The organism is Nonomuraea sp. NPDC003214 (assembly GCF_053590035.1).
In genome coordinates, this window is sequence record NZ_JBSFSX010000021.1 from 1 (window position 1) to 89,322 (window position 89,322).

Sequence of the window (89,322 nt, forward strand, 5' to 3'; positions counted from 1 at the left end):
GGTTACATTCCGAACCCGGAAGTTAAGCTTCCCTGCGCCGATGGTACTGCACTCGGGAGGGTGTGGGAGAGTAGGTCACCGCCGGACAATCTTTCTAGAGAGGGCCTCGACATTCAGTGTCGGGGCCTTCTCTGCGTTGTGTGACGAAGTAGGGCCCTCGGGGGTGATCCCGGGGGCCTTTTCGCGTTCTGGAGACGAACCGACCCTGCCCCTTGGGTATCCCCGGGGGGCCTTATTTCGTTATGTCGCGCGGGCCGAGGAGCAGCGGTCGCTGATGGCGGCGAGCTGGTCGAGGAGGTCCGCCGGTCCGTCCACGGTGAAGTCCAGGCCCAGGGCCGCCAGGTAGACCGCCAGCGCCAGCGGGGTCGCCGCGCCGATGTGCAGACGGCATCGGCCGGCGTCGAGATGCTCGACCCTGGCCACCGGGGGGATGCGCTCGGCGACGACCTCGGCCGGCGCGTACACGGTGGCGATCGTGCGGCAGGGGCCGAGGACGGAGGCGACGCCCTTGGTCACGTACGCGATGACGTCGCCGTCCGGCAGCGGGCGGGCCGGGAAGGCGGGGCCGGGCGGGGTGCGCGGGGTGAGGCGGTCGACACGGAAGGTGCGCCAGGCGTCGCGGCCGACGTCCCAGGCGACCAGGTACCAGCGGCGGCCCGTGGCGACGAGGCGGTGCGGCTCGGTGTCGCGCACGGTGGCGTTGCCGTCGTGGTCGCGGTAGTCGAAGCGCAGCCGCCGCCGGTCGCGGCAGGCGGCGGCGAGCGTCGCCAGCAGCCCTGAGCCGACCGCTGGGCCGCTGCCTGGCACCGGGACCGTGTAGGCGGCCACGGCGCCCAGGCGGGGGCGTAGGCGGGCGGGCAGGACCTGTTCCAGCTTGGCCAGGGCGCGCAGCGACGTCTCCTCGATGCCGCCCACGGTGCCGGAGGCGGCCGTGCGCAGGCCGACGGCGACGGCGATGGCCTCCTCGTCGTCGAGCAGCAGCGGCGGCAGCCGGGCCCCGGGACCGAGGCGGTAGCCGCCGGCGGTGCCGGAGGTGGCCGACACCGGGTAGCCGAGGCCGCGCAGGCGTTCGACGTCGGAGCGGATGGTCCTGGTGCTGACGCCCAGCCGCGCCGCCAGCTCCGGTCCCGGCCAGTCGGCGCGTGACTGCAGCAGCGACAGCAGGCGCAGCAGCCGTCCAGCGGTGTCCCGTTTCGCGCTCACCCGGACGATTGTCGCGCGCGTCGCGGAAGTCTTCCTTCCGCGAGCACCGGCAGGGTGAAGCGCGAGAGGGACGGACGACTGAAGGAGCAGGCAATGAACGCAGCCGCAGTGGTGACGGGCGGGTCGCGCGGGATCGGCCGGGCGGTGGTCGAGCGGCTCGTCGCCGACGGCGCCACGGTGGTCTTCAGCTACGTCGCCGACGAGCGGGCGGCGCGGGAGGTCGCGGACGGGCTCGGCGGGCGGGCGACGCCGGTGCGGGCGGACGCCGCCGATGTGGCCCAGATCGAGGGGTTGTTCGAGCGGGCGGACGAGGTGTTCGCGGCGGCCGGCGCCGGGCCGCTGACGGCGCTGGTGAACAACGCGGGCGTCCTGCGGCACGCGCCCATAGCCGAGGTGACGCCGGAGGCGTACGACGAGGTGATGGCGGTGAACGCGCGCGGCGCGTACTTCACGCTGCGTGAGGCCGCGCGGCGGATGGCGGACGGCGGCCGGATCGTGAACGTCTCCACCACCGGGACGGCCTGGCCGAGCCCCGGCGAGTCCGTCTACGTCGCCGGCAAGGCGGCGATCGAACAACTCACGCGGGTCGCGTCACGGGAGCTCGGGCCGCGGGGGATCACCGTCAACTGCGTGTCGCCCGGCGCGACCGACACCGACCTGCTGCGGGCGGGCGTGCCGCGGGAGGCGTACCAGGCGGTCGCGCACATGACCGCGCTCGGCCGGGTGGGCACGCCCGCCGACATCGCCGCCGTCGTCGCGCTGCTGCTCAGCCCCGACGCGGGCTGGCTCACCGGCCAGAACCTGCGCGCCGACGGCGGACTGGTTTAGAGGTGACGCAAGGAGGGCCACCCCCAGCAGCCGGGGTGGCCCTTTCTTGCATTCGGATGCCCGATCAGACGCGCTGCCACAAAGCGGGCACGTTGGGAGGTTCCCAGCCGGGAGCGGCTGTGTGCCCCTGAAGGCAGCGATACGTCGCGCCACCATAGGTGACCTGGGCACCCGCCTGGTAGGTCACCCCTGCCTGCCAGGTACCCCCGCCCGGAGGCGGAGTCGTGGGGGGATCGGTCGGCCGCGGGCCGCCGGGGACGTTCAGCACGAAGTCGAACGTCGCCTCCCTGCCCGAGCCGACCGTGCGGACGTTCATCAGCAGTCTCGGGTCGAAGATCGAGTCGGTGTTGTTGCGCGGCTCGCCCGGGAAGTACGTCTGCGTGGTGAGGACCGGCCGGTTGGGCGCCTGGACCTTCATGTGGATGTGCCGCGTGCGGCCCGGGTACAGGCCCGGCACGATCGTGGTGAGCTTGTAGGCGCCGTTGGCGTCGGTGAACTGGTGGCCGCGGAAGTTGAAGCCCACGTTGTCGTAGGCGCCGTTCCGGTCGGCCTGCCAGAAGTCCAGCAGCACGTTGGCCAGCGGCTGGCACGCCAGCCCGAAGACGTACCCGCTGACGGTGAGCAGGGTGCCGCTGCCCGGCAGGGTCGAGCGGCGGGGTGAGTTGGGCTTGAAGTACGGGCCCTCGGTCTGGGGCGGCGTGGGGTCGTCGCCGTCGTCACAGAACGGGGTGGGCTCCAGCGGCCCGCTCATGTCGCGTGCGAGAGCCGGCACCTGACCGATGAGCAGGGGGGCCGGCGCAGCTATGAATGCCGCTCTCAGTAGCGTCTTCCGGGTGATGCCCTTGTCCGGGTCGCGAGTGTTCTCGCCTTCCACGATGGCCTCCTCGTAGGAGCCTGCCGGGGGGTGAGGCAGGCTGTTTCCCAAGGTGACACCTGGTGGACGGGGTGAGTACCCTCCAACGTTCTATACAGTCCACGATATGATTCCCCGCGTGGTGACCCGCTTCCCGAGGTCAGTAGGCTGAGGGGGTGGATTTTCGTGGGGTTGAACGCGCCATCATGGAGCGGGGCGTCGAATGGGACTTCGAGCCGACGCTCGACCGGATCGCGGCTCTTCTTGACCTGCTCGGCTCGCCTCAGCGGGCCTATCCCGTCGTGCACATCGCCGGCACCAACGGCAAGACGAGCACGGCGCGGCTGACCGAGGTCCTGCTCAGGGAGCGCAACCTGCGGGTGGGCCGGTTCACCAGCCCCCATCTGGTCACGATGCGCGAGCGGATCACCGTCGACGGCGAGCCGCTGAGCGAGGAGCGCTTCACCGAGGTCTACGAGGAGATCGCGCCTTACGTCGAGCTGGCCGACACGCAGGGACGGCGGATCCAGTTCTTCGAGATGCTGACCGCGATGGCCTACGCCGCGTTCGCCGACACGCCGGTCGACGTGGCCGTGATCGAGACCGGCATGGGCGGCTCCTGGGACGCCACCAACGTCGCCGACGGCACCGTGTCCGTGATCACCCCGATCTCGCTCGACCACACCGACCGGCTCGGCCCCGACGTCGAGAGCATCGCGAAGGAGAAGGCCGGCATCATCAAGCCCGGCGCCACCACCGTGCTCGCCCAGCAGGAGCTGGCCGCCGCCGAGGTGCTGATGCGCCGCGCGGCCGAGGTGGGCGCGGTCGTGGCCCGCGAGGGCCTGGAGTTCGGCGTGCTCAGCCGCGAGGTGGCCGTCGGCGGCCAGCTGCTGACGCTGCGCGGCCTCAAGGGCGTCTACGACGAGGTCTACCTGCCGCTCTACGGCGCCCACCAGGCGAGCAACGCCGCCTGCGCGCTGGCCGCCGTCGAGGCGCTCACCGGCGGCGACGACCCGCTCGACCTCGATCTCGTACGGCACGCGTTCGCGCAGGCGTCGTCGCCGGGCCGCATGGAGGTCGTCCGGCGCAACCCCACGGTGGTCGTCGACGCCGCGCACAATCCGGGCGGGATGCAGGCGACGCTCGACGGCATCCACGAGGCGTTCGACTTCGCCAAGGTCGTCGGCGTGGTCGCGGTCATGGCCGACAAGGACGTGACCGGGCTGCTGGAGCTGCTGGAGCCGGTGCTCGACCAGATCGTCGTCACCCGCAACTCCTCGCCCAGGTCGCTGTCGGCGCAGGAGCTGGGCGAGCTGGCCGAGCCGCTGTTCGGCGAGGACCGGGTGCACGTCGTCGAGCGCCTCGACGACGCCATCGACCTCGGCATCGGGATCGCCGACGCCGAGGGCGAGTTCAGCGGCACCGGTGTGCTCATCACCGGGTCCGTGATCACGGCGGGAGACGCCCGCCACCTGCTGAAGGCGGAGGGCGCCTGATGGACTTCCAGGTCACGCCCGGCATGCGCAGGCTGGGCGCGAGCGTGCTCGGCATGGAGGCCGTCGTCGCCGGGCTCACCACGCCGGTGGCCATCAGCGTCGGCGGGGTGGCGCCCGCGCTCGCGGTGACGGTCGGGATCGGGCTGGCGCTGCTCTGCGTGGTCGGCGCGGGCCTGCTCAAGCGCCCGGCCGGCTACGTCGTGGGCAGTGTCGCGCAGGTGCTGGCGATCGCCGCAGGGTTCGTGGTGCCGGCCATGTTCGTCCTCGGGGCGATCTTCGCGGCGCTGTGGATCACCGCGATTCTCGTCGCTCGGCGTGTCGAGGGCGTGACTTCCCGCTAAAGTCGGGCTTCATGGCCGTCCCCCCATTTCAGCGGTCCTCCGGCACCGCGACTCAAGGCGCGAGGTCCGGGTGGCTGTCCGACGCCGTGCTCGGGCTGCTCATCGTGGTCACGCTGCCGCTGGCGATCGTGGCGATCCCCAACACCGTGTCCGTGGTCGCCGACCTGCTGCCCGCCGAGATCGACCGGCTCGGGCTGATGCGCGCCCACGGGCTCGCCCTGCCGGCGATGATGCTGACCGTGCCGCTGGCCGCCGTGGCGCTGCGCCGGGTGAAGGTCGCCCACCTGCTGCTCGGCGGGCTGCTGCTGCTCGCCGCCGCCGACGCCGCCGGCGGCTATGCCGGGTCGGCGTTCCTCGTGGGCGTGCTGCGGGTGGCCCACGGCGTGGGCGCCGGGCTGCTCGTGCCCGCCACGCTCGCCGCCGCCTGGGACCGGCCGCCCGTGCTGCGCGCGCTGTGGACCGGCATGCTGGCGCTCAGCCTGCTCGGCGCGCAGGCGCTGGCGCTGTGGCCGCTCGACGGCGTGACGCGCTGGCAGGTCACCCTTCAGCCCTATCCGCTGGTGACCGGCATCGCGCTCGTGCTCGCCGCCGCCTACTTCGTGCTGTGGCTGGTCGGCGGGCGGCCCGCCGCCCCGCGTCTGCGGGCCAAGGAGCGCAGCCGTCTGCTGCTGGCGACCGTGCCCGCCGCCGGCATCGCCGTCGTCGCCATCAGCACCGCGAGCCAGGACTGGCGGGCCGGGCTGGTGGTCCTGCTGGCGCTGCTCGCCATCGCCGGGCTGCTCGCGCTGGCCACGGTCGGCACCAGGGAGAGCCGCACGCTCGCCTGCACGATGGTGGCCGTCGGCGTCGTGCTGCTGCCGACCGTCGCGCAGGTGACGTACGTGGAGATGGGCGGGCTCGGCGGGCCGGGGCTGCGCGGGCTGTGGCTGCCGTTCTGCGTGGCGGGGGCGCTGGCCGTGGCGGCGGCGGTCGTGGTGCGGCTGTCGTCGGTGACGAGCGCGTGGGTGACGCCGCTGGGGCTGCTGTCGATGGTCGTCGGGCTCTGCTCGGTGCGCGTCGTGGCGCCGTCGCCCGACGGGCTGGTGCTCGTCGTGCCGTTCACGCTGCTGGCGGTGGGCGCGGCGGTGGCGATCACGGCGGCGCTCGGCCAGGTGGGGGCCGGGGCGGGCATGTTCGGGCTGGCGCTGTGCCTGCCCGGGGTGCTGGCCGGCTACCTGCTGGGCACCGGCGTGCAGATGGTGGCCCTGGAGGGTGACCGGACCAGGCAGGAGCTGGTCGACAGCTTCGTCACCGCGCTGCACCTGTGGGCGCTGGCGGGCGGGTTCTTCGTGGTGGCGGTCATCGTGCTGGCCGCGGTCGTGGCCAGGCGCGCTCCCGCCTCGGAGGACGTACTGGATGTGCAGGACGCTCAGGACGTGCAGGAGGAGTCGGGTGACGGCGGGAGGCCGGAGCCCGCGGTGGTGGGCGCGGCGGTTCAGCGGGACGGCGAGGAGGACGACGAGGACCGGCCGACCGGGGTGATCCCCCGGATCGGCGTGCAGCCGTTGCCGCAGGCGCGTGACGGCGAGGAGGACACGGCGCCCGTGCCGCCGCCCGCGGCGTCCCCGGAGGACGGCGAGCGGGCGTGACGGGACGGTAAGCTGTGCCGCAGTTTCCGCGACCTGTTCAAAGGAGAACCTCAAGTGTCCGAGCGCACTCTTGTCCTGATCAAGCCCGACGGGGTGAAGCGCGGCCTCATCGGTGACGTGATCGCCCGCGTGGAGCGCAAGGGCCTCAAGGTCGTGGCGATGGACCTGCGCACCCTCGACGCCGACACCGCCAAGGCGCACTACGCCGAGCACTCCGAGCGGCCGTTCTTCGGCGAGCTCGTCGAGTTCATCACCTCGGGGCCGCTGGTCGCGATGGTGCTGGAGGGCCCGCGTGCCGTCGAGGCGTTCCGCGCGCTGGCCGGGCTCACCGACCCGGTGAAGTCGGCTCCCGGCACGATCCGCGGCGACCACGCGCTGGAGATCGGCGAGAACGTCGTCCACGGCTCCGACTCGCCGGAGTCGGCCGCGCGGGAGATCAAACTCTTCTTCCCGGACCGGTTCTGATCGTCTGCCCCTGATCACGGGGGCACGCTCAGAAGTGCTCGTCAGGCAGGCCGCCTGGCGGGCACTTTCGCGTTTGCGGACAACGTACCCGGCGCGGTCGGGTGGTATCGCGCAATACGGGCAAAATCGGGGTTGGGGGTGGGGCGGGAGAATTTTGTGGGGCGCGTGGGCTCGTTGCGGGGCGTGGTGGGTACGTCACGTTACGATTCGAATTCGATCCGTAGTCATTCGCGAACGACGTTACGGAAGGCTCCGTTCCCCATGGGCAGCAAGCTCGCCTTTCTAGGCCGTGACATGGCGGTCGACCTGGGCACCGCCAACACGTTGGTGTACGTCCGTGGCCGCGGCATCGTCCTCAACGAACCGTCCGTCGTGGCGATCAACACCTCGAGTGGGAAGATCGTCGCGGTCGGCATCGAAGCCAAGCGCATGATCGGGCGCACGCCCGGCAACATCGTGGCGGTCCGGCCGTTGAAGGACGGTGTGATCGCGGACTTCGACGTCACCGAGCGGATGTTGCGCTATTTCATCCAACGGGTGCACAAACGGCGGCACTTCGCCAAGCCGCGCATCATCATCGCCGTGCCGAGCGGGATCACCGGAGTGGAGCAGCGGGCCGTCAAGGAGGCCGGCTACCAGGCGGGGGCGCGCAAGGTCTACATCGTCGAGGAGCCCATGGCGGCGGCGATCGGGGCCGGGCTGCCGGTGCACGAGCCGACCGGCAACATGGTGGTCGACATCGGCGGCGGCACCACCGAGGTGGCGATCATCTCGATGGGCGGCGTGGTGACCAGCCAGTCCATCCGGGTCGGCGGCGACGAGCTGGACCAGGCGGTGATCACCTTCGTGAAGAAGGAGTTCTCGCTGATGCTCGGCGAGCGCACCGCCGAGGAGATCAAGATGGCGATCGGCTCGGCCTGCCCCACCGGGGAGGAGGCGCACGCCGAGATCCGCGGGCGCGACCTGGTCAGCGGCCTGCCGAAGACGATCATCGTGTCGGCCGAGGAGATCCGCAAGGCCACCGAGGAGCCGGTCAACGCGATCGTCGACGCGGTCAAGACCACCCTCGACCGCTGCCCGCCGGAGCTGTCCGGCGACCTGATGGACCGGGGCATCGCGCTCACCGGCGGCGGCGCGCTGCTCAAGGGCCTGGACGAGCGGGTCAAGGCCGAGACGGGCATGCCGGTGCACCTGGTGGAGAACGCGCTCGACTCGGTCGCGCTCGGCTCCGGCAGATGCGTGGAGGACTTCGAGGCGCTGCAGCAGGTGCTGGTGCCGGAGTCGCGACGCTGATGAGAGACTCGCGCCAGGCCAGGCTGATCCTCGGCACGCTGCTCGCGGCGGCGCTGGTCATCCTGACCGTCGACCACCGCGCCGGCGAGAGCTCGCCGCTCACCCCGCTGCGGTCGGCCGGCGCGTGGCTGTTCGGGGCGGCCGAGGAGGCCGGCGGCGCCGTGGCCCGGCCCGTCGGCGGGTTCCTGCACGCGATCGCCGCGGCGCCGAGCGCCCAGGCCGACATCGAGCGGCTCAAGGCGGAGAACGCCCGGCTGCGCTCCAGCCTGTCCGCCGACCGCCTCGACGCGGCCCGCGCCGCCGAGCTCAAGCGGATGCTCGGCCTGGCCGGGCTGGGCGGCTACAAGGTGGTGTCCGCCAACGTGATCGCCCGGCGCGGCCAGCCGGGCTTCGAGGACGCCGTCCAGATCGACGCCGGCACCGACGACGGCGTCCGCACCGACATGACCGTGCTCAACGGCGACGGGCTGGTGGGCCGCGTGGTGCACGCCTCGGCCCGCACCTCCACCGTGGTCCTGCTGAGCGACCTGGCCTCGGCGGCGGGCGCGCGGCTGGAGGGCGGCCAGGAGATCGGCGTGGTGCACGGGGTGGCGGAGAACGGGCGGCTCCTGCAGTTCAAGCTGCTCGACTCCACCGCGCCGATCGAGCGGGGGGCGCGGCTGGTCAGCTTCGGCTCCCATCGCGGCGCGCCGTACGTGCCGGGGGTGCCGATCGGGGTGATCGAACAGGTGGAGTCGACTCCCGGGCAGCTCGTCCGGATCGCCTACGCCAGGCCGTACGCGGATCTGACCGCGCTGGACGTGGTGGGGGTGGTGGTGCAGGGGCCCGCCCGTGATCCGAGAGACGCGGTGCTGCCGCGCAGGGAGGGGGCCCGATGACGGCGGTCCTGGCGGTGCCGGTGGCGCTGCTGCTGCAGGTCATGCTGGTGAACCGGCTGCCGCTGCCCGCCGGGGGCGTGCCCGACCTGGTGCTGCTGGCGGTGGTGGCGGTGGCGCTGATACGCGGGCCGGCGGCCGGGGCGGTGATCGGGTTCTTCACCGGGCTGGTGGTGGACGTGGTGCCGCCGACGGCGCACGTCGCGGGGCTGTACGCGTTCGTGTTCGCGCTGGTCGGCTACCTGGCCGGGCGCGGGGCCGGCGGGCGGGTCACCACCGTGGCGCTGTGCGTGGTGCTCGCGCCGCTGATGGCGGCGGCGGTGGGCGGGCTGATGTCCGACCCGAGGGTGACGATCTCCACGCTGACCGAGCAGGTTCCCGTGACCGTCGCCTACACGATGATCGCCGCGCCCGTGGTGATCTGGCTGGCGACCCGCGGCCGACGGCAGAGGTACGAGATATGACCCGGATGCGCACCCGGCTGGTCGTGATCCAGGCGCTCGTGCTGGTGCTGCTGGCCGCGCTGGCCGTCCGCCTGTGGCAGGTCCAGGTCGTACGAGGTCCCGAGCTCGTGCACCGGGCGACCGAGACGCGGACCCGCACGGTGATCGTGCCCGCGGTGCGGGGGCAGATCCTCGACTCCTCCGGGCGTCCGCTGGTGCGCAACAAGACCTCGCTGGTCGTCTCCGTCGACCGCACCGGGCTGGCCGGGATGCGCGACGGCGGGATGAAGGTGCTGGGCAAGCTGTCGGAAGTGCTCAGCCGGCCCGTCGCCGAGCTGCGCAAACGCATCACGCCCTGCGGTCCCGGGGTGCCCAAGCCGTGCTGGACGGGATCGCCGTACCAGCCCGTCCCGCTGGACGAGAAGGTCGACACGCGTGAGGCGCTGCAGATCCTGGAGCGCCAGGAGGAGTTCCCGGGGGTCACGGCGGAGATCCACGCGGTCCGCGAATACCCCGGCGGCCGGGCCGGGGCGCAGATGCTCGGCTACCTGTCGCCGGTGACGGAGGCGGAGCTGGAGAAGCGGGTCGGGCTGAAGGCCGCCTTCTCCGGCGTGGACCTGGCCGGACGTGACGGGCTGGAGTACGTCTACGACGAGGAGCTGCGCGGCAAGGCCGGGCTGCGGCGGGTGCAGGTCGACCGGATGGGCAAGGCGCTCGGCGTGGAGAAGCAGGTCGAGCCCGTCAGCGGGCACCACCTGGTGACCAGCATCGACTCGCGGATCCAGGCGGTGACGGAGAAGGCGCTGCAGGACGCGATGAAGTCCGCGCCCGGCGCCGACGGGGGCGCGGCGGTGGTGCTCGACGCGAAGACCGGACGGGTGCTGGCGCTGTCCAGCGCGCCCGGCTACGACCCGGCGGTGTGGGCGGGCGGCATCTCCGCGAACATGTACAAGCATCTGCTGTCGGAGAAGTCCGGCAAGCCGCTGGTGTCGCGGGCGATCAACGGCCAGTTCGCGCCCGGCTCGACGTTCAAGGTGTCGTCGGTGGCCTCGATGCTGCGCGCCGGCTACCCGCTGAACGGCAAGTACAACTGCCCGGGGTCGGTCACGGTGGGCGGCCGGGCCTTCAACAACTTCCGCGGCATCCCGCTGGGCACGCTCAGCCTGCACCTGGCGCTGGTCAAGTCGTGCGACACGATCTTCTACCAGGCGGCGTACGAGCAGTATCTGCGCGACGGCGGCCGCACGCCGAAGAAGACGGCCAGGGAGGTGTTCGCCAACACCGCCCGCGGGTTCGGGTTCGGCGCGCCGACGGGGATCGACCTGCCGGGCGAGTCGGCCGGGCGCATCCCCGACCGCAAGTGGAAGAAGGAGATGTGGGCGCTGACCAGCGCCACCAACTGCAAGCGCGCCCAGACCGGCTACCCCGAGGTCAAGGACGGGGCGCGCGCGGCGTTCCTCAAGCGGCTGGCGCACGAGAACTGCACCGAGGGGTTCGTGCTGCGGCCCGGTGACTCGGCCAACTTCTCCATCGGGCAGGGCGACGTGCTGGTGACGCCGCTCCAGCTCGCGCGGGCGTACGCGGCGCTGGTCTCCGACGGCAAGGTGCGCAGCCCGCGCATCGGCTGGGCGCTGGTGCGGCCCGACGGCAAGGTGGTCAAGACGATCCCGGTGCCGGTCGTGGGCAAGCTCCCCGTCACCGAGAAGGAGCGGCTCTACATCAAGAACGCGCTCAGCCAGGTCGCCTCCGACGGCACCGCGGCCGGGGCGTTCGCCGGCTTCCCGATGGACAAGGTGCGCATCGGCGGCAAGACCGGTACGGCGGAGGTGTGGGGCAAGAAGGACACCTCCTGGTTCGCCTCGTTCGCCCCCACGCAGAACCCGCGCTTCGTCGTCGTGGCCATGGTGTCGCAGGGCGGCATGGGCTCCCAGACCGCCGCGCCCGCCGTGCGGCAGATCTACGAGGGCATCTTCGGCATCAAGCGGCCCGCCGCGCTGCCCGGCGGCAAGCCCGTGTCGCGGCTGCCCAGGTTCGCCCCCGACGGGACGGTGATCTGGCAATGAGCGCGCTGGCGCCCGGTCGGCGCTCGTTCGCCAGGCGGGCCTTCGGCGCCGAGTCGCCGGTGTGGCGGCTCGACGGGGTCCTGCTCGTGGCCGTCCTCGCCCTGTCGGTGATCGGCACGCTGCTCGTCTGGTCGTCCACCCGCACCTGGGCGCCCGGCTCCACCGGCCTGCTCAAGAAGCACCTGCTCAACGAGACGATCGGGCTGGCGCTGTGCGGCGTGGTCGCCTCCGTGGACCACCGGGCCGTGCGCGCCTACGCGCCCGTGCTGTTCCTGCTCTCGCTGATCGGGCTCGGGCTGGTGCTCTCGCCGCTCGGCGCCACGATCAACGGCTCGCACTCGTGGATCCTGCTGGGCGGCGGGTTCGCCGTGCAGCCGTCGGAGTTCGCCAAGGTCGGGCTGCTGCTCATCACCGCGATGCTGCTCGCGCAGCCCGCCGAGGGACGCGACCGGCCGAGGCCGCTCGACATCGCGCTCGCCCTGCTCGCCGCCGCGGTGACGCTCGTGCTCGTCATGCTCCAGCCCGACCTCGGCACCGCGCTCGTGCTCGCCGCCATCACCGCCTCCGCGCTGGTGATCTCCGGGGTGCGCAAGCGGCTGATCGCGCTGCTGGCCCTGGTCGGGGCGGCTGGGGTGTTCAGCGTGTTCTACTTCCAGATGCTGGAGGACTACCAGGTCGCCCGGTTCACCGCGTTCGTCGACCCGAACGTCGACCCGCGCGGCGTCGGCTACAACAGCACCCAGTCGCTCATCGCGATCGGCTCCGGGCAGCTGTTCGGCAAGGGGCTGCTCGGGGGCGGGCAGACCACCGGCAGGTTCGTGCCGGAGCAGCACACCGACTTCATCTTCACCGTGGCGGGCGAGGAGTTCGGCTTCCTCGGCTCGGTCACGGTCGTGCTGCTGCTCGGCGTCGTGCTGCTGCGCGGCCTGAAGATCGCCCGGCAGTGCGAGGACCGGTTCGGCACGCTGGTCGCGGGCACGATCGTGTGCTGGTTCGCGTTCCAGACGTTCGTGAACGTGGGCATGACCATCGGCATCATGCCGATCACCGGCCTGCCGCTGCCGTTCGTCTCCTACGGCGGCACCGCGACCTTCGCCAACCTGATCGCCGTGGGCATGCTGCTGTCGATCCGCTCCCGGCAGCGCCCCTACGCCTAGGGCGTCCCGGCCACGGTACGGGTTTCGCTACCCTGGGTCTCATGCCTGTCGAGTCGATTTTTCCCCGCCTGGAAGCGCTGCTGCCCAAGGTGCAGAAGCCGATCCAGTATGTCGGGGGTGAGCTCAACTCGACGGTGAAGGACTGGGACTCCGCCGACGTGCGCTGGGCGCTCATGTATCCCGACGCGTACGAGGTCGGGCTGCCCAACCAGGGCGTCGCGATCCTCTACGAGATCCTCAACGAGCTGCCCGGCACCCTGGCCGAGCGCACCTACGCGGTCTGGCCCGACCTGGAGGCGCTCATGCGCGCCGAGGGCGTGCCCCAGTTCACCGTCGACGCCCACCGGCCGGTGCGCGCCTTCGACGTGCTCGGCCTGTCGTTCTCCACCGAGCTCGGCTACACCAACATGCTGACCGCGCTCGACCTGGCCGGGATCCCGCTGGTCGCCGCCGACCGTGGTGACGACGACCCGATCGTGCTGGCGGGCGGCCACGCGGCGTTCAACCCCGAGCCGATCGCCGACTTCCTCGACGCGGCCGTGCTCGGCGACGGCGAGCAGATCGCCATCGCCATCTCGGAGGTCATCCGGGAGTGGAAGGCCGAGGGCAGGCCCGGCGGGCGCGACGAGCTGCTGATGCGGCTGGCCGAGTCCGGCGGCGTCTACGTGCCCAAGTTCTACGACGTCGACTACCACCCCGACGGCCGCATCAAGCGGGTCGCGCCCAACCGTCCCGACGTGCCGTGGCGGGTGCACAAGCACACGGTCATGGACCTCGACGAGTGGCCCTACCCGAAGAAGCCGCTGGTCCCGCTGGCCGAGACCGTGCACGAGCGGTTCAGCGTGGAGATCTTCCGCGGCTGCACCCGGGGCTGCCGCTTCTGCCAGGCGGGCATGATCACCCGCCCGGTGCGCGAGCGGTCGATCACCACGATCGGCGCGATGGTCGAGAACGGGATCAAGGAGTCCGGCTTCAACGAGGTCGGCCTGCTGTCGCTGTCGTCCGCCGACCACAGCGAGATCGGCGAGGTGGCCAAGGGCCTGGCCGACCGCTACGAGGGCACCAACACCTCGCTGTCGCTGCCCTCGACCCGGGTCGACGCCTTCAACATCGACCTGGCCAACGAGTTCTCCCGCAACGGGCGGCGCTCCGGGCTCACCTTCGCGCCTGAGGGCGGCTCCGAGCGCATGCGCAAGGTGATCAACAAGATGGTCACCGAGGAAGACCTCATCCGCACCGTCACCGCCGCCTACTCCCAGGGCTGGCGGCAGGTCAAGCTCTACTTCATGTGCGGGCTGCCCACCGAGACCGACGAGGACGTGCTCGGCATCGCCGACCTGGCCAAGAAGGTCATCCAGGCCGGTCGTGAGGCCACCGGCTCGCGCGACATCCGCTGCACCGTGTCCATCGGCGGCTTCGTGCCCAAGCCGCACACCCCGTTCCAGTGGGCGGGGCAGGCCGACCACGAGACCGTCGACCGGCGGCTCAAGGCGCTGCGCGAGGCGCTGCGCGGCGACAAGCAGTACGGCCGGGCCATCGGCTACCGCTACCACGACGGCAAGCCGTCCATCGTGGAGGGGCTGCTGTCGCGCGGCGACCGGCGGGTCGGCGCCGTCATCCGCGCCGTGTGGGAGGACGGCGGGCGCTTCGACGGCTGGAGCGAGCACTTCTCCTACGAGCGCTGGATGGCCGCCGCCGCCAAGGCCGGCGTCGACGTCGACTGGTACACCGTGCGCGAGCGCGAGGAGAACGAGGTCCTGCCGTGGGACCACCTCGACGCGGGGCTCGACCGCGAATGGCTCTGGCAGGACTGGCAGGAGGCCGTCTCCGGCGGCGAGGTCGAGGACTGCCGCTGGACCCCCTGCTACGACTGCGGCGTCTGCCCGACGATGGGCACCGAGATTCAAATCGGACCGACGGGTAAGAAACTCCTTCCGCTCACGGTGATCTAGCCGCGCTCGGTGGCCGCCCGGTGTCACGCCGTACATGATCCTGAGACGTGCAGGCGTCCGGGCGGCTTATCCTGAGATGAAGGAACTCTGACACGGGAAGGACGACAAGGCTCTGAAACCTGTTCCCGATGGGCCCCCGCCCGCGCCGACGGCGCAGCGCCTTCGCGTGCGCTACGCCAAGCGCGGACGCCTGCGCTTCACCAGTCACCGCGACATCTCGCGGGCCGTCGAACGAGCGGTCCGCCGTGCCGGCATTCCGGTGGCCTACAGCGCGGGTTTCTCGCCTCATCCGAAGATCTCCTACGCGGGAGCGGCGCCGACCGGCGTCGCCAGCGAGGCCGAATACCTCGAGATCGGCGTCACGACGCCGTGCGATCCGCAGCAGGTCAAACGTGACCTCGACGAGTCGCTGCCGCCTGGTCTCGACGTGCTCGACGTCGTCGAGGCGGCCCCCGGAGCGCTGGCCGACCGCCTGGAGGTCTCCGAGTGGGAGGTGCGGCTGCCCGGTGCCGACCGCGAGCTCGCCGAAGTCGCGGTGGAGAAGTTCCTCGCGGCGGGCACCGTGGAGGTCGAGCGCCTCACCAAGAAGGGCCCGCGCCGCTTCGACGCGCGGGAGGCCGTGCTGAGGCTCACGGCGCTGAGCGCCCCGGACTCGCAGGGATCAGAGAGAACAGACAGAACTGCAGCTCAGGTGGGCGGACAGTCGTGTGTCATACTGCGCATGGTTGTTCGGCACATGACTCCTGCCGTTCGACCCGACGATGTGCTCACAGGGCTGCGCCTTGTGGCCGACTTCGCGCCGCCGGTTCCCCCCGAGGTGACCAGGCTGGCGCAGGGGCCGCTCGACGCACGCACCGGTGCGCTTGCCGACCCGCTCGACCTGGACCGCGAGACTACGCGCGGCGGCGAGGCGGGACCGGCGGGTGAGCACGTCGCCGGTTAAGGAAGCGCCCTGCCGGGCGCTGCCGCTGACAGGACTTGGCGCCATGCCCCCGCGAGGGGGCGTGGCGGACAACGAGACACGAGAGCTCCTGCGCGGCGCGGCGACGCGCCCGGGAGCTGACGGGAGAGCGCCCGCATGCTCGACGAGAACGAGCCCAACGCCGGGGCCCAGGGCCCCGACGGGGAGACAACAGAACAGACCAAGGTGACCAAGCGCCGCGCGGCCAGCCGCCCGGCCGGGCCGCCGCCCGAGCTTCCCGAGACGCCGGCCGCCGCGCCGGCCACCGGACCCATCACCGTGGTCGCCGCCCAGGCGGCCCCGTCGGTGGCGGAAGGGCGTCCCCTTCCGAGCACCGCCGCGCAGCGCGCCGCCGGACGGCCGGAAGACCTCATCGCCGCGCGGCCGGCCACGGCCGAGGTGACGAGCCCGGTCGAGGCCGCCGTGGCCCAGGCCGTCGAGGAGCCGGCCGGGCAGGACGGGCAGGCCGCCGAGGAGGCGGTCAAGCCCAAGAGGGCGACGCGGACCCGGTCGACCGCCACCACGACGCGCCGCCGTACGACCAAGAAGGCCGCCGAGGCGGCTGCGGACGGTGCCGAGGGCGCCGCAGAGGGTGCCGTGACGGCTCCTGAGGGTGCCGTGGCGGGCGCGGAGAGTGCCGTGGCGGTCCCCGAGACCGCCGCTGCCGCCGTGACGCCGGAGGCGGCCCCCGAGGCCGCGGAGGCGCCCGTCAAGCGCCGCCGCACCCGCAAGAAGGCCGAGCCCGAGGAGACCGTCGCGACCGCGCCCGCCGAGACCGCCGCGGAGCCCGTCGAGGCCGTCGCGGAGCCGGTCGAGTCGGCCGGGGCGCCGGTCGAGCGCGCGGATGACGACATTCTGGAGATTCTGCCCGAGGACGAGCCCCTCGACGACGAGCCCGCCGGCGAGGACCTGGACGAGGAGGACCGGCCGAGCCTGCTGGCCGACCCGTTCGGGCTGACGGTGCGCCGCGAGGACCAGCCCGGCACCGCGTTCCAGCGGCCCGCCGCGATCTTCGCGCCGCTGTTCCAGGCGCCCGACCCGTCGCAGGCCAAGCCGGTGCGGCCGGAGCCCCAGCCCCAGCCCGCCGTCGAGGTGAGCGAGGACGAGGCCGAGGACGAGATCACCGCCGAGGACGAGGGCGAGGACACCTCCGACGAGCAGGAGGAGGAAGAGGGCGCCGGTCGCCGTCGCCGCCGCCGCAGGGGCGGCCGCGGGCGCGGCAAGTCCCGCGAGCGCGACGAGTCCGACGAGGGTGACGAGGGCGAGGACGAAGGCGACGAGGAGCAGGGCGAGGAGCCCCAGGAGGAGGCCTCCAGCTCGCGCCGCCGCCGTCGCCGCCGCCGCAGGGGCACCGACGACGAGGGCGGCGAGACCACGCCCGACGACCCGCCCAACACGGTGGTGCGCATCCGCGCGCCCCGCTCGGGCCGCTCGGCCGCGCACGACACCTCCGCCGACGGCGTGCAGAGCGTCCGCGGCTCCACCCGGCTGGAGGCCAAGAAGCAGCGCCGCCGCGAGGGCCGCGAGCTGGGCCGCAGGCGCCCGCCGATCATCACCGAGTCGGAGTTCCTGGCCCGCCGCGAGTCCGTCGACCGGATGATGGTGGTGCGCCGCCAGGGCGACCGCACGCAGATCGCGGTGCTGGAGGACGGCGTCCTCGTCGAGCACTACGTCAACCGCGAGGCCAGCCAGTCCTACGTCGGCAACGTCTACCTCGGCAAGGTGCAGAACGTGCTGCCGTCGATGGAGGCCGCGTTCGTCGACATCGGCAAGGGCCGCAACGCCGTGCTGTACGCGGGCGAGGTCAACTTCGACACCGCCGGGCTGGAGGGCCAGCCGAAGCGGATCGAGTCGGCGCTGAAGTCCGGCCAGTCGGTGCTGGTGCAGGTCACCAAGGACCCGATCGGCCACAAGGGCGCCCGCCTGACGTCGCAGATCAGCCTTCCCGGCCGCTACCTGGTGTACGTGCCGGACGGGTCGATGACCGGCATCAGCCGCAAGCTGCCCGACAAGGAGCGCACCCGCCTCAAGAGCATCCTGAAGAAGGTCATGCCGGAGAACGCCGGCGTGATCGTGCGCACCGCCGCGGAGGGCGCCTCGGAGGAGGAGCTCGCCCGCGACGTGGCCCGCCTGTCGGCCCAGTGGGAGAACATCCGCAAGAAGGCCAAGTCGGCCAGCCCGCCCGAGCTGCTCTCGGCCGAGCCCGACCTGACCATCCGGGTGGTGCGTGACGTCTTCAACGAGGACTTCACCTCGCTGGTCGTCCAGGGCGACGAGGCGTGGGAGACGGTCGACGAGTACGTCAAGTACGTGGCGCCGCACCTGGGCGAGCGGCTGTCGAAGTGGGACCCGGGCCAGGGCGACGTGTTCGAGTCGTACCGGATCGACGAGCAGCTCGGCAAGGCGATGGAGCGCAAGGTGTGGCTGCCCAGCGGCGGCTCCCTGGTGATCGACCGGACCGAGGCGATGACCGTCGTCGACGTCAACACCGGCAAGTTCACCGGCCAGGGCGGCAACCTGGAGGAGACGGTCACGCGCAACAACCTGGAGGCGGCCGAGGAGATCGTCCGCCAGCTCAGGCTGCGCGACATCGGCGGCATCATCGTCATCGACTTCATCGACATGGTGCTGGAGTCCAACCGCGACCTGGTGCTGCGGCGGATGCTGGAGTGCCTGGCGCGCGACAGGACCAAGCACCAGGTGGCCGAGGTGACGTCGCTGGGCCTGGTCCAGATGACGCGCAAGCGGGTCGGTCAGGGCCTCCTGGAGGCGTTCTCGACCCCGTGCGACTGCTGCAACGGGCGTGGCCTCATCGTCTCCACGGAGCCGGTGGAGAGCAGGTCCGAGCCGCGGGGCACCCAGGGCAAGATGGCGGTGGAGAAGGCGGTCTCGGACAAGGTGTCCGCGGCCAAGGACTCCTCCGGTCGTGATACCGTGACCGGTGCGCTTGAAGACGTCCCGTCCGAGGACGACCAGGCAGGACAGACTTCCGGCAGGGGGCGGCGACGCTCTCGCCGAGCCAAGTCCGCCGACTAGTTCGGTGGGCTTCCGATGAATCGTCCGGTTCGCCTAGGGCCCCGGTCATCCGGTACCCTAGTCAACCGGTGCGTCAGGTGACGTGCCCTGTTGGCGCGCCCCCCGGTTCGTCGGTTCCGGATGAGCCGAATGACGGGCGCAGCATTCGGAGTCAGCGGCCATCCCGCACGGGATGGCCGAGGGATCGCAACAGTGAGTCAGTAGAAGGGTTCCGCGGTGTACGCGATCGTTCGTTGCGGCGGCAGGCAGCAGAAGGTCTCCGTCGGTGACGTCCTCGAGGTGGACAAGGTCGCCGGCGAGGTCGGCTCTTCGGTTTCGCTGCCGACGGTGCTCGTCGTCAACGACGGCGATGTGACCACGGAGGCGGGCAAGTTCACGGTCAGCGCCGAGATTCTCGGTGAGACCAAGGGCCCCAAGATCCGCATCCTCAAGTACAAGAACAAGACCGGTTACAAGAAGCGCCAGGGTCACCGTCAGCGGTACACCCAGGTGAAGATCACCGGTATCGACCAGGCCTGATCGGGAGTTTGAGAGATGGCACACAAGAAGGGCGCGTCGTCCACCCGGAACGGCCGCGACTCCAACGCTCAGCGCCTGGGCGTCAAGCGCTTCGGCGGCCAGCTGGTCAACGCGGGCGAGATCATCGTCCGTCAGCGTGGCACCCACTTCCACCCCGGCGACAACGTCGGCCGCGGTGGCGATGACACGCTGTTCGCGCTGGCCGCGGGCCACGTGCAGTTCGGCACCAAGCGCGGTCGCCGCGCGGTGAGCATCGTCCCGGTCGCGGAGTAAATCTCCAGCGCCACGGGTTGTACGAAGGGGTGGATCGTCTTCCGGTCCGCCCCTTCTTGCTGTTGTGAGACGCCCGTGAGGGCTGATGGAGGAGAAGCTCAATGCCGGACTTCGTGGACCAGGTGGTTCTGCACGTCAGGGCCGGTGACGGAGGAAACGGCTGCGCCTCCATCCACCGGGAGAAGTTCAAGCCGCTGGGCGGCCCCGACGGGGGCAACGGCGGGCGCGGCGGCGACGTGATCCTGGAAGTGGATCCCAACACCGCCACGCTGCTCGACTACCACCGCCGCCCGCACCGCAAGGCCGACAGCGGCAAGCAGGGGCAGGGCTCCAACCGCGACGGGGCCAACGGCGCCGACGTGATCCTGCCCGTGCCCAACGGCACCGTGGTCAAGGACGCCTCGACCGGCGAGGTGCTCATCGACCTCGTCGGCACCGGCACCCGCTACGTGATCGCGCAGGGCGGCCACGGCGGCCTCGGCAACGCGGCGCTGGCCAGCACCAAGCGCAAGGCGCCCGGGTTCGCGCTGCTCGGCGAGCCGGGCGACGCGCTCGACGTGATGCTGGAGCTGAAGAGCGTCGCCGACGTGGCGCTCGTCGGCTTCCCCAGCGCCGGCAAGTCGTCGCTGATCGCGGCGCTCAGCGCGGCCAAGCCGAAGATCGCCGACTACCCGTTCACCACGCTGATCCCCAACCTGGGCGTGGTGACCGCGGGGGAGACCGTGTTCACCGTCGCGGACGTGCCCGGGCTGATCCCCGGCGCCTCCGAGGGCAAGGGCCTCGGCCACGAGTTCCTGCGCCACGTCGAGCGCTGCGACATGCTCGTGCACGTCATCGACTGCGCCACGATGGAGCCCGGCCGCGACCCGGTCACCGACTACGAGGTCATCGAGGCCGAGCTGCACGCGTACGGGAAGCTGGAGGGCCGGCCGCGCATGGTCGTGCTCAACAAGGCCGACGTGCCCGACGCTCGCGAGCTGGCCGAGCTGGTGCGCCCCGACTTCGAGGAGCGGGGGCTGCGCGTGTTCACCGTGTCCGCCGCCACGCACGACGGGCTGCGCGAGCTCACGTTCGCGATGGGCGAGTGGGTGGCCGCCGCCCGGGCGAACAAGCCGGTCGAGGAGCCGACGCGGCTGGTCATCAGGCCCAAGCAGCTCGGCGACACCGGGTTCAAGGTGCGCCGGGTCAACGAGAACATGTTCCAGGTCACCGGCGAGAAGCCCGAGCGGTGGATCCGGCAGACCGACTTCACCAACGACGAGGCCGTCGGCTACCTCGCCGACCGGCTGGAGCGGCTCGGGGTGGAGGAGGAGCTGGTCAAGGCCGGCGCCACCGCCGGGGCCGAGGTCGTCATCGGGTCGATGGAGAACGGCTACGTCTTCGACTGGCAGCCGACGCTCAACGCCGAGGCCGTCCGGCAGGGGCCGCGCGGCACCGACAGCCGGCTGGGGTGAGGATCTTCCGGGGGCGAGCCGCTACCCTCTGAGAGGACGCCCCCTCGTGAGGAGCATGGTCCCTTCGGGAGAGGTGCTGTCCCTTCCGAGGGGGCGTCTCCGTACGGGCCGCGCGCCCGCCCCCGCACGCCCGTCCCCGCCCAGTGCCCGCCCCAGTGCCCGCCCAGTGCCCGGGATGGGGGAGGGGCGGGCTCGGATAGGGTTTGAGCGTGCGGGAACGGATCAGCTCCGCGTCGCGGGTCGTCGTCAAGGTCGGCTCGTCGTCGCTCACCACCTCCCAGGGCATGATCGACGTGGACCGGGTCGACGCGCTCGTCGACGTGCTGGCCGCCAGGCGCGGCACCGGGACGCAGATCGTGCTCGTCTCCTCCGGCGCCATCGCCGCCGGGCTCGGCCCGCTCGGGCTGGCCGCGCGACCGCGTGACCTCGCCACCCAGCAGGCCGCCGCCTCCGTCGGCCAGGGCGTGCTGGTCGCCCGCTACACCTCCTCCTTCGCCCGCTACGGCCTGCGCGTCGGCCAGGTGCTGCTGACCGCCGACGACATGATGCGCCGCGCCCACCACGCCAACGCCCGGCGCACGCTCGACCGGCTGCTGGAGCTCGGCATCGTGCCGATCGTCAACGAGAACGACACCGTCGCCACCGACGAGATCCGGTTCGGCGACAACGACCGGCTGGCCGCGCTCGTCACCCATCTCACGCGCGCCGACGCGCTCGTCCTGCTCTCCGACGTCGACGCGCTGTACGACGGGCCGCCCAGCCGCAGCGGGTCACGGAGGCTGGCGGAGATCCACGGCCCCGAGGACCTGGCGGGCGTCGAGCTGGGCAAGGGCGGCTCGGTCGGCACCGGCGGCATGGTCACCAAGGTGCAGGCGGCCAGGATCGCCACCGGCGCGGGCGTGCCCGTCGTGCTCACCGCCGCCGCCCACGCCGCCCACGCGCTGGCCGGGGCCGACGTCGGCACCTACTTCCACCCCGGCGGCCGCCACCCCGGCACCCGGCTGCTGTGGCTGGCGCACGCCACCACCGGGCGCGGGCGGCTGCACCTCGACGACGGCGCCGTCGAGGCGGTCGTGTCGCGGCGCAAGTCGCTGCTGCCGGCCGGGGTCACCTCGGTCGAGGGCGAGTTCGCCGCCGGCGACCCCGTCGACCTGTGCGCGCCGCGCGGCCGGGTGGTGGCGCGCGGGCTGGTCAACTTCGACGCCGGGGAGATCCCCGGGCTGCTCGGCCGCTCCACCCGTGACCTGGCCAGCGAGCTCGGTCCGGAATATGAACGCGAGCTGATCCACCGCGACGACATCGTCATACTGGAGACCCACAGCTGACGCCCTGATGAGGAGCACGCGATGTCCGAAGAGTTCCTGAAGGTCGCCCGCGCGGCACGTGAGGCCGCCGCCGAGCTGGCCCCGCTGCCGCGGGCGCCGAAGGACCGGGCGCTGCGTGCCGTCGCCGACGCCCTGGTCGCGCACGCCGCCGAGCTCGTCGAGGCCAACGCCGCCGACGTCGAGCGGGCCAGGGAGCAGGGCATCTCCGAGGCCATGATCGACCGGCTGCGGCTCGACGAGGCCCGCATCGGCGCGATCGCCGAGGCGGTGCGCCAGGTGGCCGACCTGCCCGACCCGGTGGGCGAGGTCGTCCGCGGCTCGACCCTGCCCAACGGGCTGGAGCTGCGCCAGCTCCGCGTGCCGCTCGGCGTCATCGGCATCATCTACGAGGGCCGCCCCAACGTCACCGTCGACGCCGCCGCGCTCTGCCTCAAGAGCGGCAACGCGGTGCTGCTGCGCGGGTCCTCCAGCGCCTACTCCTCCAACACGGCGCTGGTCGGGGTCATGCAGGAGGCGCTGGCCGGCACCGACGTCCCGGCGGGCGCGGTCCAGCTCGTGCCGGGGCAGACGCGCGACTCGGTCAAGGAGCTGATGCGCGCCCGCGGGCTGGTCGACGTGCTCATCCCGCGCGGCGGCGCGTCGCTGATCAACTCGGTGGTCGAGGAGTCGACGGTGCCGGTGATCGAGACCGGCGTCGGCAACTGCCATGTGTACGTCGACGCCGAGGCCGACGTCGACCTGGCCGTGCAGATCCTGGTCAACGCCAAGGCGCAGCGGCCCTCGGTGTGCAACGCCGCCGAGACGTTCCTGGTGCACGCCGACGTGGCCGACGCGTTCGTGCCCAAGGCGCTGGCCGCGCTCGCGGACGCCGGCGTGACCGTGCACGGCGACGAGCGGATCGCCGGCTACGGCGAGGTGGCGCCCGCGACCGAGGACGACTACCGCGCCGAATACCTCTCGCTCGACATCGCCGCCGCCGTCGTCGGCTCGCTGGAGGAGGCCGTGGCCCACATCAGGCGCTACGGCTCCGGCCACACCGACGCCATCGTGACCCGCTCGCAGGGCGCCGCCCGCCGGTTCGTGTCGCTGGTCGACTCGGCCGCCGTCGCCGTCAACGCCTCCACCCGGTTCACCGACGGCGGCGAGTTCGGGTTCGGCGCGGAGATCGGCATCTCCACCCAGAAGCTGCACGCGCGCGGCCCGATGGGGCTGCCCGAGCTCACCTCCACCAAGTGGGTCTACACCGGCGAGGGCCACCTGCGCACCGCCGAGGGCACGGTAATCCCCGGGCCAGGATGCTGACCGGATCCGGTAGCGGGCGGTGTGTCGGCCGCTGACGCCCCGCGCGCGCCGCGTTGACTGGGACCCATGGAGATCGTCATCGCCCTGGGCTCCGCGGCGGCCGTGCTGTTCGGCGCCGACCGGCTGATGCTCTGGCTGGAGAGGCACGGGCACGTCCGCTGGCGGCGCACGCGCCGCGTCCCGCCCGCGCAGCAGCCCACGGCCGGCCTCGACAGCCTGCTGTCCGAGCAATCGTCGCGATAAACCTGCGCGTGCTCCGGCGCGCCGCGGCCCTTCCTCCTGGCCTCGGCGCTAGGGTTGTATCCCTTATGGGCGCGCCGAGCGGGGAGGGACGGTGAGCAAGCTCGGCAAGGTCGGGCCATACACCCTCCTCGAGCGGCTTGGCCGGGGCGGCATGGGCGAGGTCTACCTCGCCAGCGCACGCCGCGGCGAGCGCGTCGCGCTGAAGGTGCTGCACGACCTCAACCAGGACGACTCCTCCCGCGTCAGGCTCGAACGCGAGGTGCGCGCACTGCGCCGCGTCGAGAGCCCGTACGTGGCCACCGTCCTCGACGCCGATCTCGCGTGTGCCAGGCCCTACCTGGTCATGGAGCACATCGACGGCTCGACGCTGCTCGACCTGGTGCGCCAGGAAGGGCCGCTGGACCTGCCCCGGCTCATGCAGCTCGCGCAGGGCATCGCGGCGGCGCTGGCCATCATCCACGCGGCCGGGGTGGTCCACCGCGACCTCAAGCCCGGCAACATCATCATGGGCGCCGACGGGCCGGTGCTCATCGACTTCGGCATCGCGCAGGTGCTCGACGCGACCCGGCTCACGATGACCGGCACGTTCCTCGGCACGCCCGGCTACACCGCGCCGGAGATCTTCGCCGACGAGCAGGTCGACTCGCCCGCCGACGTGCACGCCTGGGCGGCGACGGTGGCGTTCGCGGCGACCGGGCGGCCGACGTTCGGGCGGGGGACGGCCGAGGCGCAGATGTACGCGGTCCTCAACGGGCAGGCCGACCTCAAGGGCGTGCCCGTGGCGCTGCTGCCGCTGGTGCGGGCCGCGCTCAACCGGGAGCCCGGCAAGCGGCCCACGGCGGCGCTGCTGGCCGACCGGCTGGCGCGGCTGGCCAAGGCCACCGGGGCCGATCCTGACGTCCGGGCCGCCGGGGACGAGGCCAAGGGGGCAGCCGCCCGCGCCCGTACGGGTGAGGACGGGTCGTCGCGGGGGCGGACGAACGACGAGGCCGCCGCGTCCCGGGCGGAGGGCAAGGTGCCCGCGCCCCGGCGCACGGGTGTGGACGGGAAGGGCGGGCGCGGCCGTCCGGGGCTGGAGGGCAAGACGCCCGCGCCCCGCAACCGCGCGGGCGACACCCCCGTCCCCCGCAGCGCCTCCGGCGACGGCCCCCGTGGCCGGTCGGGAGACGGCGCCGCGCCCCGCGGCGGGACCGGTGACACGCCGGTGCCGCGGAGCCGGGCCCAGGAGGGCACGGGGCCGCGCAGAGGCGGGGAGGTGCCCGCGCCGCGCGGCCGGGCCGGGGACACGCCCGTTCCCCGCAACAGGGCGGGTGACACGCCCGTTCCTCGCAACAGGGCGGGTGACGCGGCGGTTCCCCGGGGGCGGGCCGGGGAGGCGGCCGTTCCTCGTGGTCGGGGTGCGGAGGGGCCGGCGGCGGCGGTGCGGAGCCGGGGCGGCGACGGGAAGAGCGCCGTGGTGCGGAGCCGGGCCGACGACGGGAAGGCGGCGCCGGTCCGGAGCCGGGCCGGCGACGGCGTGAAGGCGGCCCGCTCGCGCGGAAGGGCGCAGGCGGGCGGCGGACGGCTCAGGTCCGAGACGGCGGCCACCACGCTGCCGGCGGGCAACACCGCGCTGTTGCTGCTCGCGGTGCTGGCCGTGCCGTGCGTGGTGGCGTCGGTGATGTGGCCGATCGCCTGCGTCGGCATCACCGCCGTGTTCGTGGTGCTGATCAGGACGTGCTGGATGAGCCACTGGATGGTCAGGAAACGCGCCTCACGGCAGGTGCGGGTGACGCTGCGGGTGCTGTTGTTCCCGTTCGCGCTGACGGGGGCGGCGACGACGGCGGCGGTCTGGCCCGGGGTGCCCGCGGCCGTGGCGGCGGGCGGTGCGCTGTGGATCACCGGGGGCGGCGAGATCGACTCCACCTGGTGGCAGCAGCCCGCGCCGGTGACCGCGGCGGGCGTGGTGTTCGGGATGTTGTGCGGTGGCATCACCGGGCGGGAGATCGAGCGGATCGGCGCCCGGCTGCCTGAGCTGCGCAGGGAAGGGCTGCGCGCACTGGCCGTGCTGGGCGGTTTCGTCGCCCTGTGCGCGGCTGCCGTGCGCGCGATCGCCCTGCTGCTGTGAGACCGCCGCTGAAAGACCGCGCGGTGAGAACGCAGGTGTTCGTGCGTGACGGACGGTGAGCCGGGCGGCGGGTCAGCCCTGGCCGCCGTCGCGGCGCGCGAAGCGGTTGAAGATGCGCTCGCCGGCGTTGACGGCGCCCTCGGCCACGTCGCGCAGCACGCCGATGAACGGGTCCTGGGACTCCGACCAGGAGCGGCGGTAGGACTCGGCGGCGGCCTTCATCTCCTCGGTGACGCGCGCGTTGGGGTCGTCCTCGCGGCGCGGGTAGTCGCCGCCGATGATGCGGTCGTACTCGCCGCTGCGCTGCCACTTGTCGAGCTCGGCCACGCGCACCACGGCGAACGGGTGGGTGGTGCCAAGCAGGTTGAGCACCTTGAGGAAGCCGTCGCGCAGGTCGCCGGCGGTGTCGTACTCGGCGTACTGCTCCAGGAACGCCTCGATGTTCATCTCGTGCGTGTAGTCGCCGCCGGCGAGCTTCATCAGCGCGCGCTTGGCGGCCTCGGGGTTCTGGCTGGTGAGCAGGCCGCCGCGGTCGGAGGAGAGCTCGGACTTGCGGTACCACTCCTCCAGGCCGGCCACGATCGCGCGCAGGCCGATGTAGCCGAGCGGGATCCAGGCGACGCGGGCGGCGAGGCGGGTGAGGATGTCGAGCATGGTGCGGTAGACCGCGTGGCCCGACAGGATGTGGGAGGTCTCGTGGCCGATGACGAAGCGCTGCTCCTCCTCGTTCATGAGGTTGAGCAGGCCGGTGGTCACGACGATGAACGGGTCGTCGAAGCCGATGGCCTTGGCCTGGACCTGCGGATCCTGCTGGACGTAGATCTCCGGGATGCGGTGCAGGTCGAGCGTGTAGGCGGCGTCGCGGCCCATGTCGTAGAGGGAGCGGAACTGGGTCTCGCTCACGCGCACGGCGGAGGCGAGATACATCAGGCGGAGACGCCGCTCGCTTACGAGGCCGGACATCTGCTTGAGCACCGTGTCGAACCCGCTCAACTTGCGCAGAGCGACCAGAGCCGACCGGTCTGCGGGGTGTTCGTAGGCACGGGAAGAGATGCCGGGCAGTTGGACGCGGCTGCGGTCCGGGGTGGTCGTCATGCCCGGCATGCTACGTCCGCAACCGGTGTGGTGCGCGGTCATCATCGAGGGGGGTGCCCGCATGTTGGGGAGAGAGTCCGCGTAAGGTCCGTTTCATGATGAACGCGCCTGGTGTCCAGGGGAAGCGACGCGTGGGTGTTATGGGCGGTACGTTCGATCCCATTCACCACGGTCACCTGGTCGCGGCCAGCGAGGTCGCTCACCATTTCAATCTCGACGAGGTCGTGTTCGTGCCCACGGGCAGGCCGTACCAGAAGTCGGAGCGGGAGGTGTCCGCGCCCGAGGACCGCTATCTGATGACGGTCATCGCGACGGCGTCGAACCCGCGCTTCTCCGTCAGCCGGGTGGACGTGGACCGGCCGGGACCGACGTTCACCATCGACACCTTGCGGGACATCTCCCGGGTCTACGGGTCCGGGGTGGAGCTGTACTTCATCACCGGGGCCGACGCCCTCGGCGCCATCCTCGGCTGGCAGGACGCCGAGGAGCTGTTCGACCTGGCGCATTTCGTCGGCTGCACCCGGCCCGGGCACACGCTGCACGACCCAGGGCTGCCCGAGGGGCGCGTGACGCTGCTGGAGATCCCGGCCCTGGCGATCTCGTCGTCGGAGTGCCGGCAGCGGGTCGAGAAGGGCGAGCCCATCTGGTATCTCGTGCCGGACGGCATCGTGCAGTACATCAACAAACGCGGGCTCTATCACGCCCACGGCTGACGCGCGTGAGGCGGGGCGGCCGAAAAGGGTACCCTCAACATGAGGGCATGTTGCCGACACAGGAGGACCGACCCGCATCGTGACAGCATCCGACAGAGCCGTCCAGCTCGTGCAGATCGCCGCCGAGGCGGCCGCCGACAAGCTGGCCGACGACATCCTCGCCTACGACGTCAGCGAGCAGCTCGTCATCACCGACGCCTTCCTGCTCTGCTCCGCCACGAACGATCGCCAGGTCCGCGCCATCGTCGACGAGATCGAAGACAAGCTGCGCACCGAGGCCGACGCCAAGCCCGTCCGCCGTGAGGGCGAGCGCGAAGGCCGCTGGGTGCTCCTCGACTACATCGACATCGTCGTGCACGTCCAGCACGAGGAGGACCGCACCTTCTACGCCCTGGAGCGGCTGTGGAAGGACTGCCCGGCCATCGGCCTGCCGGAGAGCGTGATGCAGGCCAACATCCAGAGGGCCCGCACTTGAGCAAGCGCATCGTCTGCCTCAGGCATGGGCAGACCCTGTGGAACGTCGAGCACCGCTTCCAGGGCCATTCCGACATCCCGCTCGACGAGACGGGGATCGCGCAGGCGGCCCGGGCGGCCTCGCTGCTCGCCTCGCTCCGGCCCACCCTCATCGTCTCCTCCGACCTTCAGCGGGCCAACGAGACGGCCCTCGCCCTGGGCCGGATCGTCGGCCTGGAGGTCGGCGTCGACAAGGACTTCCGCGAGCGCGGCGGCGGTCAGTGGGAGGGCCTGACCCGCGAGGAGATCGCCGCCCGCTGGCCCCAGGAGTACGTCAACTGGGAGGCGCCCGACGGCGAGGCCGTGCCGGACGTCGCCGCCCGGGTGGGCGCCGCGATGCGCCGCTGGGCCGCCAAGCTCGACGACGACGGCCTGCTCGTCGTCGCCTCGCACGGCGCGGCGCTGCGGCTGGGCATCTGCGAGCTGCTGGGGCTGCCGCAGGAGCTGTGGTCGGCCATCGGCGGGCTCGGCAACTGCTCGTGGTCGGTGCTGGAGGAGGGCCGCCGGGGCTGGCGGCTGCTCGAGCACAACGCGGGCACGCTGCCCGAGCCGATCAGCAGCGACGACAGTCCCGACGCGGAGGGCCGGCGCTGACGCGGTCCGCCGGCGTGACGGCGCCGGCGGGACGGCGCCGGCCGTCTTCGGCGCGCCCCCGGGCGGCGCGTACCCCGGACAGCGCGTCGGGCAGCGCGTGCCCCCAGCAGCGCGTGCCCCCGGGCAGCGTGGGCAGCCGCGATTATGCGAATCCCGCGGATGGCTATATGCTCTCCGAGCGCCGCAAAGAGCACACTCCGCGCGGTGACCAGGGGCTATGGCGCAGTTGGTAGCGCGCCTCCATGGCATGGAGGAGGTCTGGGGTTCGAATCCCCATAGCTCCACCCCTCAGCACGTTTCCCAGCCCGTCATCGTGGTCATCACGGTGGCGGGCTTTTCCGTATCCCGGATGACCCGAGCCGGAGGCTGACGGAGGGAGAGGCGGACATGGGGGCGCTGCACGAGATCGGGCCCGGCGTCTACGCGTGGGTGCAGCCGGACGGCACCTGGTGGCTCAACAACGCCGGGGCCGTGGCCGGCGACGACGGCCTCGTGGTCGTCGACACCTGCGCGACCGAGCGGCGCACCCGGCGCTTCCTCGGCGCGCTGGCCGAGGCGACCGGTGGCGCGCCGGTGCGGGTCGCGGTCAACACCCACCAGCACGGCGACCACGCGTACGGCAACAGCGTGCTGCCCGCCGAGACCGTGATCTTCGGGCACGAGGCGATGCGGGCGGCGCTGCTCGTCGATCCGATCATCGACGGGTGCCCGCCCGTGTGGGAGCCGGTGCCCGACTGGGGGAACGTGACGCGCCGGCCGCCCTCCGTGGTGTTCCGCGACGAGGTGGCCGTCTACACGGGCGCGCGGCGGGTGGAGTTCCGGCATCCCGGTCACGCCGCGCACACGCCCGGGGACGTGGTGGCGTGGCTGCCGGAGGAGCGGGTGCTGTTCAGCGGGGACCTGCTCTTCCACGGGCTGACGCCGCTGGTGTTCATGGGGTCGCTGGAGGGGGCGCTCCGGTCGCTCGACTGGCTGGCGGCGTTCGGCGCCGAGCGGGTGGTGCCGGGGCACGGGCCGCTGACCGACGCGGCCGGGCTGCCCGGGGTGCTGGCGGCGCACGAGCGCTACTACCGGTTCGTGCTGGACGTCGCGCGGGCGGGGCGGGCCCGGGGGCTCACGCCGCTGGCCGCCGCCCGGGAGGCCGACCTGGGCGAGTTCGCGGGGTGGGCGGACGCGGAGCGGCTGGTGCTCAACCTGCACCGGGCGTACGCGGACGCCGAGGGTGCGGAGATGGACCTGCTCGCCGCCCTCGGCGACGCCGTGGCCTACCACGGGGGACCGCTGCCGACGTCGGTCTGACCCGGGATCATGGCCGCGGAGCTCGTACGCGCCGGTCCGGACCCCGTGCGCGGGAGGATTCGGCGGGGGCCGGAATGCCCAACATTCCATACTTACCGGACACGAAGGAAAGTTTCAATAGGGTCATAAAGCAGGAAAATTTCTGCCCGAAAATCATTGACCACGGGGGTTAACACTCGGAAAGCTGGCCGCGAAGCCCAGGTGAAAGGACCGGCCGATGGTCACTGTCCGAGCGTTCGCCGCGGGGGACGAGGGCTCCCTCGTCGACGCCTGGAACCGGAGCATGCCAGGCGACCCCACGACCGCCGGGTGGCTGCGCGACTGCGTGCTGCTCGACCCGAACTTCGACCCCGGCGGCCTGCGGGTGGCCGTGGCGGACGGCCGCGTCGTCGGCTGCGCGTACGGGGTGCGCAGGCGGACGCCGCTCGCGCCGGGCACGGACCTGGAGCCCGGCATGGGATGGATCCCGTTCTTCTTCGTCGCACCGGAGCACCGGGGCCGGGGGCTGGGCCGGAGGCTGATGGAGGAGGCGCTGAGCTTCCTCGACGGCAGGACGGTGGACTTCGCCTCCTACACGCCCGGCTACGTGCTGCCGGGCGCCGACCCGGAGCTCTACCCGGACGGGTTCCGGCTGCTGGGCGCGCTGGGGTTCGAGACGCTGTACTCGCCGGTCGCGATGGACCGGACGCTCGTCGGCTACGTGGCGCCGGACGAGGCGGGCGCGTTACGGGCCGCCCGTGAGGCCGAGGGGTACGCGTTCCGGTCCCCGGGCGACGGGGAGCTGCCGGAGCTGATCAGGTTCGCGGCCGAGGAGTTCAACCCGGACTGGGGCGAGGCGATCAGGCGCCACGCGAACCCCGACCGCATGGTCATCGCGAGAAAGGGCGGCATCGTCGGGTTCGCGCTGTACGGGGCCTACCGGGGCATCCCCGAGAGGTTCGGCCCGTTCGGGGTCGACCCGGCGCAACGCGGCACCGGCCTCGGCAAGATCCTCCTGCATCTCACCATGACCAGGATGCGCGCCGAAGGGCTGCACTCGTCGTGGTTCCTGTGGACCGGCGAGACCAGCCCGGCCGGTCACCTCTACACCAAGGCGGGCTACGAGATCACCAGGCGGTTCCACGTGATGAGGCGGCCGGCATGACCCACGTCCTGGCCATCGGCGCCCACGCGGGCGACCTCGACCTGACGGCGGGCGCGGTGCTCGCCCAGCACGTCCTGCGCGGCGACCGCGCCACGCTGCTGCACCTGACGCTCGGCGAGCGCGGCCACCCGCGCATGAGCGTCGCCGACTACGCCGAGCAGAAGCGCGAGGAGGCCGAGACGTTCGCCGGGCGGATCGGCGCGGGCGTGCGCTTCCTCGACTACGAGGACGGCCTGCTGCCCGAGGACGACGACGTCAAGATGCGGGTCGGCGACCTGATCAGGGAGCTGCGCCCGGACGTGATCCTCACCCACTGGGGCGAGTCCATCCACAAGGACCACGCCCGCACCCACCGCATCGTCCAGGACGCCCGCTTCTACGGCGGCCTGAAGACCCTGGCGCGCGACCTGACCGCCTACTGGGCCGGCGAGCTCTACTACGCCGACAACTGGGAGGACGCCGACGGCTTCACCCCGGACGTGTTCGTCGAGCTGAGCGACGAGGCGTACGAGATCTGGTCGCAGGCCATCACCGGCTACGCCTATGCCAGGGGCGAGACGTACGGATTCCCGTACGTGGACTACTACCGGGCGCTGACGGTCGTGCGGGGCGCCCCGGCGGGGTTCCGGCGGGCGCAGGCGTTCGCCGCGCCGAAGGGGTCGCGGAACCTGCGGACGAGCTACTTCGGAAAGGCGTCGCAATGAAACGCAGCCTGGCGGCCGTGGCGGCCCTGGTCCTGGCGGTGGCGGGATGCTCCGGCGGCGGTGGCGCCGGGGCCGGGCGGACGGCGAGCGCGCCCCCGCTGATCATCCACGCCATCGACTCGGGGACGTTCCAGGAGAACTTCAACCCGTTCCACCTCGAAGGCGTGAACTTCGGCACCAGCGGGATGATCTACGAGACGCTGGAGTTCTTCAACCGGCTCAAACCCGGCGAGGTCACCCCCTGGCTGGCGCTCAAGCACGAGTGGTCCGAGGACGGCAAGTCGCTCACGTTCACCCTGCGGCAGGGCGTCAAGTGGAGCGACGGCAAGCCGTTCACCGCCGAGGACGTCGCCTACACGTTCGAGATCATCAGGAAGCACCCCGAGCTGAACAAGAGCGCGCTGGAGCTGGAGGGCACCGAGGTGCTGGCGCCGGACAAGGTCCGCGTCGACTTCGCCGGCACCTCCTACGCCAAGCTGTTCAACATCGCCGGGAACACGCCCATCGTGCCCAAGCACGTGTTCGAGAAGCAGAACCCGGTCACGTTCACCAACCCCAAGCCTGTCGGGACCGGTCCGTTCACGCTGTCGTCGTTCAACGCCCAGCTGTACGAGATGGCGAATAACCCGGGCTACTGGCAGCCGGGCAAGCCCGAGGTGCCGGTGCTGAAGTTCCCCGCCTACACGGCCAACGGGGTGCAGACGGCGCTGCGGCAGGGCGAGGTCGACTGGGCGGGCGCGTTCGTGCCCGACATCGAGAAGATCTACGTGCAGGGCAAGCCGGAGACGAACAAGTACTTCTTCCCCGCCGAGGGCGTCGTCGCGCTGCTGCCCAACCTGACCCACCCGGTGCTGTCCAAGCCCGAGGTGCGCAAGGCCATCAGCCTGGCCATCGACCGGGAGAAGATCGTCCGGGTGGCCGAGCGCGGCTACACCAAGGTCGCGCACCCGACCGGCATCCCGATGCCCGGCGGCGAGGCGTACCTGCCGCCCGAGCACAAGGACGCCGCGTTCACCGTCGACCTGGCCGAGGCCAAGGAGCTGCTGAAGGGCTTCGACCCGGGCGAGCTGAAGTTCGAGCTGCTGGTGCCGTCGCCGTTCACCGACTGGGTCAACGCCGCCCAGCTCATCCGCGAGGACCTGGCCAAGGTCGGCATCACCGTCGAGACCCGGGGCGTGGCCTTCCAGGACTGGGTGTCGAAGGTCGGCAAGGGCACCTTCGACCTGTCGATCCGTGCCACCCCGGCCGGGGCCGAGCCGTACTTCCAGATGCGCTCGATGCTCTACGGCAAGCTGGCCACGCCCGTCGGCAAGTCGGCCACCGGCAACTACCAGCGGTGGAAGGACGCCGAGACCGACCGGCTGATCGACGCCTACGCCGCCACCGAGGACGAGGCCGAGCACCACAAGGCCACCCAGGCGCTCGGCCGGATCATGGTGGAGAAGCTGCCGACGCTGCCGCTGTTCTACAGCCCGAGCTGGGCGCAGTACCGCACCGACAAGTACGTCGGCTGGCCGAGCGAGCAGGACCCGTACGCGATGCCGTCGCCCTACACCTCACCCGACGCGGCCGTGGTGCTGCTGCGGCTGAAGCCGGCGGGCACGTGAGGTTTCTCGCCAGGCGGCTCGGGTTCTACCTGCTCACGGCCTGGGCCGCCGTCACGCTCAACTTCCTCATCCCGCGCCTCATGCCGGGCGACCCGGTCGACCTGCTCGTGGCGCGGCTGAAGGGGAACGTGGACCCGGCCGCGATCGACGCGATGAAGCGCGCGTTCGGCATCAGCGACGCCAGCCTGTGGCAGCAGTACGTGGACTACCTGGGCAACCTGTCGCGGGGCGAGCTCGGCCGGTCGATCACGTTCTTCCCCACCGAGGTGTCCACGGTGATCGCCGACAGCCTGCCGTGGACGATCGGCGTGGTCGGCGTCGCCACGCTGATCAGCTACGTGGCCGGCACCGCGCTCGGCGTGCTCATGGCGTGGAGGCGCGGCACCTGGCTCGACGGGGTGCTGCCCGCGGCCACGTTCATGCACGCGGTGCCGTACTTCTGGGTCGCGCTGGCGCTGGTGTTCGTCTTCGGGGTGACGCTGGAGTGGTTCCCCGTCAGCCGGGCGTACGCGCTGGACGTGGTGCCGGGGCTGACCGGGGAGTTCGCCGGCAGCGTCGTCTACCACGCGGCGCTGCCCGCGATCACGATCGTGCTCGCCTCGATGGCCGACCGCATCCTCGGCATGCGCAACGTCATGGTGACCACGCTGGGAGAGGACTACGTGGTGATGGCCGAGGCCAAGGGGCTGACGTCGCGCCGGGTCATGTGGGCGTACGCGGCCCGCAACGCGATCCTGCCCAACATCACCAGCTTCGCGCTGTCGCTCGGCTTCGTGGTGGGCGGCTCGGTGCTGACCGAGATCGTCTTCTCCTATCCGGGCATCGGGTCGATGCTGCTCAAGGGCGTGGAGAACGAGGACTTCCCGCTCATGCAGGGCATCTTCCTGGTGATCTCGCTGGCCGTGCTGGTCGCCAACTTCCTGGCCGATCTGGCGTACGTGATCCTCGACCCCAGGACCAGGCAATGAAGATCAAGATCGGGGCGGGCATCCTCGCCTTCTTCGCGCTGGCAGCGATCCTCGGGCCGCTGCTCATCGACGCCGACCCGGCCGCCACCAGCGACGCCGGCCTCCAGGGACCGTCGGCGGCGCACTGGCTCGGCACCACCCAGACCGGGCAGGACGTGCTCGTCCAGCTCGTCTACGGGGCCCGCGTGTCGCTCGGCGTCGGCGTGCTCTCGGCGGTGATCGCCACCGTGCTCGCCGTCGCCGTCGGGCTCGTCGGCGGCTACTTCGGCGGCGCGGTCGACGAGGTGCTGTCCGTGCTCACCAACATCTTCCTGGTGCTGCCCGCGCTGCCGCTGATCATCGTGCTGGCCGGCTACCTGCCGCAGCGCGGCGTCGCCTCCGTCGCCGTGGTGATCGCCGTCACCGGCTGGGCGTGGGGGGCGCGCGTGCTGCGCGCCCAGACCCTGTCGGTACGCCGCCGCGACTTCGTGGAGGCGGCCAGGGCCGGCGGCGAGGGGGCGTTCCGGGTGGTGTTCTTCGAGATCCTGCCCGTGCTGCTTCCGGTGATCGCCACCAGCTTCCTGGCCACGGTCGTCGCGGCGATCCTGGCCGAGGCCGGGCTGTCGTTCCTCGGCCTGGCCGACCTGTCCACGGTGAGCTGGGGCAGCATGCTCTACTTCGCGCAGAACGGCCAGGCGCTGCTCATCGGCGCGTGGTGGTGGTTCATCCCGCCGGGGCTGTGCATCGCGCTCATCGGCACCGGGCTGGCGCTGGTCAACTTCGGCATCGACGAGATCGCCAACCCGCGCCTGCGCACCGTCAAGCCCGCGCGCCGCAGGCCCGCGCGTGAAGGGAAGGTGAAGGCGTGAACGTCCTGGAAGTACGCGGTCTCGGCGTCGACTACCAGTCGGCCACGGGCGCCGTGCACGCGGTCGCCGACGTGACGCTCGACCTGCGGCGCGGCGAGATCCTCGGGCTCGCGGGGGAGAGCGGCAGTGGCAAGTCCACGCTGGCCAACGCCGTCGCCCGGCTGCTGCGCCCGCCCGCCGCGATCACCTCCGGCTCGGTGCTCTACCGGCGGCGCGACGGCACCGAGGCCGACGTGCTCGCGCTCGGGCCGAAACAGCTGCGCGCCTTCCGCTGGAAGGAGCTCGCCGTCGTCTTCCAGAGCGCCATGAACTCCCTCAATCCGGTCGCCACGATCGGCGCCCAGATCGACGACGTGCTGCGCATCCACGCGCCGGACCTGTCGCGCAAGGCCCGCGCCGCCCGGGCCGCCGAGCTGCTCCAGCGCGTCGGCATCAACGCCGACCGGCTGCGGGGCTACCCGCACGAGCTGTCGGGCGGCATGCGCCAGCGCGCCGCGATCGCCATCGCGCTCGCGCTCAACCCCGAGATCATCATCATGGACGAGCCGACGACCGCGCTCGACGTGGTCGTCCAGCGCGACATCCTGCACGAGATCGGCGCGCTGCGCGAGGAGTACGGGTTCGCCGTGGTGTTCATCACCCACGACCTGTCGCTGCTGATGGAGATCTCCGACCGCATCGCCGTCATGTACGCCGGCCGCGTCGTCGAGGTCGGCACCGCCAGGGCGCTGCGCACCGCGCCCCGCCATCCGTACACCGAGGGGCTGCTGCGGTCCTTCCCCCGGCTGCGCGGGCCGCGAGAGGAACTGCTCGGCATCCCCGGCACCCCGCCCGACCTGCGCTCGCCGCCGCCCGGGTGCGCCTTCCACCCGCGCTGCCGCCACGCCTTCGACGGCTGCGCCGGCGAGCGCCCGGCGCTGCTGCCGGTGCCGGGCGGCGAGGTGGCCTGCCGCCTCAACGAGGGCGCCGGGCTCGGGGACGAGGGCGCCGGGCTCGACGACAAGGGCGCCGGGGCAGACGACGAGGGCGCCGGAGCTGACACTGCCGCACGGGAGGCGTCGTGATCGTCCTGGAAGGGCGCAACCTCACCAAGCACTTCACCGCCGCGCGCGGCCGGTGGGGGCGGCGGCCGCCGGTGCGGGCCGTGGAGGACGTGTCACTGGCGCTGCGGGCCGGGCGGGTGAGCGCGCTGGTCGGCGAGAGCGGCTGCGGCAAGAGCACGGTCGCCCGGCTGCTCGCTCAGGTCTACCCGGCCACCTCCGGCGACGTGCTGCTGCGCGGCGAGGTCGTGCGGGCGCACCGGGGAGCGGCGTTCCGCTCCTACCGGCGGCAGGTGCAGCTCATCTTCCAGGACCCGTTCGCCTCGCTGAACCCCTTCCACCGGGTCCGCTACCACCTGGCCAGGCCGCTGCGCGTGCACGGCCACGCCAAGTCCGACGCGCACGAGCGGGAACTGGTCGCCGAGCTGCTCGAACGCGTCAGCCTGACGCCCGTCGACCAGTTCATGGACAAGCTGCCGCACGAGCTGTCCGGCGGGCAGCGGCAGCGCGTCGCGATCGCCCGCGCGCTGGCGGTGCGGCCCGTGGCGCTGATCGCGGACGAGCCCGTGTCCATGCTCGACGTGTCGATCCGGCTCGGCGTGCTGCGCCTGCTGGAGAAGCTGGCCGACGAGAGCGGGCTGGCGCTGCTCTACATCACGCACGACATCGCCAGCGCGCGTTACTTCGCCGAGGACATCACGGTCATGTACGCGGGCAGGCTGGTGGAGAGCGGGCCCGCCGAGGCGCTCACGCAGGCGGCGCGGCACCCGTACACGCGGCTGCTGCTGGAGTCGGCGCCGGACCCGGACCGGGTGACGCCGCGCGAGCGGCAGCGGCACGGCGAGCCGCCCAGCCTCGCCGACCCGCCCGGCGGGTGCCGCTTCCACCCTCGCTGCCCGGTGGCGCTGCCGGTCTGCTCGACCACGGTGCCGGGGCGCACCGAGCTGGGCGAGGGCCGCTGGACGCACTGCTGGGAGGCCGCCGGGGACTGATCAGAATGAGCCGCCGCCCCCGCCGCCGCCCTCGCCGGGGCTGTGGCTCGGCGTCCCGCCGGGCTGGCTCGCGTGATAGCCGTGGTCGCTGTAGGAGCGGCCGGCACGGCCGCGCGCGGCACCGGACCGGCGGCTGAGCGGGCGGCGGGCGCGGCGTTCGACGATCACCAGGACGCCGGTCACCAGCACCGCCATCCCGGCGAACACCCACCAGGTGCCGTCGTAGGTCTCCGTGCCGACCGGGCCGCAGGCGGCGCCGCCCGCCGAGGTCACCGGCTGCCGCCCGGCGCGCAGCTCCGCCAGCGTGGCCGAGCCGTCGCCCTCGCCGCGCAGCACCTTGCCGCCGGTGCTCGGCAGGTCGAGCCGGGCGGGCGGGAAGGCCAGGTCGAGCGCGAGCGCCTGGGCGCCGGGCACGGCCCGCGCGCTCGCCCTGGTCACCTGCCCGGCGGGCCCGGCGGCCAGCCTGCTCGCGGGCTGCCCGAACGCCTGGTGCCCGCCGCTCCCGGGTGGTCCGGGCAGGCGGACCGTGACCTCCAGCAGGTCCACGCCGCTCCGCCAGTGGGCGCCGCGCACCGGCAGGTGCAGGAAGGCGTGCCCGCCGAACACGGTGACCGCGTTCTTCAGCGTGTAGCCGAGCCGGAACGTCCGGGTGCTGCCGGGCGTGGCGGCCAGGTGCCACACCACGCGGTGCGGCCCGTCGGTGCCGCACGCCCGCTCGCTGTAGGTTCCGGCGCGTCCCGAGGAGTCCGGCTCCGCCGGGGCCACCTGCTCGTAGGCCGCGGACTCGCGTACCGACACGTCCTCCACCACGACGCCGGGCGCGCGTGGGATGTCCACGTACGCGCCCTTGCCCGGGCTCCGGTACGTCAGCGTGTGCTCCTCGACCACGGCCACCGTGCCGTCGGCGCGGACGGTGGCCGTGATCTCCGCTCTGGGCTGCGTGACGTGCGGCCCGGCGACCGGCTGCGGCAGCAGCCCGGCGGCCAGCACCATCAGCAGCATGCGCAATGTCGCCCCCGAAGCGCTGGTTGATCCTTTTGCGGCATTCTGTCCGGAGGCGCTTGCAGCTCGCTTAACCGGCGCGGTAGAGGCCGACCATCCGCTCGGCGACGGCGAGCAGCCGTTCGCGCAGCTCGGGCGGGCTGATCACCTCGGCGTCCGCGCCCAGCCTGAGGAACTCGCCCGTCGCGTGCTCCACCGACTCGATCGGCACCCTCACCCGGGTCCAGCCGTCCGCCTCCGGCTCGGCGCTCTCCCGCGCCGCCGCCGCCATGCCGGGCGTCATCAGGCCCGGCAGCCGTTCGAGCCCGCCCGGCGACAGCCGCAGCACCGCCTCGCCGCGCCGCAGCCGCGCCTCGAACTCCACCAGGTACGCCTGCCAGTGCGCCGCCAGGTCGAACCCCGCCGGCCTGGCGAACCGGCCCGGCAGCGGGTGCAGGTCGAGGATCTGCGACACGCGGTAGGTGCGCACCTGCTCGTCGCAGCGGGCCACCAGATACCAGCTCCCGGCCTTGACGACCAGGCCGTACGGCTCCAGCCGCCGCTCGACCTCCTGCGGGGCGCGCCAGCGGCGGTAGCGGACCCGGACCGGGCGCTCGTTCCACACCGCCTCCGCCACGGCGGGCAGGTGGGCCACCGGCTCCCGGTCGCGGTACCAGCCCGGGGCGTCGAGGTGGAAGCGCTCCCTGATGCGCCCGGCCCGGTCACGCAGCTCCACGGGCAGCGCCGCCATCAGCTTGAGCTGCGCCGCCGTCACCACCGCGCCCAGCCCCAGCTCGGCGGCCGGACCGGGCAGCCCGGCCAGCGGCAGCGACTCGGCCTCCTCGGTCGTCAGCCCGGTCAGCTTGGTCCGGTAGCCGTCGAGCAGCCGGTAGCCGCCCCTCGGCCCGGCGTCGCCGTAGAGCGGGATGCCGGCCGCGTGCAGCGACTCCACGTCGCGGTAGATCGTGCGCACCGACACCTCCAGCCGGTCGGCCAACTCCCCGGCGGTCATCCGGCCGCGCGTCTGCAGGAGCAGGAGGATCGACATCAGGCGGGAAGCGCGCACATCGCTGACACTACCTGTCAGTGACCCGGCCGTACGGTGCCCGGCATGAACGATTTCGACTTCCTCGAAGGCACCTGGAACGTCCACAACAGGCGCCTGGTCAAGCCGCTCACCGGCAGCGACACCTGGGACGAGTTCCCCGGCCGGATCACCGCCACCCGGCACTTCGGCGGCGCCGCCAGCTTCGACGAGATCACCTTCCCCACCAAGGGCTTCAACGGGCTGACCCTGCGGCTGTACAACCCCGAGACGCGGCAGTGGTCGATCTACTGGGCCAACAGCTCCCGGGGCGTGCTCGACCTGCCGCCCATGGTCGGCGGCTTCGACGGCGACCAGGGCCTGTTCTACGCCGACGACCAGCACGAGGGGACGCCGGTGCGGTGCCGGTTCCTCTGGACGCTCCAGGGGCCGGACGCCTGCCGGTGGGAGCAGGCGTTCTCCGTCGACGGGGAGCGGACCTGGGAGACGAACTGGACGATGGACAGCGTCCGGGCGTGACCTGGGGCTACGCGCCGCCGTTCACCCAGAGCAGGAAGCCGGCGGTGAGCGCCGCCGCCAGCAGGGCGACCCCGCACACCAGGATCATCCACCACCACCCGGACCTGGCCGCCTTGGCCTCGTACACGGGCACGTCGGGGAGCATGTCCGGGGTGTAGGGCAGGCGGCGGGTGAACGAGCCCGGCGGGTCGTCCTGCCGGTGCGGAGGCACGGGCCCGCCCCCGTACGGCTGCGGACCGGGGTACGGACCGGGGTGCGGCCTCGGCCGGGGTCCGGGGTACGGGCCGACCGGGGGCGCGGGGTACGGGCCGGACGGGGGCGCGGGGTGCGGCCCGGTCGGCTGCTGGGGCCAGCGGCGCCGGATCGTCACGTCGGGGTCGGGCTGGCCGGGCTGCTCTGGATTCATGGTTCCCTCGACGCGCGCGCGGAGCCGGATTTTCCCACCATTGTCACATCTCCTGTGGCTGCCCGAGGACGGCTCAGGCGGGCCCGTCGGCGGGCGGCTGCCACCCCGGCTGCGGCCCCTGCGGCCCGCTCGGCGGCTGCTGCTGCCAACCGGGCTGCGGCCCCTGCGGCTGGCCGTACGGACCCTGCGGTCCTTGCTGCTGCCAGCCCTGCTGCGGACCCTGCTGCGGACCCTGCTGCCAGTGCTGGGGCTGCTGCGGGGCCTGGGGGCCGGCCTGCTGGGGCGGGGTCCGGCGGGCGATCACGCCGGCGATCAGCAACGAGACGCCGGTCACCATGAGCACGAAGGAGACCAGGTTCACCAGCAGGAAGACGACGTCGATGCCGCCCGGGCCGAACGACTCCAACAGGACGCCGATCATCAGCAACTGCGCGAGCCGCACCAGCGAGTCGAGGAACAGCGCGAGGCAGCCGAACATGCCGAGGGTCGCCCCGCGGCCGTGGTTGCGCCGGTTCATGCCCAGCAGCACGGTGCCCGCCAGCAGCAGCACGCTGATCAGGGCGGTGGTGCCGATCCCGACGTAGTTTCCGATGTTGAACATGCGGTTCAGGTCTCCAGCCCGTTGAGGGGATGTCCGCGTAGAGACGTTACGGGGTGGGACGCGCGAGATCCACCGCCTCACTCAGGGACTCCAGGTCGAAGTCACCCTGATGGCGCAGGCCGTTGACGAACAGGGTGGGCGTGCCGCGAACGCCGCTGGCGTGGCCGGACGCCTCGTCGCGGGCGACGCGGGCGCTCTGGGCGGGCACGTCCGGCCACGGTTCGACGCCGAGCCCGGCGGCGTAGCGGGCGAGGTCCTCGTCGGTGAGGTGGCGCTGGTTGCGGAACAGCAGGTCGTGCATCTCCCAGAACCGGCCGCCCCGGGCCGCGCCCTCCGAGGCCAGCGCGGCGGCGACGGCGCGCGGGTGCACGGTGCGCAGCGGGTAGTGGCGGAAGACGATCCGCAGGTCGGGGTGGCGGCGGCGCAGTTCCGGGAGCACCGGGTGGAGGCGGCCGCAGTAGGGGCATTCGAAGTCGCCGTACTCGACGATCGTCACCGGCGCGTCCGGCGGGCCGAGCACGTGGTCGTCCGGCCCGACGGGCTCGCTGAGCAGCACCGGCAGCTCCTCCTCCGGCTCCGTGCCCGGCGGGGCGCACACGCCGCCCCGGTCCCAGGCCAGCTTGAAGATCACCCAGCCGAGCAGCGCCGACATCAGCGACCCGGCCAGGATGCCGATCTTCGCCTCGCTGTGCACGAGCGGGTCCTCGAAGGCCAGGTCGACGATGAACAGGGCGACGGTGAACCCGATGCCCGACACGGCCGCGCCGCCGAGGATCTGGCCCCACACCAGGTTGCCCGGCAGCACGCCCCAGTTGAGCCGCAGCGGCAGCCAGGTGCCGAGCGTGATGCCGGTGATCTTGCCGAGGAGCAGGCCGAGCGCGACGCCGAGCGCGATGGGCGAGGTCGCGGCGGCCCGCAGCGTGTCGCCGTCGAGCCGGACCCCGGCGTTGGCCAGGGCGAAGACCGGCACGATGACGTAGCTGCTCCACGGGTGCAGGCGGAGCTGGAGCCGTTCGTTGACCGAGACCGCCCGGCGCACCAGCCGGGTGGCGCGCTCGGCCGCGCGCGGGCTGGGGGAGGAGGTGAACTCCTGCACGGCCTCCCCGGCGCGCAGCAGCTTGTGGTCGCTGGGCGCGTACACGAACACGAGGACGCCGAGCGCGATGCCGACCAGGGTGGGGTGGACGCCGCTCTCCAGCGTGGCCACCCACAGCGCGAAGCCGAGCACGATGTAGGCGGGCGCCCGCCAGATGCGCAGCCAGCGCAGGGTCACGATCGCGGCCAGCAGCAGGATCGCGGTGACCAGCGCGGGGACCACCAGCGTCGCGGTGTAGAAGATCGCGATGATCATGATGGCCAGGATGTCGTCCACGATGGCCAGCGTGAGCAGGAAGGCCCGCAGCGGGTACGGGCACCGGGCCCCCACGACGGCGAGCAGCCCGAGCACGAACGCGGTGTCGGTGGCGATCGGCACGCCCCACCCGGCGGCGCCGGGCCCGCCCGCGTTGAAGACGAGGTAGACGGCCGCGGGCACGAGCATGCCGCCGAACGCGGCGATCGCGGGCACGGCGATCAGCCGCCGGTCGGCGAGCTGGCCCAGCCGCGCCTCGTACGAGATCTCCAGGCCGATGACGAAGAAGAAGATCGTCATGAGCCCGTCGTTCACCCAGTGGCGCAGGTCGAGGGAGAACGTGGCGTCGCCGAAGGACAGGCCCATCGGGGTGTGCCAGAACGCCTCGTAGGTGTCGCCCCAGGGCGAGTTCGCCCACAGCAGGGCCAGCACCGTGGCCGCGAGCAGCACGCTGGTGCTGCCCGCCTCGGTCTTCAGAAACGCCCGCAGCATGCCCCGACCCCCTGAGGCCATGATCCCCGGCGGCTCTTCCGGGTTGGGTGAGGCGAGAGCAGCAAACCAGTGAAATGACCCCCATTTATGGGTCTTTTCAGGAGGCGGCGGGCTCGTTACGTTCCAACAGCGTGCAAGAAATCGGGGGACACCGAAACACTCACCCTCTTCGCGGAGGAGCCATATGCGCTTCCACCTCCCCAAGGGAGTGGCCCGAGCCGGAACCCTGGCCGTGGCCCTCACCCTTCCGCTCGCGCTGGTCACCCCGGCCCAGGCGGACCCGAGCCCCTCGTCGCTCGCCAGGTCCGTCAAGGCGCAACTCGTCACCCGGCACCTGGAGGCGTTCCAGCGGATCGCCGACGCCAACGGCGGCACCCGGGCCTCCGGCACCCCCGGCTACGACGCCTCCCGCGACTACGTGGCCGGGCAGCTGCGCCGCGCCGGTTACCGGGTGACGCTGCAGCCGTTCGAGTTCCCGTTCTTCCAGGAGAACGCCACGGCGGCCATGCAGCGCGTCTCGCCGAACCCGCGCACGTTCACCCCGACGCCGCCGGACGGCAGCTCGGTCGGCGAGTTCGCGACCATGACCTACTCGGGCTCCGGCGACGTCACCGCCACCCTCCAGAACGTCGACCTGCAGCTCCCGCCGCCGCCCACCCCCGGCTCCACCTCCGGCTGCGAGGCCGCCGACTTCGCCGGGTTCACGCCGGGCAACATCGCGCTCGTCCAGCGCGGCTCCTGCGACTTCCGGGTCAAGGCGGAGAACGCCCAGGCGGCAGGCGCCGTCGCCGTGATCATCTTCAACGAGGGCCAGCCCGGCCGCACCGACACCCTCCAGGGCACGCTGGGCGTGCCCGTGACGATCCCGGTCGTCGGCACGAGCTTCGCCGTGGGCCAGGAGCTGGCCGCCACCGCGGGCACCGTGATGCGCGTGGCGACCGACACCGAGAGCGAGATCCGCGTCACCCACAACGTGATCGCCGAGTCGCGCGGCGGCAACCCGGACAACGTCGTCATGCTCGGCGCCCACCTCGACAGCGTGGTGCCCGGTCCCGGCATCAACGACAACGGCACCGGCAGCGCGGGCATCCTGGAGACCGCCCTGCTCATGTCGCGGCTGCCGACGGTCAACAAGATGCGCTTCGCCTGGTGGGGCGCCGAGGAGCTGAACCTGCTCGGCTCGGAGCACTACGTGGCGAACCTGACGCCCGACGAGCTGGCCAGGATCAAGCTGTACCTGAACTTCGACATGATCGGCTCGCCGAACTTCGCGTACAAGATCTACGACGGTGACGACTCCGACGCGACGGGCGCGCCGGCCGGGCCGCCCGGATCCGCCGAGATCGAGCAGACGTTCGCGCGCTACTTCGACACGCTGCGCCTGGGCCACGTCGGCACCGACTTCGACGGCCGCTCCGACTACGGGCCGTTCATCGCGGCGGGCATCCCGGCGGGCGGCCTGTTCACCGGCGCCGAGGGCGTCAAGACGCCGGAGGAGCAGGCGCTGTTCGGCGGCACCGCCGGCGAGCCGTACGACCCGTGCTACCACAAGGCGTGCGACACGATCGCCAACGTCAGCACCAAGGCGCTGCTGGTGAACACCGGCGCGATCGTGCACTCGGCCGTCACCTACGCCTACGACCGGAGCCTGCCGGGAGCGGGCGGCGCGCGCACGACCGCGGCCAAGGCGAGTGCCGCCGCCGTGACCGCGCAGGTGCAGGCCACCCGCTGACCGGGTGAGGGGAGCGGCGCGGGCCGCTCCCCTCCAGGTCACAGCCCGCGCAGGTAGGCCAGCGACGGCATGAAGAAGTACTCGCCGCCCTTCATCGTGACCGTCTGGGGCACCTGCCGGTGCGGCGGCGACTGCTCCGGCTCGCCCCACACCTTCGGGAAGGTGACCTTGACGTCACGCGCCCCCTGGCCGATCACCGGGTCGTGGCCGGTGGCCGGGCGCTCGAAGTCCGGGTTGTCGGCCCAGCTCTGCTGGGTGAACTCGAACTGGTCGAGCAGGCTGCTGTTGAAGGCCATGAACAGCAGGCCCACCTCGCCGCTCGGGCGCGTGTGCGGGGGCGCGTCGTCCCACGGGTCGTCGGCGCGCTCCCCGTAGGTCTGGCCCCGCCTGGCCATGAGCACCTCACGGCCGAACGAGCGCGGGTTCGTCTTCCTGATGTGCCCGCTGAACGGGCACTTGGTGCCGTCCGGGTCGGCGTCGAAGGTGAAGTCGTTGACCACCGGGCCGCCGCCCGCCTTCGGCTTGAGCGTGAGCGGGGTGCCGTCCTTGAACCGGCCGACGAGCATCGCGCCCGCCCGGTCGCGGTCGGCGCCCGTCAGGCCCAGGCTGTCGGCCAGCTCCTGCTCGATCTCCTTGAACGCGCGGACGTTCTGCTCCAGCTTGCGGAAGACGAAGTAGCTGCCGAAGTGACGCTCCGGGTCCGGCGCCAGCGGGTCCGGCACCAGGACGCCGCTCAGCGGGAACGCCGGGTTCCAGTGCTTCCCGGGCTCCTTGTCCACCTCGTCTTTGAGGAACAGCGGCTGGCTGCGGCCGTCGACGTAGCCGAAGTGTTCGATGCCGTCGCCCGCCGGGTTGCGCATGCCCCGGCCGCTCTCCTCGCCCAGCAGCCGGGCGCTCTCGGGCAGGTCGCGCAGGAACCGCTCGCGCAGCGCCGCCACCGGCTCCGGCTCGGCGTCGCCGATGAGGATGACGGCGTGGATCTCCCGCTGGTAGCAGTTCTCCCACTCCTCCACCGGCGGGTCGTTCACCTCGGCGACGCGCCGCTTCATCCCGTCGCGGAACACCACGTCGCCGAACCTGCGCATGTCCTCGACCGAGTGGCCGAGGTCGCGGTAGCCGGCCTTGCTCAGGCCGACGCCCACGTACGGGGTGCCGCGCCGCCCGTCGCGGGCGTGGTCGCGCACCTCCTTCAGGTGCTCGCGGGCCGACTTCATGCTGGTCACCGCGATCTTCCTCAGGTAACGCCTGCCCTCCGCGACGTCGTTGAAGCGGACGAACAGCACCGTCAGGTGCTCGCGGACGTGCGCGCGCAGGATGTTCGGCTGGAGGTTGTCCAGCATCGCCCTGGTGTCGGCGTCGAGCGTGGCCGAATCCCAGGCCAAGGGCTGTTCGTTGGTCAGGTCGACTGGCATGGCCGAGTCCTCTCCCCGTTGGCGAATCGTGTTCGTGCCCGGGCCCCTGCCTCTAAGGACTCCCGGGAGAGGCAGAAGGTTTCCGCGAAGGGGACTTTCTGATTTCCCGATCCCCGGGCTACCCCGGCGGTCGTATCCGGCGGCCACCCTCAGGGAGGATTCGCCGCCCGCGCGCGGATGGCAGCGTGGGGGCATGGACGTGTTGCGGACGGCGCTGGGCGCCGCATGCCTGGTGTACGGGGTGGTCTTCGCCGTGGCGGCGCTGCTGCACGCCGGGATCGCGGTGGTGCCGCTGAGCCAGCCGGTGATCGTCCCGGCCGCGATCGTGGAGACGGCCTGCGCGTGCGCGCTCGCCGTGGCAGGCTACGGCGCGCTGGCCCGGCGGCCGTGGGCGTGGGACGGGATCGTCTACGCGCACGCCGCCGCGCTGTCGGGGGTGCTGCTGGGCATCCTGGCCGTCGCGTTCGGCGCGACCGATCCCGACCCGCTGCTCGACTGGTATCACCGCTCGGTCGCCGTGCTGCTCGGGATCGGGCTGGGCGGCGCCTTCTACGTCTCCAGAGTGCGCAGGTAGGCGGCGGCCTCGGCGACCTGCTCCTCGGTGAAGACCCGGATGCCGTGCTCCTCCAGCAGCGCCGTCGTCACGCCCTGACCGGCGACCCGGCGGCCGGCGAACGTGCCGTCGTAGATCGCCAGCGCGCCGCACGACGGGCTGCCCTCCTTGAGCACGGCCAGCCGCGCCCCGGCGTCACGGGCGGCGGCCAGCGCGGCCCGCGCGCCGGCCACGAACTCGGCGGTGACGTCGGAGCCGTCGGCCGCCAGCACCCGGGCCGTCCCGGCCAGCACCGCCGCGCCGCCCGCGCCGCCCTCGATCTCGGCGGCCGGGCGCGGGATCGCCAGCCCGCCCTCGACCTCCGGGCAGAACGGCACCAGCCGGCCCTCCCGCCACCAGGCGGCCAGCCGCTCGTCGGAGCTGGTCTTGGCGCCGCCGTCGTAGCGCACCCGACGGCCCATCAGGCACGCGCTGACCAGGATGCTTTCCACGCCTTCGATCCTATGAGCGCGATCGGGGCGAGCGGGACGGCGGCCAGCGCCAGCACGCACCCGAAGACCCACGCGTACGGCCGGTCCGCGCCCGCCCGGGTGAACACCTGGAGCAGCACGGCCGCCAGCGCGACGCCCACCGGGGACGCGACCCGTACGGCGATGGTGCTGAGCGTGGTCGCGGCCGGGAGCGCGGCCCGGTCCAGGGTGCGGAACGCGGCGGCCATCAGCGACGGCGACACCAGCCCGTGCCCGAGCCCCAGCACGAGCACCGGCAGCACCCCGCCCCACGCCGCGTAGCCGGCGATGCCCGCCACCACCAGCGCCACCCCGGCGGTCGCGACGCCGCGCGGGCCCCGGCTGTCGGTGAGCCTGCCCGCGAGGGGCATGGTGAGCGCCGCGCCGACGCCCAGGGGGGCCAGCAGCAGTCCGGCCTCCAGCGCGCTGCCGCCCTGGGCGAGCTGGCTGTGCAGCGGGATGAGCACGGTCACGCCGAACGCCGCCGCCGAGTAGCAGGCCAGCGCCGCCACCGCCGCCGCGAACGCACGGTCGCCGAACAGCCGCAGGTCCACGAGCGCCGGCGGCGTCCGCGGGCGCCGTGCCACGGACGCCGCCGGGGTCCGCAGGCCGCGGGCGACGAAGGCCGTCAGCAGGGCCGCGCCGATCCACGGCGCCGGATGCGCGGGCGAGGCCCCGTCGCCGACCTCCGACAGGCCGAACACCAGCGCGGCCAGCCCGGGGGACAGCAGGGCCAGCCCGGCGACGTCCAGCCCGGCCGCCCCGGCGGGCTCGTCGCGCGGCAGCAGCAGCGCCGCCGCGACCAGCGCGGCGGCGCAGACGGGCAGGTTGACCAGGAACAGCCAGCGCCAGCCCGGCCCGTCGAGGAGCACGCCGCCGAGCACCGGCCCCGCCACGGGCGCCAGCATCGCCGGGACGGAGATCAGCGCCATCGCCCGGCCCATCCGCTCGGGGCCCGCCGCCCCCGCGAGCATCGCCTGCCCGACGGGGAGCAGCAGCCCGCCGCCGAGCCCCTGGACCGCGCGGAAGGCCACCAGCGAGCCCACCGACCAGGCGGCGGCGCACAGAGCCGACCCGGCGCCGAACAGCAGCAGGGAGACCAGCCACACCTTCCGGGCGCCGAACCGGCCGACCGCCCAGCCCGAGAGGGGCACGGTCATCACCAGGGCGAGCAGGTAGCCGGTCGCCACCCACTGCGTGTCGGCCAGGCTCGCGCCGAACCCGCCCGCCAGGGGGCCGAGCGCCACGTTGACGATCGTCGTGTCGAGCATCGTCATGACCACGCCGAGCAGCACGACCGGCCCGGTGGTTCGTACGTTGTCTCGCATGCCGTACAGCGTATTACTTCCGTACACTGTAGCGGCTGGCTTAGGATGGCGGTGTGAGTTCCGTCTGGTCACGCCCCGCGCCGCAGCGGCGCCCCGCGCTGACCCGGGAGGCGATCGTCGCCGCAGCCGTGGCCGTCGCCGACGCCGAAGGGCTGGCCGCGGTCTCCATCCGCCGCGTCGCCGCCGAGCTCGGCGCCCGCGCGATGAGCCTCTACACTTACATCGAGCGCAAGGAGGACCTGCTCGCGCTCATGCTCGACGAGATCAGCGCCGAGCTCGACACCGGCGAGCCGCTGCCCGCCGACTGGCGCGAGGCGCTGGTCCAGCTCGCCAGGGCCGAGCGCGACCTGGTGCGCCGCCACCCCTGGCGGGTCGAGCTGATCTCCCAGCCCGTCGCCGTCGGCCCCAACGGGCTGCGCCACGTCGAGCGCAGGCTGTCCGCGTTCGACGGGCTCGGCCTGGACCGGCTGCAGACCTGGCGCGCGATGGCGGCGGTCGTCGACTACGTGACCGGCTTCGTCGTCCGCGAGGCCGCCGAGCGCGCCCGGCCCCGCGCCGACGGCGTCAACGACGCCGAGCGCGCCGCGCTCGCCGAGCCCTACATCCGCGACCTCGTCGCCACGGGCGAGTTCCCCCGGCTCGCCCCCATGATCGAGCAGGGTGTGCGGGGCGCCGACGACACCTTCGAGCGCGGCCTGCGCTGGGTCCTGGACGGAATCGAGGGCGACCTGCCCGGGCGATAGCCTTGCCCCCGATGAACACCACCGTCGCCACGATCGTCATCGCCGGCTCGCTGCTGCTCGCGCTGGCGAGCCTGATCACCGCCATCCGCGACCGGCCCATGGGCATGGTCCTGCTGGGCGGCTTCGCCGTCCTCGAAGTGGCCGTGCTCGTGCAGCTCGGCATCGTGATCGCGGCGGTGGCCGGCGGCGCCGGGCCGGACGACACCGTCACGCTCTTCGGCTACCTCGGCGGCATGGTGCTCATCCCGCCCGCCGGGGTGTTCCTCGCCCTGGCCGAGCGCAGCCGGTGGGGCCCGGCGATCCTGGTGGTGGCCGGGTTCGCGATCGCGGTGATGACCGGGCGGGTGCTGCAGATCTGGCAGGGCGTCGCATGAGCCACGCCCCCATCGGCGCCGGTCCCGGCCGCGCGCTGATCGCCCTGTACGGGCTGTTCGCGCTGGCCGCCGGCGCGCGGGCCGGCGTGCAGATCGCCACCCGGTTCGGCGAGGCGCCGCTGGCCTACTCGCTGTCGGCGTTCGCCGCGCTCGTCTACGTGCTGCTCACCGTCGCCCTCGTGCGCGGCGCCCGGCGGCTCGCGCTGGCCGCGCTCGGCATCGAGCTGGCCGGGGTCCTCGTCATCGGCACCGCGAGCCTGCTCGACCCGGCCGCCTTCCCCGACGCCACCGTGTGGTCCGGTTACGGCCGCGGCTATCTGTACATTCCGCTGGTGTTGCCGCTGGTGGGCCTCTATTGGCTGCTGCGCAGGCGTTAGCGAGCCGTCTGGGCGGGCAGCAACGTCACCCATGAGTACGATCGAACACTCCGTAGACGTCAATGTTCCCGTCAGGGTCGCGTACGACCAGTGGACCCAGTTCGAGAGCTTCCCCGAGTTCATGGAGGGCGTCGAGTCCATCAAACAGCTCACCGACACGCGCACGCACTGGATCACCGAGATCGCGGGCGTCAAGCGCGAGTTCGAGGCCGAGATCACGGAGCAGCACCCGGACGAGCGCATCGCCTGGCGGTCGATCGACAAGCCGAGCCAGTCCGGCGTGGTCACCTTCCACCGGCTCGACGCCGACACGACCCGGGTCAAGCTCCAGATGGAGTACGACCCGCAGGGGTTCGTGGAGACCGCCGGTGACTGGCTGCAGATCGTCAAGCTCCGCGTCCGCGGCGACATGGAGCGGTTCAAGACGTTCATCGAGTCGCGCGGCGGCGAGACCGGCGCCTGGCGCGGCGACGTGCCCGGCCCGCACCAGCACGGCTCCAGCCTCGGCGGGAGCGACCGGCCGATGCCGCCCGGCACCGTAGGCGGCGGCGACCCGTACTCCGACGGTCCTCCGCTGCCCCCGCCCGGCCCGCTGGGCGGCACCCACGACGACCCCCCGCAGGGACCGCGCCCGGTCCTGTAGGCGCTCAGGAACGGTCCCGCAGGCAACCGAAGGCCCCCGGCTCAGCCGGGGGCTTTGCCATGTCCGCGCCCCGGTTGAGCGGGGAGTTTGTCAGGTTGCGGAATAGATGCGCGTTTTGCTCCTGTTAAGATGGTGATTCATCCCATGATTAGATGAGTGGAGGACCAGACCCGGCATGACTGTGCTCGCCGCCCCCGAGTCCCGAGGAAGAACCAACTCCCTCGCCTGGCTCCTCGTGCTGGGAATCGTCCTCGCGGCCCTCAACCTGCGCACCGCCGTGACCAGCGTCGGCCCCCTGCTCGACCAGCTCGCCGCCGGCCTCGGCATGACCAGCGTCGGGACCGGCCTGCTCACCACGCTGCCCGTGCTGGCCTTCGCCACCGTCGGCGCGATCACGCCCACGCTGGCCCACCGCGTCGGGCAGCACCGCCTGCTGCTGCTCGCGCTCGTCACGCTCGGCGCCGGCATGCTCGTCCGGGCGCTCGTCGACTCCGCGCCGGTCTTCCTGCTCAGCAGCGCGGTCGCGCTCTCGGGCGGCGCGGTCGGCAACGTGCTCATCCCGTCGCTGATCAAGCGCCACTTCCCGGCCCGCACCGGGGTCATGACGACCGTCTACACCACCGCCCTGGCCACCGGCACCATGCTCGCCGCCGCGGCCACCGTGCCGATCGAGCGCGCCTCCGGCGACTGGCACGTCGCGCTCGGCGTGTGGGCCGCGTTCGCCGCGATCGCCGCCGTGCCGTGGCTGGCGCTGCTGCGCAGCGAGCCGGAGCGCGCCAAGGCCCGCGCCGGCGCCGGCATGCGCAGCCTGGCCAGGAGCAAGCTGGCCTGGACGGTCGCCGTCTACTTCGGCACCCAGTCGATGATCGCCTACATCATGTTCGGCTGGCTGGCCACGATCCTCACCGACTCCGGCTACACCACCGCGCAGGCCGGGATGGTCCTCGGCGTGTTCACCGCGCTGAACATCCCCGTCTCCATCCTGATCCCGGTCGTCGCCTCGCGCTTCCGCGACCAGCGGCCCATCGTGGTCGGCCTGGTCGTCGCCTACGTCATCGGCTTCTTCGGGCTGTGGTTCGCGCCCGCCTCGACCGCGCCGGTCTGGGTGGTGTTCGTGGCGATCGGCATGGGCTCGTTCCCGCTCGCGCTGACCATGCTGGCACTGCGCACCCGCACGCCCGAGGCCACCGGCGCGCTGTCGGCGTTCGGGCAGAGCGTCGGCTATCTCATCTCCGGCGCCGGTCCGCTTCTCGTCGGGGTGCTGCGCGAGGCCGGCGGCGGCTGGGCGCTGCCGTACACGATGATGCTGGCCGTGATCGTCGTCCAGCTCGTGAGCGGCCTGTACGCGGGGCGCAACCGATACCTGGAGGACGAGCGGTCTGCCAGGATGACGGGGTGAACTCGACAGTCGTCACCTTCCCGCACGGTCATGTCAACGGCCGTTCCACGATCGTCGGGGCCGTGCCGGTGGGGGAGCGGCACGGCCTCGTTACCGCCGAGACGCCCTTCCACCCGCTCGACCACACCTGGCCCGACCAGCCCGCCGACCGGGGGACCATCGGCGGGCTGACCGTCGTGGACTGCGTGACCGGCGCGCTGCCCGGCTCCGGCGGCGAGGTCGCGCTCGGCTCCGGCATCCCGGTGCGGCGCGGCTCCGACGGCTGGCGGTGGCTGGTCGTGCACGTGACCGAGGAGCCGCTGTCGGTCGGCGCCGAGGTCGACCTGGTGGTCGACGCCGGTCACCGGGCCGCGCTCTCGGCCGGGCACACCGCCTGCCACCTGGCCGCGCTCGCGCTCAACGCCGCGCTGGCCGGGCGCTGGCGCAAGGAGACCGCCGCCGACGGGCTCGGCCACCCCGACTTCGACCAGAGCGCGATCACCTCCTCGCGGATCGTCCCGTACGGGAGCGTGGACGTCTACCGGCTGGGCAAGTCGCTGCGCAAGAAGGGGTTCACCGCCGAGGGGCTGGACCCGGCCCAGGTCGCGGCCGAGGTGAACGAGCGGCTCAAGGGCTGGGTGGCGTCCGGCGCGCCGGTGCGGCTGGACGTGCCGGGGCCGGAGCTCACCGCCCGCCGCACCTGGTCGTGCGCGCTGCCCGAGGGCGAGGCGTCGATCCCGTGCGGCGGCACGCACGTCGGCTCGGCCGCCGAGCTGGGCGGGGTCACGGTGGAGCTGGCCCTGGAGGAACAGGCGCTCACCATGCGCACGACCGTGACGCCGTGAACCGTCAGCACGCGCTGACAGCCGTAAGCGTGTCAGCACGTGTTGACAAGCGGGTGCTTGTCAGCGCATGCTGACAGCATGAGCGTCACAGAACTCGCCGAAGCGGCGGCCGATCGCGACCCGGGCACCGGCCTGGCCGCCGTCGCCGCGCTCCGGGTCCTGCTGGAGGAGCTGGAGGCCATGCACGTCTCCAACGCCCGCGCCCAGGGCTGGTCATGGGAGCAGGTGGCCGACGCGCTCGGCGTCAAACGGCAGTCCGCCCACCGCAAGCACGCCCGCCGGATCGGGAGGTAACACGATGCTGACGAGATTCACCGACGGCGCCCGCCGCACGATGATCAGGGCCGGCACGCTCGCCCTCGACGCCGGCCGGCCAGTCCTCGACACCGACCTGCTCCTGCTCGCGCTGGCCGAGATCCGGCCCTTCACGCTCGACGCCTTCACCGCCACCCCCGAGGCCGTGCGCGAGCACGTCGACACCGGCGACGCCCGCGCGCTGCTGGCCACGCTCGGCATCGACCTCGCCGAGGTGCACCGCCGCACCCGTGCCGGGGCCGACCGGCCCGACCTGTGGCGGCTGCGCCGCACGCCGCTGCGCCCGCTGCGCGTCGTGCTGTACGGGCCGCTCGGCGCGATCCCGCTGGCCATGCACGCCCGCAAGGCCGTCGAGGTGGCCCAGTGGAAGCCCGGCCCCGTCACCGGCGAGCGCCTGCTGTGGGGCCTGCTCGCCGACGGCGCCAACGGGGCCGGCCGCATCCTCCACGCGACCGGCGTCGACCTGCCCCGGCTCGTCGACGAGGCCGGCATCCCGCGGGCCGTTCACGCCTGATCGGCGGCCAGGCGGGTCAGCTTGTCCGGGTTGGCGATCAGGTAGATCGTCGCGATCCGCCCGTCCACGACGACGAGGGACGCCACGGTCACCACGCGTCCCGCCGCCCGGATCACCGCCGCCGGGCCGCCGTTCACCTCCGCGACCTCGAACGACAGCTCCGCGTCCGGCGGGGTCCCCACCGACGCCAGGAACCGGGCGATCCCCTCCTCCGAGCTGATCGACACCAGCCAGCGGGAGATCGGGGCCGCGCCCGTCATCACCCGCAGCGGCGCCCTGGCCTTGCCGCCGCTGTCGCTGATCAGCGTGACCTCGTCGGCCAGCAGCTCGATCAGGCCGCCGAGGTCGCCGTTCGCCGAGGCGCCGATGAAGCGCTCGGTGATGCGCCGCCGGGCCGCCCGGTCCGCCTCGTAGCGCGGCCGCTTCTCCCGCACGTGCTCGCGCGCCCGCCTGGCGAGCTGCCGGGTGGCCGCCTCGCCCCGCCCGATCACCTCCGCGATCTCCCCGAACGGCAGGTCGAACGCCTCCCTCAGCACGAACACGGCCCGCTCCAGCGGCGAGAGCGTCTCCAGCACCACCAGCAGCGCCAGCTCCACGCTGTCGGCCAGCTCGGCGTGCTCGGCCACGTCCGGCGTCGTGCCCACCGGCTCCGGCAGCCACGGACCCACGTACGCCTCCCGCCGTGAGCGCGCCCACCGCAGCCGGTCCAGCGCCAGCCTCGACGTCACCCGCACCAGGAACGCCTTCGGGTCGGCGATCTCGTTCTCGTCCACCCCGGACCAGCGCAGCCACGCCTCCTGCACGACGTCCTCGGCGTCGGCCATGCTGCCCACGATCCGGTAGGCCACCCCGATCAGCAGGCGGCGATGTTCTTCGAAGGTAGACATGAACCCATAGACGTATCACGGCCACCCGGGCGTGACACGGGGGTGCCGAGATTCCGATACACTGGCGTCGCATCGCAAGGGGCTATGGCGCAGTTGGTAGCGCGCCTCCATGGCATGGAGGAGGTCTGGGGTTCGAATCCCCATAGCTCCACCCACAATCGGCGAAGGCCCCGGGGACGTCCCCGGGGCCTTCGCCGTGCTGCCCGTCAGTAGCGGTAGTGCCGGTAGTGGCGCCGCTTGCCGAAGGACTTGCTCACGTGGAAGCCGCCGGGCAGGCGCACGGTGACGTGACGGCGGCCGTCGGGCGTCGTCGACACGTGGAAGCGGCGGTTGCCGAAGCTGTGGCCGACGCCGTGCCGTGAGAGGTTGACCCGGAACGGGCCCACCTTGATCGACTTTCTGTAGTGCCAGCCCACTGCCCCTCCTCCGGAGTACGCGTCGTTCTCCTGGTGAAACGATCGGCGTCCGCGCGAGGTTCCCTGCCCCATTGCACGAATGTCATCGAATGGGCTGATTGCCCAATGAAAGTTTCATTCTGATCTGCGGAAGAATGTCGCGCTCGCTATGCTCCGAACGCATTCGACGCCGATCGACGAGGTGGCTCATGGGCGAGGGAACCCCCAGCTGGACGCATCAGGACCCGGATTACCTGCCGCCGGAGATCGACGCGAGCAAACCCAGCATCGCCCGCGTCTATGACGCTTTCCTGGGCGGCAAGGACAATTTCGCGGTCGACCGCGCGATAGCGCTGGAAGGCATGAAGCATTTCCCCGACGGCGGCGAAGGCGCCCGGCAGAATCGCGCGATGCTTTTCCGGGGCGTGCGCTACATGACCGAGCAGGGCATCGACCAGTTCCTCGACCTCGGCTCCGGGCTGCCGACGATGGACAACACCCACTCGGTCGCCCAGCGGATCAACCCGCGCGCCAAGGTCGTCTACGTCGACAACGACCCGATCGTGCTCGCCCATGCCCGCGCGATCCTGCAGACCAACGACAACACCCGGGTCATCACCGCCGACCTGCGCGAGCCGGAGGCGATCTTCGAGCATCCGAAGGTGGCCGGCTTCCTGGACTTCTCCCGGCCGATCGGCCTGCTGCTGGTGGCCGTCGTGCACCATCTGGGCGACGAGGAGGGCCCGGAGGAGCTGGTCGGCACGTACAAGGCGAAACTGGCGCCGGGCAGCTTCATGCAGCTCACGCACTTCTGCTCGTGCGCGCCGGAGGTGCGGGCGCTGGAGGGCGTCCTGCTGGCGATGCTGGGCACCGGGCGGGCCCGCGACCTGAAGGAGATCGTGCGCTTCTTCGACGGGCTGGAGCCGGTCGAGCCCGGCGTGGTGCACGTGCCGCTGTGGCGGCCGGAGCAGCCGGTCGAGCTTCCCCTCACGCTGGGCGGCGTCTGCATCGCGGGCGGCGTGGCCCGCAAACCCTGACCGCGCCGCCGGTGACGCGGCCGTAATCGAACCGACGCTTGACGAGACTGGTTGTTAACGTTCACAGTCTTCCCAAGCCCGGAAAGGAGCACGGCTGTGGCATCCATCCAGGGGCGCCGCCCGCCTGTCATGGCCGACGTGGCCAGGGAGGCGGGAGTGTCCCACCAGACGGTCTCCCGCGTGCTGAACGAGCATCCCAACGTGCGCGGCGAGACCCGCACCAGGGTTCTGGAGGCGATCGACAAGCTGGGCTACCGCCGCAACCTCGTCGCCCGCGCGCTGGTCACCAGGCACTCGCGCACGCTCGGCGTGGTCAGCTTCGACACCACCCTGTACGGCCCCGCCAGCACGGTCTACGGCATCGAGCAGGCGGCCCGGGCGGCCGGTTACTTCGTCAGCATCGTCAGCCTCAAGTCCATCGACAGGAGCGGCGTCCGCGACGCCCTCGACTACCTGGCGGACCAGGGCGTCGACGGGATCGTGGTGGTCGCCCCGCAGCGGTCGGCCGCCCAGGCGCTGGCCGACCTGCCGCTCGACATCCCGGCCGTCGCGGTCGAGGGCGGCGAGGCCGGCGACGTGCCGGTGGTCTGCGTGGACCAGGTCGAAGGGGGCAGGCTCGCCACCGAGCACCTGCTCTCGCTGGGGCACGAGACGGTCTGGCACGTCAGCGGGCCGTCCGACTGGCTGGAGGCCGAGGGCCGGGTCGCCGGGTGGCGGGCCGCGCTGGAGGCGGCCGGCCGGGAGACGCCGGAGCCGCTGGCCGGTGACTGGAGCCCGCGTTCCGGTTACGAGGCCGGTCGCCGCCTGGCGGCCATGCGCGACGTGAGCGCGGTCTTCGTCGCCAACGACCAGATGGCGCTCGGCGTGCTGCGCGCCTTCACCGAGCAGGGGGTGAGAGTGCCCGGTCAGGTGAGCGTCGTCGGCTTCGACGACATCCCCGAGTCGGAGTTCTTCTCGCCGCCGCTCACCACTGTCAGGCAGGACTTCGGCGCGGTCGGCAGGCACAGCATCGGCATGCTGCTGCGCCAGATCGAGGGCGGCGGCGAGCATGAGCGGCTCGTCGTGCCCCCGGCCTTCGTCCGGCGCGCGAGCACCGCTCCGCGCTGACGGGCGGAGCAGCCGGACGGCGAACGCCGTCCACAAAATGTTAACGCTCACAAATTTCAGAAAGGACACCCCCCACGTGTTGAAGAAGATCTCTGTGCTGGTGGCGGCCGTCGTCGCCCTGGCCGGATGCGGTTCGAACAGCGGCTCGACCGGCAGTGACCCGGCGGGCGGCGCGGGCGACTCGATCACCATGGGCTTCTCCCAGGTCGGCGCCGAGAGCGGCTGGCGCACCGCGAACACCAAGTCCGTGCAGGAGTCGGCCAAGAGCGCCGGCATCGAGCTGAAGTTCTCCGACGCCCAGCAGAAGCAGGAGAACCAGATCAAGGCGCTCCGCTCGTTCATCCAGCAGAAGGTGGACGTGATCGCGTTCTCGCCGGTGGTGGAGTCGGGCTGGGACACCGTGCTCAAGGAGGCGCAGAACGCCAAGATCCCGGTCATCCTGACCGACCGCGCCGTCGACTCCAAGGACACCTCGCTCTACAAGACCTTCCTCGGCTCCGACTTCGTCGAGGAGGGCAAGAAGGCCGGCCAGTGGCTGGTGGAGGAGTACAAGGACGAGTCCGGCCCGGTCAACATCGTCGAGCTGCAGGGCACCACCGGCTCGGCCCCGGCCAACGACCGCAAGGCCGGTTTCGCCGAGGTCATCGGGGCCGACCCCAAGTTCAAGATCATCGCCTCGCAGACCGGCGACTTCACCCGGGCCAAGGGCAAGGAGGTCATGGAGGCGTTCCTGAAGTCCAACCCGGACATCGACGTGCTGTACGCGCACAACGACGACATGGGCCTGGGCGCGATCGAGGCCATCGAGGGCGCGGGCAAGACGCCCGGCACCGACATCAAGATCATCACGGTGGACGCCGTCAAGGACGGCATGCAGGCCCTGGCCGACGGGAAGATCAACTACATCGTCGAGTGCTCCCCGCTGCTCGGCCCGCAGCTCATGGACCTGGCCAAGAAGGTCGTCGCGGGCGAGCAGGTGCCGCCCCGCGTGGTGACCGAGGAGACCACGTTCACCCAGGAGCAGGCCAAGCAGGCCCTGCCCAGCCGCCAGTACTGATCCCAAGGGGCCGGGCCGCGGCCCGGCCCCGCCACCGGAAGGGGATGGCGATGGCCACACCCGCGCCGGTCCTGCGGATGAGCGGGATCGGCAAACAGTTTCCTGGCGTGCGCGCGCTGGACGGCGTGGACCTGAGGCTGCTGCCCGGCGAGGTGCACGCGCTCATGGGCGAGAACGGCGCCGGGAAGTCCACCCTGATCAAGGTGCTGACCGGCGTCCACCAGGCCGACGAGGGCACGATCGAGCTGGCCGGCCGGCCCGTCGCGTTCGGCAGCCCGCTGGAGGCCCGCCAGGCCGGCATCAGCACCGTCTACCAGGAGGTCAACCTCTGCACCAACCTGTCGGTCGCGGAGAACATCCTCATCGGCCGCGAGCCCCGCAGGTGGGGCCGCATCGACTGGAAGCGGATGCGGGCCCGCGCCCGCGAGCTGCTCGCCCGGCTGGAGCTGGACCTGGACGTGTCGGCGCCGCTGTCGGCCTACTCGCTGGCGATCCAGCAGATGGTGGCGATCGCCCGCGCCCTCGACGTCGAGGCCCGGGTGCTCATCCTGGACGAGCCCACCTCCAGCCTGGACGCCGACGAGGTGGGCCAGCTCTTCCGGGTGATGCGCAGGCTCAAGGACGACGGCATCGCGATCCTGTTCGTGTCGCACTTCCTGGACCAGGTGTACGAGATCTCCGACCGGATGACGATCCTGCGCAACGGCCGGCTCGTCGGCGAGTACCCGACGCGCGAGCTCAGCCAGGTCGACCTCGTCGCCAAGATGATCGGCCAGGAGCTGGCCGCGCTCGACCGGCTGCACGGCGAGGCCGCGGCCTTCGACCGTCCCCTGGTGGAGGCCCGCGAGCTGGGCCGCGCCGGGGCGATCGAGCCGTTCACGCTCACGATCCACGAGGGCGAGGTCGTCGGGCTCGCCGGGCTGCTCGGCTCGGGCCGCACGGAGGTGGCCCGGCTGCTGTTCGGCGCCGACCACGCGGGCGGCGGCCGGGTGGCGGTCGGCGGCGCGCCCGCGTCGCTGCGCACCCCGCGTGCCGCGATGGGCCACGGGATCGCGTTCTGCTCGGAGAACCGCAAGGCCGACGGCCTCATCCCGGACCTGACCGTCCGCGAGAACATCATCCTCGCGCTCCAGGCGACCCGGGGCTGGACCAGGCCCGTGCCGCGCGAGCAGCAGGACGAGCTGGTCGAGCGCTACGTCAAGGCGCTGCGCATCAGCCCGCCCAACCCCGAGCACCTGGTGCGCGACCTGAGCGGCGGCAACCAGCAGAAGGTGCTGCTGGCCCGCTGGCTGATCCTGGAGCCGCGGCTGCTCATCCTCGACGAGCCCACCCGCGGCATCGACGTGGGCGCCAAGACCGAGATCCAGCGCCTGGTCGCCGAGCTGTCCGGCGGCGGCATGGCGGTGCTGTTCATCTCCGCCGAGCTGGAGGAGGTGCTGCGGCTCAGCCACAAGGTCGCCGTGCTGCGCGACCGGCGGCTGGTCGCCGAGCTGCCCAACGGGCCCGAGCTCACCACGGACGTGCTGATGGAGACGATCGCGAGCGGAGGCCGTACGTGATGGCGGCGATGCGGCGGCTGATCTGGCCGCTCCTGATCCTGGCCGCGCTGTTGCTGGTCAACGTGGCCTTCATCCCCGGCTTCCTGTCGGTGGAGGTGCGTGAGGGGCACCTGTACGGGAGCCTGATCGACATCCTGCGCTTCGGCGCGCCGCTCATCCTGGTCTCGCTCGGCATGACGCTCGTCATCGCGACCGGCGGCATCGACCTGTCGGTGGGCTCGGTGGTGGCGATCTCCGGCGCGCTGGCGTGCCTGCAGCTCAGCCAGGACCAGGGCGTGTTCACCGCGATCGTGCTGGCGCTCGGGCTGAGCACGCTGCTGGGCGCCTGGAACGGGTTCCTGGTGGCCGGGATCGGCATCCAGCCGATCATCGCGACGCTGATCCTCATGGTCGCCGGGCGCGGCCTGGCCCAGCTCATCACCGACGGGCAGATCATCACCGTCAACGACCCGGCCTACAAGCTGATCGGCGGCGGCTACTGGCTGACCGTGCCGTTCGGCGTCCTCGTCGTGCTGGCGGTGCTGGCGATCACCGCGTTCCTGACGCGGCGGCTGGCGCTGGGCCTGCTCATCGAGTCGGTCGGCGGCAACGCCGAGGCCAGCCGCCTGGCCGGCATCCGCGCGCGCGGGATCATCGTCATGGTGTACGCGTTCGCGGCCCTGTGCGCGGGCGTCGCCGGGCTCATGATCAGCTCGAACGTGTCGAGCGCCGACGGCAACAACGCCGGGCTCTGGATCGAGCTGGACGCCATCCTGGCCGTGGTCATCGGCGGCACGTCGCTGGCCGGCGGCCGGTTCTCGCTCGGCGGGACCGTGCTCGGCGCGCTCATCATCCAGACGCTGACCACGACGATTTACTCCGTCGGCGTGCCGCCCGAGACCACGCTGCTGTTCAAGGCCCTCGTGGTGGCGGCGGTCTGCCTCGTGCAGTCGCCGGCGTTCCGCGAGAAGGTGTTCCACCGCCGGCGGCGGCCGTCCTCCGCCCGTCCGGCCGAGGAGAAGGTGCGGGTGACGGCATGACGACGCTCTCCCTGGGCGGCGGGCGGGCCGTCCCCGCCAGGTACGTCCCGGTCCTGGTGACGGGGTGCCTGTTCGTGGCCATGTTCGTGGTGGGCGGGATCCGCTACGAGGGGTTCGCCAGCGGGCAGGTGGTGCTCAACGTCTTCATCGACAACGCGTTCCTGCTGGTCGTGGCCGTCGGGATGACGTTCGTGATCCTGACGGGCGGCATCGACCTGTCGGTGGGCTCGGTGGTGGCGCTGTCGACGATGATCTCGGCGAGCCTGATGGCCGGGCCGGGCTGGCCGCCGTACGTGGTGGTGCCGCTGGTGCTGCTCGTGGGGTCGGGCCTGGGCCTGCTCATGGGCTGGCTGGTGCACGCCTTCGACATCCAGCCGTTCATCGTCACGCTGGCCGGGATGTTCCTGGCCAGGGGGCTGTGCTACACGATCGGCACGGAGTCGATCCCGATCGAGGACGCCACGTTCACGGCGTTCGCGCAGACCAGGATCGACCTGTTCGCCGATCTGTGGATCTCGCCGAGCGTGGTGATCGCGGCCGTGGTGGTGCTGGCGGCGGCGTACGTGCTGCACTACACGCGGCTGGGCCGGGCCGTCTACGCCACCGGGGGCAGCGAGCAGTCGGCGCTGCTCATGGGGCTGCCGGTGGGCCGGACGAAGGTCGCCGTGTACACGATCTCCGGCTTCTGCTCGGCGCTCGGCGGGGTGCTGCTGTCGTTCTACATGCTCTCCGGGTACGGCCTGCACGCGGTGGGCATGGAGCTGGACGCCATCGCGGCGGTCGTCATCGGCGGCACGCTGCTGACCGGGGGCACCGGGTTCCTGTTCGGCACCGTGCTGGGCGTGCTCGTGCTGGGGCTGATCCAGACGATCCTCAGCTTCGAGGGGACGCTCAGCTCGTGGTGGACGAAGATCTTCATCGGCCTCCTGCTGTTCGCCTTCATCCTGCTGCAGCGGCTGTTCTCGGCCCGGAGACGCCCCTGACCTGGCCACCTGTGGTTACCGGACCGTTTCCGGGAGGTTACCGTCGTCCATTGACACCAGCGTTGTTAGCGATAACAATCAGCCCAGACGTAATGCGAACTTTGTTCCGGTTTATCACGGTTTAGCACCGCAACCCCCATACGAGGAGAGTCAAGGATGAGGTTGGGACGAATCGGGGGCGTGGTGTCCGCCATCGCGCTCGCCGCGACCATGACGGCCTGCGGCTCCGCCCAGAAGACCATCGACGCCGAGGCGTCCGAGGCCGCCGCGGGCGGCAACGCCGGCGCCCTCGTCGGCGTCACGATGCCGACCAAGTCGTCCGAGCGGTGGATCCACGACGGCGACAACGTCAAGAAGCAGCTCGAAGCCCTCGGCTACAAGGTCGACCTGCAGTACGCCGAGAACGACATCCCCACCCAGGCCAACCAGATCGAGAACCAGATCACCAAGGGCGCCAAGCTCCTGATCGTCGCCTCGATCGACGGCACCGCGCTGACCTCCCAGCTCCAGCAGGCGGCCGACAACAAGATCCCGGTCATCGCCTACGACCGGCTCATCCGCAACAGCCCCAACGTCGACTACTACGCCACCTTCGACAACTTCAAGGTCGGCGTCCAGCAGGCGACCTCGCTGCTGCAGGGCCTCGGCGTCGACAAGGGCGAGAAGGGCCCGTTCAACGTCGAGCTGTTCGGCGGCTCGCCCGACGACAACAACGCCACGTTCTTCTGGAACGGCGCCATGTCGGTGCTCCAGCCGAAGATCGACGACGGCACGCTGAAGGTCAAGAGCGGCCAGACCGACTTCAAGACCGCCGCCATCCTCCGCTGGGACCCGGCCACCGCGCAGAAGCGCATGGAGGACATCCTCACCAAGACCTACACCGGCGGCGCCGAGGTCGACGGCGTCCTGTCGCCCTACGACGGCCTGTCCATCGGCATCCTGTCGGCGCTCAAGAGCAGCGGCTACGGCACCAGCGGCCAGCCCTACCCGGTCGTGACCGGCCAGGACGCCGAGCTCGCCTCGGTCAAGTCGATCGTCGCCGGTGAGCAGTACTCCACCATCTTCAAGGACACCCGCAAGCTCGCCGAGGTCACCGTCAAGATGGCCGACGCCGTGCTCAAGGGCGGCAAGCCCGAGGTGAACAACACCAAGGACTACGACAACGGCACCAAGGTCGTCCCCTCGTACCTGCTCGACCCGGTGATCGTGGACGAGAGCAACTACAAGGACGTCATCATCGGCGGCGACTACTACACCGAGGACCAGCTCAAGTAGGAGCGCGCTCCGGGGGCGGCACGCCCCCGGGGCCCTCCCGGGCGAGGGGCTTGAGACATGACCGACCACATCTTGCGGATGAGCGGGATCACCAAGACGTTCCCCGGCGTGAAGGCGCTGCAGGACGTCACCCTGTCCGTGCGACGGGGCGAGATCCACGCCATCTGCGGCGAGAACGGCGCCGGCAAGTCGACGCTGATGAAGGTGCTGTCCGGCGTCTATCCGCACGGCACGTACGACGGCGAGATCCACTTCGACGGCGAGCGGGGGGAGTTCGGCGGCATCCGCGACAGCGAGCGCGCCGGCATCGTCATCATCCACCAGGAGCTCGCGCTCAGCCCGCAGCTCTCGATCGCCGAGAACATCTTCCTCGGCAACGAGCGGGCCAGGCGCGGCTTCATCGACTGGAACCGCACCAATTACGAGGCCGCCCAGCTCATGGCGCGCGTCGGCCTGCGCGAGAACCCGACGACCGTCGTCTCCGACATCGGCGTCGGCAAGCAGCAGCTCGTCGAGATCGCCAAGGCGCTGTCGAAGGAGGTGAAGCTGCTCATCCTCGACGAGCCGACCGCCGCGCTCAACGACGACGACTCGGCCCACCTGCTCGACCTGCTGCGCGGCCTGCGCGACGAGGGCATCACCTGCGTGATCATCTCGCACAAGCTCAACGAGGTCACCGCGATCGCCGACTCCGTCACGATCATCCGCGACGGCCGCACGATCGAGACCCTCGACATGGCCACCGACGCGGTGACCGAGGACCGGATCATCTCCGGCATGGTCGGCCGCGCCCTCGACAACCGCTACCCGCCGCACGAGCCGACCATCGGCGCGGAGGTGCTGCGCATCGAGGACTGGACCGTGCACAGCCCCAGCCAGCCGGGCCGCAAGGTCGTCGACGGGGCGGCGCTCACGCTGCGCCGCGGCGAGATCGTCGGCCTGGCCGGGCTCATGGGCGCGGGCCGCACCGAGCTGGCGATGAGCCTGTTCGGCAGGACGTACGGGGTGAACATCTCCGGCAGGGTCTTCAAGGACGGGAAGCCGATCGAGATCCGCACCGTGCAGGACGCCATCCGGCACGGCATCGCGTACGCCACCGAGGACCGCAAGCGCTACGGCCTCAACCTCATCGAGGACATCAAGCGCAACGTCTCGGCCGCCGCGCTGTCCGGGCTGTCGCGCCGGGGCTGGGTCGACGAGCACGAGGAGTACGCGGTCGCCCAGCGCTTCCACAAGAGCATGAACATCAAGGCGCCGAGCGTGTCCAGCGTCGTCGGCAAGCTGAGCGGCGGCAACCAGCAGAAGGTCGTGCTGTCCAAGTGGATCCTGACCGAGCCCGACGTGCTCATCCTCGACGAGCCCACCCGGGGCATCGACGTCGGCGCCAAGTACGAGATCTACACGATCATCAACAGGCTCGCCGACGAGGGCCGGGCCGTGCTGGTGATCTCGTCGGAACTGCCCGAGCTGCTCGGGCTGTGCGACCGCATCTACACCCTCTCCGAGGGCCGCATCACCGGTGAGGTGCCGCGCCGGGAAGCGACGCAGGAACGCCTCATGCATCTCATGACCAAGGGACAGGAGTAGCTCCAATGAGCAGCATCACGCCCGCCGGCGTCCAGGCCGGCACTCAGGGCGGCGGGGGAGGGGAGCCGCGGCGGCCCGGCCGGGTGTCACTCGGCGGCCTGTCGCTCAACCTGCGGGCCAGCGGCATCTACATCGCCTTCGCGCTCATCGTCGTGTTGTTCTCGGTGCTCACCGACGGGGCCCTGCTCACGCCGCAGAACATCTCCAACATCATCGTCCAGAACTCCTACGTGCTGATCCTGGCGATCGGCATGATCCTGGTCATCATCGCCGGGCACATCGACCTGTCGGTGGGCTCGGTGGTCGCGGTGACCGGGGCGCTGGCCGCGGTGCTCATGGTCAACATGGGCCTGCCGTGGCCGCTCGCGCTGGCGCTCACCGTGCTGGCCGGCGGGCTCATCGGCGCCTGGCAGGGCTACTGGATCGCCTACTTCGGCATCCCGGCGTTCATCGTGACGCTGGCGGGCATGCTGCTGTTCAGGGCGCTGACGCTGACCGTGCTCGGCAACCGCGGCATCGGCCCGTTCCCCGACCAGGTCCGCACCCTGGCCAACGGCTTCACCAGCGGCTACCTGGGCAACGTCGGCCTCGGCGCGCTCGGCGGCGCCGACCTGTTCAGCCTGCTCATCGGCGTCGTCGCCATCGCCGGCATGGTCACCGCCCAGTGGCGCTCGCGGGCCGCCCGGGCCGGCTACGGCCAGAGCGTCGAGCCGATGGCGCTGTTCGCGCTCAAGATGGCCGCGGGCGCCGCCGTCATCCTCTTCCTGGTCGTGCAGCTCGCCCGCTTCCACAACCTGCCCTGGGTGCTGGTGCTGCTGGCGATCCTGGTGCTGGCGTACTCGCTGATGGCCAACCGCACGGTCTTCGGCCGGCAGATCTACGCGATCGGCGGCAACCTCCAGGCGGCGGTCATGTCCGGCGTCAAGGTCAAGAAGGTCGTCTTCTGGATCTTCGTCAACATGGGCGTGCTCTCGGCGATCGCCGGCATCATCTTCGCCGGGCGCCTCAACCAGGCGGGCCCGACGGCGGGCAACAGCTTCGAGCTCGACGCGATCGCGGCGGCCTTCATCGGCGGCGCGGCCGTGCAGGGCGGCGTGGGCAAGGTCGTCGGCGCGATCACCGGCGGCCTCATCATGGCCGTGATCAACAACGGCATGTCCCTGATCGGCTCCCCGAGCGAGCGGGTCATGCTCGTCAAGGGCGCCGTCCTGCTGGCCGCCGTCGCCTTCGACGTGTGGACCAAGCGCAGGGCCGGCGCCGCGGGCTGACGGCCGCGCACTACGATCTGCTAGCCGACGGAAGGAGAGAGCGTGGGAGCGATCCCCAGGCGACGCCTGCCTGTCATGGCCGACGTGGCCAGGGAGGCGGGCGTGTCGCACCAGACGGTCTCCCGCGTGCTCAACGGCCATCCGAACGTCAGGGCCGACACCCGCGCCCGCGTCGAGGCGGCCATCACCCGGCTCGGCTACCGGCGCAACCTGACCGCCCGCGCGCTGGTCACCCGGCGCTCGCGCACGCTCGGCGTGATCAGCTTCGACACCACCCTGTACGGGCCGGCCAGCACGATCTACGGCATCGAGCAGGCGGCCAGGACGGCGGGCTACTTCGTCAGCATCGTCAGCCTGAAGTCGATCGACGCCGACAGCGTGCGCGACGCCATCGCCTACCTGACCGACCAGGGCGTCGACGGGATCGTGGTCGTCGCGCCGCAGCACTCGGCCAGCCAGGCGCTGGAGAGCCTGCCGATCGGCACGCCGGCCGTCGCGGTCGAGGCCACCCACCGGGCCGACATCCCGGTGGTCCGCATCGACCAGGCGGAGGGCGCCCGGATGGCCACCCGCCACCTGCTCGACCTGGGCCACGAGACGGTCTGGCACGTCAGCGGCCCGGCCGGCTGGCTGGAGACCGAGGGGCGGCTGCGGGGCTGGCGCGAGGCGCTGGAGGAGGCGGGGCGGCCGGTGCCGGAGCCGCTGACCGGCGACTGGAGCCCGCGCGCCGGCTACGAGGCGGGCCGGCGGCTGGCCGCGACGGCCGGGGTCACGGCCGTCTTCGCCGCCAACGACCAGATGGCGCTCGGCGTGCTGCGCGCGCTCTCCGAGGAAGGAGTGAAGGTGCCCGGCCGGATCAGCGTCGTGGGCTTCGACGACATCCCCGAGTCGGCGTTCTTCTCGCCGCCGCTCACCACCGTCAGGCAGGACTTCGACGTCGTGGGCCGCCACTGCATCGAGATGCTGCTGCGGCAGCTCGACGCCGGGCCCGGCCCGTACGAGAGGCTGGTCGTGCCGCCCGGCTTCGTCGTCAGGTCCAGCACCGCACCGCCGGCCGCCGCCGCAGGGTAGGAACCACGTGGCAGCCGTCCCCATCGAACCCCCATGGAGTCACATGTGAACGCTAACAAGTTCGTGGTCGGCGTGGACTTCGGCACGCTCTCCGGACGCGCCGTGGTGGTCCGCGTGTCCGACGGCGCCGAGCTGGGCAGCGCCGTCCACGAGTACGCCCACGGCGTCATCGAGCGCGAGCTGCCCGGCTCGGACGTCCGGCTCGGGCCCGACTGGGCGCTGCAGTCGCCGCAGGACTGGATCGACGTGCTGCGCGTCGCCGTCCCCTCGGCCGTCGCGGCGGCCGGGGTGTCACCCGCCGACGTGATCGGCATCGGCATCGACTTCACCGCCTGCACCGTGCTGCCCGCCACCGCCGACGGCACGCCGCTCTGCTTCGAGACCCCCGAGCTGCCGCACGCCTGGCCCAAGCTGTGGAAGCACCACGCCGCCCAGCCGCACGCCGACCGCATCAACGCGCTGGCCGCCCGGCGCGGCGAGAGCTGGCTGCCCCGCTACGGCGGCAAGATCTCCTCCGAGTGGGAGTTCGCCAAGGCCCTCCAGGTCCTGGAGGAGGACCCCGGCACCTACGAGCGCGCCGAGCGGTGGATCGAGGCCGCCGACTGGATCGTCTGGCAGCTCACCGGCGTCGAGAGCCGCAACATCTGCACCGCCGGCTACAAGGGGATCTTCCAGGACGGCGGCTACCCGTCCGAGGACTTCCTCGCCGAGCTGAACCCCGCGTTCGCCGGCTTCACCGGCAAGCTCGCCACCGGCCAGGTCGGCGAGGACGCCGGCAAGGGCGTCCGGCTGGCCGCGCTCGGCGCGCCCGCCGGCCCCCTGTCCGCGCGCGCCGCCGCCTGGACCGGGCTGCCCGAAGGCGTCGCCGTCGCCGTCGGCAACGTGGACGCGCACGTCACCGCCGCCGCCGCGGACGCCGTCGCCCCCGGCCGGATGGTCGCCATCATGGGCACCTCCACCTGCCACATCATGCCCAGCGACCGGCTCGCCGAGGTGCCCGGCATGTGCGGCGTCGTCCGCGACGGCATCGTGCCCGGCCTGTGGGGCTACGAGGCCGGGCAGTCGGCCGTGGGCGACATCTTCGCCTGGTTCGTCGACGCGTTCGTGCCCGCCGCCTACACCCGGCGGGCCGCCGAGCAGGGCGTCAGCGTGCACGCCCATCTGACCGCGCTGGCCGCCGAGCAGGCCGTCGGCCAGCACGGCCTGGTCGCCCTCGACTGGTTCGGCGGCAACCGGTCCGTCCTGGTGGACCACAACCTGTCCGGCGTCGTCCTCGGCCAGACCCTCGCCACCAGGCCCGAGGACGTCTACCGGGCCCTCATCGAGGCCACCGCCTACGGCGCGCGGACCATCGTGGAGACGTTCGAGAAGTCCGGCGTCCCCGTCGAGGAGTTCGTCGTCGCCGGCGGCCTGCTGAAGAACCCCTTCCTCATGCAGGTCTACGCCGACGTGCTGCGCCGCCCGCTGTCGGTGATCGGCTCCGACCAGGGCCCCGCCCTCGGCTCGGCCATCCACGCCGCCGTCGCGGCGGGCGCCTACGACGACATCCAGGCCGCCGCCGCGGCCATGGGCAAGCGCACCGAGGCCGCGTACGTGCCGGACGAGGCCAGGGCCGACGCCTACGACCGGCTCTACGCCGAGTACCGGGACCTGCACGAGCACTTCGGCGACGGAAAGGCGCTGCACCGGCTGCGCGCGATCAGGAACGAGGCCAGAGCATGAGGAAGACCGTCAGCGACCTGCACGCCGAGCTGGTCCGCTACAACCTGGTGGCCTGGACGGCGGGCAACGTCTCCGGCCGCGTCCCCGGCGAGGACCTGTTCGTCATCAAGCCCTCCGGCGTCTCCTACGACGAGCTGTCGCCGGAGAACATGGTGGTCTGCGACCTCGACGGCAACCTCGTCGAGGGCGCCCACGCGCCGTCCAGCGACACGGCCGCGCACGCCTACGTCTACCGCAACCTGCCCGAGGTCGGCGGCGTGGTGCACACCCACTCCACCTACGCCTCGGCGTGGGCGGCGCGCGGCGAGGCCATCCCGTGCGTGCTGACCGCGATGGCCGACGAGTTCGGCGGCGAGATCCCCGTCGGGCCGTTCGCGCTGATCGGCGACGACTCCATCGGCCAGGGCATCGTCGAGACGCTCAAGGGCCACCGCTCGCCCGCCGTGCTCATGCGCAACCACGGCGTTTTCACCATCGGCAAGACGCCCGAGGCCGCCGTCAAGGCCGCCGTGATGTGCGAGGACGTGGCCCGTACCGTGCACGTCGCCCGCCAGCTCGGCGAGCCGCTGCCGATCGCCCGCGACGACGTCGACCGCCTGTACGACCGCTATCAGAACGTCTACGGACAGAGGAGCCCGCGTTGAACATCTGGTTTCTGACCGGCAGCCAGGGGCTGTACGGCGAGGACACGCTGCGGCAGGTCGCCGAGCAGTCGCGGCGCATCGCCGAGGCCCTGCCGGTGGCCGTCGAGTGGAAGCCCGTGCTGACCGACGCGGCCGCCATCCGGCGCGTCATGCTGGAGGCCAACGCCGACGACTCCTGCGCCGGCGTCATCGCCTGGATGCACACCTTCTCCCCGGCCAAGATGTGGATCGCCGGGCTCGACGCGCTGCGCAAGCCGCTGCTCCACCTGCACACGCAGGCCAACGTGGAGCTGCCGTGGAGCTCCATCGACATGGACTTCATGAACCTCAACCAGGCCGCGCACGGCGACCGCGAGTTCGGCCACATCCAGACGCGGCTCGGCGTGCCCCGCAAGACCGTCGCCGGGCACGTCAGCGACCCGGCCGTGGGCGAGCGCATCCTGGCCTGGGAGCGTGCCGCCAAGGGCGTGGCCGAGGTGCGCACGCTGCGGCTGGCCCGGTTCGGCGACAACATGCGCGACGTGGCCGTCACCGAGGGGGACAAGGTCGAGGCGCAGCTCCGCTTCGGCGTCTCCGTCAACACCTACGGCGTCAACGACCTGGTCGAGGCCGTGGACTCCGCCTCCGACGCGGACGTGTCGGCGCTGGTCAAGGAGTACGCCGAGCTGTACACCGTGGCGCCCGAGCTGCTCGGCGAGCGCAACGAGTCGCTGCGCTACGCGGCCAGGATCGAGCTGGGCCTGCGCCGCTTCCTGGAGGACGGCGGGTTCCGCGCGTTCACCACGAACTTCGAGGACCTCGGCGGCCTGCGCCAGCTCCCCGGCCTGGCCGTGCAGCGGCTCATGGCCGACGGCTACGGCTTCGGCGGCGAGGGCGACTGGAAGACCTCGGTGCTGCTGCGCACGCTCAAGGCGATGTCTGACAAGGCGATGTCTGACAAGGCGATGTCTGACAAGGAGATGTCTGACAAGGAGCGGCCCGGCGGCACGTCCTTCATGGAGGACTACACCTACGACCTGACGCCCGGCGGCGAGCTCATCCTGGGCGCGCACATGCTGGAGGTGTGCCCGTCGATCGCGGCCGGCACCCCGTCGTGCGAGATCCACCCGCTCGGCATCGGCGGCCGGGAGGACCCGGTCAGGCTCGTGTTCGACGCCGAGCCCGGCCCCGGCATCGTCGTCGGCCTGGCCGACATGGGCGACCGGTTCCGCCTGGTCGCCAACGAGATCGACGTGGTGACGCCGCCCCAGCCGCTGCCCAAGCTGCCGGTGGCCCGCGCCGTGTGGCGCCCGCGCCCCAACCTGCGCACCTCCACCGAGTCGTGGCTCACCGCCGGGGCGCCGCACCACACCGTGCTGTCCACGGCCGTCGGCCGCGAGGAGCTGACCGACCTGGCCGAGATGCTGGGCGTCGAACTGGTGATCATCGACGCGGAGACCACGACCGAGCGGTTCACCAAGGAACTGCGCTGGAACCAGGCCTACTACCGCCTGGCCCAGGGGTTCTGACCGTGTGGGAAGGTGGGGCCGTGACGCTGACGAACTGGGCTGGAAACACCACGTTCCGGGCAAGCCATCTGCACCGTCCCACCTCCCTCGACGAGCTCCGGCGTGCCGTCACCGGCGCGCCCCGGGTGCGGGCGCTGGGCAGCGGCCACTCGTTCAACGACGTCGCCGACACCCCCGGCGAACTGGTGTCCCTCGACCGGATGCCGTACCTGGTGGAGATCGACGAGGCCGCGCGCCGGGTGCGGGCCGGGGCGAGCACCACCTACGCCGCGCTCGCGTCCGAGCTGCACGCGCGCGGGCTGGCGCTGGCCAACCTGGCCTCGCTGCCGCACATCTCCGTCGCCGGCTCGGTCGCCACCGGCACCCACGGCTCCGGCGTCGCCAACGCGAGCCTGTCGGCGGCCGTGTCGGAGCTGGAGCTGGTCACGGCCGACGGATCGCTCGTCACGCTGCGGCGCGGCGACGACGGCTTCGCCGGCGCGGTCGTGGCCCTCGGCGCGCTCGGCGTCGTCACCGCGCTCACCCTCGACCTGGTGCCCGCCTTCGAGCTGCGGCAGTACGTACGCGAAGGCGTGCCCGCCGACGCGCCGTTCGGCGAGCTCATGGCCGACGGCTACAGCGTCAGCCTGTTCACCGACTGGCGCGACACCCGCGCGTGGGTCAAGCGCGACGCCGAGCTCGGCGGCGACTGGTTCGGCACCACCGCCGCCGGCGGGCCCCGCCACCCGGTGCCCGGCATGCCGCCCGGGAGCTGCACCGGGCAGCTCGGCGTCCCGGGGCCGTGGCACGAGCGGCTGCCGCACTTCCGGGCCGACGCGCCGCCCAGCAGCGCGGGCGACGAGCTGCAGTCGGAGTGGCTGATGCCGCGCGAGCACGCCGCCGACGCGCTGCGCGAGCTGCGCGCCGTGGGCGGGCGGATCCGGCCGGTGCTCCAGATCGCCGAGGTGCGCACGGTCGCCGCCGACGACCTCTGGCTCAGCCCCTCCTGCGGGCGCGACAGCGTCGCCGTGCACTTCACCTGGGTCAAGGACCCCGCCGCCGTGCTGCCCGTGATCGAGCTGGTGGAGGACGTGCTGGCGCCGTTCGACCCGCGGCCCCACTGGGGCAAGCTGTTCACCCGCCTGCCGGCGTGTCCCGAGCGGTTCGGCGAGCTGGTGCGCCGCTACGACCCGCACGGGCGCTTCGCCAACGACTTCACCCGCCGGCTGCTGGGGGAGTAGCGCCCCGGCTACTGCCGGGGGAGTAGCGTGCGTGGCCGGGCTTGCGTCCGGCGGCGTACGGTGGGACCGGTCCGGCGGACGATGCGCCGGGGCGGCCGGCGGACGATCGTATAGGGCATGATCCCCCATGCATTCCGGTTCGGCGTCGTCGCCGGCCGCTCGCCCGACTGGGCCGGCCTCGCCCGGCGCGCCGAAAGCCTCGGCTACTCGACGCTGCTGGTCCCCGACACGCTCGGCACGCTGGCGCCGTTCGCCGCCTGCGCCGCCGCGGCGACCGCCACCACCACGCTGCGCGTCGGCACGTACGTGCTGTGCGCCCCGCTGCGCCACCCGCAGGCCGTCGCCTGGGAGGCGGCCACGCTGCGCGAGCTCAGCGGCGGCCGCTTCGAGCTCGGCCTGGGCGCCGGCCGGGCGCACGCCGAGGCCGACGCCGCCCGGCTCGGCCTCTCCTTCGGCACCCCCGGGCAGCGGATCGAACAGGTCGCCGCCACCGCCGACGCCGTCGAGGACGTGCCGATCCTCATCGCCGCCGCCGGCTCCCGGCTGCTGCGCGTCGCCGCGGCGCGGGCGGCCACGGTCGCGGTCGCGCTGCCGCCCAACGGCACCGAGGCGCAGCTCGCCGCCCGCCTCGACGAGCTGTACGAGCTGGCCGGCGACCGCTTCGACGACCTGGAGCTGAACGTCAACGTCGCCGCCGTCGGCGAGGAGCTGCCCGCCTGGCTGACCGCCCGGTTCGGCCCGCCCGGCGACGACGCCGTCGGCGTGCTGCCCGGCGGCCCCGGCCAGATCGTCGAGACGCTGAACAGGCGCAGGGACAAGCTCGGCGTGTCGTACGTGACCGTCCCGGCCGACCGCATCGACGCCTTCGCGCCCGTCGTGGAACGCCTCGCCGGTACCTGACCGGACCTGACAGGTATGACCGGCATGCTGGGCCCATGATCGCACAAGGACCCTTCGACACCGCCGGCTGGAACGCCGAGCCGCCCTTCGACGACCGCGACGGCGTCTCGCTCGGGCGCGTCTCGATGAGCAAGACCTTCCACGGCGACCTGACCGCCACCAGTGTCGTCCACCTCACGGTGGTGTCCACGCCGGTGGCGGAGTCGAAGGCGTACGTGGCCGTCGAACGCGTCGACGGAGTCCTGCACGGCCGCAAGGGCTCCTTCGTCGTCCAGCACAGCGCCGCCGACGACCAGGGCGCCCAGTCGCTGCGGGTCAGCGTCGTCCCCGACTCCGGCACCGGCGAGCTGGCCGGGCTGCGCGGCGAGATGACGATCGGCATCGCGCCCGACGGCGCCCACTTTTACACCTTCGACTACACGCTGGCGGACTGAGCCGCCGTCAGAGCCCTTCGGGGACCGTGGTCATGCGGTTGAGCAGGGGGACGAGCTGCTCCTCCTCGTAGTCGAGGTGCGCCTCCAGCTCGGTGGCCAGCCGGTCCAGCTCCTCCCGGACGTCGTCGCCCGCGCCGCTGAGGGCGCGGACGCGGGCGAGCAGCCCGGCCACCACGTGATGCTCCGCCCGCAGCCGCGCCAGCACCTTCGCCAGCTCGGGGCGCTCGCCGTCCAGGTGCGGGAACAGCACCGAGTCCTCGCCCTCGTGGTGCGCGTGCAGCGCGTCGCAGAACGCCAGGCAGTGCTCCCGCAGCTCCGGCGCCCCCTGAGTCCCTTGGCGCAGGGCGGCGAGCTGCCGCCGGAACCCGTCGTGCAGCTTCACCAGCTCGTCACCCAGCGCGACCATCCGCTCCGTCATGCTGCCCCTTCCTTATTTTTTTATACGCGTACAAAAAATAGCACCCGGAAAAATCGTTCGCCAAGCCCCTCCATCCGTGAAAGGGGGCGGCGTCCGGCACGTCGCGGCCACCGGCCTCGGCTCCCGCGCCGTCGCCTGCGCCGGCGAGAACGGCGACCGCCTCGGACCCCAGGGACCCCTCAGGACCGCCCGCTCACAAGAGAGCACCACCCTCTGGCGCCTCACCCACGGCTGACACCATGTGCGCAGCCGTCACGGGATGAGCCGATACAGGCCACGGTCGACCCGTTCCAGGTCGTCGTAAGTCCTCGCCGCGTTGTCCGGCGCGTTTCGGCACATGTGTCCGGTGACCATGGTCCGGATCGTCGTATCCGCGTATCGAGTGCCGCGGTCTTTCATCTCACTGAGGACCTGGGCCGGAGTGAAGGTGGCACCTCCGCTTCGGGTGAGCAAGGCGTGGATCGCCATGAGAATCTCCTGCCGCACACCCTCCCGGCTCCCGGCTGACATCGCGTGAGGTTGTACGAGCCCAGGCATCGGGTCGCCGGAAGCATCGTCGGCGGCAAGGCTCGCGGAGGCCGGACCGGGAGGCGCCCCCAGCGGATCCACCTCGTACACGGCCATCCGTAGCTCGCCGTCCACCTCGATCAGCACGTCGCGCCACGCCTGGACGTGGTGGGCGGCCAACTCGGCGCCGATGATCTGGGCAGCGGTCGTCGGCAGCTTCGCCGTGTCGGCCGGGCGCAGGCTGATCCGCTCGCCTTCGATGGTCATGCCGTACCGCCGGGCGGCGCCGGTCATGTACCGGCGCAACCGTGCCGTCTCCACATAGACGAAGAGGCGCTTCGCAACCCCTGGGAACGCGGCGAGCCGATAGAAGTCCTTGAGCACCTCGCCCAGCGCCATGGTCCACGCCGCGTTCTTCTCGTTCGGTTCCCGTGGGAACTTGAACTCGATCACGACGGGCGGATGGTCGTCGACCACCAGATCGATCCGCGAGCCCCTGAGCGCCGGATGGGGCCATTCCGCGCGAAGAGCGGCAGGGGCGACGCCCGCGTCGACCAGAGCCCGTGCCGAGGCGAACCGCACGGTGTCCTCCGTCAGCAGCGGGCCCAGACCATTGTGCCGATGAGCACGAAGCTCGGCAGCGACCGCCTCCCAAACCGGGCGCGCGATGCTCTCATGCACCGGGGCCATCTACGCGTCGATCTTGAAGTACTGGGTGGCCTGCTCGATGCTGAACTTCGACCGGAGCCTGCAGGCTGAATTCTGGTTGGCGAACATGCCGGGCTTCCACAATGCCTGGCCGCGTGGAACCGTCGCCTGCCAGTCCACTGGCACGACCCACTCACGACGATCTTGCTCGTCCTGGGGAGCCTCGGTGTGGACGTAGCTGCCCGCCAGGTCGAGTTCCTCCATCCTCCGGGTGACTCCGCCCGTGCTGAGAAGGGCCTCCGGGTAGGGACGTGCCTCAGCTGTGACGGTTCCGACGCCGACGTACCCTGACTGCGGTATGTGGACGAACACCCGGGCGCCGACGGGCAGCGCCCGCAGGGTTCTCGAGTAGAAGTCTCCGCCGCCGGCGGAGACGAAGCCGTAACGGCGTGCGTCTTCCCAGTTGCGTCCCCCGGGCTCGTCACCGAAGGCGACGTACCAGTCCTGTCCGTTCCAGGGCTCCTTCTTGCCGCGGCTCGTGGAGTTGGCGGCCGGGCTGGCGGCTTTGACGTCGTCCATCAGCCAGGTGCGCGCCAGGTAGGACCGCCCATCGTCCTCGAAGTAGCGGAAGAACAGCACGTTGACCGGAACCTGGTGCTCCGTGGCCAGATAGGTGACGATGCGCTCGGTAGCTGCGTCAATCTCACTGGCGACGACCGTCAGCGTATGACCGGTGTTAAGTGATTCGGGAGGGTTTGTGCCGAACCATTCCGCAAAAGCCTGATCGAACTCGCCGCTGTGTCCTCGTCGTCTCGCGTAGTCGTCGTAGATGGCGCGGATCTCCTCATTGGTGAGGTTCCGCACCCATGAGCCGTAATCCAGAACCTGCGCCACGACATCCCGCGGAGTCCGGTCGCGCTTCAGTTCCAGGACGTGCAGCACCCCCTCGGCGTCGATGCCGAGGAGGTCGATGAACTTGCCGTGTGCCGTCGGGACCTGCCTGCCGATGAGGAGCACGGGCAGCCCCAGGATGCTCGGGTCGGTCTCCAGCAGCTCTTCCAGCCGTGATTCCCGGGGCATCTTCGACGTCCCCACCTTGACCGGCTTGCCATCGACCCGCCACAGCCCGATCTCCAACGGCACGGCACGCACCTCCAACGCCCTGGACCGAAGCCTGGCCCCGATCGAGGCGGAGCAGGCAATGGCGTCGATACCCCCGTCAAGGGCGAGGAGTGGTTCCGTCTGGCGATCGTCATCAAGTTGCAAGCAACTCTGATACCCGTGTCAAGAAGGCGGAGTGCGGGGGGTGGTGAAGGTGCGGCGGTAGGCGGAGGGGGTGGTGTGCATGGCCCGGGTGAAGTGGTGGCGGAAGGTGACCGGGCTTTCGAAGCCTACGGCGGCGCCGACCTCCTCGACCGGGGCGGCCGTGGACTCCAGGAGGGGGAGGCTGGCGGCGATGCGCTGGGCGATGACCCAGCGGAGGGGGCTGGTGCCGGTCTGACGCTTGAAGTGCCGGATGAAGGAGCGTTCCGAGAGGCTTGCCGCTCTGGCCAGGTCGGCGACGGTGATGGGGTGGGCCAGGTGGGCCAGGGCCCAGGTCATGGCGCGGGACACGGCGTCGTCGCCGCCGACCGGTGTCACCGCCGCCTCCACGTACTGGGCCTGGCCGCCTTCCCGGTGCGGGGGGATGACGAGGCGGCGGGCGACGGCGTTGGCGACGCGGGGGCCGTGGTCGGCGCGGATGAGGTGGAGGAGCAGGTCGAGGCCGGCGGCGCTGCCGGCGCTGGTCAGCACGTCGCCGCCGTCCACGTACAGGACCGAGGGGTTGACCTGGACGGTGGGGAAGCGTTCGCGGAGGAGGGGCGCGTACTTCCAGTGGGTGGTGGCCTCGCGTCCGTCGAGGAGGCCGGCGGCGGCGAGGGCGAAGGCGCCGGAGCAGATCGACACCATGCGCGCGCCGCGCTCGTGGGCCTGGCGCAGGGCGGCGACGAGGGGCGCGGAGACGGGGCCGCGGACGTCGGCGACGCCGGGCACGATGACGGTGCCGGCCGAGGCGAGCGTGTCGAGGCCGTGTTCGGCGTGGAGGGTGAAGCCGCCGACGGCGCGCAGCGGCCCGGCGGTCTCGGCGCAGACCTTGAGGTCGTACCAGGGGACGCCGAGCTCGGGCCGGGGCAGGCCGAAGATCTCCACCACGCAGCCGAGCTCGAACGGCGACATCCTGTCGAAGGCGAGGACGGCGACCGTGGGAGGCGGAGCGGGCGGGGGCATGTCCGGATGTTAGCCCGCGCCTCTCAGCGGCAGAGAACTGGTCATGTACATACAGGGCGTGCAGACCGTTCTGCCGGACCACCGCTACGAGCAGGAGGAGATCACCGAGGCGTTCTCCGAGCTCACGGCGGCGGACGGGGAGCTGCTCAAGCGCTTCCACAGCGCCACCGGCGTCACCGGGAGGAACCTGGCGCTGCCGCTCGAGGACTATCCGAAACTCGACTCGTTCGAGCGGGCCAACGAGATGTACGTCGAGATCGCCCTGGACCTGGGGGAGCGGGCGATCGCGGGCGCGCTGGAGAGGGCGGGGCTGCCGCCGGAGAAGGTCGACCATCTGGTGTTCTGCTCCACGACGGGGCTGGCGACGCCGTCGCTGGACGCGCGGCTGGCCAAGCGGGCGGGGTTGCGCGCGGATGTGAAGCGGGTGCCGGTGTTCGGGCTGGGCTGCGCGGCGGGGGCGTCCGGGCTGTCGCGGTTGCACGACTATCTGCGTGGCTGGCCGGAGCAGACGGCGTTGCTGGTGTGCGTGGAGCTGTGCTCGCTGACGATCCAGCGGGACGACACCTCGATCGCGAACCTGGTCGCGAGCGGGCTGTTCGGCGACGGGGCGGGGGCGGTGGTCGCGACGGGGCACGGCGAGGGCCGGGAGGTCGTGGCCACGCGCAGCAAGCTCTATCCGGACACCGAGCACCTGATGGGCTGGGAGGTGGGCGGTCACGGCTTCCGCATCGTGCTGGACGCCGGGCTGCCCGCGTTCGTGGAGTCGGTGCTGGCCGGGGACATCAGGGCGTTCCTCGCGGATCACGGGCTGACGCCCGACCAGGTGGGGACCTGGATCTGCCATCCGGGCGGCCCCAAGGTGATCGACAAGATCGTGGCGAACCTGGCGCTGCCGCCGGAGGCGCTGGAGGTGACCTGGCGGTCGCTGCGCGAGCACGGCAACCTGTCGTCGGTGTCGGTGCTGCACGTGCTGCAGGAGACGCGCGGCCGTACGGGGGAGCCGGCCGTGCTGCTCGCCCTGGGTCCGGGGTTCTCCGCCGAGCTGCTCCTGCTGCACTGGTGAGCGCGTACCTGGTCCTGATCGGGCTGGTCGTCGTGGAACGGCTGGCCGAGCTGGTGGTGGCCCGCCGCAACCTGGCGTGGGCGCGCTCGCGGGGCGGGGTCGAGCACGGCGGGCGGCACTATCCGTGGATCGTCGCGGCGCACGTGGGCCTGCTGGTGGCGGCGCCGGCGGAGGTGTGGCTGCTGGGGCGGCCGTTCCTGCCGGCGCTGGGCTGGCCGATGCTCGCGCTCGTGCTGCTCGCCCAGGCGTTGCGCTGGTGGTGCATCGCCAGCCTGGGCAGGCGCTGGAACACGCGCGTGGTCGTGCTGCCGGGCGTGCCGCTCGTCACGTCGGGGCCGTACCGGTGGCTGCGCCATCCCAACTACGTCGCGGTGGTCGTGGAGGGGATCGCACTGCCGCTGGTGCACACCGCGTGGCTGACCGCGCTCGCCTTCACCGTGGCGAACGCGGCCCTGCTCACGGTGCGGATCAGGGTGGAGGAGCGGGCGCTGGCCTGATCAGGGCTTGGAGACGGGGATCCGTTCCAGGCCCTCGGGCTCCTTGCCGGGGTACGTGCCGGTCAGGAGGGTGCTGACCGTGTAGAGGTGCCAGGCGGTGGCGGGCTTCTTGACCACCGGGTCGGCGAACAGGGCGCGCACCTCGTCCGGGTTCACGATGGTGGTGAGCGCGTCGAGGTGGCCGAGCACCTGCTGCCGCAGCACGTCGGTGAGGTCGGGGCCGGGGGTGGTGCGCCAGCTCCAGCCGCCGCCGGTCTTGGTCGTCGGCATGTGGGGCGGCGGCACGTGGGTCCGTTCCCACCAGCGGGGCGGCTTCATCCCTTCGACGAACCGCCACGGCTTCCCTTCGATGGGGACATCCCGCAGCTCGGGGGCGAATCTCAAAATAAGCGAATAAATCACCTCTTCCGAGAGTCGCCAGCCCTGGTCCAGCGCCAGCGCGGCCCGTACCACCCGGTTGTCCAGGAACGGCCGGACCGGGTCGCCCCGCCGCAGCGACCCCGCGCGGGCGCTGGCCTGCCAGCGGCCGACCTTGTACCAGATGTAGATGTGGTCCAGCGCCTCCAGCCGGTTCTTGCGCGCCTGCCAGGGCTTGGCGAGGGCGCGGGCGTGCTCGTTCGCCTCGGCGGTGAACAGCTTCTCGTCCTTGTAGAACGTGTTGTTGATCCGGCGCAGCAGGGCCTTGTCGCTCAGGTCGGTCTGGAGGAGGTTCAGGCTGCCCGCGCGCAGGGTCTCACCGCTCTGCCCGGACATGGTGGGCTTGCCGGAGTAGGGGAGGTAGCTCACGATCGTCTCGTACGCCGACGTCATGCCCTCGCAGGTGCGCAGCGTCTCCCACGCCCGGCTCAGCGGGTGCTCCACCAGCACGGCGTCCCGCTCGGCGGTCTGCTGCGGGGCGATCACCGTGTGCTCGACCTTGAGCTGGGTGGCGATCTGCCGGGCCAGGATCACGTCCGGGTGCGTGTCGAGCCCGTTCGTGGTCACCCGGAACGGCACTCGCGCGGCGTGCAGCAGCGCAGCCAGGATGCGGGTGTCGCGCCCGCCGGTCAGCGCCAGGTTGACCGGCTCGCCCAGGTCGCGCAGCGGCGCGACGGTCGCCAGCAGCGCGTCGGCCAGCTCGCCGATCGCCGCCCGCTTGCGCCGCGCCGTGTCCGGCGCGCCCGCCGCCTCCGGCAGCGGCGTCTCGGTGATCGTCCGCTTCCCGTCGCGCACGTCGATCCGCGAGCTCGGGCGCAACGCCGTCACTCCCCGGTACGGCGTCTCGTCCGACAGGAAGAAGCCCTGGCGGATCATCGTCTGGAGGGCGAGCACGTCATGGTCGATCCGGTCGGCCTGCTGCGCCGCCAGGTGCACGAGCAGCGCCCGGCTGCCCACCACGTGCAGCTCGGGCGTCTCGGCGTAGAAGACGGGGCAGACGCGGTTGATCGCGGTCGCGGCCGACAGCTCGCCGTCGCGCGCCACCCAGGCGGAGAAGCAGCCGCCCACGTCGCCGGCCGACGGGTCGCCGAGCAGCCGGGCGGCGTCGGCCGGGTCGGCCAGGTGGCCGTTCAGCCCGAGCACCCGCCCGCCGCTCTCGGTGAGCAGCGGCGGCTGCCGGGAGTCGTCGGGCTCGTTCGACCAGCCGAACAGCGACACCCCCCGGCCGTGCCACTCGCCGCCCCGGATCACCTCGGGAGGCACCGGGAAGGCGGTCTCGATAACGGATCGGACCTTGTCCAGGACACGGGCGGGGATCTCGTGGCCCTTCGCGGCCAGCCCCAAATAGACGCGCACGACGACCATGCCTACCGGATATCACCGGTTCACCACAATCGATCACGCGTGGATCGCGGTTTGCCGTCGCTTGCGTCACCGGCCCGGCCACACCGGGGATCGGAGCCGTCATACGGCCTGGAGGTGGCAAAAGCGATGAAATTTCGTCCGTTAGTGGCAACTGTCGGAATCGCCGGGCTGCTCGCGCTCGCCGCATGCGGCGGCCCCGGAGGTCAGCCCAGCGCCGGCGAGCGAGCGGCCCCCCACGAAGCCCCCCGGGCCACGGCCCAGGCAGAGGACCAGACAGGGCAGGACCAGACCCAGCAGGACCAGGAAGACCGGAAGAACGAGGAACAGGACACGACCCAGGCGCAGATCTCCACGTTCGCCCTGGACGTGGACACCGCCTCGTACGCCTACACGCGCCGCGTCCTCCAGGAGGGCCGCTGGCCCGAGCCCGCCCGGATCCGTCCCGAGGAGTTCGTCAACTCCTTCAAGCAGGACTACGCCGAACCCCCGGACGACGGCTTCACCGTCCACACCGACGGCGCCCGCCTCGACACGCCGGGCCAGGCCGTCCTGCGCGTCGGCCTGCAGACCCGCCGCTCCTCCGCCGAGGCCCGGCGCCCCGCCAACCTCACCTTCGTCATCGACGTCTCCGGCTCCATGGCCGAGACCGGCCGCCTCGACCTGGTCAAGCAGGCCCTGCACACGCTGCTCGACCAGCTCGCCCCCGGCGACCAGGTCTCCGTCGTGGCCTTCAGCGACCAGGCCAGGGTGCTGGCCACGATGACCCCGCTCACCGCCAGGGACGACCTGCACCGGGCCGTCGACCAGCTCACCACCGAAGGCGGCACCAACCTGGAGGCCGGCCTCGTCCTCGGCTACCGGGAGGCCGCCGCCGCGCACCGCCCCGCCGCCACGAACCGCGTCATCCTGCTCTCCGACGGCCTGGCCAACCAGGGCAGCACCGCCTGGCAGGCCATCCTCGACCGGGTCAAGGAGCACGCCGGGCGGCAGATCACGCTCCTGACCGTCGGCGTCGGCCGCGAGTACGGCGACGAGCTGATGGAGCAGCTCGCCGACAACGGCGACGGCGCGGCCGTCTACGTCTCCACCCAGGAGGAGGCCGACAAGATCTTCGCCGCCCAGCTGCCCGCCAGCATCGAGCTGCGCGCCCGCGACGCCAAGGCGCAGGTCGTCTTCAACCCGTCGGTGGTGGAGAGCTACCGGCTGCTCGGCTACGAGAACCGCGCCCTGGCCACCGAGGAGTTCCGTGACGACTCGCGTGACGGCGGCGAGATCGGCCCCGGCCACGCGGTCACCGCGCTGTACTCCGTACGCCTCAAGGCCGGAGCCGAAGGCCAGCTCGCCACCGCCACCGTGCGCTGGCAGGATCCCGACACCCGCGCCCCCAGCGAGGCCACCGGGGCGGTGACCGTCGCCGACCTGGCGGAGACCCTGTGGCAGGGCGCGCCGCTGCGGCTGCAGGTCGACGTGCTGGCCGCCGCGTTCGCCCTCCACATGCGCGACGGGGAGGCGTTCGGGCTCGGCCTGCCCGCGCTCGGCGAGCACGCCAGGAGGCTGGCGGGCGCGGCCGAGGACCCGATGGTGGGCGAGCTGGCCGATCTCATCGCCAAGGCGGGCGCCGTGACCTCCTGAAACGCCGTCCGGCGGCGCGCGAGCGGGGCGCGCCGCCGGATAAAGGCGTACAGAGGGGTGGCTGGAGTCCGTTAGACTGATGCACGCATCGCAAGGGGCTATGGCGCAGTTGGTAGCGCGCCTCCATGGCATGGAGGAGGTCTGGGGTTCGAATCCCCATAGCTCCACCCCTCGTCGCGGCCCTCTCGGGGCCGCCGTCCGTCACAGGCCTAGAGAGGCGAGTTCCGCCCTGGTCGTGACGCCCAGCTTGGGATACGCCTTGTAGAGATGGTGCCCGACGGTGCGCGGGCTCACGAACAGCCGCTCGGCGATCTCCCTGTTGCTCAGCCCGGTCGCCGCCAGCCGCACGCTCTGCAGCTCCTGCGGGGTGAGCCGGTCGGCCAGCCCCGCCGCGTGGTCGCGTGCCGCACGGGTCTCCCCGGTGGCGCGCAGCTCGGCCCGCGCCCGCTCCGCCCAGGGACGCGCGCCCAGCCGCTCGAACGTCTCGGCCGCGCCGCGCAGGTGTGCGCGGGCGTCGGCGGTGCGCCGGTCGCGCCGCAGCCGCTCGCCGTAGAGCAGGGCGGTCCGTGCCTGCTCGAACGGGTAGGTCCGCATCCGTACGGACTGCTCGAACAGGCCGGCGTCGTCGGCGATCAGCGCCCGGCAGCGCAGCGCCACGGCCTCGGCCCACGGCTGCGCGACCCGGCCGGCCCAGGACGCGAACAGCCGGGTCGCGGCCTCGGCGGGCCCCCTGCGCCCGAGCCGCACCGCCGCCTCGACCAGGATCGGCAGGTGCCCCATCACCCCCATCGGCCGCGAACCGGACACCACCGACTCCATCCGGTCCAGCGCCGCCTCGTGCCGCCCCAGGCCCAGGTCGAGCAGGCTCAGCGCGACCACCGCGTGCACCGCGCTCGGCGCGAGGTCACGCTCGATGGCCTCGGCCGCCAGCTCCCGGCAGCGCTCCTCGTCGCCCTCGACGGCGGCCAGCTCCGCCAGGGTCACCGACAGCTCGATGCGCGGCATGCGCTGGCAGGTGTCGGCGGCGATCTGCAGCCCGTCGGCCAGCGTGGCGCGCGCGTCGGCGTGGCGGCCGGTGAACAGCAGGGTCCGCGCCAGCACGGCCTGCACGGCGGGCAGCACGCCGAGCGCCCCCCGCGCCCGGCACTCCCGCTCCAGCGCGGAAGCCAGGCGCATCGCGCCCTCCATGTCGCCGATGACCAGGTGCAGCCGGGCGAACAGCAGCCGGTCCTGGAGGTCGTCGTGCGGCGGCCCGGCCAGCAGCTCCCTCAGCGTCTCGATGCCGCCGTCGTCGAGCCGGTTGGTGGCCAGCGCCGCCGTGGCCAGCCGGTGCACGTCGGAGTCAGGCGGCACGCAGGCGGCGATCCGGTCGAGCGCCGCGAAGTCGTTGGCCCGCCAGGCCGCCCGCGCGGCGCCGCGCAGCAGGGCGGGCAGCTCCGCAGGCGTGACCTGCCCGGCCGACTCGAACAGCAGGGCGTGCGCCTCCTCCGTCCGGCCCAGCCCGTCGGCGATCACCGCCTTGAGCGCGGCGGCCTCCGCCGAGGCGCCGACCTGGCCGGTCAGGCGGTCGGCCCGCTCGAACTGGCCCGCGTCGGCGGCGGCGCGGGCCGCGGCCAGCAGCCTGCGCTCGCGCGTGACCGGGTCGGGGGTGAGGGCGGCGGCGCGTTCGTAGGCGGCGGCGACGGCCGCGTGGCCGCGCCGCTCCCCGGCCCGCAGCGCCGTGCTCTCCAGGGCGGCGGCCACCCGCTCGTCGGGGCCCGTCGCCGCCGCCGCGAGATGCCAGGCCCGCCGGTCGCCGTCCAGGACCTCCGCCAGCGCGCGGTGCGCCTCGGCCCGCCGGCTGGCCGTCGCCCCCTGGTAGGCGGCGCTCCTCATCAGCGGGTGGCCGAAGACGAGCCGGTCGCCGTCGATCCGCAGCAGCCCGGCCGCCTCCGCCGGGTCGAGGTCGGACAGGCCCGCGCCCAGCCGCCCGGCGGCGCGCAGGACGGCGGCCGGCTCGCCGGTGTCGTCGGCCGCCGCCACCAGCAGCACCGTCCGCGTCGCCGCGGGCAGCGCGCCGATCCGGTCGCCGAACGTCCGCACGATCCTGTCCTGTACGGGGACGGGCCCGGGACCCGGCGTGAGGCCGCCGGCGTCACGACCCCGGCGGGCCCGGGCCAGCACGCGCAGCGCCAGCGGGTTGCCGTCCGCCTCGGCCAGCACCTCCTCGCGCGCGTGCGGCGGCAGGTCGCCGACCAGGGCACGCGCCGCCTCACCCGTCAGGCCGCCCAGGCGCAGCTCCGGCAGCCCCGTCGTGGGGAAGCCGGGAGCGTGCGGCTCGCGTACGGCGAACATCATCACCACGCCCTCGGCCCGCAGCCGGCGCGCGGCGAACAGCAGGGCGGCGGCGGAGGCGCTGTCGAGCCACTGGGCGTCGTCGACCAGGCACAGCAGCGGCGCCCGCTCGGCCAGCAGGCCGAGCACCGCCAGCCCGATCATGAACGTGTCGCCGTCACCGTCACTCCCGGCCAGCCCGAGCGCGCCCGCGAGCGCGGCGGCCTGGCGGGGCGGGAGGGCGTCGAGGCGGTCGAGGAGGCCGCCGGTGAGCAGGCTGAGCCCGGCGTACGGCAGCTCGCTCTCCGCCTCGATCCCGGTCGCGCGCAGCACGTGCATGCCGTGGGCTCTGGCCAGGCCGGCGGTGTGGTCGAGCAGCGCGGTCTTGCCGATGCCCGCCTCGCCGCGGACGACCAGCGCCCCGCTCGTGCCCTCGCGGGCGGCGGCGAGCAGGGCGCCGACCGCCGCCTTCTCCTCCGTCCGCCCCCGCAGCATGCCTCAGAGGCTACCGCCAGTGATCGGCCGCCCAGGCGCGGTAGGTCCGGGCCGGGCGGCCGGTGAGCTCCTCGACGGTCGCGGTGACCGGCTCGGGCTCGGGGGCCGGGCCTGTCATCCTGGCGACCAGGCCCTCGGCCACCTCGGCTCCGAAGACGGCCGCGTACTGCTCCCTGACCTCCTCCGGGGACGGCTGCTCGAAGCGCAGCTCGCGCCCCAGCACCTCCGACAGCACGGCCACCCGCTCGGGCGCGGTCAGCGCCTGCGGCCCGGTCAGCACGTGGGCCGCCCCGTCGTGCCCCTCGCCCGTGAGGACGCGCACGGCCGCGGCCGCCACGTCGGCCTCGTGGATGTGGGACCGCGCCCACCCGCCGGACGGCTCGCGGACCACGCCGTCGCGCCGGATGCCGTCGGCCCACTTGAGGTCGTTGGCCGCCAGCCCGGTGATGCGCAGGAACGTCCACGCCGAGGCGTGCTCCTTGATCAGCCGCTCGATCTCGGCGTGCGAGGCGTTGATCGGGTCGGCCGCGCCCGCCGCCGCGGAGGAGAAGTAGACGACGTGCCTGCCCGCCAGCCTCTTGATCGTCTCGGGCGCGGCGTGGTCGGCCCGGAGCGTCGGCCAGACGAGGAAGACCTTGCTCACGCCCTCCAGCGCCGCGTCGAGCGAGCCCGGCACGGCCAGATCGCCCTCGGCCACCGGCACGGGCAGCCGCGCCCGGCCCCCGTCACGGGCCAGCGCCCGCACCCCCGGCACCCCGGCCGCCGTCAGCTGCCTGACGACCTCGCCGCCCACGCGGCCTGTCGCCCCTGTCACCAGAATCATGCCTCGACGGTAGGAGCGGCCCTGCCCGGTCAGCATCAGTCGATCGACTGATGCTTACGGTCACGGCGCGACCGTAGCGTCGGCGTCATGAACGAGACGATTCTGGTGACAGGCGCCACCGGCCACACCGGCGGGCACGTGGTGCGGCAGTTGCACGAGCGCGGCGGCGTGACGATCAAGGCGTTGACCAGGGACCCCGCCAAGGCGGAGTTCCCCGAAGGGGTGCTGGCGGTCAAGGGCGACCTGAGCGATCCCGCCTCCCTCGACGAGGCGCTGGAGGGCGTGAGCAAGATATTCCTGGTGTGGCCGACGATGTTCGCCGAGCGGTCGCCCGGTGTGGTGATCCCGAAGCTGGCGGCCCGGGCACGCCGGATCGTCTACCTGTCGGCGGGCGGCGCCGAGACCAACGACGACCCGGACAACGTCTCGCACGGCCGGATCGAGCAACTGATCAGGCAGCACGCCCAGGAGTGGACGTTCCTGAGGTCCGGCGGCCACATGAGCAACGACCTCGGCACCCCGGTGCCCGCCAACGGCGTGGTGCGCGGGCCGTTCCTGAGCTGGGCGCGCTCGCAGATCCACCCCCGTGACCTCGCCGCGGTGGGCGTGCGGGCGCTGCTCACCGACGACCTGCTCAACACGGCGACGCCGATGCTGACCGGCGAGGAGCTGATGACCGGCGCCGAGCGGATCCAGGTCGTGGCCGAGCTGGTCGGCAGGCCGGTGAAGAGCGTGGAGGAGCTCGCGCCCGAGGAGGCCAGGGAGTGGTTCCTGGCGTGGGTGCCGCCGGAGGACGTGGACGCGGTCATGGCGACCATGAAGGAGGTCGCCTCGCGGCCCGAGCCGGTCGTCCTGGCTGTCCGGGAGATCCTCGGCCGGCCCGCCACGTCCTACCGGGAGTGGGTGCTCGACCACCTGCCGGCGTTCGTGGAGCCGACGGCCGAGGGCGTCGGCCTGGCCTTCGTCAGCCTGGTCAACCGGGGCGAGAGCGCCGCCGTGACCCGCCACCTGATGGCGTCCGGTCAGGTCAGCGGGCCCGTCGAGGGGCCCTACCTGCGGGCGGGCGACGACCGGTTCGCCGTGCGGTTCACCGCCGAGTCCGCCGTCGGCCTCTACACCGTGCGCGACGGGCGGATCGTCGCCGAGGAGCGCTTCTCCACGCCGTGAACCCCGGAGCCCGGCTCGCCCGGTCGGCGCGAGGACTGCTATGAAGGCAGGCCGGGAGAAAAGGGGCGTCTTGCTGGAGACCTTGACCTTCGTGCTGCTGATCGGCCTGTTGCTGCTGGCGCTGGTGGCCCGGCGTCGCCGGGCGGCGCTCGCGGGGGAGCCGGGCTAGTCCTTGGGGCTGGTCATCGAGTCGAGCCAGGCGTCGATCAGCGCGGTGAAGTCCTCGCCCGTGTGGTGGTTGACCCAGGCGGTGAACGACGCCCGGTCCTGGCCGGTGTTGCGGTGCTCCTGGGCCCAGGCGCGGGTCATGGCGAAGAACCGCTCGTCGCCGATCCGCTCGCGGATCTCGTGCAGCATCAGCGCGGGGCCGTAGTAGATGTTGCTCCCCGCGAACCAGTCGCGCCGGTAGTCGCCGGGCGGGCCCTGCTTCTTGCGCAGGTCCCTCTCGTGCACGCGCACGTCGGCCATGAGCTCGTCCATCGTGCCCGGCTCGTGGTCGGCGTGCCACTGGAGCTCGAAGTACATGGCGAAGCCCTCGTTCAGCCACACGTCCTTCCAGGTGCGCGGGCCGACGCTGTCGCCGAACCACTGGTGGGCGAGCTCGTGCAGCACCACGGAGGGCTTCAGGTACTCGCCGCCGAGGGTGATCATCTGCTGGGTCTCCATGCCGGTCTCGCTGGTGGAGACCAGACCGGCGCTGGGGAAGGGGTACGGGCCTACCCTTTTCTCCATCCAGCGGATCAGCTCCGGCGTCCGGCGGGCCACCGGCAGGGCGGTCCTGGCGTCGCCGGGGCGGATCCAGTAGGTGATCGGGAGGCCGCGCGGTCCCTTGTCCCGGTGCAGCCGGTACCGGTCGGCGGTGAACAGCGTCAGGTAGCTGGCGACCGGGTCGGTCGACCTCCACAGGTAGGTGGCCTTGCCGCCCTTCTCGCTCCTGCCCCGGTACGTGCCGTGCGCGACGCCCGCCCAGCCCTTGGGCACGGTGATGGCGACGTCGTAGAGCGCCTCGTCCGACGGGTGGTCGTTCACCGGGAACCAGGTGAAGGCGCCGTAGGGCTCCTGCAGCGCCCAGACGGACCCGTCGAACTGCGGCTGGGCGCCGAGGTGCCGGAGGTCGTAGCGCCGCTGCCCGGAGGCGTGCGGCTCGGGCATGCCGTGATAGCGGACGACGACCCGGGCGCCCTGGTCGGCGGCGAGCTGGGCGGGCAGCGGGATCGTCAGGTCGTCCTTGCGCCGCTGCGGCTTGACGGCCTTGCCGTCCACGGTCACCTTGTCGATCTTGAGGGCGCGGCCGAAGTCGAGCCCGACCTCGCTGATCGGCTCCACCGCCCGCAGGGTGAGCGTGGCGGTGCCCGTCAGGGTGTAGGCGGACGGCTTCCAGCCCAGCTTGAGGTCGTAGTGGAGCACGTCGATCGACGGGTTGCCGTAGGCCGGGTAGACGGGATCCTCGACCGGCTGCGAGCGTCCCTTGGCGTATGGGGCCAGGTCCACCGGTGGGGAGGCGGTGACCGCCGAGGCGGTGCCGCCGCTGGTGGCGGTCAGCGCCGCAGCCAGGACGAATATGGATAATCTCCGCATTCGCGTCAGCCTAGGGATCTTGAGGGTGCGTGTCGAGACGCGTCAGGACATGACGTACAAGACCCTTTTGGTATGGGGTGGGAGGGTGGAGCCGCGTTACCCTGCGCTCAGAATCGGGTTCTGAGCCATAGGGAGAGCCATGCCGGACAACCTCGTCTTCCGCCAGCCCCCGACCTTCGACAGCCTGGAGGAGGAGCGACTGCATCGCAAGCAGCGGCTCGCGGCGGCGCTGCGCATCTTCGGCAAGTTCGGCTTCGAGGAGGGGATCGCCGGGCACATCACCGCCCGCGACCCGGAGCTGACCGACCACTTCTGGGTCAACCCGTTCGGCATGTCGTTCAAGCACATCACGGTCAGCGACCTGCTGCTCGTCGACCACGACGGCAACGTGGTCGAGGGTGACAGACCGGTCAACCGGGCGGCGTTCGCCATCCACTCCCAGGTGCACCAGGCCAGGCCCGACGTGGTCGCGGCGGCGCACAGCCACTCGGTCTACGGGCGGGCCCTGTCGGCGCTCGGCCAGACCATCGAGCCGATCACCCAGGACGCCTGCGCCTTCTACCGGGACAACGCGCTGTTCGACGACTACACGGGCGTGGTGACCGAGGTGGAGGAGGGCAAGCGCATCGCCGCCGCGCTGGGCGGCAACAAGGCCGTCGTGCTGCGCAACCACGGCCTGCTCACGGTCGGGGAGACGGTCGACTCGGCCGTCTGGTGGTTCGTCACGATGGAACGCTCGGCCCAGGTGCAGCTCGTCGCCAAGGCCGCCGGGCAGGTCGTGCCCATCGAGCCGGCCAACGCCGCGCTCACCCATTCGCAGGTCGGCACCGAGCTGGCCGGCTGGGTGAGCTTCCAGCCGCTGCACGACCAGATCGTCCGCGAGCAGCCCGACCTGTTCGACTGACGGCTGGCTAGATGATTGATTCCAAGGGGGAGATCAGCTGTTCGGCTGCGGACATGAAGCGAGGGCGTTCAAGATCCGTTTGTGACGACAGAACTGAACACC

At 72.2% G+C, this 89,322-nt stretch carries 84 protein-coding genes, 3 tRNA genes and 1 rRNA gene; 67 read left to right on the forward strand and 21 right to left on the reverse strand.

All coding sequences use genetic code 11. The annotated features are described in order from the left end of the window. Positions 1–87, forward strand: a 5S ribosomal RNA gene (gene rrf, locus ACWDXC_RS40365); the annotation flags it as partial. A 153-nt stretch (positions 88–240) separates the two neighbouring features. On the opposite strand, the gene ACWDXC_RS40370 is transcribed toward rrf, so the two are convergent. Further along, positions 241–1,203: a helix-turn-helix transcriptional regulator gene (locus ACWDXC_RS40370; RefSeq protein ID WP_449991474.1), complete on the reverse strand. Its 963-nt coding sequence runs from the start codon at positions 1,201–1,203 to the stop codon at positions 241–243. Positions 1,204–1,296: 93 nt separating this feature from the next. Between ACWDXC_RS40370 and ACWDXC_RS40375 the strand changes: the two genes are divergently transcribed. Next, positions 1,297–2,031, forward strand: a complete 735-nt coding sequence (locus ACWDXC_RS40375; protein WP_449991476.1) for an SDR family oxidoreductase — start codon at positions 1,297–1,299, stop codon at positions 2,029–2,031. 64 nt (positions 2,032–2,095) lie between these two features. Here the strand turns inward: ACWDXC_RS40375 and ACWDXC_RS40380 are convergent, their stop codons facing one another. Continuing rightward, entirely contained in the window at positions 2,096–2,803 is a 708-nt protein-coding gene (locus ACWDXC_RS40380) for a dioxygenase family protein (RefSeq protein WP_449991479.1), read from the reverse strand. 287 nt (positions 2,804–3,090) lie between these two features. Here ACWDXC_RS40380 and ACWDXC_RS40385 point away from each other — a divergent pair, with 287 nt between their 5' ends. From ACWDXC_RS40385 to ACWDXC_RS40475, 19 genes are all read left to right on the forward strand, one after another. Beyond that, the gene (locus ACWDXC_RS40385; RefSeq protein WP_449991615.1) at positions 3,091–4,380 is read left to right on the forward strand and encodes a bifunctional folylpolyglutamate synthase/dihydrofolate synthase; all 1,290 of its coding nucleotides are present in this window, start codon (positions 3,091–3,093) and stop codon (positions 4,378–4,380) included. Beyond that, complete coding sequence (locus tag ACWDXC_RS40390) at positions 4,380–4,721, forward strand: DUF4233 domain-containing protein (protein WP_357588694.1); 342 nt, start codon at positions 4,380–4,382, stop codon at positions 4,719–4,721. The genes ACWDXC_RS40385 and ACWDXC_RS40390 overlap by 1 nt, the downstream gene beginning before the upstream one ends. 11 nt (positions 4,722–4,732) lie before the next feature. After that, complete coding sequence (locus ACWDXC_RS40395; RefSeq protein WP_449991481.1) at positions 4,733–6,349, forward strand: hypothetical protein; 1,617 nt, start codon at positions 4,733–4,735, stop codon at positions 6,347–6,349. A gap of 54 nt (positions 6,350–6,403) precedes the next feature. Further along, positions 6,404–6,814, forward strand: coding sequence for a nucleoside-diphosphate kinase (ndk, locus tag ACWDXC_RS40400; RefSeq protein WP_449991483.1), 411 nt, complete (start codon positions 6,404–6,406; stop codon positions 6,812–6,814). Positions 6,815–7,075: 261 nt separating this feature from the next. Beyond that, positions 7,076–8,107 (forward strand): rod shape-determining protein, encoded by a 1,032-nt coding sequence (locus ACWDXC_RS40405; protein WP_219506885.1) that lies wholly within the window; start codon positions 7,076–7,078, stop codon positions 8,105–8,107. Then, entirely contained in the window at positions 8,107–8,985 is an 879-nt protein-coding gene (gene mreC, locus ACWDXC_RS40410) for a rod shape-determining protein MreC (protein WP_219506884.1), read from the forward strand. The genes ACWDXC_RS40405 and mreC overlap by 1 nt, the downstream gene beginning before the upstream one ends. Next, on the forward strand, positions 8,982–9,446 hold the full coding sequence (gene mreD / locus ACWDXC_RS40415) for a rod shape-determining protein MreD (RefSeq protein ID WP_449991487.1): 465 nt from the start codon (positions 8,982–8,984) through the stop codon (positions 9,444–9,446). Before mreC ends, mreD begins: the two co-directional genes overlap by 4 nt. After that, positions 9,443–11,488: a penicillin-binding protein 2 gene (mrdA, locus tag ACWDXC_RS40420; protein WP_449991488.1), complete on the forward strand. Its 2,046-nt coding sequence runs from the start codon at positions 9,443–9,445 to the stop codon at positions 11,486–11,488. The genes mreD and mrdA overlap by 4 nt, the downstream gene beginning before the upstream one ends. Further along, on the forward strand, positions 11,485–12,645 hold the full coding sequence (gene rodA, locus ACWDXC_RS40425) for a rod shape-determining protein RodA (protein ID WP_449991490.1): 1,161 nt from the start codon (positions 11,485–11,487) through the stop codon (positions 12,643–12,645). The genes mrdA and rodA overlap by 4 nt, the downstream gene beginning before the upstream one ends. Positions 12,646–12,686: 41 nt before the next feature. After that, the gene (locus ACWDXC_RS40430) at positions 12,687–14,597 is read left to right on the forward strand and encodes a TIGR03960 family B12-binding radical SAM protein (RefSeq protein ID WP_449991493.1); all 1,911 of its coding nucleotides are present in this window, start codon (positions 12,687–12,689) and stop codon (positions 14,595–14,597) included. Between the two features lie 166 nt (positions 14,598–14,763). Further along, on the forward strand, positions 14,764–15,540 hold the full coding sequence (locus ACWDXC_RS40435; RefSeq protein WP_449991495.1) for a TIGR03936 family radical SAM-associated protein: 777 nt from the start codon (positions 14,764–14,766) through the stop codon (positions 15,538–15,540). A gap of 135 nt (positions 15,541–15,675) precedes the next feature. After that, positions 15,676–18,594 (forward strand): Rne/Rng family ribonuclease, encoded by a 2,919-nt coding sequence (locus ACWDXC_RS40440; RefSeq protein ID WP_449991498.1) that lies wholly within the window; start codon positions 15,676–15,678, stop codon positions 18,592–18,594. A gap of 216 nt (positions 18,595–18,810) precedes the next feature. Further along, on the forward strand, positions 18,811–19,113 hold the full coding sequence (gene rplU, locus ACWDXC_RS40445; RefSeq protein ID WP_049575732.1) for a 50S ribosomal protein L21: 303 nt from the start codon (positions 18,811–18,813) through the stop codon (positions 19,111–19,113). Between the two features lie 15 nt (positions 19,114–19,128). Continuing rightward, a complete protein-coding gene (gene rpmA, locus ACWDXC_RS40450) occupies positions 19,129–19,386 on the forward strand; it encodes a 50S ribosomal protein L27 (RefSeq protein ID WP_049575729.1) in 258 nt (85 codons plus the stop codon). A 101-nt stretch (positions 19,387–19,487) separates the two neighbouring features. Then, positions 19,488–20,840 carry a GTPase ObgE gene (gene obgE, locus ACWDXC_RS40455; RefSeq protein ID WP_449991501.1) on the forward strand — a complete coding sequence of 451 codons (1,353 nt, stop codon included), beginning with the start codon at positions 19,488–19,490 and terminating at the stop codon, positions 20,838–20,840. Positions 20,841–21,049: 209 nt separating this feature from the next. Next, positions 21,050–22,165: a glutamate 5-kinase gene (gene proB / locus ACWDXC_RS40460; RefSeq protein ID WP_357588683.1), complete on the forward strand. Its 1,116-nt coding sequence runs from the start codon at positions 21,050–21,052 to the stop codon at positions 22,163–22,165. Between the two features lie 21 nt (positions 22,166–22,186). Beyond that, positions 22,187–23,467, forward strand: a complete 1,281-nt coding sequence (locus ACWDXC_RS40465; protein ID WP_449991503.1) for a glutamate-5-semialdehyde dehydrogenase — start codon at positions 22,187–22,189, stop codon at positions 23,465–23,467. A gap of 66 nt (positions 23,468–23,533) precedes the next feature. Further along, positions 23,534–23,710 carry a hypothetical protein gene (locus ACWDXC_RS40470; RefSeq protein WP_219506869.1) on the forward strand — a complete coding sequence of 59 codons (177 nt, stop codon included), beginning with the start codon at positions 23,534–23,536 and terminating at the stop codon, positions 23,708–23,710. 91 nt (positions 23,711–23,801) lie between these two features. Next, positions 23,802–25,817, forward strand: coding sequence for a serine/threonine protein kinase (locus ACWDXC_RS40475; RefSeq protein WP_449991506.1), 2,016 nt, complete (start codon positions 23,802–23,804; stop codon positions 25,815–25,817). A 72-nt stretch (positions 25,818–25,889) separates the two neighbouring features. On the opposite strand, the gene ACWDXC_RS40480 is transcribed toward ACWDXC_RS40475, so the two are convergent. Continuing rightward, positions 25,890–26,912: a M48 family metallopeptidase gene (locus tag ACWDXC_RS40480; RefSeq protein ID WP_219506865.1), complete on the reverse strand. Its 1,023-nt coding sequence runs from the start codon at positions 26,910–26,912 to the stop codon at positions 25,890–25,892. Positions 26,913–27,007: 95 nt separating this feature from the next. Between ACWDXC_RS40480 and nadD the strand changes: the two genes are divergently transcribed. From nadD to ACWDXC_RS40540, 12 genes are all read left to right on the forward strand, one after another. Further along, positions 27,008–27,625, forward strand: coding sequence for a nicotinate-nucleotide adenylyltransferase (nadD, locus tag ACWDXC_RS40485; protein WP_357588675.1), 618 nt, complete (start codon positions 27,008–27,010; stop codon positions 27,623–27,625). Positions 27,626–27,704: 79 nt separating this feature from the next. Then, the gene (gene rsfS / locus ACWDXC_RS40490) at positions 27,705–28,100 is read left to right on the forward strand and encodes a ribosome silencing factor (RefSeq protein WP_219506860.1); all 396 of its coding nucleotides are present in this window, start codon (positions 27,705–27,707) and stop codon (positions 28,098–28,100) included. Next, positions 28,097–28,732: a histidine phosphatase family protein gene (locus tag ACWDXC_RS40495; RefSeq protein ID WP_219506858.1), complete on the forward strand. Its 636-nt coding sequence runs from the start codon at positions 28,097–28,099 to the stop codon at positions 28,730–28,732. The genes rsfS and ACWDXC_RS40495 overlap by 4 nt, the downstream gene beginning before the upstream one ends. Before the next feature lie 211 nt (positions 28,733–28,943). Beyond that, a tRNA-Ala gene (locus ACWDXC_RS40500) sits at positions 28,944–29,016 on the forward strand. A 103-nt stretch (positions 29,017–29,119) separates the two neighbouring features. Next, positions 29,120–30,031, forward strand: coding sequence for an MBL fold metallo-hydrolase (locus tag ACWDXC_RS40505; protein ID WP_449991510.1), 912 nt, complete (start codon positions 29,120–29,122; stop codon positions 30,029–30,031). Positions 30,032–30,248: 217 nt separating this feature from the next. Continuing rightward, positions 30,249–31,175 (forward strand): GNAT family N-acetyltransferase, encoded by a 927-nt coding sequence (locus tag ACWDXC_RS40510; RefSeq protein ID WP_449991512.1) that lies wholly within the window; start codon positions 30,249–30,251, stop codon positions 31,173–31,175. Next, a complete protein-coding gene (locus ACWDXC_RS40515; protein WP_449991515.1) occupies positions 31,172–31,879 on the forward strand; it encodes a PIG-L deacetylase family protein in 708 nt (235 codons plus the stop codon). Before ACWDXC_RS40510 ends, ACWDXC_RS40515 begins: the two co-directional genes overlap by 4 nt. Further along, positions 31,876–33,486, forward strand: coding sequence for an ABC transporter substrate-binding protein (locus tag ACWDXC_RS40520; RefSeq protein ID WP_449991518.1), 1,611 nt, complete (start codon positions 31,876–31,878; stop codon positions 33,484–33,486). Before ACWDXC_RS40515 ends, ACWDXC_RS40520 begins: the two co-directional genes overlap by 4 nt. Next, positions 33,483–34,454 (forward strand): ABC transporter permease, encoded by a 972-nt coding sequence (locus ACWDXC_RS40525; protein ID WP_449991521.1) that lies wholly within the window; start codon positions 33,483–33,485, stop codon positions 34,452–34,454. Before ACWDXC_RS40520 ends, ACWDXC_RS40525 begins: the two co-directional genes overlap by 4 nt. Next, on the forward strand, positions 34,451–35,302 hold the full coding sequence (locus tag ACWDXC_RS40530) for an ABC transporter permease (RefSeq protein WP_364180862.1): 852 nt from the start codon (positions 34,451–34,453) through the stop codon (positions 35,300–35,302). The genes ACWDXC_RS40525 and ACWDXC_RS40530 overlap by 4 nt, the downstream gene beginning before the upstream one ends. After that, positions 35,299–36,366 carry an ABC transporter ATP-binding protein gene (locus ACWDXC_RS40535; RefSeq protein WP_449991524.1) on the forward strand — a complete coding sequence of 356 codons (1,068 nt, stop codon included), beginning with the start codon at positions 35,299–35,301 and terminating at the stop codon, positions 36,364–36,366. The genes ACWDXC_RS40530 and ACWDXC_RS40535 overlap by 4 nt, the downstream gene beginning before the upstream one ends. Continuing rightward, positions 36,363–37,334, forward strand: a complete 972-nt coding sequence (locus tag ACWDXC_RS40540; RefSeq protein ID WP_449991526.1) for an ABC transporter ATP-binding protein — start codon at positions 36,363–36,365, stop codon at positions 37,332–37,334. Before ACWDXC_RS40535 ends, ACWDXC_RS40540 begins: the two co-directional genes overlap by 4 nt. On the opposite strand, the gene ACWDXC_RS40545 is transcribed toward ACWDXC_RS40540, so the two are convergent. Next, positions 37,335–38,336, reverse strand: a complete 1,002-nt coding sequence (locus tag ACWDXC_RS40545) for a DUF2207 domain-containing protein (protein ID WP_449991618.1) — start codon at positions 38,334–38,336, stop codon at positions 37,335–37,337. A gap of 70 nt (positions 38,337–38,406) precedes the next feature. After that, on the reverse strand, positions 38,407–39,381 hold the full coding sequence (locus ACWDXC_RS40550) for a helix-turn-helix transcriptional regulator (RefSeq protein WP_449991529.1): 975 nt from the start codon (positions 39,379–39,381) through the stop codon (positions 38,407–38,409). A 45-nt stretch (positions 39,382–39,426) separates the two neighbouring features. Between ACWDXC_RS40550 and ACWDXC_RS40555 the strand changes: the two genes are divergently transcribed. Further along, positions 39,427–39,879 carry a hypothetical protein gene (locus tag ACWDXC_RS40555; protein WP_219506846.1) on the forward strand — a complete coding sequence of 151 codons (453 nt, stop codon included), beginning with the start codon at positions 39,427–39,429 and terminating at the stop codon, positions 39,877–39,879. Positions 39,880–39,886: 7 nt separating this feature from the next. Here ACWDXC_RS40555 and ACWDXC_RS40560 read toward each other — a convergent pair whose 3' ends face one another. The 3 genes from ACWDXC_RS40560 to nhaA all read right to left on the reverse strand — a co-directional run bounded on the left by ACWDXC_RS40560 (position 39,887) and on the right by nhaA (position 42,729). Next, complete coding sequence (locus tag ACWDXC_RS40560) at positions 39,887–40,285, reverse strand: hypothetical protein (RefSeq protein ID WP_449991532.1); 399 nt, start codon at positions 40,283–40,285, stop codon at positions 39,887–39,889. A gap of 73 nt (positions 40,286–40,358) precedes the next feature. Then, positions 40,359–40,886: a hypothetical protein gene (locus ACWDXC_RS40565; RefSeq protein ID WP_449991534.1), complete on the reverse strand. Its 528-nt coding sequence runs from the start codon at positions 40,884–40,886 to the stop codon at positions 40,359–40,361. A gap of 46 nt (positions 40,887–40,932) precedes the next feature. Continuing rightward, the gene (gene nhaA / locus ACWDXC_RS40570) at positions 40,933–42,729 is read right to left on the reverse strand and encodes a Na+/H+ antiporter NhaA (RefSeq protein WP_449991537.1); all 1,797 of its coding nucleotides are present in this window, start codon (positions 42,727–42,729) and stop codon (positions 40,933–40,935) included. 184 nt (positions 42,730–42,913) lie between these two features. Here nhaA and ACWDXC_RS40575 point away from each other — a divergent pair, with 184 nt between their 5' ends. Then, positions 42,914–44,461, forward strand: a complete 1,548-nt coding sequence (locus tag ACWDXC_RS40575; protein WP_449991540.1) for a M28 family metallopeptidase — start codon at positions 42,914–42,916, stop codon at positions 44,459–44,461. A 38-nt stretch (positions 44,462–44,499) separates the two neighbouring features. On the opposite strand, the gene ACWDXC_RS40580 is transcribed toward ACWDXC_RS40575, so the two are convergent. After that, the gene (locus ACWDXC_RS40580; RefSeq protein ID WP_449991543.1) at positions 44,500–45,873 is read right to left on the reverse strand and encodes a Dyp-type peroxidase; all 1,374 of its coding nucleotides are present in this window, start codon (positions 45,871–45,873) and stop codon (positions 44,500–44,502) included. Between the two features lie 193 nt (positions 45,874–46,066). On the opposite strand from ACWDXC_RS40580, the gene ACWDXC_RS40585 reads away from it, so the two are divergent. Then, complete coding sequence (locus tag ACWDXC_RS40585) at positions 46,067–46,447, forward strand: hypothetical protein (RefSeq protein ID WP_219506836.1); 381 nt, start codon at positions 46,067–46,069, stop codon at positions 46,445–46,447. Here ACWDXC_RS40585 and ACWDXC_RS40590 read toward each other — a convergent pair. Together ACWDXC_RS40590 and ACWDXC_RS40595 are read right to left on the reverse strand one after the other, a co-directional pair. Then, complete coding sequence (locus ACWDXC_RS40590) at positions 46,423–46,917, reverse strand: DUF523 domain-containing protein (RefSeq protein ID WP_364180892.1); 495 nt, start codon at positions 46,915–46,917, stop codon at positions 46,423–46,425. The genes ACWDXC_RS40585 and ACWDXC_RS40590 overlap by 25 nt on opposite strands. Continuing rightward, positions 46,887–48,263: a DHA2 family efflux MFS transporter permease subunit gene (locus tag ACWDXC_RS40595; protein ID WP_449991547.1), complete on the reverse strand. Its 1,377-nt coding sequence runs from the start codon at positions 48,261–48,263 to the stop codon at positions 46,887–46,889. The genes ACWDXC_RS40590 and ACWDXC_RS40595 overlap by 31 nt, the downstream gene beginning before the upstream one ends. Positions 48,264–48,316: 53 nt before the next feature. On the opposite strand from ACWDXC_RS40595, the gene ACWDXC_RS40600 reads away from it, so the two are divergent. The 8 genes from ACWDXC_RS40600 to ACWDXC_RS40635 all read left to right on the forward strand — a co-directional run bounded on the left by ACWDXC_RS40600 (position 48,317) and on the right by ACWDXC_RS40635 (position 53,452). Next, the gene (locus tag ACWDXC_RS40600) at positions 48,317–49,006 is read left to right on the forward strand and encodes a TetR/AcrR family transcriptional regulator (RefSeq protein ID WP_357588651.1); all 690 of its coding nucleotides are present in this window, start codon (positions 48,317–48,319) and stop codon (positions 49,004–49,006) included. Between the two features lie 11 nt (positions 49,007–49,017). Further along, positions 49,018–49,380, forward strand: a complete 363-nt coding sequence (locus tag ACWDXC_RS40605; RefSeq protein ID WP_357588649.1) for a hypothetical protein — start codon at positions 49,018–49,020, stop codon at positions 49,378–49,380. Beyond that, the gene (locus ACWDXC_RS40610; protein ID WP_219506825.1) at positions 49,377–49,757 is read left to right on the forward strand and encodes a hypothetical protein; all 381 of its coding nucleotides are present in this window, start codon (positions 49,377–49,379) and stop codon (positions 49,755–49,757) included. The genes ACWDXC_RS40605 and ACWDXC_RS40610 overlap by 4 nt, the downstream gene beginning before the upstream one ends. A gap of 31 nt (positions 49,758–49,788) precedes the next feature. Further along, positions 49,789–50,400, forward strand: a complete 612-nt coding sequence (locus ACWDXC_RS40615) for an SRPBCC family protein (protein WP_449991551.1) — start codon at positions 49,789–49,791, stop codon at positions 50,398–50,400. Positions 50,401–50,575: 175 nt separating this feature from the next. Beyond that, the gene (locus tag ACWDXC_RS40620; protein ID WP_219506821.1) at positions 50,576–51,799 is read left to right on the forward strand and encodes a CynX/NimT family MFS transporter; all 1,224 of its coding nucleotides are present in this window, start codon (positions 50,576–50,578) and stop codon (positions 51,797–51,799) included. After that, positions 51,796–52,623, forward strand: a complete 828-nt coding sequence (locus ACWDXC_RS40625) for a metal-dependent hydrolase (protein ID WP_449991554.1) — start codon at positions 51,796–51,798, stop codon at positions 52,621–52,623. The genes ACWDXC_RS40620 and ACWDXC_RS40625 overlap by 4 nt, the downstream gene beginning before the upstream one ends. A 78-nt stretch (positions 52,624–52,701) precedes the next feature. Next, positions 52,702–52,917 carry a helix-turn-helix domain-containing protein gene (locus tag ACWDXC_RS40630; RefSeq protein ID WP_219506817.1) on the forward strand — a complete coding sequence of 72 codons (216 nt, stop codon included), beginning with the start codon at positions 52,702–52,704 and terminating at the stop codon, positions 52,915–52,917. 4 nt (positions 52,918–52,921) lie between these two features. Beyond that, a complete protein-coding gene (locus tag ACWDXC_RS40635) occupies positions 52,922–53,452 on the forward strand; it encodes a Clp protease N-terminal domain-containing protein (RefSeq protein ID WP_357588644.1) in 531 nt (176 codons plus the stop codon). Here the strand turns inward: ACWDXC_RS40635 and sigJ are convergent. Further along, positions 53,443–54,339 (reverse strand): RNA polymerase sigma factor SigJ, encoded by an 897-nt coding sequence (gene sigJ / locus ACWDXC_RS40640; RefSeq protein ID WP_449991557.1) that lies wholly within the window; start codon positions 54,337–54,339, stop codon positions 53,443–53,445. The genes ACWDXC_RS40635 and sigJ overlap by 10 nt on opposite strands. Before the next feature lie 78 nt (positions 54,340–54,417). On the opposite strand from sigJ, the gene ACWDXC_RS40645 reads away from it, so the two are divergent. Continuing rightward, positions 54,418–54,490, forward strand: a tRNA-Ala gene (locus ACWDXC_RS40645). 55 nt (positions 54,491–54,545) lie between these two features. Here ACWDXC_RS40645 and ACWDXC_RS40650 read toward each other — a convergent pair. Continuing rightward, positions 54,546–54,755, reverse strand: coding sequence for a DUF4236 domain-containing protein (locus tag ACWDXC_RS40650; protein WP_449991560.1), 210 nt, complete (start codon positions 54,753–54,755; stop codon positions 54,546–54,548). Between the two features lie 188 nt (positions 54,756–54,943). Between ACWDXC_RS40650 and ACWDXC_RS40655 the strand changes: the two genes are divergently transcribed. The 16 genes from ACWDXC_RS40655 (at position 54,944) to ACWDXC_RS40730 (ending at position 73,125) form a co-directional block, all read left to right on the forward strand. Continuing rightward, complete coding sequence (locus tag ACWDXC_RS40655) at positions 54,944–55,771, forward strand: SAM-dependent methyltransferase (RefSeq protein WP_357588642.1); 828 nt, start codon at positions 54,944–54,946, stop codon at positions 55,769–55,771. A gap of 129 nt (positions 55,772–55,900) precedes the next feature. After that, positions 55,901–56,878 carry a LacI family DNA-binding transcriptional regulator gene (locus tag ACWDXC_RS40660; protein ID WP_219506896.1) on the forward strand — a complete coding sequence of 326 codons (978 nt, stop codon included), beginning with the start codon at positions 55,901–55,903 and terminating at the stop codon, positions 56,876–56,878. Between the two features lie 76 nt (positions 56,879–56,954). Beyond that, the gene (locus ACWDXC_RS40665; RefSeq protein ID WP_357588640.1) at positions 56,955–57,935 is read left to right on the forward strand and encodes an ABC transporter substrate-binding protein; all 981 of its coding nucleotides are present in this window, start codon (positions 56,955–56,957) and stop codon (positions 57,933–57,935) included. Positions 57,936–57,985: 50 nt separating this feature from the next. Beyond that, positions 57,986–59,494: a sugar ABC transporter ATP-binding protein gene (locus tag ACWDXC_RS40670; protein WP_449991564.1), complete on the forward strand. Its 1,509-nt coding sequence runs from the start codon at positions 57,986–57,988 to the stop codon at positions 59,492–59,494. An 8-nt stretch (positions 59,495–59,502) separates the two neighbouring features. After that, positions 59,503–60,513 carry an ABC transporter permease gene (locus ACWDXC_RS40675; RefSeq protein ID WP_219506802.1) on the forward strand — a complete coding sequence of 337 codons (1,011 nt, stop codon included), beginning with the start codon at positions 59,503–59,505 and terminating at the stop codon, positions 60,511–60,513. Then, complete coding sequence (gene yjfF, locus ACWDXC_RS40680; protein ID WP_219506800.1) at positions 60,510–61,496, forward strand: galactofuranose ABC transporter, permease protein YjfF; 987 nt, start codon at positions 60,510–60,512, stop codon at positions 61,494–61,496. Before ACWDXC_RS40675 ends, yjfF begins: the two co-directional genes overlap by 4 nt. Before the next feature lie 156 nt (positions 61,497–61,652). Further along, positions 61,653–62,771, forward strand: coding sequence for a multiple monosaccharide ABC transporter substrate-binding protein (chvE, locus tag ACWDXC_RS40685; protein WP_246645166.1), 1,119 nt, complete (start codon positions 61,653–61,655; stop codon positions 62,769–62,771). Positions 62,772–62,828: 57 nt separating this feature from the next. Continuing rightward, positions 62,829–64,358, forward strand: a complete 1,530-nt coding sequence (gene mmsA, locus ACWDXC_RS40690; protein WP_449991567.1) for a multiple monosaccharide ABC transporter ATP-binding protein — start codon at positions 62,829–62,831, stop codon at positions 64,356–64,358. Between the two features lie 5 nt (positions 64,359–64,363). Next, positions 64,364–65,626, forward strand: a complete 1,263-nt coding sequence (gene mmsB, locus ACWDXC_RS40695; protein ID WP_357588638.1) for a multiple monosaccharide ABC transporter permease — start codon at positions 64,364–64,366, stop codon at positions 65,624–65,626. Between the two features lie 75 nt (positions 65,627–65,701). Then, the gene (locus ACWDXC_RS40700; protein ID WP_449991621.1) at positions 65,702–66,697 is read left to right on the forward strand and encodes a LacI family DNA-binding transcriptional regulator; all 996 of its coding nucleotides are present in this window, start codon (positions 65,702–65,704) and stop codon (positions 66,695–66,697) included. Positions 66,698–66,730: 33 nt separating this feature from the next. Further along, positions 66,731–68,419 carry a ribulokinase gene (araB, locus tag ACWDXC_RS40705; protein WP_449991570.1) on the forward strand — a complete coding sequence of 563 codons (1,689 nt, stop codon included), beginning with the start codon at positions 66,731–66,733 and terminating at the stop codon, positions 68,417–68,419. Beyond that, positions 68,416–69,063, forward strand: coding sequence for an L-ribulose-5-phosphate 4-epimerase (locus tag ACWDXC_RS40710; protein WP_219506795.1), 648 nt, complete (start codon positions 68,416–68,418; stop codon positions 69,061–69,063). Before araB ends, ACWDXC_RS40710 begins: the two co-directional genes overlap by 4 nt. Further along, positions 69,060–70,571, forward strand: coding sequence for an L-arabinose isomerase (araA, locus tag ACWDXC_RS40715; RefSeq protein WP_449991572.1), 1,512 nt, complete (start codon positions 69,060–69,062; stop codon positions 70,569–70,571). Before ACWDXC_RS40710 ends, araA begins: the two co-directional genes overlap by 4 nt. Positions 70,572–70,591: 20 nt before the next feature. Beyond that, complete coding sequence (locus ACWDXC_RS40720; protein WP_449991575.1) at positions 70,592–71,791, forward strand: FAD-binding protein; 1,200 nt, start codon at positions 70,592–70,594, stop codon at positions 71,789–71,791. 117 nt (positions 71,792–71,908) lie between these two features. After that, positions 71,909–72,691: an LLM class flavin-dependent oxidoreductase gene (locus ACWDXC_RS40725; protein WP_449991577.1), complete on the forward strand. Its 783-nt coding sequence runs from the start codon at positions 71,909–71,911 to the stop codon at positions 72,689–72,691. Between the two features lie 35 nt (positions 72,692–72,726). Further along, positions 72,727–73,125, forward strand: a complete 399-nt coding sequence (locus ACWDXC_RS40730) for a DUF3224 domain-containing protein (RefSeq protein ID WP_449991579.1) — start codon at positions 72,727–72,729, stop codon at positions 73,123–73,125. 7 nt (positions 73,126–73,132) lie between these two features. Here ACWDXC_RS40730 and ACWDXC_RS40735 read toward each other — a convergent pair whose 3' ends face one another. The 4 genes from ACWDXC_RS40735 to ACWDXC_RS40750 form a co-directional block, all read right to left on the reverse strand. Next, complete coding sequence (locus ACWDXC_RS40735) at positions 73,133–73,543, reverse strand: hemerythrin domain-containing protein (RefSeq protein WP_449991582.1); 411 nt, start codon at positions 73,541–73,543, stop codon at positions 73,133–73,135. Positions 73,544–73,795: 252 nt separating this feature from the next. After that, positions 73,796–74,731 (reverse strand): DUF7669 domain-containing protein, encoded by a 936-nt coding sequence (locus ACWDXC_RS40740; RefSeq protein ID WP_449991585.1) that lies wholly within the window; start codon positions 74,729–74,731, stop codon positions 73,796–73,798. Positions 74,732–74,740: 9 nt separating this feature from the next. Next, positions 74,741–75,841: a hypothetical protein gene (locus ACWDXC_RS40745; RefSeq protein WP_449991588.1), complete on the reverse strand. Its 1,101-nt coding sequence runs from the start codon at positions 75,839–75,841 to the stop codon at positions 74,741–74,743. Between the two features lie 141 nt (positions 75,842–75,982). Next, entirely contained in the window at positions 75,983–76,966 is a 984-nt protein-coding gene (locus ACWDXC_RS40750) for a helix-turn-helix domain-containing protein (RefSeq protein WP_449991591.1), read from the reverse strand. A 58-nt stretch (positions 76,967–77,024) separates the two neighbouring features. On the opposite strand from ACWDXC_RS40750, the gene ACWDXC_RS40755 reads away from it, so the two are divergent. Both ACWDXC_RS40755 and ACWDXC_RS40760 read left to right on the forward strand, forming a co-directional pair. Further along, positions 77,025–78,029 (forward strand): type III polyketide synthase, encoded by a 1,005-nt coding sequence (locus ACWDXC_RS40755; protein ID WP_449991594.1) that lies wholly within the window; start codon positions 77,025–77,027, stop codon positions 78,027–78,029. Then, complete coding sequence (locus ACWDXC_RS40760) at positions 78,026–78,526, forward strand: isoprenylcysteine carboxyl methyltransferase family protein (RefSeq protein ID WP_219506778.1); 501 nt, start codon at positions 78,026–78,028, stop codon at positions 78,524–78,526. Before ACWDXC_RS40755 ends, ACWDXC_RS40760 begins: the two co-directional genes overlap by 4 nt. Here ACWDXC_RS40760 and ACWDXC_RS40765 read toward each other — a convergent pair whose 3' ends face one another. Beyond that, positions 78,527–80,308 carry an asparagine synthase-related protein gene (locus ACWDXC_RS40765; RefSeq protein WP_449991597.1) on the reverse strand — a complete coding sequence of 594 codons (1,782 nt, stop codon included), beginning with the start codon at positions 80,306–80,308 and terminating at the stop codon, positions 78,527–78,529. A gap of 144 nt (positions 80,309–80,452) precedes the next feature. Between ACWDXC_RS40765 and ACWDXC_RS40770 the strand changes: the two genes are divergently transcribed. Together ACWDXC_RS40770 and ACWDXC_RS40775 are read left to right on the forward strand one after the other, a co-directional pair. After that, positions 80,453–81,940 (forward strand): YfbK domain-containing protein, encoded by a 1,488-nt coding sequence (locus tag ACWDXC_RS40770; protein WP_449991600.1) that lies wholly within the window; start codon positions 80,453–80,455, stop codon positions 81,938–81,940. 94 nt (positions 81,941–82,034) lie between these two features. Then, positions 82,035–82,107, forward strand: a tRNA-Ala gene (locus ACWDXC_RS40775). A gap of 34 nt (positions 82,108–82,141) precedes the next feature. Here ACWDXC_RS40775 and ACWDXC_RS40780 read toward each other — a convergent pair. Together ACWDXC_RS40780 and ACWDXC_RS40785 are read right to left on the reverse strand one after the other, a co-directional pair. Next, positions 82,142–84,748, reverse strand: a complete 2,607-nt coding sequence (locus tag ACWDXC_RS40780) for an AAA family ATPase (protein ID WP_449991603.1) — start codon at positions 84,746–84,748, stop codon at positions 82,142–82,144. Positions 84,749–84,758: 10 nt separating this feature from the next. Then, the gene (locus ACWDXC_RS40785; RefSeq protein WP_449991606.1) at positions 84,759–85,571 is read right to left on the reverse strand and encodes an NAD(P)H-binding protein; all 813 of its coding nucleotides are present in this window, start codon (positions 85,569–85,571) and stop codon (positions 84,759–84,761) included. Between the two features lie 87 nt (positions 85,572–85,658). On the opposite strand from ACWDXC_RS40785, the gene ACWDXC_RS40790 reads away from it, so the two are divergent. After that, on the forward strand, positions 85,659–86,738 hold the full coding sequence (locus ACWDXC_RS40790) for an NAD(P)H-binding protein (protein WP_449991609.1): 1,080 nt from the start codon (positions 85,659–85,661) through the stop codon (positions 86,736–86,738). 165 nt (positions 86,739–86,903) lie between these two features. Here the strand turns inward: ACWDXC_RS40790 and ACWDXC_RS40795 are convergent, their stop codons facing one another. After that, on the reverse strand, positions 86,904–88,316 hold the full coding sequence (locus ACWDXC_RS40795) for a M1 family metallopeptidase (RefSeq protein WP_449991612.1): 1,413 nt from the start codon (positions 88,314–88,316) through the stop codon (positions 86,904–86,906). Between the two features lie 139 nt (positions 88,317–88,455). On the opposite strand from ACWDXC_RS40795, the gene ACWDXC_RS40800 reads away from it, so the two are divergent. After that, complete coding sequence (locus ACWDXC_RS40800; protein ID WP_219508290.1) at positions 88,456–89,220, forward strand: class II aldolase/adducin family protein; 765 nt, start codon at positions 88,456–88,458, stop codon at positions 89,218–89,220. Positions 89,221–89,322 lie beyond the last annotated feature (102 nt).

What these genes read in the sequence shown, in the direction of transcription:
- ACWDXC_RS40375 (WP_449991476.1), top strand. Translation starts at nt 1,297, where the DNA reads ATGAACGCAGCCGCAGTGGTGACGGGCGGGTCGCGCGGGATCGGCCGG.
- ACWDXC_RS40385 (WP_449991615.1), top strand. Translation starts at nt 3,091, where the DNA reads ATGGAGCGGGGCGTCGAATGGGACTTCGAGCCGACGCTCGACCGGATC.
- ACWDXC_RS40390 (WP_357588694.1), top strand. Translation starts at nt 4,380, where the DNA reads ATGGACTTCCAGGTCACGCCCGGCATGCGCAGGCTGGGCGCGAGCGTG.
- ACWDXC_RS40395 (WP_449991481.1), top strand. Translation starts at nt 4,733, where the DNA reads ATGGCCGTCCCCCCATTTCAGCGGTCCTCCGGCACCGCGACTCAAGGC.
- ACWDXC_RS40405 (WP_219506885.1), top strand. Translation starts at nt 7,076, where the DNA reads ATGGGCAGCAAGCTCGCCTTTCTAGGCCGTGACATGGCGGTCGACCTG.
- mreC (WP_219506884.1), top strand. Translation starts at nt 8,107, where the DNA reads ATGAGAGACTCGCGCCAGGCCAGGCTGATCCTCGGCACGCTGCTCGCG.
- mreD (WP_449991487.1), top strand. Translation starts at nt 8,982, where the DNA reads ATGACGGCGGTCCTGGCGGTGCCGGTGGCGCTGCTGCTGCAGGTCATG.
- mrdA (WP_449991488.1), top strand. Translation starts at nt 9,443, where the DNA reads ATGACCCGGATGCGCACCCGGCTGGTCGTGATCCAGGCGCTCGTGCTG.
- rodA (WP_449991490.1), top strand. Translation starts at nt 11,485, where the DNA reads ATGAGCGCGCTGGCGCCCGGTCGGCGCTCGTTCGCCAGGCGGGCCTTC.
- ACWDXC_RS40430 (WP_449991493.1), top strand. Translation starts at nt 12,687, where the DNA reads ATGCCTGTCGAGTCGATTTTTCCCCGCCTGGAAGCGCTGCTGCCCAAG.
- ACWDXC_RS40440 (WP_449991498.1), top strand. Translation starts at nt 15,676, where the DNA reads ATGCTCGACGAGAACGAGCCCAACGCCGGGGCCCAGGGCCCCGACGGG.
- rpmA (WP_049575729.1), top strand. Translation starts at nt 19,129, where the DNA reads ATGGCACACAAGAAGGGCGCGTCGTCCACCCGGAACGGCCGCGACTCC.
- obgE (WP_449991501.1), top strand. Translation starts at nt 19,488, where the DNA reads ATGCCGGACTTCGTGGACCAGGTGGTTCTGCACGTCAGGGCCGGTGAC.
- ACWDXC_RS40465 (WP_449991503.1), top strand. Translation starts at nt 22,187, where the DNA reads ATGTCCGAAGAGTTCCTGAAGGTCGCCCGCGCGGCACGTGAGGCCGCC.
- ACWDXC_RS40470 (WP_219506869.1), top strand. Translation starts at nt 23,534, where the DNA reads ATGGAGATCGTCATCGCCCTGGGCTCCGCGGCGGCCGTGCTGTTCGGC.
- ACWDXC_RS40480 (WP_219506865.1), bottom strand. Translation starts at nt 26,912, where the DNA reads ATGACGACCACCCCGGACCGCAGCCGCGTCCAACTGCCCGGCATCTCT.
- nadD (WP_357588675.1), top strand. Translation starts at nt 27,008, where the DNA reads ATGATGAACGCGCCTGGTGTCCAGGGGAAGCGACGCGTGGGTGTTATG.
- ACWDXC_RS40505 (WP_449991510.1), top strand. Translation starts at nt 29,120, where the DNA reads ATGGGGGCGCTGCACGAGATCGGGCCCGGCGTCTACGCGTGGGTGCAG.
- ACWDXC_RS40510 (WP_449991512.1), top strand. Translation starts at nt 30,249, where the DNA reads ATGGTCACTGTCCGAGCGTTCGCCGCGGGGGACGAGGGCTCCCTCGTC.
- ACWDXC_RS40515 (WP_449991515.1), top strand. Translation starts at nt 31,172, where the DNA reads ATGACCCACGTCCTGGCCATCGGCGCCCACGCGGGCGACCTCGACCTG.
- ACWDXC_RS40520 (WP_449991518.1), top strand. Translation starts at nt 31,876, where the DNA reads ATGAAACGCAGCCTGGCGGCCGTGGCGGCCCTGGTCCTGGCGGTGGCG.
- ACWDXC_RS40530 (WP_364180862.1), top strand. Translation starts at nt 34,451, where the DNA reads ATGAAGATCAAGATCGGGGCGGGCATCCTCGCCTTCTTCGCGCTGGCA.
- ACWDXC_RS40545 (WP_449991618.1), bottom strand. Translation starts at nt 38,336, where the DNA reads ATGCTGCTGATGGTGCTGGCCGCCGGGCTGCTGCCGCAGCCGGTCGCC.
- ACWDXC_RS40555 (WP_219506846.1), top strand. Translation starts at nt 39,427, where the DNA reads ATGAACGATTTCGACTTCCTCGAAGGCACCTGGAACGTCCACAACAGG.
- ACWDXC_RS40560 (WP_449991532.1), bottom strand. Translation starts at nt 40,285, where the DNA reads ATGAATCCAGAGCAGCCCGGCCAGCCCGACCCCGACGTGACGATCCGG.
- ACWDXC_RS40565 (WP_449991534.1), bottom strand. Translation starts at nt 40,886, where the DNA reads ATGTTCAACATCGGAAACTACGTCGGGATCGGCACCACCGCCCTGATC.
- nhaA (WP_449991537.1), bottom strand. Translation starts at nt 42,729, where the DNA reads ATGCTGCGGGCGTTTCTGAAGACCGAGGCGGGCAGCACCAGCGTGCTG.
- ACWDXC_RS40575 (WP_449991540.1), top strand. Translation starts at nt 42,914, where the DNA reads ATGCGCTTCCACCTCCCCAAGGGAGTGGCCCGAGCCGGAACCCTGGCC.
- ACWDXC_RS40580 (WP_449991543.1), bottom strand. Translation starts at nt 45,873, where the DNA reads ATGCCAGTCGACCTGACCAACGAACAGCCCTTGGCCTGGGATTCGGCC.
- ACWDXC_RS40585 (WP_219506836.1), top strand. Translation starts at nt 46,067, where the DNA reads ATGGACGTGTTGCGGACGGCGCTGGGCGCCGCATGCCTGGTGTACGGG.
- ACWDXC_RS40595 (WP_449991547.1), bottom strand. Translation starts at nt 48,263, where the DNA reads ATGCGAGACAACGTACGAACCACCGGGCCGGTCGTGCTGCTCGGCGTG.
- ACWDXC_RS40605 (WP_357588649.1), top strand. Translation starts at nt 49,018, where the DNA reads ATGAACACCACCGTCGCCACGATCGTCATCGCCGGCTCGCTGCTGCTC.
- ACWDXC_RS40610 (WP_219506825.1), top strand. Translation starts at nt 49,377, where the DNA reads ATGAGCCACGCCCCCATCGGCGCCGGTCCCGGCCGCGCGCTGATCGCC.
- ACWDXC_RS40615 (WP_449991551.1), top strand. Translation starts at nt 49,789, where the DNA reads ATGAGTACGATCGAACACTCCGTAGACGTCAATGTTCCCGTCAGGGTC.
- ACWDXC_RS40620 (WP_219506821.1), top strand. Translation starts at nt 50,576, where the DNA reads ATGACTGTGCTCGCCGCCCCCGAGTCCCGAGGAAGAACCAACTCCCTC.
- ACWDXC_RS40630 (WP_219506817.1), top strand. Translation starts at nt 52,702, where the DNA reads ATGAGCGTCACAGAACTCGCCGAAGCGGCGGCCGATCGCGACCCGGGC.
- ACWDXC_RS40635 (WP_357588644.1), top strand. Translation starts at nt 52,922, where the DNA reads ATGCTGACGAGATTCACCGACGGCGCCCGCCGCACGATGATCAGGGCC.
- sigJ (WP_449991557.1), bottom strand. Translation starts at nt 54,339, where the DNA reads ATGTCTACCTTCGAAGAACATCGCCGCCTGCTGATCGGGGTGGCCTAC.
- ACWDXC_RS40655 (WP_357588642.1), top strand. Translation starts at nt 54,944, where the DNA reads ATGGGCGAGGGAACCCCCAGCTGGACGCATCAGGACCCGGATTACCTG.
- ACWDXC_RS40660 (WP_219506896.1), top strand. Translation starts at nt 55,901, where the DNA reads ATGGCCGACGTGGCCAGGGAGGCGGGAGTGTCCCACCAGACGGTCTCC.
- ACWDXC_RS40670 (WP_449991564.1), top strand. Translation starts at nt 57,986, where the DNA reads ATGGCCACACCCGCGCCGGTCCTGCGGATGAGCGGGATCGGCAAACAG.
- ACWDXC_RS40675 (WP_219506802.1), top strand. Translation starts at nt 59,503, where the DNA reads ATGCGGCGGCTGATCTGGCCGCTCCTGATCCTGGCCGCGCTGTTGCTG.
- yjfF (WP_219506800.1), top strand. Translation starts at nt 60,510, where the DNA reads ATGACGACGCTCTCCCTGGGCGGCGGGCGGGCCGTCCCCGCCAGGTAC.
- chvE (WP_246645166.1), top strand. Translation starts at nt 61,653, where the DNA reads ATGAGGTTGGGACGAATCGGGGGCGTGGTGTCCGCCATCGCGCTCGCC.
- mmsA (WP_449991567.1), top strand. Translation starts at nt 62,829, where the DNA reads ATGACCGACCACATCTTGCGGATGAGCGGGATCACCAAGACGTTCCCC.
- mmsB (WP_357588638.1), top strand. Translation starts at nt 64,364, where the DNA reads ATGAGCAGCATCACGCCCGCCGGCGTCCAGGCCGGCACTCAGGGCGGC.
- ACWDXC_RS40700 (WP_449991621.1), top strand. Translation starts at nt 65,702, where the DNA reads ATGGCCGACGTGGCCAGGGAGGCGGGCGTGTCGCACCAGACGGTCTCC.
- araB (WP_449991570.1), top strand. Translation starts at nt 66,731, where the DNA reads ATGGAGTCACATGTGAACGCTAACAAGTTCGTGGTCGGCGTGGACTTC.
- ACWDXC_RS40710 (WP_219506795.1), top strand. Translation starts at nt 68,416, where the DNA reads ATGAGGAAGACCGTCAGCGACCTGCACGCCGAGCTGGTCCGCTACAAC.
- ACWDXC_RS40725 (WP_449991577.1), top strand. Translation starts at nt 71,909, where the DNA reads ATGATCCCCCATGCATTCCGGTTCGGCGTCGTCGCCGGCCGCTCGCCC.
- ACWDXC_RS40730 (WP_449991579.1), top strand. Translation starts at nt 72,727, where the DNA reads ATGATCGCACAAGGACCCTTCGACACCGCCGGCTGGAACGCCGAGCCG.
- ACWDXC_RS40735 (WP_449991582.1), bottom strand. Translation starts at nt 73,543, where the DNA reads ATGACGGAGCGGATGGTCGCGCTGGGTGACGAGCTGGTGAAGCTGCAC.
- ACWDXC_RS40750 (WP_449991591.1), bottom strand. Translation starts at nt 76,966, where the DNA reads ATGCCCCCGCCCGCTCCGCCTCCCACGGTCGCCGTCCTCGCCTTCGAC.
- ACWDXC_RS40765 (WP_449991597.1), bottom strand. Translation starts at nt 80,308, where the DNA reads ATGGTCGTCGTGCGCGTCTATTTGGGGCTGGCCGCGAAGGGCCACGAG.
- ACWDXC_RS40780 (WP_449991603.1), bottom strand. Translation starts at nt 84,748, where the DNA reads ATGCTGCGGGGGCGGACGGAGGAGAAGGCGGCGGTCGGCGCCCTGCTC.
- ACWDXC_RS40785 (WP_449991606.1), bottom strand. Translation starts at nt 85,571, where the DNA reads ATGATTCTGGTGACAGGGGCGACAGGCCGCGTGGGCGGCGAGGTCGTC.
- ACWDXC_RS40790 (WP_449991609.1), top strand. Translation starts at nt 85,659, where the DNA reads ATGAACGAGACGATTCTGGTGACAGGCGCCACCGGCCACACCGGCGGG.
- ACWDXC_RS40795 (WP_449991612.1), bottom strand. Translation starts at nt 88,316, where the DNA reads ATGCGGAGATTATCCATATTCGTCCTGGCTGCGGCGCTGACCGCCACC.
- ACWDXC_RS40800 (WP_219508290.1), top strand. Translation starts at nt 88,456, where the DNA reads ATGCCGGACAACCTCGTCTTCCGCCAGCCCCCGACCTTCGACAGCCTG.